Origin of the sequence: Vibrio sp. 10N.261.46.A3 (assembly GCF_041472995.1) — a bacterium.
GTDB lineage: Bacteria > Pseudomonadota > Gammaproteobacteria > Enterobacterales > Vibrionaceae > Vibrio > Vibrio coralliirubri.
The window spans coordinates 1-81,657 of record NZ_JBFRRH010000073.1 but is presented as its reverse complement, the minus strand read 5'-3'; the positions used below and the strand labels follow the sequence as shown (position 1 = coordinate 81,657).

The 81,657-nt window shown below is 46.0% G+C and carries 78 protein-coding genes and 1 riboswitch; of the genes, 45 read left to right on the top strand and 33 right to left on the bottom strand.

Translation table 11 applies throughout. The annotated features are described in order from the left end of the window. Nucleotides 1-436: 436 nt before the first annotated feature. Genes hemG through AB4484_RS17710 form a run of 3 tightly spaced genes read right to left on the bottom strand, consistent with a single transcriptional unit; the run spans nucleotide 437 to nucleotide 3,090 of the window. Nucleotides 437-964, bottom strand: a complete 528-nt coding sequence (hemG, locus tag AB4484_RS17720; RefSeq protein ID WP_372079547.1) for a menaquinone-dependent protoporphyrinogen IX dehydrogenase — start codon at nucleotides 962-964, stop codon at nucleotides 437-439. Between the two features lie 10 nt (nucleotides 965-974). After that, a complete protein-coding gene (locus AB4484_RS17715; RefSeq protein ID WP_017077285.1) occupies nucleotides 975-2,432 on the bottom strand; it encodes a TrkH family potassium uptake protein in 1,458 nt (485 codons plus the stop codon). A gap of 34 nt (nucleotides 2,433-2,466) precedes the next feature. Further along, nucleotides 2,467-3,090 carry a YigZ family protein gene (locus tag AB4484_RS17710; protein ID WP_261885065.1) on the bottom strand — a complete coding sequence of 208 codons (624 nt, stop codon included), beginning with the start codon at nucleotides 3,088-3,090 and terminating at the stop codon, nucleotides 2,467-2,469. 227 nt (nucleotides 3,091-3,317) lie between these two features. Here AB4484_RS17710 and fadB point away from each other — a divergent pair, with 227 nt between their 5' ends. The 3 genes from fadB (at nucleotide 3,318) to AB4484_RS17695 (ending at nucleotide 7,904) form a co-directional block, all read left to right on the top strand. Next, nucleotides 3,318-5,489 carry a fatty acid oxidation complex subunit alpha FadB gene (gene fadB, locus AB4484_RS17705; RefSeq protein ID WP_372079545.1) on the top strand — a complete coding sequence of 724 codons (2,172 nt, stop codon included), beginning with the start codon at nucleotides 3,318-3,320 and terminating at the stop codon, nucleotides 5,487-5,489. Nucleotides 5,490-5,515: 26 nt separating this feature from the next. Further along, nucleotides 5,516-6,679, top strand: a complete 1,164-nt coding sequence (fadA, locus tag AB4484_RS17700; RefSeq protein WP_372079543.1) for an acetyl-CoA C-acyltransferase FadA — start codon at nucleotides 5,516-5,518, stop codon at nucleotides 6,677-6,679. Between the two features lie 244 nt (nucleotides 6,680-6,923). Next, complete coding sequence (locus AB4484_RS17695) at nucleotides 6,924-7,904, top strand: MDR family oxidoreductase (protein WP_372079540.1); 981 nt, start codon at nucleotides 6,924-6,926, stop codon at nucleotides 7,902-7,904. Nucleotides 7,905-8,039: 135 nt separating this feature from the next. Here the strand turns inward: AB4484_RS17695 and AB4484_RS17690 are convergent, their stop codons facing one another. Further along, complete coding sequence (locus AB4484_RS17690; protein WP_004736673.1) at nucleotides 8,040-8,981, bottom strand: LysR family transcriptional regulator; 942 nt, start codon at nucleotides 8,979-8,981, stop codon at nucleotides 8,040-8,042. A gap of 156 nt (nucleotides 8,982-9,137) precedes the next feature. Further along, nucleotides 9,138-9,323: a hypothetical protein gene (locus tag AB4484_RS17685; protein WP_004736674.1), complete on the bottom strand. Its 186-nt coding sequence runs from the start codon at nucleotides 9,321-9,323 to the stop codon at nucleotides 9,138-9,140. Nucleotides 9,324-9,472: 149 nt separating this feature from the next. Between AB4484_RS17685 and tusA the strand changes: the two genes are divergently transcribed. Beyond that, nucleotides 9,473-9,724, top strand: coding sequence for a sulfurtransferase TusA (gene tusA / locus AB4484_RS17680; RefSeq protein WP_004736675.1), 252 nt, complete (start codon nucleotides 9,473-9,475; stop codon nucleotides 9,722-9,724). A gap of 82 nt (nucleotides 9,725-9,806) precedes the next feature. Here tusA and AB4484_RS17675 read toward each other — a convergent pair whose 3' ends face one another. Continuing rightward, complete coding sequence (locus tag AB4484_RS17675; protein ID WP_082151325.1) at nucleotides 9,807-10,061, bottom strand: hypothetical protein; 255 nt, start codon at nucleotides 10,059-10,061, stop codon at nucleotides 9,807-9,809. Between the two features lie 151 nt (nucleotides 10,062-10,212). After that, nucleotides 10,213-10,767, bottom strand: coding sequence for a TMEM165/GDT1 family protein (locus AB4484_RS17670; protein WP_017055491.1), 555 nt, complete (start codon nucleotides 10,765-10,767; stop codon nucleotides 10,213-10,215). A 34-nt stretch (nucleotides 10,768-10,801) separates the two neighbouring features. Beyond that, nucleotides 10,802-10,977, bottom strand: a riboswitch (yybP-ykoY riboswitch). 210 nt (nucleotides 10,978-11,187) lie between these two features. Between AB4484_RS17670 and glyQ the strand changes: the two genes are divergently transcribed. From glyQ to AB4484_RS17650, 4 genes are all read left to right on the top strand, one after another. Further along, nucleotides 11,188-12,102 carry a glycine--tRNA ligase subunit alpha gene (gene glyQ, locus AB4484_RS17665; RefSeq protein ID WP_017632669.1) on the top strand — a complete coding sequence of 305 codons (915 nt, stop codon included), beginning with the start codon at nucleotides 11,188-11,190 and terminating at the stop codon, nucleotides 12,100-12,102. 2 nt (nucleotides 12,103-12,104) lie between these two features. Beyond that, a complete protein-coding gene (gene glyS / locus AB4484_RS17660; RefSeq protein WP_048610822.1) occupies nucleotides 12,105-14,171 on the top strand; it encodes a glycine--tRNA ligase subunit beta in 2,067 nt (688 codons plus the stop codon). A 202-nt stretch (nucleotides 14,172-14,373) separates the two neighbouring features. Beyond that, on the top strand, nucleotides 14,374-16,461 hold the full coding sequence (locus AB4484_RS17655; RefSeq protein ID WP_372079537.1) for an alpha-amylase: 2,088 nt from the start codon (nucleotides 14,374-14,376) through the stop codon (nucleotides 16,459-16,461). A 254-nt stretch (nucleotides 16,462-16,715) separates the two neighbouring features. Beyond that, the gene (locus AB4484_RS17650) at nucleotides 16,716-17,966 is read left to right on the top strand and encodes a valine--pyruvate transaminase (protein ID WP_372079534.1); all 1,251 of its coding nucleotides are present in this window, start codon (nucleotides 16,716-16,718) and stop codon (nucleotides 17,964-17,966) included. Between the two features lie 105 nt (nucleotides 17,967-18,071). On the opposite strand, the gene AB4484_RS17645 is transcribed toward AB4484_RS17650, so the two are convergent. Continuing rightward, nucleotides 18,072-18,506 (bottom strand): Hsp20 family protein, encoded by a 435-nt coding sequence (locus AB4484_RS17645; protein ID WP_009848140.1) that lies wholly within the window; start codon nucleotides 18,504-18,506, stop codon nucleotides 18,072-18,074. A 422-nt stretch (nucleotides 18,507-18,928) separates the two neighbouring features. Between AB4484_RS17645 and AB4484_RS17640 the strand changes: the two genes are divergently transcribed. Beyond that, entirely contained in the window at nucleotides 18,929-19,855 is a 927-nt protein-coding gene (locus AB4484_RS17640) for a patatin family protein (protein WP_372079531.1), read from the top strand. 60 nt (nucleotides 19,856-19,915) lie between these two features. Here the strand turns inward: AB4484_RS17640 and gyrB are convergent, their stop codons facing one another. The 4 genes from gyrB to dnaA form a co-directional block, all read right to left on the bottom strand. After that, complete coding sequence (gene gyrB, locus AB4484_RS17635) at nucleotides 19,916-22,333, bottom strand: DNA topoisomerase (ATP-hydrolyzing) subunit B (protein WP_048611241.1); 2,418 nt, start codon at nucleotides 22,331-22,333, stop codon at nucleotides 19,916-19,918. A 17-nt stretch (nucleotides 22,334-22,350) separates the two neighbouring features. Continuing rightward, on the bottom strand, nucleotides 22,351-23,430 hold the full coding sequence (gene recF / locus AB4484_RS17630) for a DNA replication/repair protein RecF (RefSeq protein ID WP_019825571.1): 1,080 nt from the start codon (nucleotides 23,428-23,430) through the stop codon (nucleotides 22,351-22,353). A 53-nt stretch (nucleotides 23,431-23,483) separates the two neighbouring features. Then, the gene (gene dnaN, locus AB4484_RS17625; protein ID WP_017058809.1) at nucleotides 23,484-24,584 is read right to left on the bottom strand and encodes a DNA polymerase III subunit beta; all 1,101 of its coding nucleotides are present in this window, start codon (nucleotides 24,582-24,584) and stop codon (nucleotides 23,484-23,486) included. A gap of 81 nt (nucleotides 24,585-24,665) precedes the next feature. Then, a complete protein-coding gene (gene dnaA / locus AB4484_RS17620) occupies nucleotides 24,666-26,087 on the bottom strand; it encodes a chromosomal replication initiator protein DnaA (protein WP_019825569.1) in 1,422 nt (473 codons plus the stop codon). A 311-nt stretch (nucleotides 26,088-26,398) separates the two neighbouring features. Between dnaA and AB4484_RS17615 the strand changes: the two genes are divergently transcribed. The 24 genes from AB4484_RS17615 to AB4484_RS17500 all read left to right on the top strand — a co-directional run bounded on the left by AB4484_RS17615 (nucleotide 26,399) and on the right by AB4484_RS17500 (nucleotide 48,431). Further along, nucleotides 26,399-27,148, top strand: a complete 750-nt coding sequence (locus AB4484_RS17615; protein ID WP_009848135.1) for an amino acid ABC transporter substrate-binding protein — start codon at nucleotides 26,399-26,401, stop codon at nucleotides 27,146-27,148. Nucleotides 27,149-27,283: 135 nt separating this feature from the next. Continuing rightward, nucleotides 27,284-27,955: an amino acid ABC transporter permease gene (locus tag AB4484_RS17610; protein ID WP_009848134.1), complete on the top strand. Its 672-nt coding sequence runs from the start codon at nucleotides 27,284-27,286 to the stop codon at nucleotides 27,953-27,955. After that, nucleotides 27,952-28,689 carry an amino acid ABC transporter ATP-binding protein gene (locus AB4484_RS17605; protein ID WP_048610829.1) on the top strand — a complete coding sequence of 246 codons (738 nt, stop codon included), beginning with the start codon at nucleotides 27,952-27,954 and terminating at the stop codon, nucleotides 28,687-28,689. The genes AB4484_RS17610 and AB4484_RS17605 overlap by 4 nt, the downstream gene beginning before the upstream one ends. A 206-nt stretch (nucleotides 28,690-28,895) precedes the next feature. After that, nucleotides 28,896-29,030 carry a 50S ribosomal protein L34 gene (gene rpmH, locus AB4484_RS17600; protein WP_004735800.1) on the top strand — a complete coding sequence of 45 codons (135 nt, stop codon included), beginning with the start codon at nucleotides 28,896-28,898 and terminating at the stop codon, nucleotides 29,028-29,030. 45 nt (nucleotides 29,031-29,075) lie between these two features. Then, entirely contained in the window at nucleotides 29,076-29,399 is a 324-nt protein-coding gene (gene rnpA, locus AB4484_RS17595; RefSeq protein ID WP_017055478.1) for a ribonuclease P protein component, read from the top strand. Beyond that, nucleotides 29,366-29,623, top strand: coding sequence for a membrane protein insertion efficiency factor YidD (gene yidD, locus AB4484_RS17590; RefSeq protein ID WP_004735802.1), 258 nt, complete (start codon nucleotides 29,366-29,368; stop codon nucleotides 29,621-29,623). The genes rnpA and yidD overlap by 34 nt, the downstream gene beginning before the upstream one ends. Nucleotides 29,624-29,625: 2 nt before the next feature. Next, nucleotides 29,626-31,245: a membrane protein insertase YidC gene (gene yidC, locus AB4484_RS17585; protein WP_050622181.1), complete on the top strand. Its 1,620-nt coding sequence runs from the start codon at nucleotides 29,626-29,628 to the stop codon at nucleotides 31,243-31,245. Between the two features lie 130 nt (nucleotides 31,246-31,375). Further along, a complete protein-coding gene (gene mnmE, locus AB4484_RS17580) occupies nucleotides 31,376-32,737 on the top strand; it encodes a tRNA uridine-5-carboxymethylaminomethyl(34) synthesis GTPase MnmE (protein WP_048618388.1) in 1,362 nt (453 codons plus the stop codon). 50 nt (nucleotides 32,738-32,787) lie between these two features. Further along, nucleotides 32,788-33,222 carry an FMN-binding protein MioC gene (gene mioC, locus AB4484_RS17575; RefSeq protein WP_372079528.1) on the top strand — a complete coding sequence of 145 codons (435 nt, stop codon included), beginning with the start codon at nucleotides 32,788-32,790 and terminating at the stop codon, nucleotides 33,220-33,222. Between the two features lie 482 nt (nucleotides 33,223-33,704). Further along, the gene (gene mnmG / locus AB4484_RS17570; RefSeq protein WP_372079526.1) at nucleotides 33,705-35,600 is read left to right on the top strand and encodes a tRNA uridine-5-carboxymethylaminomethyl(34) synthesis enzyme MnmG; all 1,896 of its coding nucleotides are present in this window, start codon (nucleotides 33,705-33,707) and stop codon (nucleotides 35,598-35,600) included. After that, nucleotides 35,600-36,232: a 16S rRNA (guanine(527)-N(7))-methyltransferase RsmG gene (gene rsmG, locus AB4484_RS17565; RefSeq protein WP_017058801.1), complete on the top strand. Its 633-nt coding sequence runs from the start codon at nucleotides 35,600-35,602 to the stop codon at nucleotides 36,230-36,232. The genes mnmG and rsmG overlap by 1 nt, the downstream gene beginning before the upstream one ends. A 14-nt stretch (nucleotides 36,233-36,246) precedes the next feature. Next, nucleotides 36,247-37,020, top strand: coding sequence for a ParA family protein (locus tag AB4484_RS17560; RefSeq protein WP_019825554.1), 774 nt, complete (start codon nucleotides 36,247-36,249; stop codon nucleotides 37,018-37,020). A 23-nt stretch (nucleotides 37,021-37,043) separates the two neighbouring features. Continuing rightward, complete coding sequence (locus AB4484_RS17555) at nucleotides 37,044-37,925, top strand: ParB/RepB/Spo0J family partition protein (protein ID WP_372079524.1); 882 nt, start codon at nucleotides 37,044-37,046, stop codon at nucleotides 37,923-37,925. A 192-nt stretch (nucleotides 37,926-38,117) separates the two neighbouring features. Next, nucleotides 38,118-38,507, top strand: coding sequence for a F0F1 ATP synthase subunit I (locus AB4484_RS17550; protein WP_017058798.1), 390 nt, complete (start codon nucleotides 38,118-38,120; stop codon nucleotides 38,505-38,507). 8 nt (nucleotides 38,508-38,515) lie between these two features. Continuing rightward, entirely contained in the window at nucleotides 38,516-39,313 is a 798-nt protein-coding gene (atpB, locus tag AB4484_RS17545; protein WP_017632650.1) for a F0F1 ATP synthase subunit A, read from the top strand. A gap of 51 nt (nucleotides 39,314-39,364) precedes the next feature. Further along, on the top strand, nucleotides 39,365-39,622 hold the full coding sequence (atpE, locus tag AB4484_RS17540; protein WP_004411110.1) for a F0F1 ATP synthase subunit C: 258 nt from the start codon (nucleotides 39,365-39,367) through the stop codon (nucleotides 39,620-39,622). A 58-nt stretch (nucleotides 39,623-39,680) separates the two neighbouring features. After that, nucleotides 39,681-40,151, top strand: coding sequence for a F0F1 ATP synthase subunit B (atpF, locus tag AB4484_RS17535; protein WP_010433231.1), 471 nt, complete (start codon nucleotides 39,681-39,683; stop codon nucleotides 40,149-40,151). Between the two features lie 15 nt (nucleotides 40,152-40,166). Next, nucleotides 40,167-40,700, top strand: a complete 534-nt coding sequence (atpH, locus tag AB4484_RS17530; RefSeq protein ID WP_009848122.1) for a F0F1 ATP synthase subunit delta — start codon at nucleotides 40,167-40,169, stop codon at nucleotides 40,698-40,700. A 13-nt stretch (nucleotides 40,701-40,713) separates the two neighbouring features. Continuing rightward, nucleotides 40,714-42,255 carry a F0F1 ATP synthase subunit alpha gene (gene atpA, locus AB4484_RS17525; protein WP_010433235.1) on the top strand — a complete coding sequence of 514 codons (1,542 nt, stop codon included), beginning with the start codon at nucleotides 40,714-40,716 and terminating at the stop codon, nucleotides 42,253-42,255. Between the two features lie 48 nt (nucleotides 42,256-42,303). Further along, nucleotides 42,304-43,170, top strand: coding sequence for a F0F1 ATP synthase subunit gamma (gene atpG, locus AB4484_RS17520; RefSeq protein ID WP_372079521.1), 867 nt, complete (start codon nucleotides 42,304-42,306; stop codon nucleotides 43,168-43,170). Between the two features lie 34 nt (nucleotides 43,171-43,204). Continuing rightward, nucleotides 43,205-44,608: a F0F1 ATP synthase subunit beta gene (gene atpD, locus AB4484_RS17515; RefSeq protein ID WP_048610850.1), complete on the top strand. Its 1,404-nt coding sequence runs from the start codon at nucleotides 43,205-43,207 to the stop codon at nucleotides 44,606-44,608. A gap of 18 nt (nucleotides 44,609-44,626) precedes the next feature. Further along, nucleotides 44,627-45,049: a F0F1 ATP synthase subunit epsilon gene (locus tag AB4484_RS17510; RefSeq protein ID WP_004735742.1), complete on the top strand. Its 423-nt coding sequence runs from the start codon at nucleotides 44,627-44,629 to the stop codon at nucleotides 45,047-45,049. A 183-nt stretch (nucleotides 45,050-45,232) separates the two neighbouring features. Then, nucleotides 45,233-46,591 carry a bifunctional UDP-N-acetylglucosamine diphosphorylase/glucosamine-1-phosphate N-acetyltransferase GlmU gene (glmU, locus tag AB4484_RS17505; protein WP_372079518.1) on the top strand — a complete coding sequence of 453 codons (1,359 nt, stop codon included), beginning with the start codon at nucleotides 45,233-45,235 and terminating at the stop codon, nucleotides 46,589-46,591. 220 nt (nucleotides 46,592-46,811) lie between these two features. After that, nucleotides 46,812-48,431 carry a diguanylate cyclase gene (locus AB4484_RS17500; protein WP_372079516.1) on the top strand — a complete coding sequence of 540 codons (1,620 nt, stop codon included), beginning with the start codon at nucleotides 46,812-46,814 and terminating at the stop codon, nucleotides 48,429-48,431. Between the two features lie 70 nt (nucleotides 48,432-48,501). Here the strand turns inward: AB4484_RS17500 and punC are convergent, their stop codons facing one another. Continuing rightward, nucleotides 48,502-49,713 carry a purine nucleoside transporter PunC gene (gene punC, locus AB4484_RS17495; RefSeq protein WP_017063021.1) on the bottom strand — a complete coding sequence of 404 codons (1,212 nt, stop codon included), beginning with the start codon at nucleotides 49,711-49,713 and terminating at the stop codon, nucleotides 48,502-48,504. Nucleotides 49,714-49,876: 163 nt separating this feature from the next. Between punC and punR the strand changes: the two genes are divergently transcribed. Further along, a complete protein-coding gene (punR, locus tag AB4484_RS17490; protein WP_017067697.1) occupies nucleotides 49,877-50,791 on the top strand; it encodes a DNA-binding transcriptional activator PunR in 915 nt (304 codons plus the stop codon). Between the two features lie 100 nt (nucleotides 50,792-50,891). Here punR and ilvA read toward each other — a convergent pair whose 3' ends face one another. The 5 genes from ilvA to ilvG are packed head-to-tail and all read right to left on the bottom strand — an operon-like array spanning nucleotide 50,892 to nucleotide 57,227. Beyond that, a complete protein-coding gene (ilvA, locus tag AB4484_RS17485; RefSeq protein WP_048610859.1) occupies nucleotides 50,892-52,436 on the bottom strand; it encodes a threonine ammonia-lyase, biosynthetic in 1,545 nt (514 codons plus the stop codon). Between the two features lie 2 nt (nucleotides 52,437-52,438). Next, nucleotides 52,439-54,280: a dihydroxy-acid dehydratase gene (gene ilvD, locus AB4484_RS17480; RefSeq protein WP_372079514.1), complete on the bottom strand. Its 1,842-nt coding sequence runs from the start codon at nucleotides 54,278-54,280 to the stop codon at nucleotides 52,439-52,441. A gap of 33 nt (nucleotides 54,281-54,313) precedes the next feature. Continuing rightward, on the bottom strand, nucleotides 54,314-55,282 hold the full coding sequence (locus AB4484_RS17475; protein ID WP_050622187.1) for a branched-chain amino acid transaminase: 969 nt from the start codon (nucleotides 55,280-55,282) through the stop codon (nucleotides 54,314-54,316). A gap of 12 nt (nucleotides 55,283-55,294) precedes the next feature. Continuing rightward, on the bottom strand, nucleotides 55,295-55,579 hold the full coding sequence (gene ilvM, locus AB4484_RS17470) for an acetolactate synthase 2 small subunit (protein WP_017055442.1): 285 nt from the start codon (nucleotides 55,577-55,579) through the stop codon (nucleotides 55,295-55,297). Between the two features lies 1 nt (nucleotide 55,580). Beyond that, nucleotides 55,581-57,227, bottom strand: a complete 1,647-nt coding sequence (gene ilvG / locus AB4484_RS17465) for an acetolactate synthase 2 catalytic subunit (protein ID WP_048611222.1) — start codon at nucleotides 57,225-57,227, stop codon at nucleotides 55,581-55,583. 472 nt (nucleotides 57,228-57,699) lie between these two features. Between ilvG and AB4484_RS17460 the strand changes: the two genes are divergently transcribed. After that, a complete protein-coding gene (locus tag AB4484_RS17460) occupies nucleotides 57,700-59,223 on the top strand; it encodes a YifB family Mg chelatase-like AAA ATPase (protein WP_372079510.1) in 1,524 nt (507 codons plus the stop codon). Nucleotides 59,224-59,299: 76 nt separating this feature from the next. Here the strand turns inward: AB4484_RS17460 and AB4484_RS17455 are convergent, their stop codons facing one another. The 6 genes from AB4484_RS17455 to AB4484_RS17430 form a co-directional block, all read right to left on the bottom strand. After that, the gene (locus AB4484_RS17455; protein WP_372079507.1) at nucleotides 59,300-60,253 is read right to left on the bottom strand and encodes a DUF2860 domain-containing protein; all 954 of its coding nucleotides are present in this window, start codon (nucleotides 60,251-60,253) and stop codon (nucleotides 59,300-59,302) included. A gap of 139 nt (nucleotides 60,254-60,392) precedes the next feature. Further along, the gene (locus tag AB4484_RS17450) at nucleotides 60,393-60,992 is read right to left on the bottom strand and encodes a thiol:disulfide interchange protein DsbA/DsbL (protein WP_048610871.1); all 600 of its coding nucleotides are present in this window, start codon (nucleotides 60,990-60,992) and stop codon (nucleotides 60,393-60,395) included. A 55-nt stretch (nucleotides 60,993-61,047) separates the two neighbouring features. Beyond that, on the bottom strand, nucleotides 61,048-62,034 hold the full coding sequence (locus tag AB4484_RS17445) for a serine/threonine protein kinase (RefSeq protein WP_372079549.1): 987 nt from the start codon (nucleotides 62,032-62,034) through the stop codon (nucleotides 61,048-61,050). Between the two features lie 73 nt (nucleotides 62,035-62,107). Then, complete coding sequence (gene ccoG / locus AB4484_RS17440; RefSeq protein ID WP_065584151.1) at nucleotides 62,108-63,526, bottom strand: cytochrome c oxidase accessory protein CcoG; 1,419 nt, start codon at nucleotides 63,524-63,526, stop codon at nucleotides 62,108-62,110. 326 nt (nucleotides 63,527-63,852) lie between these two features. Then, nucleotides 63,853-64,116, bottom strand: coding sequence for a YihD family protein (locus AB4484_RS17435; RefSeq protein WP_009848104.1), 264 nt, complete (start codon nucleotides 64,114-64,116; stop codon nucleotides 63,853-63,855). A gap of 131 nt (nucleotides 64,117-64,247) precedes the next feature. After that, nucleotides 64,248-64,415, bottom strand: a complete 168-nt coding sequence (locus tag AB4484_RS17430; protein WP_004739323.1) for a hypothetical protein — start codon at nucleotides 64,413-64,415, stop codon at nucleotides 64,248-64,250. A 283-nt stretch (nucleotides 64,416-64,698) separates the two neighbouring features. Here AB4484_RS17430 and AB4484_RS17425 point away from each other — a divergent pair, with 283 nt between their 5' ends. Together AB4484_RS17425 and AB4484_RS17420 are read left to right on the top strand one after the other, a co-directional pair. Further along, nucleotides 64,699-65,490, top strand: coding sequence for a sporulation protein (locus tag AB4484_RS17425; protein WP_048610874.1), 792 nt, complete (start codon nucleotides 64,699-64,701; stop codon nucleotides 65,488-65,490). Nucleotides 65,491-65,646: 156 nt separating this feature from the next. Beyond that, on the top strand, nucleotides 65,647-66,300 hold the full coding sequence (locus AB4484_RS17420) for a hemolysin III family protein (RefSeq protein ID WP_050622192.1): 654 nt from the start codon (nucleotides 65,647-65,649) through the stop codon (nucleotides 66,298-66,300). Here AB4484_RS17420 and AB4484_RS17415 read toward each other — a convergent pair. The 6 genes from AB4484_RS17415 to def form a co-directional block, all read right to left on the bottom strand. Next, entirely contained in the window at nucleotides 66,297-66,887 is a 591-nt protein-coding gene (locus tag AB4484_RS17415) for a DUF3157 family protein (protein ID WP_372079505.1), read from the bottom strand. The genes AB4484_RS17420 and AB4484_RS17415 overlap by 4 nt on opposite strands. 26 nt (nucleotides 66,888-66,913) lie before the next feature. Beyond that, a complete protein-coding gene (locus AB4484_RS17410) occupies nucleotides 66,914-68,359 on the bottom strand; it encodes a TrkH family potassium uptake protein (protein WP_017077319.1) in 1,446 nt (481 codons plus the stop codon). Nucleotides 68,360-68,439: 80 nt separating this feature from the next. Next, nucleotides 68,440-69,816 carry a Trk system potassium transporter TrkA gene (gene trkA, locus AB4484_RS17405; protein WP_004735766.1) on the bottom strand — a complete coding sequence of 459 codons (1,377 nt, stop codon included), beginning with the start codon at nucleotides 69,814-69,816 and terminating at the stop codon, nucleotides 68,440-68,442. Between the two features lie 109 nt (nucleotides 69,817-69,925). Beyond that, nucleotides 69,926-71,206, bottom strand: a complete 1,281-nt coding sequence (gene rsmB, locus AB4484_RS17400) for a 16S rRNA (cytosine(967)-C(5))-methyltransferase RsmB (protein WP_052880498.1) — start codon at nucleotides 71,204-71,206, stop codon at nucleotides 69,926-69,928. Between the two features lie 89 nt (nucleotides 71,207-71,295). Next, complete coding sequence (gene fmt / locus AB4484_RS17395) at nucleotides 71,296-72,243, bottom strand: methionyl-tRNA formyltransferase (RefSeq protein ID WP_017058773.1); 948 nt, start codon at nucleotides 72,241-72,243, stop codon at nucleotides 71,296-71,298. A 37-nt stretch (nucleotides 72,244-72,280) separates the two neighbouring features. Further along, on the bottom strand, nucleotides 72,281-72,793 hold the full coding sequence (gene def, locus AB4484_RS17390; RefSeq protein ID WP_017058772.1) for a peptide deformylase: 513 nt from the start codon (nucleotides 72,791-72,793) through the stop codon (nucleotides 72,281-72,283). A 140-nt stretch (nucleotides 72,794-72,933) separates the two neighbouring features. Between def and AB4484_RS17385 the strand changes: the two genes are divergently transcribed. Genes AB4484_RS17385 through AB4484_RS17370 form a run of 4 tightly spaced genes read left to right on the top strand, consistent with a single transcriptional unit; the run spans nucleotide 72,934 to nucleotide 76,195 of the window. Then, nucleotides 72,934-74,025 carry a LysM peptidoglycan-binding domain-containing protein gene (locus AB4484_RS17385; protein ID WP_372079502.1) on the top strand — a complete coding sequence of 364 codons (1,092 nt, stop codon included), beginning with the start codon at nucleotides 72,934-72,936 and terminating at the stop codon, nucleotides 74,023-74,025. Beyond that, entirely contained in the window at nucleotides 74,022-75,134 is a 1,113-nt protein-coding gene (gene dprA / locus AB4484_RS17380; protein WP_372079499.1) for a DNA-processing protein DprA, read from the top strand. The genes AB4484_RS17385 and dprA overlap by 4 nt, the downstream gene beginning before the upstream one ends. Before the next feature lie 2 nt (nucleotides 75,135-75,136). Beyond that, complete coding sequence (locus tag AB4484_RS17375) at nucleotides 75,137-75,613, top strand: DUF494 family protein (RefSeq protein ID WP_029235873.1); 477 nt, start codon at nucleotides 75,137-75,139, stop codon at nucleotides 75,611-75,613. Between the two features lie 12 nt (nucleotides 75,614-75,625). Next, nucleotides 75,626-76,195, top strand: coding sequence for a type I DNA topoisomerase (locus AB4484_RS17370; protein ID WP_017080840.1), 570 nt, complete (start codon nucleotides 75,626-75,628; stop codon nucleotides 76,193-76,195). An 87-nt stretch (nucleotides 76,196-76,282) separates the two neighbouring features. Here AB4484_RS17370 and AB4484_RS17365 read toward each other — a convergent pair whose 3' ends face one another. Together AB4484_RS17365 and purE are read right to left on the bottom strand one after the other, a co-directional pair. Then, nucleotides 76,283-77,413 (bottom strand): 5-(carboxyamino)imidazole ribonucleotide synthase, encoded by a 1,131-nt coding sequence (locus AB4484_RS17365; protein WP_372079497.1) that lies wholly within the window; start codon nucleotides 77,411-77,413, stop codon nucleotides 76,283-76,285. Nucleotides 77,414-77,418: 5 nt separating this feature from the next. Further along, nucleotides 77,419-77,904, bottom strand: a complete 486-nt coding sequence (purE, locus tag AB4484_RS17360; RefSeq protein WP_004735777.1) for a 5-(carboxyamino)imidazole ribonucleotide mutase — start codon at nucleotides 77,902-77,904, stop codon at nucleotides 77,419-77,421. A 195-nt stretch (nucleotides 77,905-78,099) separates the two neighbouring features. Here purE and AB4484_RS17355 point away from each other — a divergent pair, with 195 nt between their 5' ends. From AB4484_RS17355 to AB4484_RS17340, 4 genes are all read left to right on the top strand, one after another. Next, nucleotides 78,100-78,657 (top strand): L-threonylcarbamoyladenylate synthase, encoded by a 558-nt coding sequence (locus AB4484_RS17355; protein ID WP_086775447.1) that lies wholly within the window; start codon nucleotides 78,100-78,102, stop codon nucleotides 78,655-78,657. Between the two features lie 19 nt (nucleotides 78,658-78,676). Continuing rightward, complete coding sequence (gene hemF, locus AB4484_RS17350) at nucleotides 78,677-79,594, top strand: oxygen-dependent coproporphyrinogen oxidase (RefSeq protein ID WP_372079495.1); 918 nt, start codon at nucleotides 78,677-78,679, stop codon at nucleotides 79,592-79,594. A gap of 75 nt (nucleotides 79,595-79,669) precedes the next feature. Continuing rightward, nucleotides 79,670-80,500 (top strand): shikimate dehydrogenase, encoded by an 831-nt coding sequence (aroE, locus tag AB4484_RS17345; RefSeq protein WP_048611196.1) that lies wholly within the window; start codon nucleotides 79,670-79,672, stop codon nucleotides 80,498-80,500. A 17-nt stretch (nucleotides 80,501-80,517) separates the two neighbouring features. Then, nucleotides 80,518-80,787, top strand: coding sequence for a DUF1488 domain-containing protein (locus AB4484_RS17340; RefSeq protein WP_050649828.1), 270 nt, complete (start codon nucleotides 80,518-80,520; stop codon nucleotides 80,785-80,787). Here AB4484_RS17340 and AB4484_RS17335 read toward each other — a convergent pair. Then, nucleotides 80,784-81,329 carry a gamma carbonic anhydrase family protein gene (locus AB4484_RS17335; protein WP_372079493.1) on the bottom strand — a complete coding sequence of 182 codons (546 nt, stop codon included), beginning with the start codon at nucleotides 81,327-81,329 and terminating at the stop codon, nucleotides 80,784-80,786. The two genes, AB4484_RS17340 and AB4484_RS17335, sit on opposite strands and share 4 nt — an antisense overlap. Nucleotides 81,330-81,657 lie beyond the last annotated feature (328 nt).

Sequence of the window (81,657 nt, the reverse complement as noted above, 5' to 3'; positions counted from 1 at the left end):
TAATGAATTGACTGTGCCGAATAACTACAAGTAGTTAAACGTATTGGTCACTCAGTTCATTGAAATCAATTTTGATTCCGAAGAATCTGTTTTATCTAACGATAAAACGTTTTGATATTCATCAACGAGTGCCCACACAGATTGATAGGTTTAAATTGTTAAAGAGCTTTCCCTTTTGAGCTTCGCTCAAATCGGACGGCCATTTTAGCGATTTAAGTTTTAGTGTCAACCACTATTTTCAAAACTTTTTTCAAGCGCTTAGCTTGGCTAATTTGACCTGCTGATTCGTTTTGGTTTCTTACGAAGCCATCCCGTGTCAGCGAGGTGGCATTATAGAGATTTCGATCACACTGGCAAGCCCTTTTTGAAGTTTTTCTCGTTTTTTTATTCGTTCGATTAAAAAGAACTCAAAACGCCTCAAAAGTAGGCTTTTCTCTTACATCTCTTGTAATTTCTTAGAGAATAAAGAGACTTTTTCCCAGTTTGTGTACTCAACTTCCTTGGTTGTATCCGTTTCACCACCTGTCATATTCATAATGAAGCGAATCATGGTTTTATCGAACCAGTTATAACGTGGGTAATAGAGGGCGCCAGCGAACACACCTATTAAAGTCGGTTGCCATGGGGACTTAAGAAGAAACTTCTTAATATAGGCACTACCCTCAGGGGTATCTTTACCTTGGTCTTCTTTACGAGCCGTTAAGTTAACGCAGAAGAAAGCGACCTTATTTGATTGCAACTGAACAAGGTTGGCATCAATGAACTGATATAGCTTCTTATTGAGATGGCCATAACGAATAGATGCGCCAATCAAGACTCTGTCGTATTGAGCAAAGTCGACACTAGTAACAGTGTGTAGATCTTGAAGCTCACATTCGAACTCATTCATTTCTTCTTTTATATAGTTCAAGATTTTCTTGGTCTGCCCTTCACGGCTTGAATACAAAAATAGAGCTTTTGCCACAATGTTGTCCTTAGCTACGCCAAAACGTAGGGGTCAATAAAATTAATAAGGTGAATATCTCTAAACGACCAAACAGCATAGATACGATCAACACCCACTTAGCCTTGTCATTCACATCGCCGAAATGCATTGCCACTTCACCCAAGCCCGGGCCAAGGTTATTCAATGTTGCCGCTACGGCAGAGAAAGCACTCAGCTCATCCATACCAGTTGCAATAAGAGCCAACATACAAACCACAAAAACCAAGGCATATGCAGAGAAGAAGCCCCAAACCGCATCAACAACACGTTGTGGTAACGCAGAACCGCCAACCTTGATGGTATAAACAGCGCGCGGGTGAACAAGACGCTTCATTTCACGAGCACCTTGCAGAGTAAGCAATAAGATTCGAATGACTTTCATACCACCACCCGTTGAACCTGCACATCCCCCAATAAAAGAAGAGAATAGAAGCAAAACAGGTAAGAACAATGGCCACTCGGAGAAGCCGGTGGTGGTGAAGCCTGCTGTCGTAGATATAGATACTGTTTGGAACAAGGCTTGATCAAAGGCATCGTAATACGAGTCATAAGAGTGGTGATTAAGCAGTAATAAGAAACAAACCAAGAACAAGACCGCCTGAATAAAGATAAAGGCGCGGAATTCAGGATCTTTCCAATAATACTTAGGATGCACACCACCAGAAGCAAACGCAGCAAAGTGAAGCGAATAGTTACATGCAGAAATAAGAAGGAATACGACCGTAATCATATTGATAGCCGGGCTGTTGAAATACCCCATGCTCGCGTCGTGAGTCGAGAAGCCACCAATCGCAATAGTAGAGAAGCTATGACTGATGGCATCAAAGAAGCTCATCCCAGCAAGCCAAAACGCTACTGCACAAGCAATCGTTAGACTCAGATAGATGTACCAAAGCGCTTTTGCCGTTTCAGCAATACGCGGAGTCATCTTACTATCTTTTACTGGACCCGGGATTTCAGCACGATATAGCTGCATACCACCGATACCCAGAACAGGGAGAATGGCTACCGCTAATACGATGATACCCATACCACCGAACCATTGTAGGAACTGACGATAAAAAAGAATCGCCTTAGGCAGATCATCGAGGCCGACAATCACAGTCGCGCCGGTGGTAGTTAATGCAGAAAAGGATTCGAAGAAAGCATCGGTTACCGACACATTGGGGTTATCGGCGATCAAAAACGGCAGCGCACCCGCACTACCGATTACCGTCCAAAACAGAACTACAATCAAAAAGCCATCACGCGCTTTCAATTCATGCTTATAACGTCGGTTTGGAAACCAGCAAGTTGCTCCACAGAATAAGAGAACGAAGAAGGTCGTCACAAATGGCACACCCGCACCATCTCGATAGATCAGTGCGACGAGCGCAGGAGCAAGCATTGATACACTAAAAAGTGCTAATAATAATCCGACGATTCGAATAATTGAGCGAAATTGCATGAGCTATTGAACGAAGCGAAATGCTTCACACTTCCTAGTTGTCTTTGACTTTCGTTACCAGTGCCTTAGCACCGCTTTTATTGATCATGGTTTGGGTAAACGAATCTACCTGAAGGAGCTCTATTTCAATAATAAGCTCAACTTGAACACCATAATCCGCTTGGACCTCAACAGCCTGATGCTGAGCCATGATGGATTGTGCGATCGGCACAAAGCCATAGTCTAACTCTAGCCGTAATTTTGTGGTTATTTTTTTCTCGATAGTTTGAAGCAGCTTGAGAGCTTGTTGTACGCCACCACCATAAGCCTTAACCAAACCACCGGTACCAAGCTTGATTCCGCCAGAATAACGAGTGACCACAGCCGTTAATTCACCGACGCCAGAACCAGACAGTTGCGCCAAAATCGGCTTACCCGCTGTACCTGAAGGTTCACCATCATCACTGAACCCCCAAAGCATTGAGTCTTCAGGTCGACCAGCAACAAAACCCCAACAGTTGTGTCGTGCTGAAGAATGCTCTTTTTTCACCTGTTCTACGAACTGTTTTGCAGCTTCTACACTTGGAGTATGAGCAAGATGCGTAATAAAGACGCTCTTTTTTATATCTTCTTCAAACAGAGCCGACGCAGAAGGTATTAAATAAGGCTGTTCATTCATATCGTTAACTTAGTTAATAAGAGCGACGAAGTGTATCACGCGTGAATAATAAGGGTTAGAGGATCTGTGCTATCGCACAATGTTAAACAATTGTTTAAAAAATGTATTGAAATTAATCAATCAGAGGTACAGACTAAGATAACTGGTCTTACCAGGTATTCTACAATAATAGAAAGATAACAAGATTCTCTCAAACAATCGTGGATTGTATGTCATGGAGATAGACAATGATTTACCAAGCTAACACCCTACAGGTAAAGGAATTACAAGATGGTATTGCGGAATTAAGCTTCTGTGCACCAGCCTCTGTAAACAAACTCGACCTTGCTACTTTAGAATCACTAGACAAAGCGTTAGATGCTCTTAATGCTCACGCAGGATTACGTGGTTTAATCTTAACTTCAAACAAAGACGCGTTCATTGTAGGCGCAGACATCACTGAATTTCTCGGCCTATTTGCTAAGCCAGAAGCAGAACTTGATGAGTGGTTAAGATTCGCAAATTCAATCTTCAGCAAGCTCGAAGACCTTCCTGTCCCAACTCTTTCAATGATGCGTGGCCATGCCCTTGGCGGCGGCTGTGAATGTGTACTCGCTACTGATTTCCGTATCGGTGACAAGACCACCAGCATTGGCCTACCTGAAACCAAACTTGGCATCATGCCTGGTTTTGGTGGTTGTGTGCGCCTACCTCGTGTTATCGGTGCTGACAGCGCAATGGAAATTATCACGCAAGGCAAAGCATGCCGTGCAGATGAAGCGCTTAAAGTTGGCTTGTTAGATGCAATTGTTGAAACAGACCAGTTACTAGAATCGGCAATCAACACCGTTTCTCTGGCTGCTAATGAAAAATTAGATTGGCAATTACGCCGTAAACAAAAAACATCAGCGCTTTCACTAAGCAAACTCGAAGCGATGATGAGCTTTACCATGGCGAAGGGCTTAGTGGCTCAAAAAGCAGGGCCTCACTACCCAGCTCCGATTACTTCTGTGATTGCGATTGAAGAAGCAGCACGTAGCGATCGCGATGCAGCACTAGACATCGAACGTAAACACTTCGTTAAGCTAGCAAAATCTGAAGAAGCGAAAGCACTGGTTGGCCTATTCTTAAATGACCAATACATTAAAGGCTTAGCAAAACAGGCTGGTAAATCTGCCAACAAAGCGACTGAACGTGCTGCGGTACTTGGTGCTGGCATCATGGGCGGCGGTATTGCTTACCAGTCAGCATTGAAGGGCGTGCCAGTGATGATGAAAGACATCGCACAGGCGTCTCTTGATCTTGGTATGAACGAAGCTTCTAAGCTGTTGAATAAACGCTTATCACGCGGTCGTCTAGATGGATTCAAGATGGCAGGCATTCTGTCTTCTATTACTCCAAGTCTTCATTATGCAGGTGTTGAGCAATCAGATGTGATTGTGGAAGCCGTTGTAGAAAACCCTAAAGTAAAAGCAGCAGTGCTGAGTGAAGTGGAAGGTCTAGTGGGCGAAGACACAGTTCTTACATCAAACACCTCAACGATTCCTATTAACCTGCTAGCAAAATCTCTAAAACGCCCAGAAAACTTCTGTGGCATGCACTTCTTTAACCCAGTACACCGCATGCCTTTGGTTGAGATCATCCGTGGCGAGCATACTTCAGAAGAAACAATTAATCGCGTCGTCGCTTACGCTGCGAAGATGGGTAAATCCCCTATCGTTGTTAACGACTGCCCAGGCTTCTTCGTAAACCGTGTACTTTTCCCTTACTTTGGCGGTTTCAGCATGTTGCTACGTGACGGTGCTGACTTCACCAAGATCGATAAAGTGATGGAGCGTAAGTTCGGTTGGCCGATGGGCCCAGCATACTTGCTAGACGTTGTGGGCCTAGATACAGCACACCACGCACAAGCAGTAATGGCGCAAGGTTTCCCTGAGCGTATGGGTAAAGAAGGTCGTGATGCGATTGACGCGCTTTATGTTGCTGAAAAATACGGCCAGAAGAACGGCAGCGGTTTCTACACATACAGCGTAGACAAACGCGGTCGTCCTAAGAAAACCTTCTCTGAAGACATTCTTCCTATCTTGGCTGACGTATGCCAACAGCCGAAAGACTTTGATGACCAGACAATTATCCAACGTGTGATGATTCCAATGATCAACGAAGTAGTGCTTTGTCTAGAAGAAGGCATTATCGCGACACCGCAAGAAGCGGATATGGCACTGGTTTACGGTTTAGGCTTCCCTCCATTTAGAGGCGGCGTATTCCGCTACTTAGACAGTGTGGGTATTGGTAACTTCGTTGAAATGGCGAAAGGCTACCAAGACTTAGGTGCAATGTACCAAGTTCCTCAACTATTGCTTGATATGGCAGCGAAGGGCGAAAGCTTTTACGACAGCCAACAAGCCAGTTCTCTGTAATCCACATTTGGAAAAGGAATAGCAAAATGAAAAATGTAGTTGTTGTTGATTGCCTTCGTACCCCAATGGGACGTTCCAAAGGTGGAGCTTTCCGTCACACTCGTGCTGAAGATCTGTCGGCACATTTGATGAAAGGCATTTTAGAGCGCAACCCAGAAGTAAACCCTGTCGAGATTGAAGACATTTACTGGGGTTGTGTACAACAAACACTAGAGCAAGGCTTTAACGTTGCACGTAACGCTGCCTTGCTTGCTGGTCTACCGATTGAGATTGGTGCGGTAACAGTCAACCGTTTATGTGGTTCATCTATGCAAGCTCTGCATGATGCAACCCGCTCTATCATGGTGGGTGATGCTGAAATCTGTCTGATCGGTGGTGTCGAACACATGGGCCACGTACCAATGAACCATGGTGTTGATTTTCACCCTGGCATGTCAAAACACGTAGCAAAAGCGGCCGGCATGATGGGCCTAACCGCTGAGATGCTAGGTAAAATGCACGGTATTAGCCGTGAAGACCAAGACGCATTCGCAGCACGCTCACATGCTCGAGCTCAAGCAGCAACGATTGAAGGTCGTTTCAAAAATGAAATCCTACCAACCGAAGCTCACGCTGCAGATGGCTCTCTGTTCACTTTGGATTACGACGAAGTCATTCGCCCAGAGACAACAGTTGAAGGCTTATCTCAGCTTCGACCGGTGTTTGACCCAGCAAACGGCACGGTAACAGCAGGTACTTCATCAGCTCTGTCTGATGGTGCTTCTGCAATGCTTATCATGAGCGAAGAGAAAGCTAACGCACTTGGCCTTAAGATTCGTGCTCGCGTGAAGTCTATGGCTATCGCTGGCTGCGATCCTTCAATCATGGGTTACGGCCCAGTACCAGCAACCCAAAAAGCACTTAAACGTGCAGGCCTAACCATTGAAGACATGGGTGTGATTGAGCTAAACGAAGCGTTTGCTGCTCAATCTCTACCTTGTGCTAAAGACTTAGGTCTACTGGATGTGGTTGACGAGAAAGTTAACCTTAACGGCGGTGCGATTGCTCTTGGTCACCCACTAGGCTGTTCTGGTTCTCGTATCTCGACGACGCTAATCAACCTGATGGAAGCGCAAGACGTGAAATACGGCTTGGCGACCATGTGTATTGGTTTAGGCCAAGGTATTGCAACGGTATTTGAACGCCCATAGCGTTTTACTAACTGTAATACTTGAAGGGTAATCTTTTGTGCAGCTATATTTATATAGCTGCACTTTTTATTACTTGGCATCCAACAATGCATCGATTGCGTTCAGCGGACTCAACGAGAGAAAAAACCAACCCTGACATCTATGCACAAAACGCATATATTCAATGTTGATGTTTCATTATTTTTTCTCGGATGATTCAACTAGAGTTACTTCAGTTTCCTAATATTCCTCCACGGAGCAGATCATGTTTAAAGCACTTGTACTAAACCAAGAAGACAGAAAAACTATCGCGTCAGTTTCTCAAATTGAAGAGTCTCAATTACCAGAAGGTAACGTGAAGATCGATGTTAGCTACTCTTCTTTGAACTACAAAGATGGTTTGGCGATTACAGGTAAAGGGCGTATTGTTCGTAACTTCCCTATGGTTCCTGGTATCGACCTTTCAGGTGTGGTTTCACAATCTGATGACCCACGCTACAAAGCAGGCGACGAAGTTGTTCTAACGGGTTGGGGTGTTGGTGAAGGTCACTGGGGCGGCATGGCTGAAAAAGCGAGCCTAAACGGTGATTGGTTAGTGCCAATGCCTGCAGGTTTAGACGCTAAGAAAGTCATGGCGATAGGTACGGCTGGCTTCACAGCAATGCTTTGTGTGCAAGCTATCGTAGATGCAGGCATCAAGCCAGAAGACGGTGAAATCCTAGTAACAGGTGCAAGTGGCGGCGTAGGCAGTGTATCTATCACTCTACTAAACCAACTGGGCTACAAAGTGGCAGCAGTGACTGGTCGTGCTTCTGTAAACGGTGAACTACTTAAATCACTAGGCGCGACACGTATTGTAGAGCGTGCTGAACTAGAAGAACCAGCTAAGCCACTAGAGAAACAACTGTGGGCTGGCGCTATCGATACGGTAGGCAGCAAAGTGCTTGCTAAAGTATTGGCGCAAATTGATTACAACGGTGCAGTTGCTATGTGTGGTCTAGCAGGTGGTTTTGACTTACCAACTACGGTAATGCCATTCATTCTGCGTAACGTTCGCCTACAAGGTGTTGATTCTGTGATGTGCCCTCGTGAAAAACGTATTAAAGCGTGGGAACAACTAGCGGAGCTACTACCAGAATCTTTCTACGCTCAAGCAACCAAAGAAGTGTCTTTAGACGGTGCAATTCAAGCAGCAGAAGACATCACTAACGGTCAAATCACTGGTCGCGTAGTCATTAAACTATAGATTCTCAAACATAAAGTTATCAAACCTTAAGCAACCGTTTTAGGCTTGGATAACCCAAAACAACAAAGGGCTGATTTTTATCAGCCCTTTTGCGTTTTTGTCATTCGGGTCAAGTGAACCCAGATTAAGTCCTAGTTAACCCAAACCGACATCCGCAATCCGTTTTTGAATCAACTCACCACACTCTTCTTTTACCACTCTTCTTAACCATTGTTGTGAAGCAGAAGAATCGCAACGCGAGTGCCAGATCAATGAGTAATCAAACGGCATAAATTCAAATGGTAATGGCTTAACAACCAAGTCATAACGCTCTGCCACCAAATAAGCCAAATCAGCAGGCACAGTGATCACCAACGGCATTCTATCGACAATCGCCAATGCGGCTTCAAGGTGATAAGCACGCAACACCATTTTACGAGGCTGTTGATTGGCTAACGCGTTGTCTAATAAAGCCTTAACCCCATCACTGATCGCAATCATCGCATGCGGGAGTGAAACATAGTCTTCAAGGCTTAAAGGCTGATCCGCTAATGGGTGGTTTTTAGATAACAGACACGACACACCAACCGGTCCCAAGACTTCTTGATGAAGTGGTGCAATGCTGCCACTCGGACGACAGATCGCCATATCAACGCGTTCAGTGCTGAGTTGTTTAAACAAATGCTCATGCTGCAAAGGAGCAAACTCCAAAGAGATGTTGGGTGCTTGTTCATAAATCTTCGGCAACGCATAAGGCAAGATGGTTTGCATCGCATAGTCGGTGGTTGCGATCAGAAAACGTTCGCTGCAATAGTAAGGATCAAAGTCACTCGGACTCAGCAATTGGCGAAAAGACTCCAAAGGCTGATCAATACGCTGGCTGATCTCGAGTGCTTTCTTGGTAGGAATAAGGTGCTGACCTTGGCGTGTAAACAGCGGATCGTTAAGTAATTCTCTTAAACGCCCTAGTACTCGACTGGTTGCCGATTGGCTCAAGTTAAGACGAAGCGCGGCCTGGCTTACGCTGCCCTCTTCAATCAATACCTTTAAAGCGACCAATAAATTAAGGTCTCTACGATAGATGTCTTCTAATTCCACGCCACTTACCTAGCTGTATACGATTGCCATTAGTCACTAAGTTGTTTATAGCATGCTTTAGATAAAAAAAAGCCCGCAATTACGCGGGGAAGCCCAAGAAAATTTGGGGATAGTGTCGGAATGTTGTCGTATCGGAATTCGCTTGCTGTATTCGGGTTAGTGCTCTTGCTCTTCGGCTATGCCTTGCCAACGGCGCATCTCTACCCAAATACCAATAATCGTTGCTACTATGCCAAAAATAGGCATCAGTGAGGTCTCTGTCGATGAGCGTAGTACTAACGCACAAAAAGAAATAAAACAGAGAACCGAATAAATTGTTAATCTATCTAATCCTGTCAACATCGCCACTCCTTAGCTAGTTGCCTTTGCTTCAAGTTGTTATCAACTTGTTAACTAAGTTATAGGAAATGATTCTGTTTGCCAAGCACTTATTGCATATTTTTTCTGCAGACGTATTATTCACTCGTTAGATAGATATAGAGATACAAACCATGACATTCAAACCTGAACTGGCAACCCATACTTTAGAAGCTGAAGGCCTGCGTTGCCCGGAACCAGTAATGATGGTCAGGAAGACAATTAGAAACATGCAGGATGGCGATGTGTTACTGGTAAAAGCTGACGATCCTTCGACAACTCGAGATATTCCGAGCTTTTGTCGATTCATGGATCACCAGTTGGTAGGCCAAGCAACAGAAACGTTGCCTTACCAGTATTTGATCAGAAAAGGATTGGAGGCGTAACGCCCACCGACTATCAAGTATCAAAAAAGCCGCTCGTACCTTATGTTCTTAAACAGAACTCAGAGTACGAGCGGCTTTTTGTTTATTCGCTTCTAGACTTGTTTTGCAGATGCTCGAGCTGATGCTGAATTTCTCGGATATCTTTGCGCATCGGAATAATATGCGCGACCCGAATCCAAGCCTCTACCGCAAGTGCAGTCATGATGATGGCACCCGCGACCATTGGCAGCCACATGTCCGTCAACACCATGCCTAATAGTGTAAGTACAAGACCAAAAGTAAAAAGATAACTTTGGCTTTGTGGAGTAATACCCATATAACGCGTCAACATAATCATGCCCTCGTATTCTTAACTCACAAGATTAAAATATCATGACAAGTATGACACTTATATGTCCATTCGCTCGATAAACCCCACAATACTGTAAGAGTATGACCTACAACACATTACTCCACTGATTGAGTATAATAAGACTCAATACCGGCTACTAATAGAAAGCCGCAGCGATAGCTAAACCCACGAATAACAAGGCTGTGATCTTACGAATCAGATCAAGAGGCATCTTATCCGCAGAAAGCTTACCGATGATCACCACAGGCACATTCGCCAGCAACATACCGATCGTAGTACCCAGAATCACCCACGTTAATGCATCAGAGTATTGAGCCCCTAGAATAGAGGTCGCAATCTGGGTTTTATCACCAATCTCAGCAATGAAGAAGGCGATGAAACTGGCGACAAACGGGCCTCGGTTTGAGATCTGCTCATCGTCATCCAACTTATCCGGAATCAGAATCCAGCCCGCCATGGCGATGAAACTAACCACCAGCACCCACTTTAATACTTCAGGTGAAAGATAGTCGGCGACCACAACCCCGAGCCATGCAGCAAGGGCATGATTGGCAATAGTGGCAAAAAAGATAGCCGCAATGATAGGTATCGGTTTTCGATATCGACTGGCTAATAAAAGGGATAGCAACTGGGTCTTATCACCGATCTCGGCTAAGGCGACAGTTGTAATTGAAATTGCTAAAACGCTCACGACATGCTCATTTGGGATGGAGATTATTATATTTAACCAAAGACAAACCTCGCGCCCCATCCCGGTTCACGATGCTTGTCTAAGGTCTTGCTAAGCGCCACCAAGGTGGTGGTTGCCTCGAACGCCATGATGATTTTGCATCAATTATGTTGACGAACGAACTCATTCAATAGGATATGAATAAGTAAGCTACTCCCCAAAGACCGCGAGATTTTAATCACCCACGCTTTCAAACACAAGTGTCAAACTTATCAAAATATCCACTTGTGCCGAAAAACAAACATTAAAGGCAAAAAAATCCACTAAACGACATTTTAGACCACTAATTAAACAAGATTACCCCTACTCGCTTTACGAATATCTCGGTATACTCAGAGGTTATTTTTCTCATTCATTTAAAAGAATCGCGCGAACCTGACTATGCAAAAATACGATATCAAAACCTTCCAGGGAATGATCCTCGCGCTGCAGGATTACTGGGCTCAAAACGGTTGTACCATTGTTCAACCTCTAGATATGGAAGTAGGTGCAGGCACCTCTCACCCAATGACATGTCTACGAGCACTTGGCCCAGAGCCAATGTCTACAGCTTACGTTCAACCTTCTCGTCGTCCGACCGATGGCCGTTACGGTGAAAACCCTAACCGTCTGCAGCACTACTACCAATTCCAAGTAGCGCTAAAACCATCGCCAGACAATATCCAAGAGTTGTACCTAGGCTCCCTAGAGGTTCTTGGTGTTGACCCACTTGTTCACGACATTCGCTTCGTTGAAGATAACTGGGAAAACCCAACACTAGGCGCATGGGGCCTTGGTTGGGAAGTATGGCTAAACGGCATGGAAGTAACTCAGTTTACTTACTTCCAACAGGTTGGCGGCCTTGAGTGTAAGCCAGTAACTGGCGAGATCACTTACGGTATCGAGCGTCTAGCAATGTACATCCAGGAAGTAGATTCAGTTTACGACCTAGTTTGGAACGTTGCACCAGACGGTTCTAACGTGACTTACGGTGACATCTTCCACCAAAACGAAGTTGAGCAATCAACGTACAACTTCGAGCACGCAGACGTAGATTTCCTATTCACTTTCTTCGACCAGTGCGAGAAAGAGTGTAAAGAGCTACTTGAGCTTGAGAAGCCACTGCCGCTTCCAGCTTACGAACGCATTCTAAAAGCAGGTCACGCATTCAACATCCTTGATGCGCGCAAAGCTATCTCTGTAACAGAGCGTCAACGTTACATCCTTCGTATCCGCAACCTGACTAAATCAGTTGCTGAGGCGTACTACGCGTCACGTGAAGCGCTTGGCTTCCCAATGTGTAAGAAGGATAAATAATCATGGCGAAGAATTTTCTAATTGAACTGGGTACGGAAGAGCTTCCACCAACAGCACTTCGTTCTCTAGCTGAAGCATTTGCTTCTAACTTTGAAGCGGGTCTTAAAACGGCTGAGCTTTCTCACGAAGGCATCAAGTGGTACGCAGCACCTCGTCGTCTAGCACTTAAAGTAACTGCACTGGCTGAAGGCCAAGCAGACAAAGTGGTAGAGAAACGCGGCCCTGCTGTTTCTGTGGCATTCGATGCAGAAGGCAACGCGACCAAAGCAGCACAAGGTTGGGCTCGTGGTAACGGTATTACTGTTGAGCAAGCTGACCGTCTAAAAACAGACAAAGGCGAGTGGCTTCTTTTCAAACAAGAAGTCGCTGGCAAACCAGTTCAAGAATTGGTGATGGACATCGCTGCGAAAGCACTGGCTGGCCTACCAATTCCTAAAGCAATGCGCTGGGGTAACTCAGACATTCAATTTATCCGTCCAGTGAAAACACTGACAGTACTACTAGGTGATGAGCTTGTTGAAGGCGAAATCCTAGGCGTAGCATCTGCTCGTACTATCCGTGGCCACCGTTTCATGGGCGAACAAGAGTTCACAATCGACTCTGCTGACCAATACCCTGCGATCCTAGAAGAGCGCGGTAAAGTAATGGCAGATTACGAAGCGCGTAAAGCGATCATCCTTGCTGATTCGCAAAAAGCGGCTGCTGCGGTTGGCGGTACAGCTGACCTAGAAGATGATCTTGTTGAAGAAGTAACGTCTCTGGTTGAATGGCCAGTAGTACTTACAGCGAAGTTCGAAGAAGAGTTCCTAAAAGTCCCTTCTGAAGCTTTGGTTTACACCATGAAAGGTGACCAAAAGTACTTCCCTGTTTACGATGACAACAAGAAACTACTACCGAACTTCATCTTCGTATCGAACATCGAGTCTAAAGAGCCTCGTCACGTTATCGAAGGTAACGAGAAAGTGGTACGTCCGCGTCTTGCTGATGCTGAATTCTTCTTCAACACAGACCGTAAGCGTCCGCTTATCGACCGTCTTGCTGAACTAGACCAAGCTATCTTCCAGAAGCAATTGGGTACTATCAAAGACAAAACAGACCGCATCACAGAACTTGCTGGCTACATTGCTGAGCAAATCGATGCTGACGTTGAAAAGTCTAAGCGTGCTGGCCTACTGGCTAAGTGTGACCTAATGACATCAATGGTATTCGAATTTACGGATACTCAAGGTGTGATGGGCATGCACTACGCGACTCACGACGGTGAAGACGAGCAAGTTGCACTGGCACTTTACGAGCAATACATGCCTCGTTTCGCGGGTGACGATCTACCAAGCACAGGCATCTCTTCAGCAGTAGCAATGGCAGACAAGCTAGACACTATCGTAGGTATCTTCGGTATTGGCCAAGCTCCAAAAGGTTCTGACCCATTCGCTCTACGTCGTGCATCACTCGGTGTGCTACGTATCATCGTTGAAAACGGCTACAACCTAGACCTAACCGATCTGATCGGTAAAGCGAAAGAGCTACTAGGCGACAAGCTAACCAACGACAACGTAGAAGCTGACGTTATCGACTTCATGCTAGGTCGTTTCCGCGCATGGTACCAAGATGCTGGTTTCAGCGTTGATATCATCCAAGCGGTACTAGCGCGTCGTCCAACTAAGCCAGCTGACTTTGACCAACGTGTTAAAGCGGTTTCTCACTTCCGTGAACTGGAAGCAGCAGAAGCACTAGCAGCAGCGAACAAGCGTGTAGGTAACATCCTTGCTAAATTCGATGGCGAGCTACCCGCTGAAATCGATCTTGCTCTTCTTCAAGAAGATGCAGAGAAAGCGCTGGCTGAAAACGTTGAAGTAATGACAGAAGCACTAGAACCAGCATTCGCGACAGGCAACTACCAAGAAGCCCTAAGCAAGCTTGCTGATCTACGTGAACCTGTTGATGCATTCTTCGATAACGTAATGGTTATGGCTGATGACGAAGCACTTAAGAAGAACCGTCTAACGCTACTGAATAACCTACGTAACCTGTTCCTACAGATTGCTGACATCTCTCTTCTGCAAAAATAAGCACAAGTGAGACAGTTACTCTAAGTCATACTCTGAGTAATTAACGATAAATACCCAAAGGGAAGCGAAAGCTTCCCTTTTTGTTTTTGTGAACCAAGCATTTGTTTGTAGAGGTATTATTGATTAACTGAATGAAACAGCACTCAGACTGTAGAGGGCATTGTTTGCTATAACTGACCTGTTTATTCAGGGGAAGGGAACAATGAAAAAAACAGTACTCGCGCTTTCAATGCTCGCACTCAGCGCATGCAGCCAAACCAGTGACAACAACCTATTACTGACAATTGATAACGACACTGTCGTATTCGAATCATCCGGTAAAGGCACCGTGATTGCAGAACAGGAACTCGCGAAAGGTAGCTATACCTCCTCTATCAGCGATGCTCAAAATACCTGTGGCACCAACTATGCGCTGGCCGAAGAGAGTCGCATCAAATTCAATAAACCCCTTCGCCTCGACGACTGTGCCGAGAAATCTGAGATCGCCATAAAAGTCTTTCGCGCTAACACTTATCAATTCACGCTCAACCCACAGACCAATGAACTCACGGTTCAGATAAAACCGAAGCAACAACAAGTTCAAAACTTTGCCTGTCCTGTACCCAGTGACCAACCAACCACCATAGATGTTACTCAAACCTTTGATGATGGTACCGTGGTAAGAGACGCTCTTTCAGGCAAACAAGTCACAGTAACGAATGGCAGTGTCACCATGCAGCCTGCAGAAAACAGCCAAGGTGTTCTGCTGCTTGAGAAAGTAGAACCAGAAACCAAAGCTGACTTTAGTTGGGATAACGCCACGGTTTACTTCGTAATGACTGACCGTTTCCACAATGGTAATCCTGATAACGACAACAGTTACGGGCGCAGCCAAGATGGACAAGACGAAATCGGCACCTTCCACGGTGGTGACTTGGCCGGGTTAACCGAAAAACTCGACTACATAGAATCACTCGGTGCTAATGCTATTTGGATAACGTCTCCGTTAGAGCAGATCCACGGCTGGGTTGGCGGCGGTGACCGAGGTGACTTCAAGCACTACGGCTATCACGGCTACTACCATCAAGACTGGACCAAGCTCGATGACAACATGGGCACCGAAGACGAGCTGAAAACCTTCATCGATACCGCGCATAGCAAAGGCATTCGTGTTGTTTGGGATGTGGTAATGAACCACACCGGTTATGCGACACTTGCCGACATGCAAGAGTTTGATTTTGGTAAGCTCAACCTAACTGATGAAGAAGCCAAACAAACACTTGGCGAAAATTGGACAGATTGGCAGCCCGCTAAAGGTCAGAACTGGCACTACTTCAACAACTACATATCTTACAGCGACAAAGAAGCGTGGGAAAAGTGGTGGGGCAAAGCTTGGTTGCGCAGCGATATCGGCGCTTATGACTCTCCGGGTTACAACAACCTCACCATGTCTTTGGCGCACCTGCCCGATTTTAAAACAGAATCGACCGAGACAACCGGGCTGCCTAATTTCTATCTCAATAAGTCCACCAGCGCGACCGATGAACTCAAAACACCTCGTGACCATTTAATCACTTGGTTATCGGATTGGGTGCGCGAATATGGCGTCGATGGTTTCAGGGTCGATACCGCTAAACACGTTGAACTCGAAGCATGGGCAGAGCTTAAAGAGAGCACTAACCAAGCACTTGCCGAGTGGAAGCAGAATAATCCAGACAAGGCCTTGGATGACTTACCTTTCTGGATGACTGGCGAAATATGGGCACACAGCGTGGTCAAATCAGATTACTTCGCTAACGGATTTGATTCGATCATCAACTTTGAATTCCAGAGTGATATCGCACCAAAGGCGCTCAAGTGCCTATCCGATCTTGATGCTGATTACCTTCGATACGCAGAGAAGATCAACAACGACAGCGAGTTCAACGTACTGAGTTACCTTTCGTCTCACGACACCTCGCTATTCTGGACACAACATGGCAGTGACTTTGCAAAACAAACCAAAGCTGCAAACGCATTGATGCTGGCTCCCGGTGCAGTGCAGATCTATTACGGTGATGAAATCGCTCGTGATTTCGGCCCAACAGGCTCCGACCCAATGCAAGGAACTCGCTCTGACATGCCTTGGGATCAAATATCTGGCGAACGTGCGGAGCTGCTAGAACACTGGCAAGCGCTTGGCCAATTCCGCCAACGCCACCCAGCCGTTGCTCAAGGTAAGCACATAATCCGTAACAGCAAGGGCTACTATGCGTTCGAACGCCAATACCAAGATGACAAGGTATTAGTCGTTTATACCGGTTCGAACTAAACCTTCATTAACATAAAAACCAGAAACTAAAGGGGAAGCTTAGGCTTCTCCTTTTTTTATCGCTAAAGGTACGTTCAATAAGCAAGCTGTTACTCATTAACCAAACTTTATAGAAGTTTTTTACGTGTTAGAGCATTTGGCGCTATGCGTCGCAAAAACATTGCGGTATGTTCAAGGAATACACTGATGGCAGACATAAGGTCTGCCTTAATGACACGTAACAAGCAATCACAATGAATTAGGTAAAATTAGTAATGCAGTTCTCTAAGTTTGGCGAAAAGTTTAATCGATACTCTGGAATCACTCGTTTAATGGATGATTTGAATGATGGCCTGCGCACTCCTGGCGCTATCATGCTCGGTGGTGGCAACCCAGCCGCTATCCCTGCCATGCTCGATTACTTTAACCAAGCCAGTGCCGACATGCTCGCCAGTGGAGAACTCATCGCCGCCCTCGCCAACTACGATGGTCCGCAGGGCAAAGACAGCTTCATCAAGTCGTTAGCAGCAATGCTGAAAGAGACCTATGGTTGGGACATCAGCGAGAATAACATCAGCCTGACTAATGGCAGTCAAAGTGGCTTCTTCTACCTATTCAACCTGCTAGCAGGCCAACAGCCTGACGGTTCGCACAAGAAAATCCTACTGCCGATCGCACCGGAATACATCGGCTACGGCGACGCGGGTATTGATGACGATATCTTTATCTCTTACCACCCAGAGATCGAGCTACTAGAAAACCGCCAGTTCAAATATCACGTCGATTTTGAACAACTAAAGGTTGATGACTCAGTCGCGGCTATCTGTGCATCTCGTCCAACCAACCCAACGGGTAACGTACTGACCGACGAAGAAGTACGTAAATTGGATAAACTGGCGCGTGAAAACAACATCCCACTGCTGATCGACAATGCTTACGGCCTGCCGTTTCCAAATATCATCTTTGAAGATGTCGAACCGTTCTGGAATGAAAATACCATTCTGTGCATGAGCCTTTCTAAGCTTGGTTTGCCGGGTGTGCGTTGCGGTATCGTGATTGCGAGTGAAGAAGTAACACAAGCATTGACCAACATGAATGGCATCATCAGCTTAGCGCCAAACAGCGTCGGCCCTGCGATTGCCAACCACATGATTGAAAAAGGCGATTTACTACGCTTGAGCAGTGAGGTGATCAAACCTTTCTACAAAGAAAAATCGCTACGTGCAGTTGAACTGCTACAAGAGGCTATCGATGACCCACGCTTCCGCATTCACAAACCTGAAGGCGCTATCTTCTTATGGCTATGGTTTGATGAGTTGCCGATCACCACAATGGAACTGTACGACCGCCTTAAAGCTCGCGGCGTATTGATTGTTCCGGGGGAATACTTCTTTATCGGCCAAGAAGACGAGTGGGATCATGCTCACCAGTGCTTACGCATGAACTACGTACAAGATGATGAGGCGATGCAGAAAGGCATTGCTATCATTGCTGAAGAAGTGAAAAAGGCTTACTCAGAGCAGTAATAAGAGCTTTTAGCTTACCGCAGGTCAAATACAAAAAGAGCACCTCATGAGGTGCTCTTTCACTTCTACTTCCCGATATTTTTAGCTCTAAGGAGCTAACAGTAATTAACCTTCTAGTAGGCTATTACCATTGATAGCAATCTTACGTGGTTGCATCGCTTCTGGGATTTCGCGTTCTAGGTCGATGTGAAGAAGACCGTTTTCCATGCTTGCACCTACCACTTTTACGTAGTCAGCCAGTTGGAATTTACGCTCGAAATCGCGCTCTGCGATACCTTGGTATACGAAGGTTTTCTCTGCTTCTGCTTTACGCTCACCTTTCACAATTAGCATGTTCTCTTTCTGAGTCAGATCTAATTGGTCATCAGCAAAACCAGCAACTGCCATAGTAATACGGTAGTTGTTCTCGTCTTTTTGCTCGATGTTGTATGGTGGGTAACCGCCAGAAGAGTTCTTCGATGTGTTCGCTTCCATCATGTTGAATAGACGATCGAAGCCGATTGCGTTGCGGTAAAGTGGAGTGAAATCTACAGTTCTCATAATGCTATCCTTTTAGTAAGCAATAGTCTTAGCTGCGAATTTTACTTAGATCTAACCTGTGTGTGACCCAGTAAACAGCTAAGAGATTCAATTCGCATTCCTCGGGTTTCACCTCTATTGGCGACAACGCTGGGACATGGCAATGAATCAATTTTTAAGTTGTGTGCTGCCAAAGTTATCCTCTATTGAGCGATACTTCGTTAGCGGTAATGAAGGTTCTGTTTCTTCTCTTTTGAGCAAGACAGTCATCCTCTTCATAAATAGATATGTGGTGCCACAAAGCGCTTTTCAAGCAGCTTGATTCAACTTTTTAGTTAAGAAAAACCAAACGCTGTATAAATATTACTTAATTTTAATTAACCACCATTGGTCATATCCTAATCAGGTTGAATCCTTTTTTATCGCTTTTGGTGGCAATTCTGATGTCTTCTACGCATATTTCTTACGCACTCCACTCTTACGATGCCTTAGCGCACCTCGATATCCACATCGATAAGGTGGCTCTGGTAACGGAAGGCGGCGGCCAGCGCGGAATTTTTACAGCGGGCGTGTTGGATGCTTTTCTCGAACAAGGCTTTAATCCGTTTTCATTGATGATTGGCACATCCGCGGGCTCTCTTAACCTAGCATCCTATATATGCGGGCAACATCGCCATGCTTATCGCGTCATAACAGAAGCAACAGCCAGCCCTGAATTCTTTGATACCTATAAGTTCTTACTGCAAAAGAAAGGATTAGATCTAGACTGGTTACTTGAACAAACCGAAACAAGCTTGCCGCTCAACTGGCAGTCAGGTCATGACAATATGAAAAGTTGTCAGGTGCTTGCCTGTGCATCCCACGCGACTCGTCACGAGCCAGCCTATTTTGACTTAGACTCACACGCTTGGCAGGACGCTCTCAAAGCCTCATGTGCCGTTCCCTTTATCAGCCCAAAGGCAATTCAAGCGAATGATGAAGAGTGGCTAGATGGTGGCATTGCCGCCCCGATCCCTGCACAAGAAGCCTATAAACGGGGTTATAAACATATTGTGGTGATTCGGACGGTACCTATCTCAACATCTTTTGATCACCGCTGGATGTGCAAATACAGTAAGTTGTTAGGGAAAACAAAAGCTAAAGCGATGATTGAGCTGTTACTCAAGCACGAAGCCCATTACCGCGCGACTCAAGACTTTCTGAGTAACCCGCCAGAAGACGCGACCATCTATGAGATTCATCCAGACAAGGCGCTGCACTCAACATTGCTGGGAAGCCCACAGCATGCACTTGAACATGACTACGAGGTAGGACTTTTATCCGGAAAGTACTTCCTCGCCACGGCAGGTCGTCATATCGAACAGACATAAAAAAGCACCGCCAATGGGCAGTGCTTTTATGGTTTTGAGTTTCTTTATTGCTAAAGAAATCTATACATCAAGGTTAGCAACCTTCAATGCGTTCTCTTCGATGAAGTTACGACGAGGTTCAACTTGGTCACCCATTAGCGTCGTAAACAACAGATCAGCACCAACAGCATCTTCAATGGTTACTTGCATCATACGGCGAGTTTCAGGATCCATTGTGGTTTCCCAAAGTTGATCAGGGTTCATCTCACCTAGACCTTTGTATCGCTGTAGGCTTAGACCACGACGAGACTCTTTCACTAACCAGTTCAGAGCATCAACGAAGCTAGAAACTTCTTGAGTACGCTCGCCACGCTTAATGTAAGCGCCTTCTTCAATCAAGCCATCAAGAGCTTCAGAAAGATCCGCTAGCTTACCAAACTCTTTAGAGTTAATAAGATCGATGCTCAGCACGTGTTCATGAGTCACACCATGAGTACGAACCACAATCTTAGGAACACTTAAGCCTAGCTCTTCGTGTTTTTCAACTTCAAGGCTGTATTGGCTCGCACCTACTTCTTTCGCGTTTAGCTGTTCAACAAGCTGCTTACCCCAAGCTTCAACTGCCGCGTCATCATGACACTGCTCAGCCGTTAGACGAGGAACGTAAATCAGTTCGTGAACCAATGCGCGTGGGTAACGGCGGCTCATACGATCAACAAGCTTGATGCCTGCATTGTATTGCTGAACAAGCTTCTCTAAACCTTCACCTGCAAATGCTGGCGCTTCAGGGTTTACGTGCAGTTCTGCGTTGTCTAAAGCCAAAGATACTTGATACTGGTTCATCGCATCTTCATCTTTAATGTACTGCTCTTGCTTACCTTTCTTCACTTTGTAAAGTGGCGGTTGAGCAATGTAGATGTAACCACGTTCAATCAGCTCTGGCATTTGACGGTAGAAGAACGTCAGTAGCAGAGTACGGATGTGAGAACCATCGACATCGGCATCGGTCATGATGATGATGTTGTGGTAACGCAGTTTATCTGGGTTGTATTCGTCACGGCCAATACCACAACCAAGAGCTGTGATTAGCGTTGCTACTTCTTGAGAAGACAGCATTTTATCGAAACGTGCTTTCTCTACGTTAAGGATTTTACCTTTCAGCGGTAGGATTGCTTGGTTCTTACGGTTACGCCCCTGCTTAGCTGAACCGCCAGCAGAGTCTCCTTCCACAATGTATAGTTCAGACAGTGCAGGATCTTTTTCCTGACAGTCAGCAAGCTTACCTGGAAGACCCGCTAAATCTAACGCGCCTTTACGACGAGTCATTTCACGAGCTTTACGCGCTGCATCACGAGCACGTGCTGCATCAATAATTTTAGAACAAACTGTTTTCGCTTCACCTGGGTTCTCAATAAGGAACTCAGACAACTTCTCACCCATTGTAGATTCAACGGCAGACTTCACTTCTGAAGAAACCAGCTTATCTTTAGTTTGGCTTGAGAACTTAGGATCAGGCACTTTAACAGAAACAATCGCCGTCAGACCTTCACGAGCATCATCACCAGAGGTTGCAGTCTTCGCTTTCTTAGAAAAGCCTTCCTTGTCCATGAAGCTGTTCAGTGTACGCGTTAGCGCCGCACGGAAACCTGCTAAGTGAGCACCACCATCGCGTTGAGGGATGTTGTTGGTGAAACAGTAGATGTTTTCTTGGTAGCCGTCATTCCACTGCATCGCCACTTCAACGGTAATACCGTCTTCGCGCTCAGAATTAAAGTGGAAGATTTTTTGGATGATTGGCGTTTTGTTGGTATTAAGGTGTTCAACAAACGCTTGGATACCGCCTTCGTATTCGAAGTGATCCATTTTGTCTTCTTCGCGCTCGTCAATTAGCTTAATTGATACACCTGAGTTCAAGAATGATAGCTCACGTAGACGCTTAGCTAAAATGTCGTAATGGAACTCGATGTTAGTGAAGGTTTCTTCACTCGGCCAGAAACGAATCTCTGTACCTGTTTTATCCGTGTCACCGATAACCGCTAGTGGCGCTTGAGGCTCACCGTGGCTGTAGGTTTGAGTGTGGATTTTGCCACCGCGGTGGATAGTAAGAGTAACTTGCTTAGAAAGTGCGTTAACTACTGAAACACCAACACCGTGCAGACCACCAGATACCTTGTACGAGTTATCATCGAACTTACCACCAGCGTGAAGAACCGTCATGATTACTTCTGCTGCTGATACGTTTTCTTCTGGGTGCAATTCTGTTGGAATACCACGGCCGTCATCGCTCACAGACACAGAACTATCTTCATGGATAGTTACAATGATGTCATTACAGTGACCAGCTAGCGCTTCATCAATAGAGTTATCTACCACCTCAAAAACCATGTGGTGCAGACCGGTACCATCATCCGTGTCGCCAATGTACATTCCAGGACGCTTACGTACCGCATCCAGACCCTTCAGTACTTTAATACTCGATGAATCGTAATTATCTGACATAGTTACTCTCTGACTAATTATCCTTGCTCTATTTTGCCATGTTCCACATGAAACATCCTGCTATTTTCGTCATGCATATCTGCAATCTGATCAGCGGTAATAGAGCTTACAAAAACTTGAGCCTGGGTCGCCTTTAAACACTCAGCAAGACGTGCTCGGCGTTGGCTATCTAATTCGGAAGCGAAGTCATCTATCAAATAGATGCACTGCTTACCTGTCATTTGAGTGAGGTGTTGCCCTTGTGCTACTCGTAGCGCGCACACCATCAACTTCAGTTGACCTCGTGACAAGACATCTTCCACTGGAGTGCCGTTCACTTTTATCTTCAGATCCGCTTTGTTTGGCCCACTAAAGGTGTAACCAAGCTGCTGATCCCTTTCAAAATTCTTTTCTAATATCTCGGCGTACGGGGTGTCTTTGTCCCAGCCACGATAGTAGTTAATCTTTATCTCAAACTCAGGAAGGAAGGTCGCACAGATTTCTTCGGCGACTTCTTTGAGCTGATCAACGTAGGTGGCACGCCACTGACTGATGCTTTCAGCTAAACGGGCCAGTTCTTGGTCCCAATAGCTCAGCTCTCGATAGTGGGTTGCCGTTTTCAATAAGGCGTTTCGCTGCTTATTGAGGCGCTTTACCCTGCCCCACGCATCATAAAAGCCCGACTCACTGTGGAAGACTCCCCAATCAATGAATGCTCGGCGATGCTTAGGTCCATCGGTTAGTAAATCAAACCCTTCAGGGTGAATCAACTGCAAAGGTAAGACTTGAGCTAACTGAGCCAACTTTTGCCCAGTTTGACCGCTTATTTTAACCTCTGTCGTGCCATCGCGCTGCTTATTAATGCCAATTGGCAGCTCAAATTGATCCGAGGTCATAAAACGGCCATGTACAAACAGCTCACTACACTCGTTTTGTATGATACGACCGGTAAGTGAACTCTTGAATGAGCGACCATGTCCGAGCAGATACACCGCTTCAAGGACGCTGGTTTTGCCGCTTCCGTTAGCCCCTATAAGAAAGTTAAAGCCTGATGACGGTTGAATGTCACAGGCTTCAATATTTCTAAACTGCTTAACGATTAAGCGCGATAAAGGCATAACGTCTTCATATTAATCTTCAATCACGACTCGGTAGGTCAACATAGGGCAGCTTATAAGCGAATTGGCATAACAACGTACATCGCGCTGTCATCTTGTGCGTTCTCGATAAGAGCACTCGCATTGGCGTCTGACATTGAGATACGAACCTGTTCACAACGCAGTGTGTTCAGAACATCCAATACGTAGCTTACGTTGAAGCCAATCTCTAATGCGTCACCGTCGAAGTTAACATCGAGTACTTCTTCCGCTTCTTCTTGCTCTGGGTTGTTCGCGGTAATACGCATCTCGCTATCAGCAAGGTTAACGCGAACACCACGGAATTTTTCATTCGATAGAATCGCAGCACGAGAAAATGCTGAACGTAATTCATCACAGCCAGCTTCAAGTGTCTTGGTGGTATTTTGCGGCATTACGCGGCGATAATCAGGGAAACGACCATCAACAAGCTTAGAAGTGAAGACATAGTTGTTCACTTCAGCTCGCACGTTAGAGTTACCAATTTGCAGTGTTACTGGCTGTTCAGGTGCATCCAATAGCTTCACTAGCTCTTGAACACCTTTACGAGGAACAATGATCTGCTTCTGAGCAAAATCGGCACCCAGTTGTGCTTGAGATACTGCCATACGGTGACCATCGGTCGCTACGCTGCGCAGGATAGAACCTTCAATCTCAAACAACATACCGTTGAGGTAATAACGAACATCTTGGTTCGCCATTGAGAATTGTGTTTTCTCGATAAGACCGCGAAGTTCAGCTTGTGTCACTGACACTTCAACTTCACTGCTCCAATCTTCAATATTTGGAAAATCTGCCGCAGGTAATGTTGCTAATGAGAAGCGGCTACGACCTGAACGAACCTGAATACGGTCACCATCCAATACCACAGTGATCACTGAGTTATCTGGCAATCCACGGCAGATATCTAGGAATTTACGTGAAGGTACGGTAATGCTGCCCGCTTCGAAATCACCTTCAAGCGTTACACGGCTGATCAGTTCAACTTCTAGATCCGTCGCTGTCATCGACAACACGTTATCTTCTACTTTAATCAGTAGGTTTCCTAGAATTGGAAGCGTTGGCCTGCCACCGAGTGCGCCAGATACTTGTTGTAATGGCTTAATCAGGTGACTACGTTCAATGGTAAATTTCATATCTTGCTCTTACGGTCTAAATGGCACTGCGTAATAGTACGTGGCCAAGATTCTGCTTATTAAGGTTAAGAATACTGTGTATTAAGAAGAAAGGGTACGAATCAAGTTCGAATAATCTTCTTTAATGTCGTGGCTCTCTTCACGCAGCTGAGCAATCTTACGACAAGCATGCAGTACCGTCGTGTGGTCACGACCACCGAATGCATCGCCAATCTCAGGCAAGCTGTGGTTTGTTAGCTCTTTCGCCAGTGCCATCGCCAATTGACGTGGACGAGCAACAGAACGAGAACGACGCTTAGACAATAGATCAGCGACTTTGATTTTGTAGTACTCGGCTACTGTCTTTTGAATGTTATCAATAGTGACCAGTTTTTCTTGCAGTGCAAGTAGGTCACGCAGTGCTTCACGCACGAAGTCGATCGTGATCGGGCGGCCAGTGAAGTTTGCATTCGCAATAACACGGTTCAATGCGCCTTCCAGCTCACGAACGTTAGAGCGTAGACGCTTGGCAATAAAGAACGCTACTTCATCCGCAAGGTGAATTTGGTGGTCTTCGGCTTTCTTCATCAAGATCGCAACACGCGTCTCAAGCTCTGGTGGCTCAATCGCTACCGTCAAACCCCAGCCGAAGCGAGATTTAAGACGATCTTCTACCCCGTTGATCTCTTTTGGATAACGGTCAGACGTTAGGATGATCTGTTGGTTGCCTTCAAGCAGCGCGTTAAAGGTATGGAAGAACTCTTCTTGAGAACGCTCTTTATTAGCAAAGAATTGGATGTCATCGATAAGCAATGCATCAACACTACGGTAGTAGCGCTTAAATTCTTCGATCGCGTTGTTTTGTAGGGCCTTTACCATATCCTGAACAAAACGCTCTGAGTGCATGTAAACCACTTTCGCATTCGGCTTATTATCAACAATGGCGTTACCCACCGCATGCAACAAGTGCGTTTTACCTAAACCTGTGCCGCCGTATAGGAACAACGGGTTGTAGGCTGTACCTGGATTATCAGAAACCTGACGTGCCGCAGCCAAACCCAGTTGGTTCGACTTACCTTCAACAAAGTTATTGAACTTATGTTTTGGGTTCACGTTTGAGCGGTGATTCAAGTCAACCGCGACAGGCTCTTCATCACGCCAGATATTATGGACAGGCTTGCGAGCTTGTAATTGCGCAGGTGCTGATGACTCAGCGGCCACATCAGCTGCAGTACGAGTCTGAGTCGGTGCCGGTGTCGCAGGCTTTGGTGCAATCACACGCTTGCTTCCCACTTCAAAATGAAGATGTGGGATATCGTTACCGCAATATTCTTGCAGCAGACGGTTAATGCTATTTAGATACTTATCACGAACCCAATCGAGTACGAAACGGTTCGGTGCAAATAGAGTTAGAGTATTGTCATTGAGTTCCGCTTGTAACGGACGAACCCACATACTGAATTCTGTAGCTGGTAACTCTTCTTGAAGCTGTTGCAAACACTGCAACCAAAGCGAAGATGACACGGTGCCCTCACTCTATTTAAAGTAATATGAAATGACCGCTAATTTTACCTGTTGATAAGTCAGATCACCAGCAATTGATCACAGATCCAGTGAATAAGATCCAAGTTATTCACAATAAATTTGTAATTTATCGGTGGATCCACACACCTTGCCCCTAATTTACTCACACAATGATCCACTTATGCCCGGATCCTTGCTAGTTATCCCCAAATCGGGAATTCAATCTGGTTATGGTTAATAACATCTGGTTATTTATTCTAGTGAGCATTTTCCCAGTAACATCCAAACCCATAAATATAAGGAGTTACCAAATGAATAACTGGATTAAGGCTGCAATTGCGGCTATCGCACTCTCTGCTGCTACTGTTCAAGCTGCGACTGAAGTTAAAGTCGGCATGTCTGGTCGCTATTTCCCGTTTACGTTCGTTAAACAAGACCAACTACAGGGTTTTGAAGTGGATTTATGGGATGAGATCGGTAAGCGTAACGATTACAAGGTTGAATACGTAACGGCAAACTTCTCTGGTCTGTTTGGTCTTCTTGAAACGGGTCGCATCGATACCATTTCAAACCAAATTACAATGACGGATGCACGTAAAGCGAAATACCTATTCGCAGACCCATACGTAGTAGACGGCGCACAAATTACCGTTCGTAAAGGTAATGACAGCATTAAAGGTATCGAAGACCTTGATGGTAAGACGGTTGCGGTAAACCTAGGCTCAAACTTTGAACAACTGCTTCGCAGCTACGACAAAGATGGCAAGATCAATGTAAAAACCTACGATACAGGTATTGAACATGATGTGGCACTTGGCCGCGCCGATGCATTCGTAATGGATCGCCTATCAGCACTAGAGCTTATCAAGAAGACTGGTCTACCATTACAACTGGCGGGGCAGCCATTCGAAACAATTGAAAACGCTTGGCCTTTCGTCGACAACGATAACGGCAAAAAACTGCAAGCAGAAGTAAATGAAGCATTAGCAGCAATGCGCGCAGATGGTACGCTAGAAAGTATCTCTCAGAAATGGTTTGGTGCGGACATTACTCAGAAGTAATTACTCACTTTCTCCATTCAAGGCCCACTGCTTTATACAGCGGTGGGCTTTTTGCTTTTGTGCACTGATTAAAAAATCTGATAGAACAGTACTTACATATAGAACAACACTGCCAATAAAAATACGAGATAGATTATGGGATTTGACTTTAATTACATGCTAGAGCTGTTGCCGATACTACTGAAGTATTTAGGCACCACGATGGAGATGGCGACTTGGGGCTTGTTCTTTGCTCTGATCCTATCTCTGATACTGGCGAATATTCGTGTATTCAAAATCCCAGTACTCGACCAACTGAGCCAGCTGTACATTAGCTTCTTCCGAGGCACCCCACTGTTGGTGCAGCTGTTCCTCCTTTATTACGGCTTACCACAAGTCTTCCCGTGGATGGTTGGGTTGGATGCCTTCAGCGCCGCTGTAATTGGCTTAACCCTGCACTTTGCCGCGTATATGGCAGAAAGTATTCGTGCCGCGATTATCGGTATTGATCGCAGCCAGATGGAAGCCAGCCTTTCGGTCGGTATGACAACCAGCCAAGCGATGCGCCGAGTGATCTTACCGCAAGCAACTCGCGTGGCACTGCCGTCGTTGATGAACTACTTCATCGACATGATCAAGTCGACTTCACTTGCCTTCACCCTAGGTGTCGCCGAAATCATGGCTAAAGCTCAGATGGAGGCTTCTTCAAGTTTCCGCTTCTTCGAGGCTTTCTTAGCGGTCGCGCTGATTTACTGGGGCGTGGTGGTTATCCTCACTCGTATTCAAATTTGGGCCGAAGTGAAACTGAATAAGGCGTATGTACGATGATCAAATTACAAAATATCCACAAGCAGTTTGGTGACACCGAAGTTTTGAAAGGGATCGACCTAGAAATCAAACAAGGCGAGATAATTGTCATCATAGGTTCAAGTGGTACAGGTAAGTCTACCCTACTGCGTTGTGTGAATTTTCTAGAGCAAGCCGATCAAGGCACGATTTCGATTGATGATATCAAGGTTGATACTCAGAAACACACTAAGGCAGAGGTGCTTGCACTGCGTCGTAAGACCGGTTTTGTGTTCCAAAACTATGCACTGTTCGCTCACCAAACCGCGAGACAGAATATTGCTGAAGGTTTAATTACCGTTCGTGGTTGGAAAAAGCAGCAAGCCCATGAAAAAGCACAACAAATACTTGATGATATTGGCTTAGGTGACAAAGGGGATAGCTACCCAGCCGCGCTCTCTGGTGGCCAGCAACAACGGGTGGGTATTGGCCGTGCAATGGCACTACAACCCGAGCTTTTACTGTTTGATGAGCCGACTTCAGCGCTCGATCCTGAGTGGGTTGGCGAAGTGCTTAACCTAATGAAAAAACTGGCAAATCAGCATCAAACCATGCTGGTGGTTACCCATGAAATGCAGTTCGCGAGAGAGGTCGCAGACCGAGTGATCTTCATGGCTGACGGTCATATTGTCGAGCAGGGATCTCCACAGGATATTTTTGGTAATCCACAGGATCCTAAATTAAAAAAATTCTTAAATAAGGTTGGGATCGACTAAGGATCCTTGTGATTTTAGTTATTCTACGTATAATCCCCCGACCGGAATTTTAGTTAACCCAATCATTGACACTTTTTGTGACAGTGATTACAATTCCGCCTCTTTGTTGAGAGGCGTCGGTTTTCCTTTCTTATATAAAGAAGAGAAAAAATGCCCACGCCGGGTTTAACAAAAACCTAAAACTACTGATCAGTAAGGTAATTACAATGAAACGCACTTTTCAACCTACAGTTCTAAAGCGTAAGCGTACTCACGGTTTCCGTGCTCGCATGGCTACTAAGAACGGTCGCGCAACAATCAATGCACGTCGTGCAAAAGGCCGTAAGCGTCTTTCTAAGTAATCTTTGATTATTTTGAATAAGCTAGCCTTCGGTCGGGAGTTACGCTTGTTAACTCCCGAACATTATCAAAATGTCTTCAAGCAAGCTCATCGAGCTGGCTCCCCTCATTTCACCATCATTGCCCGAAATAACTCTCTTTCAAATCCTCGTCTTGGATTAGCCGTTCCGAAAAAGCAGATTAAAACCGCCGTGGGTCGTAACCGATTCAAGCGTCTTACTCGTGAAAGCTTTCGTAACACTCAACACAAACTTCCTAACAAAGATTTTGTTGTAATCGCTAAGAAGAGCGCGCAAGATTTAAGCAATGAAGAAATGTTCAAGCTACTCGACAAATTATGGCTTCGCCTGTCTCGCCCTTCGCGTGGATAGCGCTAATACCCATCTATTTTTATAGATGGTTTATTAGTCCACTCATCGGCCCACGCTGCCGATTTACTCCAACCTGCTCTTTATATGCGATAGAAGCGTTGAAAGCTCACGGTTTTGTAAAAGGGTGTTGGTTATCAGGCAAACGTCTATTAAAATGCCATCCTTTGAACGAAGGGGGCTTTGACCCCGTTCCACCAGTCCAAAAACAAGACAGAGATAAATAACGATGGATTCTCAACGTAATATCCTGTTAATCGCATTGGCTTTGGTTTCTTTCCTACTGTTCCAACAATGGAACGTAGCTCAGAATCCAGCACCACAAGCGGTTGAGCAGGCACAATCTGGCAGCACCCTACCAGCGCCATCTTATGCAGATGATCTAGACCCGGCTCCTGGTCAAGTTGCTTCTGCTAAAACTATCACAGTAACAACTGATGTACTGACTCTGTCAATTGATACGGTTGGTGGTGATGTCGTTAAAGCAAACCTAAACGATTACTCTGCTGAGTTCGATTCAGAAGATACGTTTGTTCTTCTTAAAAACGAACCTGGTCACCAATTTATCGCACAAAGCGGTCTAGTGGGTCCTCAAGGTATCGACCTAAGCAGCACAAACCGCCCAAGCTACACCGTTTCAGCAGACAGCTTCACGCTTGCTGATGGTCAGGATGAACTACGCATCCCGATGACTTACCAAGCGAACGGCCTTGATTACACGAAAACATTCGTCCTTAAGCGTGGCAGCTACGCAATGGATGTTGAATACGATGTAGTCAACAACTCTGGTAACAACGCGACATTCGGCATGTACGCTCACCTACGTCAGAACGTAATGGATGACGGCGGTAGCCTAACAATGCCAACTTACCGTGGTGGTGCTTACTCTACGGAAGATACGCGTTACAAAAAATACAGCTTCGACGACATGCAAGATCGCAACCTGTCTCTTAACCTAGCAAACGGTCAAGGTTGGGCAGCGATGATTCAACACTACTTTGCAAGTGCATGGATCCCACGCGACGAAGCAGGCAGCAACCTTTACACTCGTGTAATCGGTAACCTAGGCGACATCGGTGTTCGTATGCCGAACAAGACTATCGCTAATGGCGACGAAGCGAGCTTCAAAGCAACGCTTTGGGTTGGTCCAAAACTTCAAGACCAAATGGCTGAAACTGCACCTAACCTAGACCTAGTAGTTGACTACGGTTGGTTATGGTTCATTGCTAAACCTCTTCATACTCTGCTTTCGTTCATTCAAAGCTTCGTTGTGAACTGGGGTGTGGCAATCATCATCCTAACTTTCATCGTTCGTGGTGCTATGTACCCACTAACAAAAGCTCAGTACACGTCTATGGCGAAAATGCGTATGCTTCAGCCTAAGCTGACTGCAATGCGTGAGCGTATTGGCGACGACCGTCAACGCATGAGCCAAGAAATGATGGAGCTTTACAAAAAAGAGAAAGTAAACCCACTAGGTGGCTGTTTACCTATCCTTCTGCAAATGCCTATCTTCATTTCGCTATACTGGGCACTAATGGAGTCTGTTGAACTGCGTCACTCACCGTTCTTCGGTTGGATTACTGACCTTTCAGCACAAGACCCATACTACATCTTGCCACTTCTGATGGGTGCTTCAATGTTCCTAATCCAGAAGATGAGCCCGACAACTGTAACGGATCCAATGCAGCAGAAGATCATGACCTTTATGCCGGTTATGTTCACATTCTTCTTCCTGTTCTTCCCTTCAGGTCTGGTTCTATACTGGCTAGTATCGAACATCGTAACTCTGATTCAGCAAACGCTTATCTACCGCGCGCTGGAAAAGAAAGGCTTACATTCTAAGTAAGTTCGATAATAGAAAGAGATAAAGAAAGGCGACCAAAAGGTCGCCTTTTTGTTTTTAGCTGATTACAATTCAGCTAATTGATTAATCGTGAGCGCCCCTTTTTGGCTTTCACATGCTAGCAGGCACAACTATGACTACAGATACGATTGTTGCTCAAGCGACTGCACCCGGCCGTGGCGGCGTCGGTATTATTCGCGTTTCAGGCCCACAAGCAGCCCAAGTTGCGCTTGAAGTTACCGGCAAAGTACTGAAACCACGTTACGCTGAGTACACCCCTTTTAAATCTCACGATGGTTTAGAGCTAGACCAAGGCATCGCGCTTTACTTTCCTAACCCGCACTCGTTTACCGGTGAAGACGTATTAGAGCTACAAGGCCACGGTGGTCCTGTGGTAATGGATATGCTCATCAAACGCATCCTTGCGATTCCAGGGCTACGCGCAGCACGCCCAGGTGAGTTCTCGGAGCGTGCCTTCTTGAACGACAAGATGGATTTAACCCAAGCAGAAGCAATTGCTGACCTCATTGATGCCAGTTCAGAAGAAGCGGCGAAATCAGCTCTGCAATCGTTGCAAGGTGAGTTCTCAAAACGCATTAATACGCTGGTGGACTCTCTGATTCACTTACGCATCTATGTTGAAGCCGCTATCGACTTCCCAGAAGAAGAGATTGATTTCCTTGCTGACGGTAAAGTAAGTGCTGACTTACAAGCTATCATCGACAACCTCGAAGCGGTTCGCCAAGAAGCCAATCAAGGTGCCATCATGCGTGAAGGCATGAAAGTGGTGATTGCAGGCCGTCCTAATGCCGGTAAGTCGAGCTTACTAAATGCATTATCGGGTAAAGACTCCGCGATTGTGACTGACATTGCTGGTACCACGCGTGATGTACTGCGTGAACATATCCATATTGATGGTATGCCACTGCACATTATTGATACCGCTGGCCTGCGTGAAGCCTCGGATGAAGTCGAAAAAATCGGCATTGAACGCGCTTGGGAAGAAATTGCTCAAGCCGATCGCGTTTTATTTATGGTCGATGGCACCACTACCGATGCAACCGACCCGAAAGATATCTGGCCCGATTTCGTTGATCGTCTGCCGAATAACATCGGAATGACCGTGATTCGTAACAAAGCCGATCAAACCAGTGAAGATCTCGGGATTTGCCATGTTAATGATCCAACTCTGATTCGACTATCAGCAAAGACGGGACAAGGCGTTGATGCACTGCGTAATCACTTAAAAGATTGCATGGGCTTTGCTGGTGGTAATGAAGGTGGCTTCATGGCACGTCGTCGCCACTTAGATGCTCTAGAACGCGCATCTGAGCATCTAGATATTGGCCAGCAACAGCTCGAAGGCTATATGGCAGGGGAAATCTTGGCAGAAGAACTGCGTATAACGCAGCAACACCTTAACGAGATTACTGGTGAGTTCAGCTCAGATGACCTACTCGGCCGTATCTTCACCTCTTTCTGTATTGGTAAATAACCTTTAAAGGCCGGCTCATGCTGGCCTTTTTCTTTAGTAAGGACAGCTTAATGATCCACATTATTACAGGCAGCACCTTAGGTGGTGCAGAGTACGTTGGCGATCACCTTAATGATCTTCTTGAAGAACAAGGCCACGAGATCACCCTTCATAATCAGCCTGAATTCGATGATATTCCCCAACAAGGCTTTTGGTTGCTGGTGACTTCAACTCATGGTGCGGGTGAATTTCCAGATAATATTAAGCCGTTTATCGACGCATTGACCCAGCAATCTCCAGATTTAAGCCAGGTTCGCTTTGCTGTCGTGGCACTTGGTGATTCGAGTTACGATACCTTCTGTTTGGCGGGAAAATCAATCCACAGCCAGATGAAAGAGCTCGGTGCTCAGCCTATTTCTGACTGTTTTACCATCGATGTATTGGAAATTCCGGTACCAGAAGACGCAGCAGAAGCTTGGTTCAACGATCATAGCGACCAGTTTTAACCTCTCTCTTCTCTCAAAAAGCGGCTTATGCCGCTTTTTTTGTCTCTGAACATCGCGATTGTGAATAACTTTTTTTCAAAAACATCGAAAATTAGCGATCTATTTTCAATTTCTTCTGTGGATAAGATCATACATATACGGTGATTAACCTATAGTTATCCAAATAACAAGTTTTAGGCTAATTTCCTCCTGTGAATAAGTAGCCATTTTGATCCCAGCTAATCCTCATCCTGATCAAAGTTAGATCACATCATTTGATCCAAAAAAGATCCATGATCTCGTTGATCATTTTCGACTTATCCACAGACGCCCTCGATCCTAATAATAGATCTAATAAAAGATCTCCTTAAAGATCTTATCTATATTAATTAAAAACAGCTTTTTCGAAAAATCCCAAAAACGTTTTCTCAGGCTATGAAAACAGGTAGAATATCGCTCCTTTTTATCAATCTAGAAAACGTTTGAATACCTGAGGTCGGTTCATGCTTTATCACGAAAAATTTGACGTCATCGTTGTTGGTGGTGGCCATGCAGGAACGGAAGCCGCACTCGCATCTGCACGTACTGGTCAAAGTACGTTATTACTTACTCATAATATCGATACGCTAGGACAAATGTCTTGTAACCCAGCCATTGGCGGGATCGGTAAGGGCCACTTGGTAAAAGAGGTCGATGCAATGGGTGGATTAATGGCGCAAGCTATTGATCATGCAGGTATTCAGTTCAGAACATTGAACGCATCAAAAGGCCCTGCGGTTCGTGCTACTCGAGCACAAGCTGACCGCGCACTGTACAAAGCCTTTGTTCGCAACGTTCTTGAAAACACGCCAAACCTGACTTTGTTCCAACAGTCGGTTGATGACTTGATCGTTGAACAGGATCAAGTGGTCGGTGTGGTAACGCAGATGGGCCTTAAATTCCGCGCAAGCGCTGTGGTTCTGACTGTGGGCACATTCCTAGGCGGCAAGATCCATATTGGTATGGAAAGTTCTTCAGGCGGCCGTGCTGGCGATCCACCATCGATCGCACTGGCTGACCGTCTTCGTGATCTTCCATTCCGAGTTGATCGCCTGAAAACAGGTACTCCTCCTCGTATCGATGCGCGTAGCGTTGATTTTTCTGAGCTTGAGGTTCAGCACGGCGATAACCCGACGCCTGTTTTCTCGTTCATGGGTAGCCGAGCTCAACAACCTCGTCAAATTCCATGCTACATCACGCATACCAATGAAAATACGCATGACGTAATTCGTGCCAACCTTGATCGCAGCCCTATGTACGCGGGTGTAATTGAAGGCATTGGCCCTCGTTACTGTCCTTCGATTGAAGACAAAGTAATGCGTTTTGCTGACAAGAACAGTCACCAAATTTTTATTGAGCCTGAAGGTCTAACGACTCACGAGCTATACCCGAATGGTATCTCTACCAGTCTGCCGTTTGATGTACAGGTTCAAATTGTTCGTTCGATGAAGGGCTTTGAAAATGCTCATATCGTTCGTCCTGGCTATGCGATTGAGTACGATTTCTTTGATCCTCGCGACCTTAAGCTGACTTACGAAACTAAGTTTATCAAAGGTCTATTCTTTGCGGGTCAAATCAACGGTACCACTGGCTACGAAGAAGCGGCTGCACAAGGCTTGATGGCCGGTCTGAATGCAAGTCTGTTTACTCAAGGCAAAGAAGGCTGGAGTCCGCGTCGTGACCAAGCTTACATGGGCGTGCTTATTGACGACCTATCGACCATGGGTACCAAAGAACCTTACCGCATGTTTACGTCTCGCGCGGAATACCGTCTGCTGCTTCGTGAAGACAACGCCGATATCCGCTTGACTGAAAAGTCGCGTGAACTTGGCCTTGTTGATGACGTTCGTTGGGCTCGTTTCAACGAGAAGATGGAAAACATGGAGAAGGAACGTCAACGTCTGAAAGAGACTTGGATTAATCCAAAATCTGAAGATATTGATCAACTGAACCAAATTCTGAAAACACCAATGTCTCGTGAAGCGAGTGGTGAAGATCTTCTTCGTCGCCCTGAAATGACTTATTCACAGCTAACCGCATTGGATCGTTTTGGTCCTGCACTGGAAGATCAACAAGCGTCTGAGCAAGTTGAGATCCAAGTGAAGTACGATGGCTACATTCAGCGTCAACAAGACGAAATTGAAAAATCACTGCGTCATGAAAACACCAAACTGCCTGCTGATATCGATTACAGCAAGGTAAAAGGACTTTCTAACGAAGTGGTTCTTAAACTAACGACAGCTAAGCCTGATTCAATTGGTATTGCTTCTCGAATTTCAGGTATCACACCTGCAGCAATCTCAATTCTGTTGGTTTACTTGAAAAAACACGGCCTGTTGAAAAAAGGTGAGGAAGCATAATGAGCGCATTACGCGAAAAACTGGATCACCTGATTGGCCAGACTGAACTTGAAGTATCTGAAAAACAACGTGGCCAGTTGGTTGGCTATGTTGAGTTACTGAATAAGTGGAACAAGGCTTATAACCTAACGTCAGTTCGTGACCCGCAAGAAATGATGGTGAAACATATCTTAGATAGCATCATTGTTAGCACTCACTTACAAGGTAAGCGCTTTATCGATGTTGGCACTGGACCTGGTCTTCCTGGGATTCCGCTCTCAATCATGAATCCAGACTGCGAGTTTTACTTGCTAGACAGCCTAGGTAAGCGTATTCGTTTTATCAAACAGGTGATTCATGAGCTGGGTATCGACAACGTGGTACCGGTTCAAAGTCGCGTTGAAGAATTTCAACCAGAAGAAAAGTTTGATGCAGTGCTCAGTCGTGCATTTGCGTCAATGACAGACATGGTAGAGTGGTGTCACCATTTACCTAAAGAGCAATCCGGTGTATTTTTGGCTCTTAAGGGACAACATCCTAGAGACGAAATCGACCTGTTACCTGAATGGTGTTCAGTGACAGACATTAAAGCTTTGCAAGTGCCAGAGCTTGATGGAGAGCGTCATCTAGTTACTTTATCGCGTCAGGGATAATCAGCGAGGCCATAGTGGGTAGAATCGTAGCAATTGCCAACCAGAAGGGTGGCGTAGGAAAAACAACAACTTGCATAAATTTAGCAGCATCAATGGCGGCAACAAAACGCAAGATATTGGTTGTTGACCTCGATCCTCAAGGTAATGCCACTATGGCGAGCGGTGTCGACAAGTATCAAGTTGAAGCAACTGCTTACGATTTGTTGGTTGAAGACACCCCATTTGATGAGGTGGTTTGCCGGAGTACATCTGGCAATTATGACCTCATCGCCGCAAACGGCGATGTTACTGCGGCAGAAATCAAGCTAATGGAAGTGTTTGCTCGTGAAGTTCGTTTAAAAAACGCACTCGAATCCATTCGCAATAACTATGATTTCATCTTTATTGATTGCCCACCCTCATTAAACCTTCTTACAATCAACGCGATGGCTGCGGCCGACTCCGTGTTGGTTCCTATGCAATGTGAATACTTTGCTTTGGAAGGTTTGACTGCATTGATGGATACCATCAGTAAGCTAGCGGCTGTTGTAAACGAGAACCTGAAGATCGAAGGTCTTCTGCGTACTATGTACGATCCTCGCAACCGCTTATCGAACGAAGTATCTGATCAACTCAAAAAACACTTTGGTAGCAAAGTCTACCGAACTGTGATCCCTAGAAATGTGCGTCTGGCAGAAGCCCCGAGTCACGGCAAGCCAGCAATGTACTACGACAAATATTCCGCAGGAGCTAAGGCTTATCTTGCTCTTGCAGGCGAAATGTTGCGTCGTGAAGAAGTCCCAGTATAGGTCCAACCAAAGGAATTCGCTCAATGTCTAAGCGTGGTTTAGGAAAAGGGCTAGATGCATTGCTTGCAACTAGCTCATTGGCTCGTGAAAAACAGCAAGTTGCTTCTCATAGTCAGGCGTTGTCGGCTGATGGTGAGCTTATCGAACTGGCTGTTGGTTGTTTGAAGCCTGGTGTATATCAACCGCGTAAGGATATTGCGCCTGAAGCGCTAGAAGAGCTGGCTGCATCAATTCAATCTCAAGGTATTATCCAACCGATCGTAGTTCGCCCACTGGCGCATGACCAGTTCGAGATTATTGCTGGTGAACGTCGCTGGAGAGCGGCTCGTCAAGCTGGCCTTAAACAAGTGCCATGCCTGATCAAGAGAGTGGAAGACAAGGCCGCTATCGCGATGGCATTGATTGAGAATATTCAGCGTGAAGACCTGAATGTTATCGAAGAAGCACAAGCGCTAGAGCGCCTACAGAACGAATTTGAGCTGACACACCAACAAGTCGCTGATGTTATCGGTAAATCGAGAGCAACGGTGAGTAACTTATTACGTCTAAATCAGCTCGAAAATGAAGTAAAAGGTTTAGTTTCCAATAAACAACTAGAAATGGGGCATGCTCGAGCATTGCTTGCGCTTGAAGGTGATACCCAGGTTGAAGCAGCAAACACTGCAGCGACCAAAAAAATGACCGTGCGTCAAACCGAGCAGCTTGTTAAAAAGTGTTTAAAACCAGACGTTGAGCCAGAATCGAAGCCTGAAGACATAGAAGCTATCGAACTTTCACGAAGACTCACGGAAAAATTGCAAGCAAACGTTTCAGTCACTCGTTCTGTTAGCGGTAAGTCAAAAGTAATAATTACTATTGATGAGCCTCACAAATTAGAGCAACTTATTGCTAAACTAGAGTACTAAATGAGATAATTGATTTAGGTCAATTATGTAATAAACAAGTGATTTCGTACAAAAGTTGTCGGTTTGTATGCAAAAATGTAAATGATTGCCGCGTTGTTGTTGCAATCAATTTGGCTGAACGTATAATTTTCGCCAATTTCTCAGCACGCTTTTAAGCGAGTAGTAAAGAAGGCTTAAAAGAGGAACGAATACATGGTAGCGGCGTTAGCAAGACCAGGACGAGTGCTTGCAAAGCAAATGTTATTGATCGAGCTTAGCGCGGTTATATTAGTGGCGATAGGGTTAGGTTTAGCTGTTAATCCTGATTGGGGTTTTGCTGCATTAATCGGTGGCGGTATTTTTGTCATCGCAAATGCAGTTTTTTGTGTGTGTGCTTTCCTATTTAGTGGAGCTCGTGCAACTAAGTTAGTTGCGGCGTCGTTCTATGCAGGCGAAGCGCTAAAAATCCTTATCACAGTTTTACTATTCTCTATTGTCTACATGTATATGCAGGTGGAATTAGTTCCCCTCAAACTGACCTATTTACTGGTTCTAGGTATTAATATCTTTGCGCCAGTGCTTTTCATTAACAATAAAAAATAGGATGAGTTATGGCTGCGCCAACAGCATCCGGATACATTGAACACCACTTACAAAACCTTTCTTTAGCTAAGTTTGGTCTTGTAGAGGAGACAAGTTTCTGGAACGTACATATAGACAGTCTGTTTTTTTCGGTGTTGACAGGGATGTTATTCCTTTGGGTTTTTCGCTCAGTCGCTAAGAAAGCAACAGTAGGTGTACCTGGTAAGCTTCAGTGTTTTGTTGAAATGGTAGTGGAATTCGTTGGTGACAACGTTAAAGAAACTTTCCATGGCCGCAACCCTCTGATTGCCCCACTAGCACTGACTATATTCTGCTGGATTATATTAATGAACTTGATGGACTTAGTGCCTATCGATTTCTTACCATATCCTGCAGAGCATTGGCTAGGTATCCCTTACTTGAAAGTGGTTCCTACAGCTGATGTAAATATAACAATGGCAATGGCTTTAGGTGTTTTTGCTCTGATGATCTACTACAGCATCAAAGTGAAAGGTCTAGGCGGATTTGCTAAAGAATTGGCACTGCATCCATTTAATCACCCAATCATGATTCCATTTAACTTGGTACTTGAGGTAATTTCGTTATTAGCGAAGCCACTATCTCTAGGTATGCGTTTATTTGGTAATATGTTTGCGGGTGAGGTGGTGTTTATTCTTATCGCGGCAATGCTACCGTGGTACTTACAATGGGTAGGTGCACTACCTTGGGCTATCTTCCATATCTTGGTTATTTTGATTCAAGCGTTTGTTTTCATGATGTTGACAATCGTTTACTTATCAATGGCTCATGAAGATAGTGATCACTAAAAAAAATTTTTAAGCTTTATTCTAACTATTAATGTTAATCGGAGAACGTAAATGGAAACTGTACTAAGTTTTTCAGCAATCGCTGTTGCTATTATTGTTGGTCTTTGTGCCGTAGGTACTGCAATTGGTTTTGCTATTCTTGGTGGTAAATTCCTAGAAGGCGCTGCGCGTCAACCTGAAATGGCTCCAATGCTACAAGTTAAGATGTTCATCATCGCTGGTCTACTGGATGCTGTTCCAATGATCGGTATCGTAATCGCACTACTATTCACGTTTGCTAACCCATTTGTTGGTCAACTAGCAGGCTAATTAACTCTCAATAGTTAATTAAATTTTTGTAGTTGATTCTTAACGAGGGGTAGCTGTTGTGAATATGAACGCAACTCTGTTAGGTCAAGCAATTGCTTTTTCATTGTTTGTTTGGTTCTGCATGAAATATGTATGGCCACCAATCATGCAAGCAATTGAAGAACGTCAGAAAAAAATTGCTGACGGTCTAGTAGCCGCTGAACGCGCTGCTAAAGACTTGAACCTGGCACAAGCCAACGCTTCTGAGCAAATGAAAGAAGCAAAGCGCACTGCAACTGAGGTTATTGATCAGGCAAACAAACGTAAAGCTCAAATTATTGATGAAGCACGCGAAGAAGCTCAGGCAGAACGCCAGAAAATCTTAGCGCAAGCTGAAGCAGAAATTGAAGCAGAGCGTACACGTGCCCGTGATGACCTGCGCAAACAAGTCGCAACTCTGGCTATAGCTGGTGCTGAGAAAATCCTTGAGCGTACAATCGATAAAGATGTACACGATGATCTTCTTAACAACATTACTGCAAAACTTTAAAGCAAGGGGCTGTATATGTCTGATTTGACTACAATCGCACGCCCCTATGCTAAAGCAGCGTTTGACTTTGCGGTAGATAAAGGTGAGCTAGACCAATGGGGTCAGATGCTTACTTTTGCTGCCGAAGTGGCACAAAATGATGATGTTCATAATTTATTAAGCGGTTCTATGACTGCTGAAAAATTAGCTGAAGTATTCATTGTAATTTGTGGCGAACAATTTGATGAATTCGGTCAGAACTTAATTAAAGTGATGGCAGAGAATGGCCGCTTAATGGCTTTTCCTGATGTTTGTAAAGAGTTCTTTATACTCAAAAAAGAGTATGAGAAAGAGATCGACGTTGAAGTAACTTCAGCGGTAGAACTTTCTGAAGAACAACGCGCAGAGATCAGCAGCAAATTGGAACAGCGCTTAGCGCGCAAAGTTCAGCTGAATTGCAGTATAGATGAGACTCTACTTAGTGGAGTTATTATTCGAGCCGGAGACCTAGTCATCGATAACTCAGCGCGCAGTCGTTTAGACCGCCTGAGCGATGCATTGCAGTCTTAATGGGGATTGGAGCATGCAACTTAATTCCACTGAAATTAGCGATCTAATTAAACAACGTATTGAATCTTTCGACGTTGTTAGTGAAGCTCGCAATGAAGGTACTATCGTTTCTGTAAGCGATGGCATCCTTAGCATCCACGGCCTAGCGGACGTGATGCAAGGTGAAATGATCGAACTACCGGGTGGCCGTTACGCTCTAGCACTAAACTTGAACCGTGATTCGGTTGGTGCTGTTGTAATGGGCCCGTATGCTGACCTACAGGAAGGCATGAAAGTTACAGGTACTGGTCGTATTCTAGAAGTACCAGTAGGTCCTGAAATGCTTGGTCGTGTTGTAAACACGCTAGGTGAGCCAATTGATGGTAAAGGTCCAATCGAAGCTAAATTGACTTCGCCTGTAGAAATTATCGCACCAGGTGTAATCGACCGTAAATCGGTAGATCAACCTGTTCAAACTGGTTACAAGTCTGTTGACTCAATGATCCCTATCGGTCGTGGTCAACGTGAACTAGTAATCGGTGACCGTCAGACTGGTAAAACAGCAATGGCGATCGATGCGATTATTAACCAAAAAGATTCTGGTATTTTCTCTATCTACGTAGCTATCGGCCAAAAAGCGTCGACTATTGCTAACGTAGTTCGCAAACTAGAAGAGCACGGCGCACTAGCAAACACTGTTGTTGTTGTTGCATCTGCTTCTGAATCTGCAGCGCTGCAATACCTTGCACCGTATGCTGGTTGTGCGATGGGCGAATACTTCCGTGATCGCGGTGAAGATGCACTGATTGTTTATGATGATCTATCTAAGCAAGCTGTAGCTTACCGTCAAATCTCGCTGCTACTTAAGCGTCCACCAGGTCGTGAAGCGTTCCCAGGTGATGTTTTCTACCTTCACTCTCGTCTACTAGAGCGTGCTGCTCGTGTAAGCGAAGCATACGTAGAAAAATTCACTAACGGTGAAGTGACAGGCAAGACTGGTTCTTTAACTGCTCTACCTATCATCGAAACGCAAGCTGGTGACGTATCTGCATTCGTACCAACGAACGTAATCTCGATTACTGATGGTCAGATCTTCCTACAAACTGAGCTATTCAACGCGGGCGTACGTCCAGCTGTTGACCCTGGTATCTCAGTTTCTCGTGTAGGTGGTTCGGCGCAGACTAAAATCATCAAGAAGCTATCTGGCGGTATCCGTACTGCTCTAGCTCAATACCGTGAACTTGCAGCATTTGCTCAGTTCTCTTCGGATCTTGATGAAGCGACTAAGAAGCAGCTAGACCACGGTCAAAAAGTTACAGAACTGATGAAGCAGAAGCAATACGCTCCTATGTCTGTATTTGACCAAGCTCTAGTAATCTTCGCTGCAGAGCGTGGATACCTTCAAGACGTTGAACTTTCTAAAGTTCTAGACTTTGAAGCTGCTTTACTGTCGTTTGCTCGTGGTCAATATGCCGATCTAGCAACACAGATCGACACAACGGGTGCTTTCAATAAAGAAATCGAAGCTGAGCTGAAGAAGCTTGTTGACGATTTCAAGGCAACCCAGACCTGGTAATTGGTAGGTGGTCTTAGGGCCACCTCATACCATTAACGGAGAGTAACGATGGCCGGCGCAAAAGAGATACGTAATAAAATCGGTAGTGTTAAAAGCACACAGAAGATTACGAAAGCAATGGAAATGGTAGCAGCTTCAAAAATGCGTCGTTCTCAAGACGCAATGGAAGCTACTCGTCCATATGCAGAAACAATGCGTAAAGTGATCGGTCATTTGGCTAATGGTAGCCTCGAGTATAAGCATCCTTATCTTGAGGAACGTGAAGCCAAACGTGTTGGTTACATCATCGTTTCTACAGACCGTGGTCTTTGTGGTGGTTTGAACATTAACTTGTTCAAAAAAGCCATGAACGACATGAAAGATTGGTCTGAGAAAGGTGCTGAAGTTGAACTTGCAATTGTAGGTTCAAAAGCGACAGCATTTTTCAACAACAGTGGCGCGAAAGTAGCAGCTCAAGTTTCTGGTCTGGGCGATCGTCCAAGCCTTGAAGACTTGATTGGCTCTGTAAGCGTTATGCTGAAGAAATATGATGAAGGCGAATTAGATCGCCTGTTCGTAGTGTTCAACAAGTTTGAAAACACTATGGTTCAAGAACCAACGATCGATCAATTACTTCCTTTGCCTAAATCAGACAGCGAAGAAATGAAACGCAGTCATTCTTGGGACTACATTTATGAGCCCGAGCCAAAACCACTACTAGATGCACTATTGGTTCGCTATGTCGAATCTCAAGTGTACCAAGGTGTGGTTGAGAACCTTGCTTGTGAGCAAGCGGCTCGAATGATTGCAATGAAATCAGCAACAGATAACGCTGGTGACATTATTGATGACTTAGAACTTGTGTATAACAAAGCGCGTCAAGCGGCGATTACACAAGAACTTTCTGAGATCGTTTCAGGCGCAGCTGCGGTTTAAGCTTAGGTAAAACTAAATAGTTAGAGGATTAACGATGGCTACAGGTAAGATCGTACAGATCATCGGTGCGGTAGTCGACGTAGAGTTCCCACAGGGTGAAGTACCTCGTGTATACGACGCTCTGAATGTTAATGAAGTACAAGAACGTCTAGTTCTTGAAGTTCAGCAACAACTTGGCGGTGGCGTAGTTCGCGCAATCGTAATGGGTAGCTCTGATGGTTTACGTCGTGGTTTGACAGTTGAAAATACTGGCGCTCCAATCTCAGTACCAGTAGGTACTAAGACATTGGGTCGTATCATGAACGTCCTAGGTGACGCGATTGATGAGTGTGGCGAGATTGGTGCTGAAGAGCATTACGCCATTCACCGTGAAGCTCCAAGCTACGAAGAGCAGTCTAACGAGACAGCTCTTCTAGAAACTGGTGTTAAAGTAATCGACTTGATTTGTCCATTCGCTAAGGGTGGTAAAATCGGTCTATTCGGTGGTGCTGGTGTAGGTAAGACCGTTAACATGATGGAACTTATCAACAACATCGCACTTCAACACTCAGGCCTATCTGTATTTGCAGGTGTAGGTGAGCGTACTCGTGAAGGTAACGATTTCTACTTTGAGATGCAGGAAGCAGGTGTTGTAAACATCGAAAAACCTGAAGAATCAAAAGTAGCGATGGTTTACGGTCAGATGAACGAGCCACCAGGTAACCGTCTACGTGTTGCACTGACTGGTCTAACAATGGCAGAGCGCTTCCGTGACGAAGGTCGTGACGTTCTACTGTTCGTTGATAACATCTACCGTTACACACTAGCAGGTACTGAAGTATCAGCACTTCTAGGTCGTATGCCTTCTGCGGTAGGTTACCAACCTACACTAGCTGAAGAAATGGGTGTTCTACAAGAGCGTATCACGTCAACTAAATCTGGTTCTATCACGTCTGTACAGGCGGTATACGTACCAGCGGATGACTTGACTGACCCGTCTCCAGCAACAACGTTCGCTCACTTGGATGCAACGGTTGTACTTAACCGTAACATCGCATCTATGGGTCTATACCCAGCGATCGACCCGCTAGATTCTACTTCACGTCAACTGGATCCATTGGTAGTTGGACAAGAGCACTACGACATCGCTCGTGGCGTTCAGTCTACTCTTCAGCGCTATAAAGAGCTGAAAGATATCATTGCTATCCTAGGTATGGACGAGCTATCTGAAGAAGATAAGCAAGTTGTATCTCGTGCTCGTAAGATTGAGAAGTTCCTAACTCAGCCTTACCACGTAGCGGAAGTATTTACAGGTGACCCAGGCGTTTACGTACCTCTTAAAGAGACTCTACGTGGCTTCCAAGGTCTTCTATCTGGTGAATACGATGACATTCCAGAGCAAGCGTTCATGTACTGTGGTGCAATTGACGAAGCTATCGAGAATGCTAAGAAGCTATAAGGCTAACTAGGAGGCGATATGGCAGCAATAACCTTTCACCTAGACGTTGTAAGTGCAGAGAAACAAATTTTCTCAGGCCTTGTTGAGACGTTTCAGGTGACCGGTAGTGAGGGTGAGCTTGGTATTTTCCATGGTCATACTCCACTGCTGACCGCTATCAAGCCTGGTATGGTGCGTATTGTTAAGCAGCACGGCCACGAAGAAATCATTTATGTTTCTGGTGGTATGGTAGAAGTTCAGCCTGGTACAGCGACTGTACTGGCTGATACAGCTATCCGTGGTGAAGAGCTAGACGCAGCAAAGGCGGAAGAAGCTAAACGCAAGGCTGTGGAGAATATCCAAAATCAGCATGGCGACATAGACTTCGCACAAGCGGCCGGTGAACTGGCTAAAGCCATTGCTCAGTTACGAGTTATCGAACTGACAAAACAGCGTCGTTAATCTTTTTAGGATTATAGACTCTGAGATAAAGGCGACCTAAGGGTCGCCTTTTTGCATTTTTGATGTTCTCAAAAATGCTTCTTTTACGTATCACTACTGGTTAAATGGTTATTGCGATTTAATTTTTTGGCCAAAAACGGTTACAATATAGGCTTAACAAAAATAATGTTGGATAGGTTTACAATGAAGTTTAGCGCAGTAATTCTCGCGGCGGGCAAAGGCACTCGCATGTATTCAAACATGCCAAAGGTTCTGCACACGCTTGCGGGTAAGCCAATGGTGAAGCATGTTATCGATACCTGTAATGGTCTAGGCGCCCAAAACATCAACCTGGTTTACGGACACGGTGGTGATCAGATGAAGGCTACCCTAGCTGAAGAATCTGTAAACTGGGCACTGCAAGCTGAGCAACTGGGTACGGGCCACGCGGTGGATCAAGCATCTGCACATTTCGCTGATGATGAAAAAGTATTGGTGCTATATGGTGATGTTCCACTGATCTCACCTGAAACCATTGAAAACCTATTAGACGCTCAACCAAACGGTGGCATCGCGCTACTTACTGTTGTGTTAGACAACCCAATGGGCTACGGACGTATTATTCGTCGTAATGGTCCTGTTGTGGCTATCGTTGAGCAGAAAGATGCAACGGATGAGCAGAAGCTTATCAAAGAGATCAACACTGGCGTTATGGTGGCGACTGGTGGCGATCTGAAGCGCTGGTTGTCTGGCCTAAGTAACGACAACGCACAGGGTGAATACTACCTGACTGACGTTATCGCAGCGGCTCACGACGAAGGTCGTGCAGTTGAAGCGGTACACCCAGTAAGCCCAATTGAAGTGGAAGGCGTAAACGACCGCTCTCAACTGGCTCGTCTAGAGCGTGCTTACCAAGCTGAGCAAGCAGACAAGTTATTAAAGCAAGGCGTAATGCTGCGCGACCCAAGCCGCTTCGATCTACGTGGTGAACTGCAGTGCGGTATGGACGTTGAGATTGACACTAACGTTATCATCGAAGGCAGCGTAAGCATTGGCGACAACGTGATTATCGGCACTGGTTGTGTATTGAAAGACTGCGAGATTGATGACAACACCATCGTTCGTCCATACAGCGTGATCGAAGGTGCAACGGTCGGTGAAGACTGTACGGTTGGTCCTTTCACTCGTCTACGTCCTGGTGCTGATATGCGTAATAACTCGCACGTTGGTAACTTTGTCGAAGTGAAGAACACTCGCCTTGGTGAAGGTTCTAAAGCGAACCACTTAACGTATCTAGGCGATGCTGAAATTGGTCAGCGCGTAAACGTGGGTGCGGGTGCAATTACTTGTAACTACGATGGTGCGAATAAGTTCAAGACCATCATTGGCGACGACGTATTCGTTGGTTCAGATAGTCAATTAATAGCGCCTGTTACTATTGGTAATGGTGCTACCGTTGGTGCTGGCTCTACAGTGACACGCGATGTTTCTGAAAATGAGCTGGTTATCAGCCGTGCGAAAGAACGTAAGATTGCTGATTGGAAGCGTCCAACTAAGAAATAATCTCTAACGTTCAAAAGATATTCTTACGAAAGCCAGTAGCATCGCTACTGGCTTTTTTGTATCGGTCACTCACTGCTAACAAAATAATCAATTTGGCAATTGTATTTTTTTAATAGATTGTTAATATTCGGGCAGTAGTTCGGTATAAATGGGTTGATGTACGGTGATATTGGTTGAAAAGAAATGGCAAACATTGCCGATCATTATTTTGTCTTTTTCAATGTTAATAGGTCTCTATGGCTTTTATGTAACGTTGGAAAAGCTGGTTGTTGAGAATGAGCGTGATCATCTTGTCTCTTTGATGTCAGACGTTATCTATGAAATTCGTGAAGATAGTGAGTTATTTACGGCTGATATGGATGTCGATGATTACATCGGAGACTTAACCCAAGCCAACACTCGACTCCGAATCCAGGTGATCAGTCCCGATGGTGTCGTAATAGGTGATACGGATCTTTCAGACCATGCACTAGCTAGAGTCGAAAATCACGGTAACCGCCCCGAATTCAAGCAAGCCCTTCAACAAGGTACTGGCAGTGATGTCCGTTTTAGTACCGTTACCTCCATCGACCGAATCTATTATTCAATGAAAGAGAGCGTTAACGGGCGAGATTTCGTTATCGTGATCTCTTCGCCAATGCATCAACTGAAACAGATGAACTTCCAATTGATGGGGATTCTGGTTGGTATGGTGTTGCTGAGTTTGAGCTTCTTGATCGGCACCTCTTACGTGAGCAATCGCCAAATTGTTCATCGAGTGGAAGAAGAACAGAAGAAGCAAGATGAACGCATTCGCCAACGAACCCACGAAATTGAGTTGATGCACCGCCTCGCGAATATGCTTGCCGCGTGTAACAACATGGTGGAAGCCCAACAAATCGTTTCGGATATCTTGCCGCGAATTCTTGGTAACGTGAACGGCAGTGTTTCTTTGATGCGCGCATCGCGTAACCAGTTGATCACTCAGCTCGATTGGGGAGAGACTTGGCCGGGAAGCGCGAGCTTTGCTCCAGAAGAGTGCTGGTCACTGCGTAAAGGGCGTGCACACCAATCAAATGACGATTTCCACTCGTTAACCTGTGGTCACATGCATGAGATGGAAAACAACCAAACCCTGTGTATTCCGTTGACGGCACACGGCAACACCATCGGCATCATGCACCTTTATTTCGGTGTTGGTGACATCAAGATAGATCCCATTACTGAGCAATTGGCGTTCAGCGTTTCAGAGCACTTAGGCTTAGCATTGGCTAACCTGAGCTTACAAGAGAAGCTTCGCTCACAAGCATTAAGTGATCCGCTGACAGGCTTATTCAACCGTCGTTTCTTCGAGCAAAAGCTAGAAGAGCACTCGATGAATTCGGCCACCAGCGAGCAACCATTATCGCTATTGATGCTCGATTTGGATCACTTCAAACGCTTCAATGACAATTTTGGTCATGATGCGGGTGACTTCGTATTGAAAGAGATCAGTGCACTGCTCAAACAGAGTGTCAGCGAAGACGAGATTGCTTGCCGACTCGGTGGTGAGGAGTTAGCGGTACTGCTTCCACATTATTCAATGCAAAAAGCGACGGAGTTTGGTCAAACCTTGTGTGATGCGGTGCGTTCGATGCATCTTGAACATAAAGGCCTGTCATTAGGTCAGTTGGGTGTTTCGATAGGTGTCGCCACTTATCCTAAGCCAGCATCTGATACCGAATCTCTGGTTAAGATGGCCGATAATGCTTTATACATGGCGAAAGATATGGGCCGCAGCCGAGTGGTTAACTATGATGAATACAGCCGTCATAAAGCGCCTGCGTTAGAAGTAGTCGATGGTGACGTTGCTGCAAAATAAGTATAAGTAAAATTTAGATATAAAAAAGAGCGAGATTACTCGCTCTTTTTTGTTTTCGTTAACTTAGAAACTAGTCTTGTTTCTCGTCAGCGACCACTCGAGAGTTATCTGGTGTCGCGAAGTGTTCAGAAAGCTCTTTGTTCGAAACTATATAGCCAACCCACAATGCACCCAAGCAAATCACAACTGCGATACCCGTTGCGCTTAGTGCTTGGCTAGCCATTGCTGCGACCAATGCACTTGATAGGCCACTGATACTGATTTGCAGGCTGTTTTGTAGACCAGCAGCTGTCGCAGGGCTCTGTTTAGCGCTTGATAGGGCACGGTTTACTACGATTGGGTAAAGTGCGCCGTTTGCGACAGCAATCAAACAGAAAGGCGCAAGTAGAGGCCAGATTGACGTCAATTCCCATTGTGATGCAATAAAGATAAGCATCGCTGCTACACTGAACAAACCGATAAGATTTCTTAGTACAACACCATCGCCATATTTCTTCACTGCTTGCTTACCGAAGTAACCACCCGCCATGAACGCGATTGTTTGTGGGATAAAGCTCAAACCGATGTCTTTTGCTTCATAACCTAGCTGAGCCATGATCTCTGGCATACCCGTTAGGTAAGCGAAGAACGCGGCAGATGCTGATGCAAACATTAAAACATTACCCATGTAAGGCTTTGATTTAAGCAACATCTTGATGTCTGTCTTAATCGATGTCTGTTTTACTTCAGGCGCTTCTTTTGGTTGAGCCATTGTTGTCGCCACTAGCAGTGCACCCATCAAGGTTAATGTGATGAAGATGCTGTGCCAACCAAAGCTATCCGCCAGTAACACACCTAGCTGAGGTGCTAGTGCAGGAGATAGCGCAACCAAAGGCATGATGGTTGCAAAAATTTGCTGGCTACTGCTTTGCGAGTAACGCTTGATAACCATTGCTTGCCAGATTACCGCTGGAGCACATACGCCGATCGCTTGAATGAAGCGTAGTGTCAGTAGGTGCCATACCTCGGTGCTGAATGCTAAGCCGAATGAAGCTGCAGTAAAGATAACAAGACCAACTGCCAGCGTATTGCGGTGACCATACTTGTCACTCGCCAGACCCCAAAGAAGCTGACCCATTGCCATACCGCCAAGGAATACCGTTAAAGACAAAGCAATTTGCTCTGGGCCGGTTGCGAAATCAACTTCCATTGCCTTAAATGCAGGAAGGTACATATCGGTCGCAATAAAGCCAAGCATTGAAAGAACTGCAAGGTAGACCAATTGAAATTTAGAAATATTCATAAGATGCCATTAAGCTAAAGGTAGTGATGTTTTTATCATCAAAAAAATTGTTTGATATACAGAAGTGAAAGCCCCTGTTTATTTATGCTGACATTCTATTTTTCAGACCTGATAAAATAAAACGCTAAAATATGTGGTTATCAATCAAAAAATTTGAAGGCTTATGTTCTCTAAATCCTCTTTAGAAATGCTCGATACGGTTGCTCGCTTAGGCAGTTTTACTGCGGCGGCAGAACAATTGCACAAAGTACCATCGGCGATCAGCTATGGTGTTAGGCAGGTTGAGCAAGAACTGGATGTTCTACTTTTCAGACGTTTACCAAGAAAAGTAGAGCTGACACCTGCAGGTGAATTGTTCATTGAAGAGGCTCGTGCGTTACTGAGACAGATGGAAGAGGTCAGTGCCCAGACTCGCCGAGCAGCGCGTGGCTGGAAGAAAACCTTGCGCCTAACGCTCGATAACGTGGTTAAGCTCGACAAGATGAAGCCGATGATTGAAGAGTTCTACCAAACCTTTGAGTTTGCTGAGCTTCAGATCAACATGGAGGTATTTAATGGCTCTTGGGAGGCGATTGCACAGGGCAGAGCGGATATTGTGATTGGTGCAACCTCAGCTATTCCGGTCGGTGGCGACTTTGAGGTTAAAGATATGGGACGCCTAGATTGGGCGTTTGTGATGTCGCCAAGTCACCCGTGTGTGCGAGAGCAAAACCTCAATGAAGAGTTTGTTAGCCAGTATCCCGCGATATGTTTGGACGATACCTCTAGCGTGCTCCCTAAGCGACACACAGGCCACTACTCAAGTCAAAGACGCCTGTTGTTACCTAATTGGTATAGCGCAATTGAATGTCTTAAGAATGGAGTCGGGGTGGGTTATATGCCGAGGCACATTGCCGCGCCAATTATCGAGCAAGGCTTGCTGGTGGAAAAAATACTGCCTGAACCGAGCCCGCAGAGTCATTGTTGTTTGGTCTGGCGAAAAGACGATAACCATAAACTGATCGAATGGATGGTGAAGTACCTAGGATCGAGTGAGCAACTTCACCAAGATTGGTTGGATCATCGCAAGGCGATCTAATGATCTGTTTACAAGAAGATCCTTTTCAAGCTTAAGCTGAATCAGCACTAATAAAAAGAGCGAGTAAATACTCGCTCTTTTTTGATTCGGTCGTTAACTCTTAAGACAAGAAGAACTTGTAGGAAGGGTTATCGGTTTCATCTTTACACTGATAGCCAAGTTCTCGTAGATGTGTCGAGAACTGAGCCAAATCATCGTCATCAAGCTCAAAGCCACACAATACACGACCGTAGTCGGCACCGTGGTTACGATAATTGAACAGGCTGATATTCCAGTGGGTACCTAAGGTATCAAGGAATTTAATCAATGCACCTGGGTATTCTGGGAACTCAAAGCTGTATAGACGTTCTTTCAGAGGTTTCGATGGTTTACCGCCAATCATGTAGCGAATGTGCAGTTTTGCCATCTCATCATCAGAGAGATCGACAACTGGGTAACCGCCTTCACGTAGGTCATTGATGATGTGTTCGAGTTCTTCTTGGCCACCTTGTAGACGTACACCAACGAAGATATTCGCTAGGCTTTCGTCGTTGTGGCGGTAGTTAAACTCCGTTACCGCTCGACCACCAATGATATTACAGAACTCTAGGAATGCCCCTTGTCGCTCTGGAATCGTCACAGCAAGTAGACCTTCTCGCTTCTCACCCAGCTCACAACGTTCAGAGACATAACGCAGACCGTGGAAGTTGGTGTTAGCACCAGACAGTACCGTTGCCAATTGCTTGTCTTGCAGTTGGTTCTGTTCAGCAAACTTCTTCAAGCCAGCCAGAGCAAGCGCTCCTGAAGGTTCAGCAATCGCACGAGTGTCTTCAAAGATGTCTTTCACCGCAGAGCAGATCTCATCACTAGAGACTGCTATGTGACCATCAATGTACTGTTGGCAAAGACGGAATGTCTCTTCACCAATGCGTTTAACCGCCACACCATCAGCAAACATGCTGACCTGATCCAGTACCACAGGTTCACCAGCATCGAGAGCCGCCTTCAAGCACGACGAATCTTCTGGTTCTACTGCAATGACTTTAATCTCTGGCATCAGCTGTTTTACTAATACAGCAACACCCGCAGCTAAGCCGCCGCCACCAACCGGCACAAAGATATAATCCATGTGACCGTTTTGCTGCAGCATCTCCATGCCCATCGTACCTTGCCCTGCAATCACCAGTGGGTGATCGAAAGGAGGCACAAAGGTAAAGCCATGTTCAGCAGAAAGACGTTCCGCTTCTGCCTTGGCTTCATCAAAGTTGCTGCCGTGCAGAACCACGTTTCCGCCAAAGCCACGTACCGCATCAACCTTGATGTCTGGTGTGGTTTTTGGCATCACAATCGTAGTCTGAATTCCCAACTTAGAGCCAGACAGCGCCATGCCTTGAGCATGGTTACCCGCCGATGCAGCAATCACACCTGCGGCTTTTTGCTGCTCAGAAAGGCTTGATACCATGTTGTAGGCACCACGTAGCTTGAACGAGTGCACTGGTTGACGGTCTTCTCGCTTAAGCTGAACCTGATTACCAATGCGCGCGCTTAAACGTGGCATATCCTGCAGAGGTGTCACGATTGCCGCTTCGTAAACCGGCGCTCTCAGGATCTGACGCAGATAATCTGCGCCAGTTTGTTTCTGGGGACTGGAGGTGTCATCACTCATAGTTAGCCCTCAAGTTTAGACTTATCACGTACTGCGCCTTTGTCGGCACTTGTCGCCATGCTTGCGTAAGCCTTCAGTGCGAAAGACACTTCACGCTGACGGTTTTCTGGTTTCCAGCCTAGTGCATCTTGTTTAACTCGACGTGCTTCAAGCTCTGCTTCAGGCACATCAAGTGTGATTGAGCGGCTAGGGATGTCGATAGTGATGATATCGCCCGTGTTCACTAGACCAATCACACCACCACTTGCAGCTTCTGGAGAAGCGTGACCGATAGACAGACCTGATGTACCACCAGAGAAACGTCCGTCAGTTAGAAGAGCACAAGACTTACCTAGACCCATAGATTTTAGGTAAGTGGTTGGGTAGAGCATTTCTTGCATGCCCGGACCACCTTTAGGGCCTTCGTAACGGATAACAACCACTTCGCCTGCTTTTACTTTACCCGCTAAGATGCCGTCTACTGCTGTGTCTTGGCTTTCGAATACGATTGCAGGGCCCTTGAACTTAAGGTTTTCTTCATCAACACCCGCGGTCTTAACGATACAACCATCAACCGCGATGTTACCTGAAAGTACCGCTAGGCCACCTTCTTGGCTAAATGCGTTCTCTTTGGTACGAATACAACCATCGACGCGGTCATCATCAAGGCGATCCCAACGACAATCTTGTGAGAAAGCTTTGGTGGTACGGATACCAGCAGGGCCAGCGCGGAAGAACTTAAGCACGGCTTCGTCTTCTGTCTGCATGATGTCGTATTGAGCTAGTTGCTCTTGCATGCTTAGACCAAGCACGGTGCGAGTCTGGTTGTTCAGTAGGCCAGCACGATCAAGCTCACCTAGGATAGCCATTACGCCACCAGCGCGGTGAACGTCTTCCATGTGGTATTTAGGTGTTGAAGGTGCAACCTTACATAGGTGTGGAACTCGGCGAGACATCTCGTCGATATCACCCATATCAAAATCAATCTCACCTTCTTGAGCTGCCGCTAAAAGGTGAAGTACTGTGTTACTTGAACCGCCCATCGCGATATCTAGCGCCATTGCATTATCAAAGGCTGCGCGGTTAGCAATGTTGCGTGGCAGTGCTGATTCGTCGTCTTGCTCGTAGTAACGCTTAGTTAGGTCAACGATGCGTTTACCAGCATTGATGAACAGCTCTTCACGGTCTGCGTGGGTGGCTAGCATAGAACCGTTACCTGGCTGAGATAGGCCAAGCGCTTCTGTTAGACAGTTCATTGAGTTGGCTGTGAACATGCCTGAACAAGAGCCACATGTTGGACATGCAGAACGCTCTACTTGCTCACTTTGCTCATCAGAAATGGTTGGATCAGCACCCTGAATCATCGCGTCAACAAGGTCTAGCTTGATGATTTGATCTGAAAGCTTGGTTTTACCCGCTTCCATTGGACCGCCAGATACAAAGATCACTGGGATGTTAAGACGCATTGCTGCCATCATCATTCCCGGAGTGATTTTGTCACAGTTAGAGATACATACCATCGCATCTGCACAGTGTGCATTGACCATGTATTCTACTGAGTCTGCGATAAGCTCACGTGATGGCAGTGAGTACAGCATGCCGCCGTGACCCATTGCGATACCATCATCAACAGCGATGGTGTTGAACTCTTTAGCGATACCGCCCGCTTTCTCGATTTCACCCGCAACCAGTTGACCCATGTCTTTAAGGTGAACGTGGCCTGGTACGAATTGAGTGAAAGAGTTTACAACCGCGATGATTGGCTTACCGAAGTCATCATCTTTAACGCCAGTTGCACGCCATAAAGCGCGCGCACCAGCCATGTTGCGTCCGTGGGTAGTCGTTGCTGAACGATAGATTGGCATTGCTTAAATCCTTATAAAATATTTGGCTGTTGCTTACTTAGCTGTTTGCGTTTGGTTTTCTGAAGTTTGGTCTGCTGGATAAACGTAGTCTAACCAGCCCCACTTATCTTCAGTGGTGCCATTGAATAGACCAAAGTAAGCCGCTTGAACTTTTTCAGTGATAGGACCGCGTTTGCCTTCACCTACTGTAATTTTGTCTACGCTGCGAACCGGAACGATCTCGGCCGCTGTGCCTGTCATGAAGACTTCATCGGCAAGGTATAGCGCTTCACGAGCAATGTTCTCTTCACGGATCTCATAACCCATGTCTTTTGCTAGTGTCATGATCGAATCACGAGTGATACCCGGCAGAATTGCGCTGGTCGCTGGTGGCGTTGATAGCACGCCATTGCGTACCACAAAGATATTCTCACCTGCACCTTCAGAAAGGTAACCATCAACACTCAGTGCGATGCCTTCATCGTAACCATGACGACGAGCTTCACCACCAACTAATAGTGAAGATAGGTAGTTACCACCGGCTTTTGCTGCGGTTGGGATCGTGTTTGGCGCAGCACGGTTCCAGCTAGAAATCATCGCATCAACGCCATTTTCTAGCGCTTCTTCGCCTAGGTAAGAACCCCAAGGGAAAGCTGCGATGATCAGTTCCATCTCGGTATTTTCTGGCGGGCAGACACCCAAACCAACGTTACCTACGAAACCTAGAGGGCGGATGTACGCTGACTCTAGCTTATTTTGGCGTAGCGTTTCGCGAGTCGCTTCCATAATTTCTTCCTCTGTGTAAGGAATAGGGAAGCGGTAGATTTTTGCTGAATCTTTTAGGCGCTTAGCGTGCTCAGGGTGACGGAAGATAACCGGCCCTTTTGGTGTGTTGTAGCAACGAACACCTTCAAACACCGAAGTACCGTAGTGCATTGCGTGAGTCAGGACGTGAACGTTCGCCTCTGCCCAAGGAACCATCTCACCGTTAAACCAAATATAGTCTGCTGTTTTAGCTGTCATGTTTGCGGTTCCTTATGCGTTTATCTTTTGTTGTAAGTTGTTGTTTGGCAGTTCATTACGGCTGATCGAGATAACGTCAACGGTACGCACATCCCACAGCTTTTCGATTTGGTTTACCAAGAATGAGATCGGACGGTCGCTGTCTACGATGATCTCAACACTCGCCACTTTGCTTTCGTGGTTTTGAGTGCCCGCAACTTGCTTAACAATGAAACCACGGTGGCGGATAACACGAAGAACACGCTCTAGTAGTACAGGCTTATCATCGGCTTTGATGTCTAATAGGTATCTTTTCATGTTATGTGTTCTCCAACATCTCACTGTTTGAAGCACCTGGCGGTACTAGTGGCCATACGTTTTCTTCTTCATCGATAAGAACATGAAGTAGGTAAGCGGTTTTGCTCTCTAGCATCTCTTTCAATGCGGGTTCTACTTCCTCTTTACGAGTGATGGTTTTGCCCGGGATATCGAACGCTTTCGCGAGCATCACGAAATCTGGGTTGTCATCCAAGATAGTTTCACTGTGGCGGCCATCAAAGAACAGCGATTGCCATTGGCGAACCATGCCCAAACGAGAGTTATTAAGCAGTACCATCTTCACTGGGATCTGACGACGCTTCAATGTACCAAGCTCTTGAATGTTCATCATGAACGAGCCGTCACCAGAGATAAGTATAGATTGGTCATCAGGACGTCCAACCGATGCACCCATTGCAGCTGGCAAGCCAAAGCCCATGGTGCCTAAACCGGCAGAGGTAATGAAGTTCTGTGGATCGCGCGGCTGAATGTGCTGAGCTGCCCACATTTGGTGTTGGCCCACATCGGTCGAAATCATAGAGCTTGCTGGCATCATGTCTGATAGTTGCTTTAATAGCAGTGGAGCAAAGATAAGATCGCCAGGGTGGTCGTAACGCCATTTGAATGAGCTACGAAGACCTTCAGAGTGATGAACCCAAGAGGAGATGTCTTGGCTTAGCTCTAGTTGAGGCATGATCTTGTTGATGTCACCGCGAATTGGCGCATTGGCAAGACGCAGTTTGCTAAACTCGGCTGCATCGATATCGATATGGATAACCTTAGCATGTGGCGCGAAGGTATCGAGTTTGCCTGTTACTCGGTCATCAAAACGAGCACCAACAACAATCAGTAGGTCACTCTCTTGAACCACAAGGTTAGCGGCTTTGGTGCCGTGCATACCCAGCATACCAAGGTAGTGTGGGTCATCACGTTCGATAGTCCCCAAGCCTTTCAGTGTGCTTACTGCTGGCATTGGGTTAAGGCGTAAAAACTCACGAACCGCATCGGTTGCTTTAGCAAGTTGAACCCCACCACCTACGTATAAAACAGGACGGGTCGCTTGAGACAAAAAGTACTGAGCCTGTTCAATGGCATCAGTTGTCGCAACAGGAATTGCAGGTGGAGTAAATTCAGGAAGAGCGTTAACAGGTGCTTCTGCTAGTTGAACATCTTTAGCGATATCGACGATAACCGGGCCTGGACGGCCAGATTTTGCTACCACAAACGCTTCAGCGAGGGTTGGAGCAAGATCTTCAATATCAGTTACTAGGTAGCTGTGTTTAGTACATGACAGAGACATACCAATCACATCCATTTCTTGGAATGCATCGGTACCAATGTGGGAACTTGCAACCTGACCTGTGATTGCAACCATTGGGATAGAGTCCATAAAGGCATCAGCAAGACCAGTGACTAGGTTGGTAGCACCTGGGCCAGACGTTGCCATGCAAACAGCGACATCTTGTGTTGCACGAGCCATGCCGATTGCGGCCATAGCAGCGCCTTGCTCATGGCGACATAGGATATGTTCAACCCCGCCGTCATAGAGTGCATCGTAGATTGGCATGATGGCACCACCTGGGTAACCAAATACGGTCTCAATTCCTTGTTGCTTGAGTGCGGATACGACTAGTTCTGCGCCTTTCATCGGAATTCTCCCGTATTACCTTTATTTTGGTAACTGTTTCCTTTGTCTCTGCACATCTTGTGCTCCCATTCTTCCTGTAAATCGGCAAAGCCGAAAATGCTCAAAAATATAAAAATCGAATGTTTAAATTAGAAAAAACCCCCGGACTTGTCAGTGCGGGGGTTTTTTCTAATTCGTGGTTACTTTCTTCCCACTCGCCCCCGCGCAGTCTTAATAATGACTACGATAATCAGGTTAATCAGTGCGTAAATGCGAGCGTTAAAAATCATAATATTCGAGTTTTCTCGTTTATTGTCTTCAGTAAAAGTCTACATCTCTAGTGTTATCACACAAATCTGCCGCATGACAAGGAAAATGTCATTCTTTTTTCACATTAAAACACCATTCCACCAAGCTATATAACAACCTTATAGCTTTGGTGAGCAACGAATATCCAGAGCGAATACTTTTAAATCAAAGACAAAGGAAAGTTATGGGACTCGCGATAATTCATAGTCGAGCTAGTGTGGGTGTAGAGGCGCCAGAAGTGACCGTTGAGGTGCATATAAGCAACGGAATGCCTGGCTTTACGCTGGTGGGTCTACCTGAAACAACGGTCAAGGAATCTAAAGATCGAGTGAGAAGCGCGATCATCAATTCTCGCTTTGAGTTTCCATCGAAAAGAATCACGGTCAACCTCGCACCTGCCGATTTGCCCAAAGAGGGAGGCCGTTTCGACTTGCCCATCGCGCTTGGAATTTTAGTGGCATCGGATCAGCTTCCGACATCAAAAATAGCTCAGCATGAATTCATCGGTGAGTTGGCGTTGTCAGGAGAGTTGCGCTCGGTAAAGGGTGTGTTGCCAGCGACGTTAGCCGCCGATAGCGTTGAACGATGTTTAGTTGTCCCGCACCATAACGGTGATCAGGCTGCGCTGGTGGGCAAGGGAGCGCATAAATCTGCACAAACCTTGTTGGAGGTTTGCGCTGACATGTGTGGACAGGCTCAGCTTGGCCTATATAGAACGGAACATCATCAGGCTGATGTTTCAGAGCTTCGCGACCTACAAGATATTATCGGCCAACAACAAGGCAAGCGAGCTCTGGAGATCGCTGCTGCTGGGAATCACAACTTATTGTTCCTTGGTCCTCCTGGAACTGGCAAGACTATGTTGGCGTCTCGTCTGCGTGATTTGTTACCTGAAATGAGTGATGACGAGGCGATGGAAACTGCATCGGTTGCTTCGTTAACGCAGCAAGAGATCAATCAGTACAACTGGAAGCAACGACCTTTTCGATCCCCTCACCATTCCAGTTCAATGGCGGCATTGGTGGGAGGAGGCTCAGTGCCTCGCCCCGGAGAGATCTCCTTGGCCCACAATGGCTTACTGTTTCTGGATGAAATGCCAGAGTTTGAGCGTAAGGTGCTTGATTCTTTGCGAGAGCCACTAGAGTCGGGCGAGATTATTATCTCCCGTGCTGCGGGCAAAACTCGTTTCCCTGCGCGCTTTCAGTTGGTCGGTGCACTCAACCCAAGCCCAACGGGCTACTATGAGGGTAATCAAGCGAGGGCTAACCCACAGATAATCCTGCGTTATCTCAACCGTTTATCTGGCCCCTTGCTGGATAGATTCGATATGTCGTTAGAGATCCCATTGCTTCCCAAAGGTATGCTCGCTGAGGGCGGTGACCGCGGTGAAACCACTCAAGTAGTTAAGCAGAGGGTTAAACAGGCTCGTCAAACCATGTTATCTAGAAACCATAAATCGAATGCACTGCTTGGCAGTCGAGAAATTGAGAAGTATTGCCCACTGCGACGTGAAGATGCGGAGTTTCTGGAAACAGCACTCCATCGATTGGGGCTGTCGATTCGTGCCTATCACCGAATCATCAAGGTCGCACGCACCATTGCTGATTTGGACGGTAATGAACAGATAGAGAAGAAGCATTTATCAGAAGCGCTCGGTTACCGCGCGATGGATAGACTGTTGAAGCAACTCACTGCACAAGCTGTTTAGTCAGGTTGTGTTGTACTAAACAAAAAGCCTGCTTGTGTGCAGGCTTTGATTGGATAGTCGTTGATATTCGCTGAGTTTAGAACTTGTAGTTCAAGCCAACTGAAACAATGTATTGAGACTCGTCGTAGAAAGTGATGTTGGAATCGCTCGTGCCGTAGCCTGCCAGTGAAACAAACGACCAGTTTTCCCAATCCATGAATTGGTCATACTCGTAGGCGGCGAATAGATTGATGTTGTCGTCGCTGCGTTTCTTTTGGAAAGTTATGCTGCTTGCATCGTAAGATCGTTGATTGTAACCCGCCGTTAGTGCGTATTGATGGCGGCCCATGCCACCAAACAAGCTGACTTCACCACCGAACTGTTCGTACGATGCCGCATCGCCCTCTGCATCACTTGATTGATAAATCAAAGACGGTACCAGCATCATGGTGCGGCTAATTGGCTGGCGGTACTGACCTTTCAGGTAGAAGGTATCGGCGTCGCGTTTTAGTGCGTCTTCAACTAAATCGCTTTCCACATCTTTGGTCGCGTAAGCCATATCTAGCGAGAAAGCTGACCCCGCAATGTTGCTTAGCTTCAAACGAAACGCATTGCCAGTTTCATCGGTCTTCGTGCGAGCTGATGTGGTGTTGTACGGATCAGCCCAAGTTTCACCCGACATAATGGTTGGCAGCAGTGAAGCGTCGATCACCATCCCAGACTCAAGCTGGTATTTGTAACCAACCTCTAGCACTACAGTACCCGTAGCTACGTCATCACGAGCGGTACCCGTGTAAACCTGGTGATTTAGCTTCTCACCAAAGGTATAGGCAACACTGCCTAAAGGGGCGACAAGAAACGAGCTTTCTGAAGAAGCCTTCTGATCTATGGATGTAATATTGCTATCAGCATCGGTATTAAAGTTCGAGGTGGAAGAGGCAACCCCGGTATTGATAGAGATTTCACCACTGAAACCTTGTTGGTCTGCAAGCTTGGCAAAAGCGGGAGAAGCCGCAACGCTCAATGCCAAGAGAGTTATTTTTATTTTCATTTAAGGGCTCCTTGCCCACCGATTCTTAGGACGGGTTATTAATATCAGTAAAGCACTGCGTTTTCTGGCTGATTATTTATCAATGATGATTTTTGAACTAGCAAAAAAAAGGAAGCCGAAGCTTCCTTTCATCAATGGCTTACTTCTTCAACAAGAAGTTCACCAGCTCGAAGTACTCATCAAGAGAGTTGATACCTTGAGCTTCTACTAGGTAGCGGTTGTTAACCACAACTGCGGGTACACCTGAAAGGCCGCTGTCTTTGAATGCTTTGTCGAAGCGACGAACCATAGAATCTACGGCAAAGCCGTTATACGCAGCATCGAATTTCTTCGCATCAACGCCTTCGTCTAGGAAGATTTGACGCAGTTCTTCTTCATCACGTGGTGGCTTGTTCATTGTGTGGATGCGGTTAAACATCACTGGCACCATTTTGTCTTCAACTTTCAGTGCAATCATGGTCGCATAAGCTTTGCTCATTGGCAGACCCATGTTGCCACCCATGAATGAAACATGGTTCTTCTGTAGCTTAGCGTCTTTAGGTAGCTGTTGTTTTAGCTGCTGGATGATTGGCTCAAAGCTATTACAGTGTGGGCAGTAAAAAGAGAAGAACTCTGTCACCATTGGTTTTTTGGATGCTTCTAGGTCGAGAACTTTGTAGTGTTCACCTTCGTTAAATTTCGCAGCGTGAGCTGAAAGGCTCAACATGATCAATGAGAAAAATGCGAATAGCTTTTTCATTTATCCAATCTCCATTATGTTTGAATTTTTATCTAGTTGTATGTTGCGATTGCTGTTACCACTGAGGCATTAACGAAAGTGGTGGCTCTTGCAGGGTAGCAATTTGCTCTTTACAAGCAAGTACTTGTTGCTCCCAATATTTCGGATCATTAAACCACGGGAAGGCCAGAGGAAACGCAGGATCGTGCCATCGTTTCGCCAACCATGCCATGTAATGCACCATACGTAGACCGCGTAGTGGTTCGATTAGTTTCAGTTGTGCGGTATTAAAATCGCAAAATTCTTGGTAACTCTCGAGCAAAATATCCAGTTGCATCAGCTTATCTTGGCGTTCGCCATTAAGCAGCATCCACAGATCTTGTATCGCAGGGCCGTTACGTGCGTCATCAAGGTCGACGAACATTGGCCCATCGCGCCACAAGATATTGCCAGGGTGGCAGTCACCATGCAGGCGGATATTCTCAATGTTGCTCGGCCAATGGCTCTCTAGCTCTTTGATCAGAAGGTCGACGTCATTGAAGAACGCATTTTCAAGGTGCGTCGGGATAAACTGAGAGTTCTCTAGAATCTTACGTGGCTGATAAAGGTATTCATCTAAGCTGATGGTCGGGCGATGTTGGAATGTTCTTCCCGCGCTGGCTTTGTGAATACGTCCAAGAAAACGTCCAACACCTTCCAGTTGGTCTAGGTTATCCACTTCATACTGTCTGCCGCCAACACTTTCAAATAGTGCAAATAGGTAGCCTTGGTATTCATGTAAGGTTGCACCGTTGATTCGCATTGGAGGCGCAACTGGCATCTCTTGTTCGATAAGCTCGAGTGCGAAGTCATGCTCTTCTTGGATCTGTGCTTTGTTCCAGCGTTGCGGACGATAAAACTTAACGACGTAGCGCTTACGGTCTTCATCGGTGAACTGATAAACACGGTTTTCGTAACTGTTGAGAGCGAGAAGCCCGGATTCGGCGCGAACCCCGATGCTCTCCAGTGCGTACCACATGAAATCAGGAGTCAGGTTATCAAAGTTAAAGGCTTGCATCGTCATAGAATAAAAAAGGCTCATTACTGAGCCTTTTTCCATTTATTGGGGTGTTATACCAAGCACTAAGGTGCGGGTATCAGAGCTTCTTGATAAAGCGGCTTTCGACTTCCATCGTAAACTCTTCATTATCCGAGAGTATAAACTGAATTGTCGAAACTGGTGAGCTCAGTTTTTCTGGGTCGGCGCCTAAACTGATAGGTAGGTTCAAAACCTCGCCTGGATCGACAGTAATCGTCTGTTTGCCATACCAGATAGAATCGGGCAGTCCGCTAACATCGAGTTTGTACTCTTGCTCTTGTTGAGTCTTGTTGATCACTTTCAAGGTGTAGGTGTTTTCAACTAACCCTTGGTTATTGACTCTGAACAGCTGGTTTCGGTCACGCAGAACACTTAGGCCGGCAGGATCAACGCTCGCGATTTGGGCGAAGAACAAGCCCAGCATCACGATCAAGATGGCGCCATAGCCCAATAGTTTAGGACGCATTACCTTGGTCGAGTGACCTTCAAGCCTGTGCTCGGTGGTGTAGTTAATCAGGCCTTTCTCGTAGCCCATACGCTCCATGGTGTTGTCACAAGCATCAATACACGCACCACAGTTGATACATTCATATTGCAGGCCGTCACGGATATCAATCCCCGTTGGGCACACTTGAACACACAGGTTACAGTCAATACAGTCGCCTAGACCAAGCTCTTTTGGATCGGCTTTACGAGAGCGAGGGCCACGGCTCTCACCACGCTCTGTGTTGTAACCAACAATGAAGGTGTCTTTATCGAACATAGCCGACTGGAAACGGGCGTAAGGGCACATGTGCAGACAAACAATTGAACGCATCCAACCCGCATTGGCATAAGTACACCCAGCAAAGAACAGTACCCAAAACACTGGCCAGAAAGACGAGTTAAAGGTAAAGAAGCCAACCACTAACTCTTTGATTGGGATGAAGTAACCAACAAAGGTTAAGCCCGTCGCAATCGCAATCGCCCACCACGCAATGTGTTTGAGGGTTTTTCTGAGGATTAAATTGCTCGTCAGTTTACCCGAGTCTTGTTTTCTTCGCTTATTGGCAGCACCTTCCAGTTTCTCTTCGAACCAGATGTACATGAAGGTCCAGACGGTTTGTGGGCATAAATAGCCACACCAGACACGGCCTAAGAAGGTGGTTATGAAGAATAAGCCAAACGCGGCAATCATAAATAGGATCGCGAGTAGGGTCAGATCTTGCGGGTATAAGGTGGTGCCAAAGAAGTTGAACTGTTGGCTGCCGATATCGAGCAAGATAGCTTGGCGTTCACCAAATGGAATCCATGGGATAAGCGCAAAAAGTAAAAGTAAGAACCAACCGCCATAACGACGCAGTTGTTGGAATTTACCTTTGCTTTCTCGAACATAGATTCGGTTACTTGGGTTAAATCGATCTCCATTACCTTTATGTGTTTTCGGGTTAAAGGTTTTAGGAGTCACATCTTTGATATCGATTTTATCCTGACTCATGGACTATCCTTTTTGTGGCTTGTTTGCCCGGTTAAGTCGGGCATGACGACATTACTTGAAAGTATGGTTTAGAGAACCTGTTGAAATTGAGCTTGGTGCATTTGTTGTTATCGCACTCACTCTTATTATTTTAGAAGATTCTTATGGATGGCGATTATAGCGACAATCTTGTTCTCATTTCTTTAACGCTATCAACCTTTAACAACAAAAGTCATAACAGTTGTGACGAAAAAATAGCGAACAGAAACAAAAAAGCGACCTGGTGGTCGCTTTTTAAAATTGAGTGTTTTATCTATACGGCAATTGAGCTCTAAACAAACGGGCGACTAAAGAAGGCCACGTGCTTTTAGAATTGCGGTTTTGAAATCATCTTCTTGGTCTTTTTTCAGACCTGGGATCATTTCATCTTTTTCGCTGTTGCGCATTTTTAGGTGGTAGATAAGAACATCGTCAGTCAGTTCTTCAAGCTTGCCTTGGTAGCCCGCTTCTTTTGATAGCTTAATGATGAACTCTAATAGGTTAAGCTCTTGATCTTTCTGCCACTCAGGCTCCATTAGTTCAAGCAGTTCTTCAATGCGGTGACACTTCATACTTTATTTCTCCACAAATTTTATAATGATTTGTGGCTAAGGTATCAAATCGGGTAGGGAATACCAATGTGTAAACACATTTCAAGATGGGAGCGGGCAAGAAAAAAGCGCAGTAAAAACTGCGCTTTTTGTTAAGCGGCTTTAATCACTTTCGTTGTAGTCGGTGCTAATAAAGCAGTCTTCTCAACTAGAGTCATTGTAGGAGCCAATTTCTTAGCCGTTGGAGCAGCAACAAAGCCACTACGACGACGCATCGCACTACGGTTGGTGTGCGAGAACCTGACAGCTGTTGGGCGCATTAATTTACCTAACGGTCAGGCATATCCATTGCCAATCTAATGGCCTGATTTACCATGAGCTCCACTTCAATTGCTTGAAGCGTCACTCGTCTGGCTTTCGCCAATCCGAAGAATAAATCAGGATAATGATATGCATGCATATCAAGGCTTAGATTATCACTATCTAAGTTATCGATCGACGCCTGAGTGATAAATAGACGATATTAGAGCTAAAATAGTGTGAGCAGTATATTTGAGTTTGAACCTCTTTCAGGCTTAAGATGATGCTTTAAAGGAGGTGCATATGTCGTTCTTAAAGAAAACGTTAGCAAGTTTTGGAATTGGATCTGCCAAGGTGGATTCGGTATTGCAACAGGAAGTGCTTTATCCAGGTAAGAAGGCGAGCATTATTGTGCATGTCTATGGTGGCGCTCAGCCACAAGAGATCGACAACATCGATCTCAACTTGTGCTGTCGTTACGTCAAAGAAGTTACTATGAACTCGCAAAGGCAAGAAGGCGGTCAAACACGTCGAATGCACCAGACATACTCGTTGGCCAAATGGAGCCTGCCGTATGCCTTTGTTATTCAGCCGGGTGAAACCCGTGATTTTGAATGTGAGTTTGATGTCCCGCTGAACACACCGGTCACGATTGGTGATTCAAAGGTGTGGCTCGAAACCGGGCTCGATATTGCGATGGCGATTGATCCATCGGATAAAGACATCTTAACGGTGCGCCCTGACGCACTCCTCGATGGTATTTTCAACGAACTTGAAGCTCAAGGGCTGCGCATTCGCCAAGTGGAGTGTGAAGCGGTAGAAGGCTTTGAACTGCCATTTGTACAAGAGTTCGAGTTTGTTCCGACGACGGGTCCTTATCATGGCCGTTGGCGTGAGCTTGAGGTTGTAGCTCATCGTGATGAAACTGAGCTTAAGTTGTGGTTTGAGATAGACCGCAATCGCGACGGTGCCAAAGGCATGTTGGCGAGCTTATTGGGAGTGGGTCAGCTACAGCGTCAATTAAGTGTGCCATTGGATACCTCACCGGAAGAAGCTGGCAAGATGGTGCTTGAGTATCTAGATAGCGCCTCTTAGTCAGCTTTTTGGTTCTTTAGTTTTAGAGAGCCTAGCCTCATCACACAGTTTAGGCGTTATTAATGTCATAAAAGATGTCATAAAAATTTAAGCTTACACGTGTAAGCTTAATATGCAATACTAGGTCAATTGAACATTTACTCTAGTAGGATACTCATGTCTGCATCATCAGCTAGCGAATACAGCGACATCGAAGAACGCGCTAACGCGATAACCCATGGCTTGGGCGTCGTGCTTGGCGTGGTTGGTCTGATCTTGTTGTTGATTCGCGCGTTTGATTACCAAGCCGACATGTTGACGGTTGCCAGTATGGCAATCTATGGCAGCAGCATTATCCTGCTCTTTCTTGCTTCCACGCTTTATCACTCGATCACCACAGAAAAAACCAAGCGTTTATTGAAAACCCTCGATCACTGTGCAATTTACTTACTCATCGCAGGTAGCTACACCCCGTTTTTATTGGTTGGCTTAAGAACCCCATTAGCGATGGGCTTGATGGCGGTTATTTGGGGAATTGCGCTGGTCGGTATCATCATGAAGATTGCCTTCGTCTACCGATTTAAGCGTCTATCTCTGTTCATTTATTTAGCTATGGGCTGGCTGTCGTTGATTGTGGTGTATCAACTGGCGATGAATATTGAGATGGGCGGCTTGGTATTATTGGCGCTCGGCGGCGTGATCTACTCGTTGGGTGTTATTTTCTATGTGGCTAAACGCATCCCTTACAACCACGCCATCTGGCACTTGTTTGTGTTGGCGGGCTGCGCTTGCCATTTCTTCGCTATCTATCTGTACGTGACTCCGGTTTAGCGAGCCAGTACCTCAGTAATCTCAGCTTTAATCTGATATTCAGGGTGTTGTTCTAGGTCGAGCTTGATTAGCTTGCCTTCTTCACCCGTCTTTGGTCGTAGGTATGTGTCGGCCATTCGTTTGATTGATTTCCACACAGCAACTTCTTCTTCTGCCAACAACTCACCTTCTGCAGTAAACACGCTGATGTTAAGTGATACCAAAATGACCGCTTGAGTGCCTTGGTTGGTGATGGCTGTCGGAATGATAAGCTCACCATCTTCATAGCGACTGGCACCCAGTACAACATCCACTCCTGACTGAGACAGCTGTAAGCTTGGCTTTTTACTATTAACCACAATCGTAGTGCCACGCGTGTTCGTTGCGACAGGTACGGCTACGACAGGGGCTGCTGAAACAGGCACTGCGATCTCTGATGTTGGCGCTGCTGCTTCCGCTTGCTTCGGTGCCACGTATTGCCAAGTAAAATCATCTTTGAGTAACACTTGTTTGCCATCAGGCAATGTGACCATTTGATCAGCAAAGGCAGAACTTACGAATACTGAGTTTGCGAGCAATGCGCCAGCGAGAAGTACGTATGGTTTCATCTGTGTTTCCTTGATTTTGTGCTTGGTTAGCGTCGCCAAAAGGCTGGGAAAAATAGAACAATGAGCGTCAATATCTCAAGTCGCCCCATCAGCATTCCTAAGCTTAGCAACCATTTAGCGGCGTCTGGCAGTGGAGCAAAGTTCCCGGTTGGACCGATCACGCTGCCCATGCCTGGGCCTACGTTGGCAACGGCTGTGATAGCGCCAGATATACTGGTCACAGGATCAAGTCCCATCGCGCTCAAGCCGCCTGCAATTAAGATAATCGTGATAAAGAACATCAAACCAAATGCCACGAGTGAACGCACAATATCGTCATTCACTGGTCGCTGATTGTAGCGTTGAACAAACACGCCTGATGGGTGAATCAGCTTCATCATTTGTTTGTGGAGCATGGTCATCGCAATCTGGAAGCGGAAAATTTTAATACCGCCAGAGGTTGAACCCGAGCAAGCTCCCGCCATCATTAGGAATGCAAATAAGGTGGTTGGCAGTGCGCCCCACGCGGTGAAGTCTTCTAAGCCAAAACCGGTTGTGGTGACGACTGATACGATGTTGAACATCGAAACACGCATCGCATCCATAACAGTGTAGCCATCTCTAACCACCAACCATGTTGATATTACGGCGCTGGTGACCAAGAACAGGTATGTAAAACCTCTCACTTGCGCGTCTTTGTAGAGGATTGAGAGTTTTCGGCCTCGCAGTGCGCTAACAAACAGTAAGAAAGGCAGACCGCCAAGGAACATGAACAGTGTTCCCACCCAGTGAGCACTGTTGGAGAAGTGGTTCATTGAGCCATCTGAGGTTGAGTAACCACCCGTCGACAGTGTTGTGAACGCGTGATTGATCGCGTCAAAGATGCCCATGCCTGCAAACAGATAGCTAATGATGCACAAGCCAGTCAGAACCAGATAAACCGCCACGATGTTCTTGGCGACGGTTTTTGCTCGTGGGCTGCTTTTATCTGACCAATCGGATGATTCGGTTTGGAACAGGCGCATACCACCGACGTTGAGCATTGGTAGAACCGCTACCGCCATAACGATGAAGCCGATGCCACCTAACCATTGCAGTATAGAACGCCACAACAGAATGCTTGGTGCCATGCTGTCTAAGCCGCTTAATACGGTTGAGCCTGTCGTGGTGATACCAGACATGGTTTCAAAATAGGCGTCAGTAAAGCTGATGTGGTTGATGAAGACAAACGGCAGTGCAGCAAAGGCACTGGCTATCGTCCATACCAGAGAGGTGATCAGGAACATGTCCCGCACCCCAAGTCGGAACTTAGCTGAACGGCCTAAGCTCAAGCAGATGAACGCCACAATGTGCGTGATCACTACCGACTGACCAAACTCGAGGAAGCCACCGGTGCCTGTGAAAAAGGCAACCAATGTAGGGATGTACATGAAAAGGGCGAGTTTTGATAACACTAACCCTATCACTAATAATATCGGACGAAAGTTGACCATAGCTTAATAGACCATCGCTTTGAGCCGGAGCATCGTTCTCACAAGAAGAAGGTTGTGAGAACAAGCTTACGAGAACAAGGCTATAAGAAGAACGGGCTCGGTTGGAATAGAGACTCAACGTCAGGTACGTATTTCTTGTCCACTAGGAACATCACTACGTGGTCATCTTGTTCGATTACGGTTCTATCGTGCGCGATAAGTACTTCTTCTCCGCGAACAATCGCACCAATAGTGGTGCCCGGTGGTAGTTTGATGTCGCCAATCGCTCGGCCAACCACTTTCGATGTGGTTTCGTCACCGTGAGCAATGGCTTCAATCGCTTCAGCAGCGCCGCGACGTAAAGATGATACGTTTACAATATCAGCACGACGAACGTGAGTAAGTAGCGCAGAAATCGTCGCTTGTTGTGGAGAGATAGCAATATCAATCACGCCACCCTGAACAAGGTCGACATAAGCGCCACGTTGAATCAGCACCATTACTTTCTTGGCACCCATTCGCTTCGCCAGCATGGCTGACATGATGTTGGTTTCATCTTCATTGGTTAGGGCAATGAATACGTCCACTTGATCGATGTTCTCTTCTGTCAGCAGCTCTTGGTCTGCCGCATCACCACAGAAGACGATGGTGTTTTCTAATTCTTCAGACAGCTTCTCGGCACGAGTGTAGCTGCGCTCGATAAGCTTGATGCTGTAGCTCTGCTCAAGGCGTTTTGCCAAGCTTGCACCAATGTTACCACCACCGACAATCATGATGCGGCGGTAAGGTTTCTCTAGGCGTTGTAGCTCACTCATTACTGAGCGGATATGGTTACTCGCTGCCACAAAGAAAACCTCATCATCGGCTTCAATGATGGTGGTGCCTTGTGGGCGAATAGGGCGACCTTGACGGAAAATAGCAGCAACACGAGTATCGATGTGCGGCATGTGCTCACGTAAGGCAGATAGGGCGTTACCGACCAGTGGACCACCGTAGTAGGCTTTTACTGCGACTAAGCTAACTTTTTGTTCAGCAAAGCTCACAACCTGCAATGCACCTGGATATTGAATCAGGCGTTCGATGTAGCTGGTCACTAGCTCTTCGGGTGCGATCAGGTGATCGACTGGGATAGCACCTGATTTGAATAACGCTTCTTTCTCTTCTAGGTATTGAGGAGAGCGAATACGAGCAATTCGGTTCGGCGTATTGAAAAGAGAGAAAGCAACCTGACACGCAGCCATATTGGTTTCATCCATGTTGGTTACGGCAACCAACATGTCGGCATCTTGCGCACCCGCTTCACGTAGTGTGTTTGGGTGGCTGGCATAACCGTTTACAACCCTAAGGTCGTACTTATCCTGAAGTTCACGAAGTCGGTCAGCATTACGGTCGACAATGGTGATGTCGTTGTTTTCACCAACCAGGTTTTCAGCAAGGGTACCGCCAACTTGTCCAGCACCTAGGATAATGATCTTCATAGCCTTTCTCTTTTCTTTACCGTGGTAATTCTAGTTATCTAACTTTATTTTGATAATGCACTAGAAAGAAACAGCGGCTAAGAAATAAATTCTTAGCCGCTGTTAGTTGTTATGCCTGTTTTACTAGAACTGCGTAGTAGAAGCCATCCATATCTTCTTCTCCAGGCAGTATTTGACGACCCGGATTTTCGATATCAGACCCAACCAGCGTTGCGTTCTCTGTACGTGCTAGGAATGCTTTCACTTGCAGCACGTTTTCTTGCGGCGTGATAGAACATGTCGCATAAACCATGGTGCCGCCTACTTTCAGCTGACGCCACATTGCATCCATAATTTCGCTTTGCAGTTCAGCCAGTGCATCAATGTCAGATGCACGACGTAGCCACTTGATATCAGGGTGACGGCGAATTACGCCGGTCGCTGAACAAGGTGCATCAAGCAGGATACGGTCGAACTTATCACCCATCCACCACTCTTCAGGGTAGCGAGCATCACCACAAATTACGTCGGCACGCAGTTGTAGACGCTCAAGGTTATCGTAAACACGGTCTAGACGTTTAATGTCGCAGTCAATCGCAACCACTTCAGTGTCTTGAGTGTGCTCAAGAATGTGTGCCGTTTTACCACCTGGCGCAGCACAACAATCTAAGATCAGCTCACCATCTTTTGGTGTTAGGTAATCAACTGAAAGCTGAGCGGCAGCGTCTTGCACTGATACCCAACCTCTGTCGAAGCCAGGAAGCAAAGTAACATCACAAGGTGCAGCTAATTTTATTGCATCAGCTGCTTCTGGGTGCAATGTGTATTCAATGTTTTCGTTTTTAAGCAGTTCAACATACTCGTCACGAGTGTGGTGTTGGCGGTTAACGCGCAGCCACATTGGTGCCTTGCTGTTGTTTGCTTCAACCAATTGCTCCCACTGATCTGGGTAGCTTTCTTGAAGCATTTTTAGGATCCAGCTTGGGTGGCCGTATTTGCCTGCATTGTGGCTAACGGCTTTTTCGTCTAGTTCTTCTTGGTCACGTAGGTAGCTACGTAGCACAGCGTTGATCAAACCACTCAGGCTTGGACCGCGCAGTGTTTTAGTGCCCTCAACCGTTTCAGCAACTGCGGCGTGCGAAGGGATACGCATGAAGCTTAGTTGGTAAATGCCCACCAAGATTAGGTGGTGGAATACACGCTTCTTACCTTTAAGCGGGTTTTCCATCAGTTCGTTAGCGATTGACTCTAAACGAGGCAGGTAACGAAGTGCGCCGTAGCAAATCTCTTGCAGTAGAGCATGGTCTCGCGGACGGATCGTTTTTTGAGCCGCAGGGAGAGCGTGTGAAAGAGAGTGGCCTTTATCGACAACTTGGAATAGGACATTTGCAGCAGCAGCGCGAACATTCATGAGGGGTACCGAATATTTATTTGAATACATGAGGGCATCTCTGCCCTCGTAAAGGTTTTCTAAACTGCGTTATGGCAGCTTTAAAGCGGTTAAGAAAGTTGAGTTCCAACTTCAAACCAGCTTGCACGAGAGTTCAAGATATCCTGAACTGACATGGCTTTTTTACCTGGAACTTGCAGTTGTTCAAGAACAAGTACGCCTTGCCCTGTCGCTACATAGATACCAGTTTTATCCGCTTGCAGAATGGTACCTGCAGGCTTATCAGAGGTTTGCTCTGCCACACGGCTTTGCCATACTTTAATGCTGTTCTCAGCTGCTTCAAAGTGACTCATTGGCCATGGGTTGAAGGCACGAACGCAGCGCTCAATATGCGCAGCTTCATCACTCCAGTTGATACGCGCTTCTTCTTTGCTTAGCTTCTTCGCGTAGTTCGCAAGCTCATCGTCTTGCTTTTCTGCAACTGCTTTGCCAGAAGCGATGTCCGCTAGACATTCAACAAGCGCATCAGGGCCAAGGCCCGCTAATTTCTCGTACATGGATGCGCTAGTATCTGTCGCTTCGATAGGCAGCGTTGCGATGCTTAGCATGTCGCCAGTATCTAGGCCGATATCCATCTGCATGATCGTCACGCCTGTCTCTTTATCACCGGCCCAAATAGAGCGTTGAATCGGAGCAGCACCACGCCAGCGCGGTAGGATAGAGCCATGTACGTTGATACAACCTAAGCGAGGTGTATCTAATACAACCTGCGGAAGCAATAAGCCGTAAGCGACAACAACCATGATGTCAGCGTTCAATTCAGCTAGCTCTTGCTTAGCCTCATCTGACTTGAAGTTTTCTGGTTGGTAAACCGGAATGTTGTTTTCAAGTGCGATGTTTTTTACTGGGCTCGCAGTGAGTTTTTTACCGCGGCCTGCTGGGCGATCTGGCTGTGTGTAAACAGCAACAACTTCATGCTCCGAAGACAACAACGCCGCCAAGTGACGGGCGGCGAAATCCGGAGTACCTGCAAAGACAATTCTTAAAGACTGACTCAAGGTAGGCTTCCTTCTAATTTAGTAATAGCAGCGGTTATTAACCTTGTTTTTCGTTGAAACGTTTGATCTTCGCTAGCTTATCTTGGATACGTTTACGCTTTAGTGGCGATAGGTAATCAACAAACAACTTGCCTTCTAGGTGGTCAAGTTCGTGCTGAACACAGATAGCCAGAAGGTCATCAGCGTCGAATGTGAATTCGTTGCCGTCACGGTCTAATGCTTTAACCGTTACTTCTGCAGCGCGAGGTACTAGAGCTCGAGCGCCTGGTACAGATAGGCAGCCTTCTTCGATTCCATCTTCGCCGCGCTTCTCTGTAATTTCAGGGTTGATAAGCACCATTGGCTCATCACGTGTTTCTGAAATATCGATAACAACGATGCGTTGGTGGAAATCTACTTGCGTTGCCGCAAGGCCGATACCTTCTTCGTCGTACATGGTTTCAATCATGTCATCAACGAACTTTTGAATCTCTGGGGTAACTTCTTTTACCGGTTTCGCCACGGTACGTAGACGATCATCTGGTAATGTTAATACTTGTAATACAGACATATACACTCGAAATATTGAACTGTGCCGAAACAGCTTAAACCTTGTTGGCTCAATTCTAGACATTTTAGAGGTCAAATGACAGCATCCTGAAGGTAATTCTCAAATCAGATGTCATATATTCAGACCAAGGAACCTAGGTCATGCGTCATTTTTCTCCCATTTTTTCTCTTGTTTGTGCCTCGCTTTCGTTCGCCGCTACGGCTGAAAATAGTGCTCAACCTTTAACCATTAAGCAGGGCGCACCTGAGGCGTATGTGGTGGTAAAGGGCGATACCTTATGGGATATATCTGCGATGTATCTTGATAGCCCGTGGTTATGGCCAAGGTTGTGGCAGGTAAACCCTGAGATAGAAAACCCTCATCTTATATACCCCGGAGATAAACTGTCTTTGGTTTGGATTAATGGTGAGCCGGTATTGAGTCTTAAACCGGTCATCAAGCTGAGCCCTAAGATTCGTGTCTCGGAGAAGAAAGCGGTGCCAACCGTCAATGAGGGGCTGGTTCTGCCTTATCTACAATCTGATCGCTTGGTTGAACAGCAAGATACTCAATTGGCTCAACGAGTGTTAGGGACGAGTGATGGAAAGAGATTCTTATCGGGTGAAGACCGGTTGTTTATCTCGGGCAACCAACAACATCAAAAGTGGGGTATCTACCGCGCCGTTGCAACCTACCAGCGACAGCAACCTCAAGCGAGTATGACCTCGTTGCGTTTGGTCGCCACGGCACGCTTAAAAGAAGTGGACGCTGAGTTCAGTAGCTTACAGATAGAGACTCAACTGCAAGAGGTACTGCTTAACGATCTCGTGTTACCGGAGCTTGGTGTTGATCAGGTGAAGCTCTCAACCACATTTTATCCAGCGCCTAGTGCGGCGGGGCAGTTTGCTAATATCTTGGGTTCATTAGATGGCAGCCAATACAGCGCAAAGAATCAGGTCGTTGTTATCAACAAAGGCTCACAGGCCAATCTTCGCCAAGGCTCTATGTTTACGCTTAGCGAAAGCGGTGCTGTGGTGTTTGGTAAGCAAGGTGAATACAGCTATCAAGAGTCAGCGGCGAGCGATAAGGTGCAGTTGCCAAGTACCTCACTCGGTAGCTTGATGGTCATTCGCCCTTACGAGTATTTTAGCTTGGCGTTGATCACTCAAAGCTCCAAGCCGGTTAGCAATGACATTCTGGCGGTATCGCCTTTGGATCTTGCGTTGACAGAAGAGGTTAAGGGCACCGAGTGAGTGAGCAACAACTGATCGCTTGGCTCTCGCTGAGCTTTGTTCCGCAACTGGGTGGTAAGCGTCTTTCTCGTCTGCTGAGTGTTGATTCCCCATCGAATATTGTTGGTTACTCCAGCCAGCAGCTGCAAGCGATTGGTTTGTCAGCCAAGCAAATATCCTACTTAAGACAGCAAGCCTCTAGAGAAGTGGAGGCTTGCCTGGCGTGGCAAGCAAGGCAGCCCAACCATCACATCATTACCCCTAATTGTCCTCATTATCCCAAACTGCTGAACGAGACCGCCTCCGCACCAAGTGTGCTTTTCGTTAAAGGTCATGTCGAAAAGCTGATTGAGCCTCAAATCGCGATGGTTGGCAGTCGAAACGCCAGTCTCGAAGGGCTGCAAACCGCGAAGTCCTTTGCTAAAGAGTTTGTCCAAAACGGTTTGATTGTCACCAGTGGCTTAGCGCTTGGTATTGATGGTTACGCTCATGATGGTGCTCTAGATAAAGGAGGGGAAACTTTTGCTGTGTTGGGTTCTGGCTTGGATTCTATTTACCCTGCGCGACACCGAAATTTAGCCGATAGGATCTGTGAGAATGGCGCGCTGATCTCTGAATTCCGCCCAAGCGCTAAGCCACGACCTGAACATTTCCCTCGCCGTAACCGTATTATAAGTGGGTTGTCTTTGGGGACTCTCGTCGTTGAGGCGGCTGAGAAAAGCGGTTCTCTGATTACGGCGCGTTATGCGATGGAGCAAGGTCGCGAAGTGTTTGCGCTTCCCGGTTCGATTCATAACCCAACCAGTCGCGGGGGCAACAGTTTAATTAAGGCTGGGGCATGTTTGGTACAGAGCGCTCAAGATGTTCTAATTGAAATAAAGAGTCTGTTAGACTGGTCTATAGATCAGCAGCCCAGTTTGTTCGAACCTACGTCGAACAAGAGTGAAAATGAACAATTGCCATTTCCACAGCTGTTAGCTAACGTAGGATTAGAGGCGACACCCGTTGATATTTTGGCACAGAGAACCCATATACCTGTGCATGAGGTCATGATGCAGCTTTTAGAGCTTGAGCTCTTAGGGCATGTTGTTGCAGTTTCCGGTGGCTATATTCGAAAGGGGAGAGGCTAGCTATGATGATGGACATACTGATGTACTTGTTTGAAACCTACATCCATAGCGATTCTGAATTGCAGGTGGATCAAGACGAACTGGAAGATGAGCTTCTTCGAGCAGGGTTTCACCAAGATGATATTTACAAGGCCCTCCATTGGTTAGAAGATCTTGCTGCACTGCAAGATACTGACAACCAAGCGGCGATTACTATGTGCTCCAATACCTCGATGCGTGTTTATACCAGTCGAGAGATTTCACGTATTAATATGGAGTGTCGAGGCTTCTTATTGTTCCTTGAGCAGATCAACGTGCTCACGACAGAGATTCGTGAAATGGTGATTGATCGTGTGATGGGGCTTGAGACCAACGAATTTGAATTGGATGATCTGAAATGGATTATCTTAATGGTGCTATTTAATGTGCCGGGTAATGAAAGTGCTTACACGCAAATGGAAGAGCTGTTGTACACCAAAGAGCAAGGTATCTTGCATTAATACAGGCTTGTCATGAGTAGTAAGATTGATAATCAGCTTTTTTCAGCACATGAACATGCGTTAGAGCATGAACCATGTCCACAGTGCGGTGGGGAGCTTCAGCTTCGCCATGGTAAGCACGGCCCATTTTTAGGCTGTAAGCAGTATCCGAGCTGTGATTACATCAAGCCTCTTCATCAAAATGATGGTCATGTGGTGAAAGAGCTGGGCGTTCCGTGTCCTAAATGCCAAAACGAATTGGTATTAAGGCAAGGTCGCTTTGGGATGTTCATTGGTTGTAGTAGTTACCCAACGTGTAATCACATTGAATCTTTGGATCAACCGAAAGAACAACCTGAAGAGCAGCCACTTGTTGCCTGCCCTGAGTGTGGTCGAGGCCACTTGGTTGAGCGTAAATCTCGCTATGGCAAAACCTTCTATGCGTGTGATAACTACCCTAAGTGTAAGTTTGCCGTTAATCAGCCACCTGTTATAGGTCGTTGTGAACAGTGCCAGTTCCCGCTGTTACTTGAGAAGAAAACAGCCAGTGGTACCAAGAAGCAATGCGCTGATCGCAAGTGTCACCACATTCAATCTCAATAACTCGATATTATAGACACAAAAAACGGCGCTCAATGAGCGCCGTTTCTATATCCAATGAACTTTTTATATCAATAAGCCAATGTCGGCTTACTTCATCTGCTCAGCAAACTCATGCACAGCTGGGTAGGCTTGCTTATCAAGAATGTCAGCCAATGAGCACAATGCTCTTTGTAGCTCTGCGTTGTAGTCAGCGCTCACGTTAATGTGGCCCATCTTACGACCTGCACGCTTCTCTTTGCCATACCAATGAACATGACAGCCACCTTGAGCCAGAATTGCTTCAGGAAGAGTATCTTCACCAAGAATGTTGATCATTGCGGTTGGACGAATCAGTTTAGTGCTACCTAGTGGCATGCCACACACTGCACGCAGGTGGTTTTCAAACTGACAAGTCTCTGCGCCTTGTTGCGTCCAGTGGCCAGAGTTATGAACACGTGGTGCAATCTCATTAACCAGCAGTGAACCTTGAACATCAAAGAATTCAAGAGCTAGCACGCCAACGTAGTCCAAACGTTCTGCAACTGCGGTGAACATGGTTTTCGCTTGCTCTTGCAGTTCAATGTCATCAATGGCTGTTGATAAGCTCAACACGCCGTCGGTGTGAACATTCTCTGCCAGTGGATACACTTGAATCTCGCCATTGGTACCACGAGCACCAACCAGTGATACTTCGCGGTCAAACGGAACAAACTCTTCAGCCACAATGGCTTGGTTGTCTGTTGCGGCAATGCACTCAGCCATTTCTGTCCAAGTCGCGTCAACATTGTCTAATGTCTTTAAGCGCCATTGACCTTTGCCATCGTAACCGCCAAGTGTGCTCTTCAATACCATTGGTAAGCCAACGTGAGCGATCGCAGCTTCAAAGTCTTGGCGAGAGTTGATCACGTAGTATTTGGCATTTTTCACGTTCGCTTCGTCTAACAGGGCTTTTTCAAGGCGACGGTCACCGCCAGCTTTGATTGCTTCTGTTGTCGGTAAGAACTTACCGCTGCGTTCACACACCTCAAGTACATCGTGAGGAATATGTTCGAATTCAGCAGTAATGACGTCCGCACGCTCAATCGCATTTTCTAAGCCGTTGCCCAGAATCGCTTGCGTTAATGGGTGAACAATATTTTTGCTGCCAACATCAAAAGCAGAAATTTCAATATTCAGCGGTGCCCCAGCTAGGGACATCATGCGAGCAAGTTGGCCCGCGCCTAACACAAGAACATGCATGGGAATTAGTCCTCTGCAGGGTTTGGATTAGCCAGAACCGTTTCTGTTTGCTCAGAACGGAACGCTTCTACTTTTGCCATTACTTCTTCATTGTGTGTACCAATGATTTGAGCCGCTAGGATGCCTGCATTGGCAGCGCCAGCTTCACCGATAGCCAAAGTACCTACCGCGATACCTTTTGGCATCTGCACGATAGAAAGCAGAGAGTCCATGCCTTTCAGTGCTTTAGACTGAACTGGAACACCCAGAACTGGTACGCTTGTGAAAGCAGCAGCCATGCCCGGAAGGTGCGCTGCACCGCCAGCACCAGCAATAATCACTTTAATACCGCGCTCTTTCGCACTGGTTGCGTAGTCTGCAAGCAACTGAGGTGTGCGGTGAGCAGAAACCACTTTTGTTTCGTACGCCACGCCAAACTGATCCAACATTTCTGCAGCTAGCTTCATTGTTGGCCAATCAGATTTAGAACCCATGATAATACCGACAGTCATCTCAAACTCCTTCAGGTACGATTTAATTAGTGATTAGATATTTTGCGCGCATTATACGGGTAAAATTGCTTAAGGAAAACGTTTGCGTCAGTCTAAGTTGTTAATTGATACATTTTATAAACAAATAGCTTTAGTCACAGTGAATGATAATTTGTACACTTAGTGAGTTAGATAACTGAATTAATGAGGCAACCCGTGGATAACTTTCAACATACTTTGCAGGCATTACAACAAGGTGAAGTCATTGCTTACCCGACCGAAGGCGTTTTTGGGGTCGGTTGTGATCCCGATAATCCACAAGCCATCAAGAAATTACTCGACCTAAAACAACGACCGATCGAGAAAGGGTTGATCTTAATTGCTGCGAGTTACGAGCAACTGTTACCTTACATTGATGAAAGCCAATTGACGGAAGAACAGTTGGCAACAGTGAAATCGACATGGCCAGGTCCTGTCACTTGGATCATGCCAACCAGCAGCAAAGTTACTGACTGGGTAAGTGGTCAGTTTGATTCCATCGCGGTACGAGTGACTGATCACCCTTTGGTTCAAAGAATGTGTAATGAGTTTGGTAAGCCGTTAACCTCTACCAGTGCTAACCTGACCGGCGAGCCGCCTTGTATGACGACTGAAGAAGTTCAGCAGCAACTTGGCCAACATTTGGTGGCTATTTTAGAAGGTCAAACGGGTGGCCGTGAGAAGCCAAGCGAAATTAGAGATGCAAAAACGTCGAAAATATTAAGACAGGGTTAAACCCTGCAGAGGAAGAAAGATGTCAGCAATTGATAAAGAAGCAGTAAAGCAGTTTTTACTGAGCCTACAAGATTCGATTTGCCAGCAGCTTGAACAAGCTGATGGCACAGCACTGTTTGAAGAAGATGCATGGCAGCGTGAACCTGGCGAGCGCCTGGGTGGCGGTGGTCGAACTCGTGTGATGACCAACGGTGCGGTATTTGAGCAAGGTGGGGTTAACTTCTCTCACGTAGCGGGTAAGGCTATGCCTGCCTCAGCTACAGCTCATCGCCCTGAATTGGCCGGACGTAAGTTTGAGGCTATGGGGGTTTCATTAGTTATCCACCCTAAAAACCCATATATCCCAACCTCACACGCGAACGTTCGATTCTTCATTGCGGAAAAAGAAGGGGAAGACCCGATTTGGTGGTTTGGTGGTGGTTTTGACTTAACGCCATTTTATCCTGTCGACGAAGACTGCCAATCTTGGCATCAAACAGCCAAAGATCTTTGTGCGCCATTTGGTGACGATGTTTATCAAGAGCACAAAGAATGGTGTGATAAGTACTTCTATCTTCCACATAGAGATGAAACACGTGGTGTGGGTGGTTTGTTCTTTGATGACTTAAATGAGTGGGGCTTCGATAAGAGCTTTGCTTACATGCAGGCGGTCGGTGAGGGCTTTGCTGCGGCGTACTTACCAATTGTAGAACGACGCAAAGAGACACCTTATGGCGAACGTGAGCGTGACTTCCAACTATACCGTCGTGGCCGCTATGTTGAATTTAACCTAGTGTATGACCGTGGCACCCTATTTGGTTTACAAAGCGGTGGTCGCACAGAGTCTATATTGATGTCGATGCCGCCATTGGCTCGCTGGGAATACCGCTACGAACCACAAGCGGGTTCACCGGAAGCTCTGCTTTATAGCTACTACCTAAAGCCTCGAGTTTGGTAGTTCTTCCTTCCTTATAGGGATAGTGATAGGGTCATCTATATAGATGACCCTTTTTTATTTCTGTTAGGTAAGGATATGACACAGCAAGTAGATCGTTATGCCGTTTTCGGTAACCCTATTGGGCAAAGCAAATCGCCATTCATTCACACATTATTTGCTCGCCAAACCAGCCAACAACTTACCTATACAGCATTACAGCCAGAGCACGGTGAATTTATCACTGCTGCCCAAGCGTTTTTCAGCGAAGGTGGTCGAGGGTGTAATGTCACAGCGCCTTTTAAAGAAGATGCCTATCAGTTTGCCAATCGCCTAACTGAGAGAGCTGAACTAGCTGGTGCCGTAAATACCCTTAAGAAGTTAGATGACGGAGAGATCATTGGTGATAACACCGATGGTGAGGGCTTAGTTCAAGACCTGCTTCAACATCAAGTCACGCTAAAAGGAGCACGTGTTCTTCTTCTTGGCGCTGGTGGTGCTGCGAGAGGAGTGATTCAACCTCTTCTCGACCAAAAGCCACAACAGCTGGTGGTCGCTAATCGAACCAGCTCCAAGGCTGAACTTCTGGCTGAGATGTTTTCGTCGCATGGCAACATCAAGGGGATGGGGCTAAGTGATGTTAATGAAGGCTTTGATGTCATTATTAACTCTACCTCATCTGGTCTAAGCGGGCAGCTTCCTGAAGTGTCTGAGGTGATTTTCAATTCTACTAGCGCCGTTTATGACATGGTTTATGGATCTGGAACCACAGTATTCAATCAATGGGCATTAGATAATGGTGTTCATGCTGCTTATGATGGTTTGGGTATGCTAGTGGGGCAGGCAGCAGAGAGCTTTATGCTTTGGCGTGGTCTTCGTCCGGGAACAAAACAGATTTTAAGAGAATTACGTAAAAACCTAGAGATGTAATGAGGTATTTATAAAAAATGAACCAATCAATTCTATTTCCTGATATCCAAGATTGGGATGAAGAGAGTCGAACAATCACCTTCCCAGCACAACAGTCGGGCGCATTAATTGAATGTGCCATGTCTATTGAGGAATTATCACGAATGGCAGGTAAAGATATAGAAGAAGGCGATCAAGCTTTAGCTATCTTTTCAGAGTTACGTTTCGATATTGAAGAGCTAGCGGAAGAGTTAATAGAAGAAGAGGAGTATGACTCCTCTAATCGGATTCAGATCAAAGCGCTTTAGACTGGAAGCACAGAGTCTAGATAGTCATTTTTATTCTGAACATAGTTGTCAGCTGATTTCTGTAAAAAGGCTCGCTCTTTATCATTTAATGGGCGAGCTTGTTTTACTGGGCTTCCTACATAGAGATAACCGCTTTCAAGTACTTTGTTTGGCGGCACCAAGCTACCAGCACCAATCATCACTTCTTTTTGGATAATCACGCCATCCAACACGATCGCTCCCATACCCACAAGTACACGATCTTCAATCGTGCAGCCATGCAGCATTACTTTATGTCCGATAGTGACATCATTACCTATTAATAGAGGATAACCCTCAGGGTTTTCTGCATTCTTATGGGTGACGTGCAAGACACTACCATCTTGGATATTCGTTCTCTCTCCAATATGAATGTGGTTCACATCCCCTCGAGCTGCAACCAAAGGCCACACGCTAGAGTCGTTATCGATTTTGATATCACCAACCAGTACTGAACTTGTATCTATATAGACACCTTGTCCAATCTGAGGGGATATTCCTTTATAACTGCGTATTGAACTCATAAATCCTCCTTTATATAGGTACCTTAAGCCCTTAATTAAGGAGAATACTAGTGAAAATGGGGTGTTTTGAACAAAAAACGCTCGAACAATCAAAAAAGTAAGAAAAACTTCAAAAAGGGCTTGCCAGTGTGATCGAAATCTCTATAATGCCACCTCGCTGACACGGGATGGCTTCAACAGAAAACAAAACGAATCAGCAGGTCAAATTAGCCAAGCTAAGCGCTTGAAAAAAGTTTTGAAAATAGTGGTTGACACTAAAACTTAAATCGCTAAAATGGCCGTCCGATTTGAGCGAAGCTCAAAAAGGAAAAGCTCTTTAACAATTTAA

Coding starts and splice junctions, on each gene's coding strand:
- AB4484_RS17420 (WP_050622192.1), top strand. CDS start 65,647: ATGTCTGCATCATCAGCTAGCGAATACAGCGACATCGAAGAACGCGCT.
- trkA (WP_004735766.1), bottom strand. CDS start 69,816: ATGAAGATCATTATCCTAGGTGCTGGACAAGTTGGCGGTACCCTTGCT.
- gyrB (WP_048611241.1), bottom strand. CDS start 22,333: ATGTCAGATAATTACGATTCATCGAGTATTAAAGTACTGAAGGGTCTG.
- AB4484_RS17475 (WP_050622187.1), bottom strand. CDS start 55,282: ATGACAGCTAAAACAGCAGACTATATTTGGTTTAACGGTGAGATGGTT.
- AB4484_RS17435 (WP_009848104.1), bottom strand. CDS start 64,116: ATGAAGTGTCACCGCATTGAAGAACTGCTTGAACTAATGGAGCCTGAG.
- dnaN (WP_017058809.1), bottom strand. CDS start 24,584: ATGAAATTTACCATTGAACGTAGTCACCTGATTAAGCCATTACAACAA.
- ilvM (WP_017055442.1), bottom strand. CDS start 55,579: ATGAAAAGATACCTATTAGACATCAAAGCCGATGATAAGCCTGTACTA.
- AB4484_RS17430 (WP_004739323.1), bottom strand. CDS start 64,415: ATGCGCCCAACAGCTGTCAGGTTCTCGCACACCAACCGTAGTGCGATG.
- AB4484_RS17445 (WP_372079549.1), bottom strand. CDS start 62,034: ATGACGATGCAAGCCTTTAACTTTGATAACCTGACTCCTGATTTCATG.
- atpB (WP_017632650.1), top strand. CDS start 38,516: ATGGCTGCGCCAACAGCATCCGGATACATTGAACACCACTTACAAAAC.
- AB4484_RS17710 (WP_261885065.1), bottom strand. CDS start 3,090: ATGAATGAACAGCCTTATTTAATACCTTCTGCGTCGGCTCTGTTTGAA.
- aroE (WP_048611196.1), top strand. CDS start 79,670: ATGACACAGCAAGTAGATCGTTATGCCGTTTTCGGTAACCCTATTGGG.
- purE (WP_004735777.1), bottom strand. CDS start 77,904: ATGACTGTCGGTATTATCATGGGTTCTAAATCTGATTGGCCAACAATG.
- rpmH (WP_004735800.1), top strand. CDS start 28,896: ATGAAACGCACTTTTCAACCTACAGTTCTAAAGCGTAAGCGTACTCAC.
- AB4484_RS17695 (WP_372079540.1), top strand. CDS start 6,924: ATGTTTAAAGCACTTGTACTAAACCAAGAAGACAGAAAAACTATCGCG.
- yidD (WP_004735802.1), top strand. CDS start 29,366: ATGGCTTCGCCTGTCTCGCCCTTCGCGTGGATAGCGCTAATACCCATC.
- AB4484_RS17715 (WP_017077285.1), bottom strand. CDS start 2,432: ATGCAATTTCGCTCAATTATTCGAATCGTCGGATTATTATTAGCACTT.
- ilvD (WP_372079514.1), bottom strand. CDS start 54,280: ATGCCAATCTATCGTTCAGCAACGACTACCCACGGACGCAACATGGCT.
- tusA (WP_004736675.1), top strand. CDS start 9,473: ATGACATTCAAACCTGAACTGGCAACCCATACTTTAGAAGCTGAAGGC.
- atpD (WP_048610850.1), top strand. CDS start 43,205: ATGGCTACAGGTAAGATCGTACAGATCATCGGTGCGGTAGTCGACGTA.
- fadA (WP_372079543.1), top strand. CDS start 5,516: ATGAAAAATGTAGTTGTTGTTGATTGCCTTCGTACCCCAATGGGACGT.
- AB4484_RS17675 (WP_082151325.1), bottom strand. CDS start 10,061: ATGATTATGTTGACGCGTTATATGGGTATTACTCCACAAAGCCAAAGT.
- glyQ (WP_017632669.1), top strand. CDS start 11,188: ATGCAAAAATACGATATCAAAACCTTCCAGGGAATGATCCTCGCGCTG.
- rsmB (WP_052880498.1), bottom strand. CDS start 71,206: ATGAATGTTCGCGCTGCTGCTGCAAATGTCCTATTCCAAGTTGTCGAT.
- AB4484_RS17610 (WP_009848134.1), top strand. CDS start 27,284: ATGGGATTTGACTTTAATTACATGCTAGAGCTGTTGCCGATACTACTG.
- mnmE (WP_048618388.1), top strand. CDS start 31,376: ATGACTACAGATACGATTGTTGCTCAAGCGACTGCACCCGGCCGTGGC.
- atpG (WP_372079521.1), top strand. CDS start 42,304: ATGGCCGGCGCAAAAGAGATACGTAATAAAATCGGTAGTGTTAAAAGC.
- AB4484_RS17385 (WP_372079502.1), top strand. CDS start 72,934: ATGCGTCATTTTTCTCCCATTTTTTCTCTTGTTTGTGCCTCGCTTTCG.
- AB4484_RS17425 (WP_048610874.1), top strand. CDS start 64,699: ATGTCGTTCTTAAAGAAAACGTTAGCAAGTTTTGGAATTGGATCTGCC.
- AB4484_RS17550 (WP_017058798.1), top strand. CDS start 38,118: ATGGTAGCGGCGTTAGCAAGACCAGGACGAGTGCTTGCAAAGCAAATG.
- def (WP_017058772.1), bottom strand. CDS start 72,793: ATGTCTGTATTACAAGTATTAACATTACCAGATGATCGTCTACGTACC.
- atpA (WP_010433235.1), top strand. CDS start 40,714: ATGCAACTTAATTCCACTGAAATTAGCGATCTAATTAAACAACGTATT.
- AB4484_RS17340 (WP_050649828.1), top strand. CDS start 80,518: ATGAACCAATCAATTCTATTTCCTGATATCCAAGATTGGGATGAAGAG.
- rsmG (WP_017058801.1), top strand. CDS start 35,600: ATGAGCGCATTACGCGAAAAACTGGATCACCTGATTGGCCAGACTGAA.
- AB4484_RS17615 (WP_009848135.1), top strand. CDS start 26,399: ATGAATAACTGGATTAAGGCTGCAATTGCGGCTATCGCACTCTCTGCT.
- AB4484_RS17455 (WP_372079507.1), bottom strand. CDS start 60,253: ATGAAAATAAAAATAACTCTCTTGGCATTGAGCGTTGCGGCTTCTCCC.
- AB4484_RS17335 (WP_372079493.1), bottom strand. CDS start 81,329: ATGAGTTCAATACGCAGTTATAAAGGAATATCCCCTCAGATTGGACAA.
- atpH (WP_009848122.1), top strand. CDS start 40,167: ATGTCTGATTTGACTACAATCGCACGCCCCTATGCTAAAGCAGCGTTT.
- ilvA (WP_048610859.1), bottom strand. CDS start 52,436: ATGAGTGATGACACCTCCAGTCCCCAGAAACAAACTGGCGCAGATTAT.
- punR (WP_017067697.1), top strand. CDS start 49,877: ATGTTCTCTAAATCCTCTTTAGAAATGCTCGATACGGTTGCTCGCTTA.
- AB4484_RS17450 (WP_048610871.1), bottom strand. CDS start 60,992: ATGAAAAAGCTATTCGCATTTTTCTCATTGATCATGTTGAGCCTTTCA.
- ilvG (WP_048611222.1), bottom strand. CDS start 57,227: ATGAAAGGCGCAGAACTAGTCGTATCCGCACTCAAGCAACAAGGAATT.
- AB4484_RS17460 (WP_372079510.1), top strand. CDS start 57,700: ATGGGACTCGCGATAATTCATAGTCGAGCTAGTGTGGGTGTAGAGGCG.
- AB4484_RS17650 (WP_372079534.1), top strand. CDS start 16,716: ATGCAGTTCTCTAAGTTTGGCGAAAAGTTTAATCGATACTCTGGAATC.
- AB4484_RS17415 (WP_372079505.1), bottom strand. CDS start 66,887: ATGAAACCATACGTACTTCTCGCTGGCGCATTGCTCGCAAACTCAGTA.
- atpE (WP_004411110.1), top strand. CDS start 39,365: ATGGAAACTGTACTAAGTTTTTCAGCAATCGCTGTTGCTATTATTGTT.
- glyS (WP_048610822.1), top strand. CDS start 12,105: ATGGCGAAGAATTTTCTAATTGAACTGGGTACGGAAGAGCTTCCACCA.
- AB4484_RS17500 (WP_372079516.1), top strand. CDS start 46,812: ATGTTAATAGGTCTCTATGGCTTTTATGTAACGTTGGAAAAGCTGGTT.
- AB4484_RS17645 (WP_009848140.1), bottom strand. CDS start 18,506: ATGAGAACTGTAGATTTCACTCCACTTTACCGCAACGCAATCGGCTTC.
- AB4484_RS17655 (WP_372079537.1), top strand. CDS start 14,374: ATGAAAAAAACAGTACTCGCGCTTTCAATGCTCGCACTCAGCGCATGC.
- recF (WP_019825571.1), bottom strand. CDS start 23,430: ATGCCTTTATCGCGCTTAATCGTTAAGCAGTTTAGAAATATTGAAGCC.
- AB4484_RS17510 (WP_004735742.1), top strand. CDS start 44,627: ATGGCAGCAATAACCTTTCACCTAGACGTTGTAAGTGCAGAGAAACAA.
- fadB (WP_372079545.1), top strand. CDS start 3,318: ATGATTTACCAAGCTAACACCCTACAGGTAAAGGAATTACAAGATGGT.
- AB4484_RS17640 (WP_372079531.1), top strand. CDS start 18,929: ATGTCTTCTACGCATATTTCTTACGCACTCCACTCTTACGATGCCTTA.
- punC (WP_017063021.1), bottom strand. CDS start 49,713: ATGAATATTTCTAAATTTCAATTGGTCTACCTTGCAGTTCTTTCAATG.
- AB4484_RS17365 (WP_372079497.1), bottom strand. CDS start 77,413: ATGCATGTTCTTGTGTTAGGCGCGGGCCAACTTGCTCGCATGATGTCC.
- AB4484_RS17410 (WP_017077319.1), bottom strand. CDS start 68,359: ATGGTCAACTTTCGTCCGATATTATTAGTGATAGGGTTAGTGTTATCA.
- AB4484_RS17555 (WP_372079524.1), top strand. CDS start 37,044: ATGTCTAAGCGTGGTTTAGGAAAAGGGCTAGATGCATTGCTTGCAACT.
- ccoG (WP_065584151.1), bottom strand. CDS start 63,526: ATGAGTCAGGATAAAATCGATATCAAAGATGTGACTCCTAAAACCTTT.
- AB4484_RS17685 (WP_004736674.1), bottom strand. CDS start 9,323: ATGTTGACAGGATTAGATAGATTAACAATTTATTCGGTTCTCTGTTTT.
- AB4484_RS17605 (WP_048610829.1), top strand. CDS start 27,952: ATGATCAAATTACAAAATATCCACAAGCAGTTTGGTGACACCGAAGTT.
- mnmG (WP_372079526.1), top strand. CDS start 33,705: ATGCTTTATCACGAAAAATTTGACGTCATCGTTGTTGGTGGTGGCCAT.
- hemF (WP_372079495.1), top strand. CDS start 78,677: ATGTCAGCAATTGATAAAGAAGCAGTAAAGCAGTTTTTACTGAGCCTA.
- glmU (WP_372079518.1), top strand. CDS start 45,233: ATGAAGTTTAGCGCAGTAATTCTCGCGGCGGGCAAAGGCACTCGCATG.
- AB4484_RS17375 (WP_029235873.1), top strand. CDS start 75,137: ATGATGATGGACATACTGATGTACTTGTTTGAAACCTACATCCATAGC.
- mioC (WP_372079528.1), top strand. CDS start 32,788: ATGATCCACATTATTACAGGCAGCACCTTAGGTGGTGCAGAGTACGTT.
- yidC (WP_050622181.1), top strand. CDS start 29,626: ATGGATTCTCAACGTAATATCCTGTTAATCGCATTGGCTTTGGTTTCT.
- AB4484_RS17370 (WP_017080840.1), top strand. CDS start 75,626: ATGAGTAGTAAGATTGATAATCAGCTTTTTTCAGCACATGAACATGCG.